Below are 113,617 nucleotides of genomic sequence, written 5' to 3'. Positions count from 1 at the left end.
CCTACGGGCAATGGATCTCGATCACCACACGGGAGCGCTTCGGCCTGATCGTCGGGCTCGGTGCCTCCGGCATCGGCTTCCTGATCGGCATGGCCAACGGCGGTCTCTTCGGAGGTCTCATCGGCGGCTGACACACCCCGCCGCCGGTCCACGACGGCGTCACGGACACCGACGAGCGTCCCGGCCCTCCAACGGGCCGGAACGCCGGTGCTGTACGCCCCATTCGGGGCGCTCGCAGGGCGCAGTAGGCTTCGGCGCGAGAGCCGGAGCCCCTGATCCCATGGGGACACACCAGCCCGAGGAGCGCCCCGACATGAGTCTGACCCTGAGGACCATCAGCCGCGAGCAGCATCTGGCATACATCCAGAGCCTGCCGTCGGCTAGCCACATGCAGGTCCCGGCATGGGCCGACGTGAAGGCGGAATGGCGTTCGGAGAGCCTCGGCTGGTTCGACGAGCGCACCGGTGACATGGTCGGCGCCGGCCTGGTCCTCTACCGCCAGTTGCCCAAGATCAAGCGCTACCTCGCCTACCTGCCCGAGGGTCCGGTCATCAACTGGTTCTCCCCGAACCTGGAGGACTGGCTCCAGCCGATGCTGGCCCACCTCAAGCAGCAGGGCGCCTTCTCGGTCAAGATGGGCCCGCCGGTGATCATCCGCCGCTGGAACGCGGAGACCATCAAGAAGGGCATCCAGAGCCCGGACGTGAAGCGCCTGCGCGACATGGAGGCCGACTTCATCGAGCCGCGCGCCTTCGAGGTGGCCGACAAGCTGCGCCGCATGGGCTGGCAGCAGGGCGAGGACGGCGGCGCCGGCTTCGGCGACGTGCAGCCGCGCTACATCTTCCAGGTGCCGCTGGCCAACCGCTCGCTGGAAGAGGTCCACAAGCAGTTCAACCAGTTGTGGCGCCGCAACATCAAGAAGGCCGAGAAGGCCGGCGTCGAGGTCGTCCAGGGCGGTTACCAGGACCTGGAGGAGTGGCAGCGGCTGTACGAGATCACCGCGGTGCGCGACCACTTCCGGCCGCGCCCCCTGTCGTACTTCCAGCGCATGTGGACGGCCCTCAACACCGAGGACCCCAACCGGATGCGGCTGTACTTCGCCCGCCACAACGGCGTGAACCTTTCCGCGGCCACCATGCTGATCGTCGGCGGCCACGTCTGGTACTCCTACGGCGCCTCCGACAACATCGGCCGTGAGGTCCGGCCCTCCAACGCCATGCAGTGGCGGATGCTGCGCGACGCCTACGCGCTCGGCGCCACCGTCTACGACCTGCGCGGCATCTCCGACTCGCTGGACGAGACGGACCACCTGTTCGGCCTCATCCAGTTCAAGGTCGGTACCGGTGGCCAGGCGGCCGAATACCTCGGCGAATGGGACTTCCCGCTCAACAAGCTGCTCCACAAGGCGCTCGACATCTACATGTCGCGGCGCTGAGCGGCGGTCACCCGCTTCCGCCGCCTTCTGGTTCCATAGCCCTCACAAGGGTTCACTGTCTCCCGTCCCCCGAGTCCCGCTGATCCCAGCGGCGACCACCGCAGCCACGAGAAAGGTTCCGGGTCCGGCCATGGCGCTCACGCTCTACGTCGACACCGCGCGCTGGCGTGCGCACCACAAGCACGTGCAGGAGCAGTTTCCGGGGCTCGTCCCGGTCTGCAAGGGCAACGGCTACGGCTTCGGTCACGAACGGCTCGCGGAGGAGGCCACCCGGCTGGGCTCCGACATGCTCGCCGTCGGCACCACGTACGAGGCCGCGCGCATCAAGGACTGGTTCAGCGGCGACCTGCTCGTGCTGACGCCGTACCGGCGCGGCGAGGAGCCGGTGCCGCTGCCGGACCGGGTGGTCCGCTCGGTGTCGTCGGTCGACGGCGTGTACGGCCTGGTGGGTGCCCGTGTCGTCATCGAGGTAATGTCCTCGATGAAGCGGCACGGCATCAGCGAGCAGGATCTGCCGCAGCTTCACCAGGCCATCGAGAACGTCCGCCTGGAGGGCTTCGCCATCCACCTGCCGCTGGACCGCACCGACGGCTCGGACGCCGTCGAGGAGGTCATCGGGTGGATGGACCGGCTGCGCGCGGCCCGGCTGCCGTTGCACACGATGTTCGTCAGCCACCTCAAGGCCGATGAACTCATCCGGCTCCAGCAGCAGTTCCCGCAGACCCGCTTCCGCGCCCGGATCGGCACGCGGCTGTGGCTGGGCGACCACGACGCCACCGAGTACCGGGGAGCCGTCCTGGACGTCACGAAGGTGACCAAGGGCGACCGCTTCGGCTACCGGCAGCAGAAGGCGGCCTCGGACGGCTTTCTGGTGGTCGTGGCGGGCGGTACGTCGCACGGGGTGGGCCTGGAGGCCCCGAAGGCCCTGCACGGCGTCATGCCGCGCGCCAAGGGCGTGGCGCGGGCCGGCCTCGCCACGGTGAACCGGAACCTCGCGCCGTTCGTCTGGAGCGGCAAGCAGCGCTGGTTCGCGGAGCCGCCGCACATGCAGGTGTCGATCCTGTTCGTCCCCTCCGACGCTGCCGAGCCGAAGGTCGGGGACGAGCTGGTGGCCCATCTGCGGCACACCACCACGACGTTCGACCGGATCGTGGACCGCTAGGACCACTGGAGCGGGCTGAAGCGAACGGAAAGGCCGTGCACGAGATTCCGTGCACGGCCTTTCTCATGTCCGCGTCTTCATGCCCGCCGAGCCTGTTCGCTCAGAGCGAACGACCCTCGTGGGGCAGCGGTTCCGGGCCGCCCCAGTCCGTCCGGGACTTCTCCTCGGGCGACTCGTGCTCCGGATGCCTCAGCCCGCGCAGGACGAAGCGGTCGGCCGCGCCGTCGAGCACGCCGCCTGAGGGGTCGTCGTCCCCGGACCGGCGCACCACGTCGCGCTCCGGCCGGAGGATGTCGCGCACGATGACGGCGCACAGGTACAGGGTGCCCAGCAGGTGCAGGGCGATCGCCCAGTGGTAGCCCTCGGTGGGCAGGCCCTTGTGGGCGTCTCCGCTGGTCGTGTACGCGAGGTACAGCCAGATACCGAGGAAGTACGCCACCTCGCACGCCTGCCAGACAAGGAAGTCCCGCCACTTGGGCCGGGCCAGCACCGCCAGGGCCACCAGCCACAGCACGTACTGGGGGGAGTAGACCTTGTTGGTGAGGATGAAGGCCGCCACCATCAGGAAGGCCAACTGGGCGAAGCGGGGCCGGCGCGGTGCGGTGAACGTCAGCGCCGCGATACCGAGGAAGGACAGCACCACCAGAGCGCTGGCGGTGGTGTTCACGAAGTCGATGCTCGGCGGGTTGCTGGAGTTCTGCGACCAGATCAACCAGAACGAGCCGAAGTCGACGCCCCGGTCATGGCTGAACGTGTAGAACTTCGACCAGCCCTGGAAGGCGAACAGCATCACCGGCACGTTCACCACGAGCCACGCGCCCGCAGCGCCCCCGACCGCCAGGAAGAACTCCCGCCACTTGCCGGCCCGCCAGCACAGCACCAGCAGGGGGCCCAGCAGGACGAGGGGATAGAGCTTGGCGGCCGTGGCCAGGCCCAGGAGCACACCGAAGGCGACGGCCCGGCCGCGCGACCACATCAGCATCGCGGCGGCCGTAAGGGCCACCGCCAGAAGGTCCCAGTTGATGGTGGCGGTCAGCGCGAAGGCAGGCGCCAGAGCGAGCAGCAGACCGTCCCAGGGGCGGCGGCGGTGGGTCCGGCTGACGCAGACGGCGATGACGGCCGCGCAGACCATCAGCATCCCGGCGTTGACGAACCAGTACCACTGCTCCTGCCGCTGGATGCTGCCGCTGCCCGGCGTGAGCCAGGAGGCCACCTCCATGAACACTCCGGTCAGCACCGGGTACTCGAGGTAGTCCATGTCGCCGGGCAGCTTGTCGAAGTACGGCACGAGCCCGTCGGCGAAGCCACGCCCCTGGTAGAGGTGCGGGATGTCCGAGTAGCAGGCGTGCGTGTACTGCGAGCTGGCCCCGAAGAACCAGGCGCCGTCGTAGCAGGGTGCCTTCTGGACGAGTCCGAGGGCGAACATGCCGATCGCCACGAGCGCGACGACCCGGACGGGCGTCCACCAGGACGTCCCGGTCAGGGCGCGTCGCCCTAGGGGGCCGCCGATCAGCTCGCTGCCGGCCGCGGCGATCTCGTCCTCCCGCGTCGGTCGTACCGTCTCCGGTTCACGCACGCGCGCGGGCGTCGTCTCTGCACTGGGCATGGGGCACATCCTGCCGTACTCGCTAGGGAATACGCCGAGGGCCGCCGCACCTGGTCGGTGCGACGGCCCTCGTTTCACGTGAAACACCCGTGCCGGTTCAAATGACCGCCAATCGGGCGGGTGGCCCTATTGGCCGGCCTGGCCTCCGAAGAAGCCTCCGCCATCGTTCCCATTGGCTCCGGCGTTGCCGTTGCCCCTGACACCACCGGTTCCGGGTGACGTCGAGTCGGTCGGCGAGGAGCTGACTCCGCCGTCCGCGCCACCGGGGCCGGTGCCGCCGTTGTCGCCGCAGAAGAACCGGCACGTCTCGCTCTCGGACGGCGACGGCGGCGGCGTGCTCTGGCTCGGCGACGAGCTGGGCGACGAGGTCGGCGTCGGGCTCGGCGTGATGCTCGGCTTCGGGGTCGGCGTGGGAGCACCGACCTCGTTCTGGATCTTGGGGATCTTCACGGCGTCCGGGAAGCCGGGGTCGTTCTTCCCCTTCAGCGCGTCCAGCATGTACTCGGTCCAGACCGAGGTCGGGATGTCACCACCGTGGATGGAGTCCTTGCCGGCCGTGCCGTTCATGGACAGCAGCCTGTGGTCCGCGGGGTTCTCGCGGAACATCGCCACCGAGGTGGCGAGCTGCTGGGTGTAACCGACGAACCAGGCCGACTTGTTCTCGTCGGTGGTACCGGTCTTGCCCGCGGCCGTGCGGCCCAGAGCCTTGGCGTTCTGACCCGTACCGTTCTGGATCACGTTCTCCAGGACGTCGGTGACGTTGTGGGCGATGTTCGCGTCCATCGCCTGCTTGGACTCCGGCTTGGTGAAGCCCGGCACGTCCGCACCGTCGACCTTGACCGAGGTGACCGAGTAGGGATCCGTCTGCTTACCGGACGCGGCGAACGTCGCGTAGGCGTCCGCCATGCGGATCGCGCTGGGGGTGGAGGTACCGATGGCGAAGGACGGGTTCAGGTCCTTGGCCATGCTGCCCTCCAGCACACCGGCCGAACGGGCCATGTCCCGGACCTTCGACATGCCGACGTCGACACCGAGCTGCACGAACGGGGTGTTGACCGACTGCTCCATCGCCTTGCGCAGGCTGATGTAGCCCCAAGGGTGGTCGCTCTCGTTCGCCTGGAAGAAGAACGAGTTGTCCCTGTTGAGGTAGAACGACCCGTCCGGCCGGCGGACCTTGAGATGGTCGTTGCCGTTGTACTTGCTCAGCGGGGAGATGCCCTCACCGTCCGAGTTGTACGTGCCGTCCTGCATCGCCGCGGCCAGCACGAACGGCTTCCAGGTCGAACCGACCGGGACGCCGGAGGTGTCGGCGTTGTTGGTGAAGTGACCGTTCTCGTACCCGTCGCCGCCGTAGAGGGCGACGATGGCGCCGTCGTTGGGCACCACCGAGGCCGCGCCGAACTGGACGTACTTGTCCTTCTCGACGGTCTCGGGCTTCAGGCGCGACTTCTGGATCTTCTTCACGGCCGCGGTCAGGGCATTGACCTTGTCCTTCTGGAAGGTCGTCCTGATCTGGTAGCCGCCCTTGTCGAACTTCGCCTCCGTGATGCTGGAGTGGTTCAGGACGTACTTCTTCGCCGTGTCGACCATGTAGCTGATCTGGCCGGTCATGCCCTTGGTCGCCTTGCGGCCCTGCGGCTCGGGGTAGTGGCTGATCGCCTTCTGGTAGTCGGCGTCGCTGAGGTGCTTGTCCTTGTGCATCTCGCCGAGGATCCAGCGCCAACGACCTTGGGAACGAGCCAGGTTGGCCGTCCGCGTCGCACTCTTGTCGAGATCCTCGTTGCCTGCCGGGTCGTAGTACGTGGCGCCCTTCAACAGGGCCGCGAGAACCGCGCATTCGCTGGGGGTCAGCTTCTCGGCGTTCTTGCCGTAGTACGTCTGCGCCGCCGCCTGGATGCCGTAAGCGCCACGACCGTAGTACGAGGTGTTCAGATAACCGCGCATGATGTCGTTCTTGCTGAGCTTCGTGCCCACCTTCAGGGAGATGAACATCTCCGTGAACTTGCGGGTGAGCGTCTGGTCCTGGCTCAGGTACGTGTTCTTGACGAACTGCTGGGTGATCGTGGAACCACCCTGGGTCTGTCCGCCACGGGCCATGTTGGCGAAGGCCCGCGCGATACCCATGGGGTCGACGCCGGAGTCCTCGTAGAAGCTCTTGTTCTCCGCAGAGATCACGGCGTACTGCATGGCCTTGGGGATGGCCTCGATCTTGAGGTTCTGCCGGTTCACACCGGTACCCGTGGCCACCATCTGGGTTCCGTCGGCCCAGTAGTAGACGTTGTTCTGCGACTCGGCGGCGTCGTTCTCGTCCGGGATGCCGACGAGCGCGTACCCCACGCCGGCCATGACGACCACGCTGCCCGCGAAGCCGATACCCAGACCCGTGACCAGTCGCCAGGACGGCACCCAGCGGCGCCAGCCGTACTTGCCCACGCGGGGATAGTCGATGATCCTGGGCTTGCCGGGTGGCCCCTCGTCATGGCCCCGGCCACGGCCCGCAGCCGCGTTGTCGGCACCCCGGCGGCGGCCGCCGCCTCTCTGGGCGGCCCGACGTGCCTCGGCACGACTGCCGTACTCACGCTCATCACCCCCAGAGTCGTGAGAGTCCGGTCCCTGGGATCGAGACCCATAGGAGTGGTCAGAGGCCCCGTTGGCGCCTCGCGGAGCGCCGGAACGGCCGGAGGACGGGCCGGGCTGGCCGCGTCGGGCCGCGGCACGTCCGCCTCCCTGCGGCTGCGGCGGTTTGCGACGGTGCTCGCTCATCGAACGATTACTCCTCGGGCAGGCGCATCCGTGCGCGCCTGGAAACAGCGGCTGGTTTCCGGTCCCCCCGAAGTACGGATGTGGTCGTTGCTGCATTCACCCGTACTGCACCGAGGATCACGACGCTCCCCAAGCGCCCCTTGGTTCCCGGTGTTGTGCATGCCGCACAGACTACGCACCGCCAAAACCCTCCGAGCCCCGAAGTTCACCCCAAAACAGGCAACTTGCCTCGTACGAATCGGTGATGTGATCCCGTTCACCGTTTCCCCTCTTGTCGCACACCGAAGGCCGTTCTATCGTCGTGATGTATCGAGTCGATACATCGGAGCGAGATAAACGCGTCGCGTACCGAGAGGAGGCGATCATGAGCCGACGTGCCGGCATCCTTGAGTTCGCCGTGCTCGGGCTGCTGCGCGAGTCGCCGATGCACGGCTATGAGCTGCGCAAACGACTCAACACGTCCCTGGGTGTGTTCCGGGCGTTCAGCTACGGGACGCTCTACCCCTGCCTCAAGACGCTGGTCGCCAACGGCTGGTTGATCGAGGAACCGGGCAACACCCATGAAGACGCTCTGGCCGCCCCTCTCACCGGGCGCCGCGCGAAGATCGTCTACCGGTTGACGGCCGAAGGTAAGGAGCACTTCGAGGAACTCCTGTCGCAGACCGGCCCCGACGCATACGAGGACGAGCACTTCGCCGCCCGGTTCGCCTTCTTCGGGCAGACCTCGCGCGATGTGCGCATGCGTGTGCTGGAGGGACGGCGCAGCCGACTGGAGGAGCGCCTGGAGAAGATGCGCGCCTCCCTGGCACGCACGCGGGAGCGCCTCGACGACTACACGCTCGAACTCCAGCGCCACGGAATGGAGTCCGTGGAGCGCGAAGTGCGCTGGCTGAACGAGCTGATCGAGAGCGAGCGGGCCGGGCGGGACCGTAAGGGTCCCGCGTCCGCCGAGTCCGCTCAGCAGGACACCACATCTGGATCGACGGGCGGCCTGCCCCGTCCCAGGGATCTTCCGGGGACGGATACGCCCGACGACACCGCCACGTGACGGCCCGACAGGGCCTCACTCGTACACACAGGGAGCAACCGGAATGGGTTCGGTTCGCGTAGCCATCGTCGGTGTCGGCAACTGCGCCGCGTCGCTGGTGCAGGGAGTCGAGTACTACAAGGACGCCGACCCGGCGGCCAAGGTCCCCGGCCTGATGCACGTACAGTTCGGCGACTACCACGTGCGGGACATCGAGTTCGTCGCCGCCTTCGACGTGGACGCCAAGAAGGTCGGCCTCGACCTCGCGGACGCCATCGGCGCCTCCGAGAACAACACCATCAAGATCTGCGACGTGCCCTCCACCGGTGTCACCGTCCAGCGCGGTCACACCCTCGACGGCCTCGGCAAGTACTACCGCGAGACCATCGAGGAGTCGGACGCCGAGCCGGTCGACATCGTCCAGACCCTGAAGGACAAGCAGGTCGACGTCCTGGTCTGCTACCTGCCCGTGGGCTCCGAGGCCGCGGCGAAGTACTACGCCCAGTGCGCCATCGACGCCAAGGTCGGCTTCGTCAACGCCCTTCCGGTCTTCATCGCCGGCACCAAGGAGTGGGCGGACAAGTTCACCGAGGCCGGCGTGCCGATCGTCGGTGACGACATCAAGTCCCAGGTGGGCGCCACCATCACGCACCGCGTCATGGCGAAGCTGTTCGAGGACCGCGGTGTGATCCTGGACCGCACGATGCAGCTCAACGTCGGCGGCAACATGGACTTCAAGAACATGCTCGAGCGCGAGCGCCTCGAGTCCAAGAAGATCTCCAAGACCCAGGCCGTCACCTCCCAGATCCCCGACCGGGACCTCGGCGAGAAGAACGTGCACATCGGCCCGTCCGACTACGTGGCCTGGCTGGACGACCGCAAGTGGGCCTACGTCCGCCTCGAAGGCCGTGCGTTCGGCGACGTCCCGCTGAACCTCGAGTACAAGCTGGAGGTCTGGGACTCCCCGAACTCCGCCGGTGTCATCATCGACGCCCTGCGTGCCGCGAAGATCGCCAAGGACCGGGGCATCGGTGGCCCGATCCTGTCGGCGTCGTCGTACTTCATGAAGTCCCCGCCGGTCCAGTACTTCGACGACGAGGCCCGCGAGAACGTCGAGAAGTTCATCCGCGGCGACGTCGAGCGCTAGCCGCGGCTCGCACGAGAACGCTCCTGCCAGGGCTGTGAAGGTCCCCGGGGTCTGCCGACCCCGGGGACCTTCCGCATGTGTGAGGCTGTGCCCATGCCCGTAGTCCGTGATCTGCGCCTGCTGCTGCGCGTACGGGACTTCCGGCGCCTGCTGTACGTCCGTCTGCTCTCGCAGGGCTCGGACGGCGTCTATCAGATCGCGCTCGCCTCGTACGTCGTCTTCTCCCCCGAGAAGCAGACCTCGGCACCGGCGATCGCCTCCGCGATGGCGGTCCTGCTGCTGCCGTATTCGCTGGTCGGTCCGTTCGCGGGTGTCCTGCTGGACCGCTGGCGCCGGCGTCAGGTCTTCGTCCACGGCAATGTGCTGCGCGCCGTGCTCGCGGCCGCCACCGCCGTGCTGATGGCCGTCCACGCGCCCGACTGGCTGTTCTACGCCTCTGCGCTGTGCGTCACGGCCGTCAACCGGTTCGTGCTCGCGGGCCTCTCGGCGGCGCTGCCGCGAGTGGTGGACGCCGATCGCCTGGTGCTGGCCAACTCCCTGTGCCCGACCGCTGGAACGCTGGCCGCGACGGCGGGTGCCGCCCTTGCCTTCGGCGTCCGGTTCATCGCGTCGGATTCGGACGCGGCGGTGGTCCTGCTCGGGGCCCTGCTGTATCTGTGCGCGGGCCTGACCGCCTTGACCATGGCCCCCTCCTTGCTCGGCCCCGACCGGCCACCGGTGCTGCCGCATCTGCGCACCGTCCTCGCCGACACGGCGCACGGTCTCCTCGCGGCCGTGCGGTACCTGGCCGAGCCCCGACGCCGGGAAGCCGTCTGGGCGCTCACGGCGATGACCTGCATGCGCTTCTGCTACGGAGCACTGCTGGTCCTCCTGCTCATGCTGTGCCGGTACGGCCTCTCCAGCACTCCGCAGGACGGTCTCCGTCTGCTGGGTCTCGCTCTGGCAGTATCCGGCGCGGGGTTCTTCGCAGCCGCCGTGGTGACGCCCTGGAGCGCGGGCCGGCTCGGTGCCGGACGGTGGATCGCGGTCTGCGCGGGCGCCGCCACCGTCCTGGTGCCGGCACTGGGCCTTACGTTCGCCACGGTTCCGTTGCTGATCGCGGCCTTCTCGCTGGGGCTGGTCACCCAGGGCGCCAAGATCGCCACGGACACGATCGTCCAGGCATCGGTCGAGGACGGTTTCCGGGGCCGGGTCTTCTCCGTCTACGACGTCCTCTTCAACGTCGCCTTCGTCGGCGCCGCCGGGGTGGCGGCCCTGATGCTTCCGCCGGACGGCCGATCGGCGTTGCTGGTGATCCTCGTGGCTCTGCTCTACGGCGCTGCCACCGTGGCCATGGCTCGCTTCGAGGGACGCCGGAAAAGCGAGAGGGGCGGTGTTTCACGTGAAACACCGCCCCTCCGCTGAGTCGTGTTTCACGTGAAACACGATCCCGGCAGCGCACTCAGTCCTGCTGCGCCCACCACTCCTTGAGAGCCGCCACGGCGGTGTCCCGGTCCATGGGGCCGTTCTCCAAGCGCAGCTCCAGCATGTGCTTGTACGCCTTGCCGATGACGGGGCCGGGGCCGACGCCGAGGATCGTCATGATGTCGTTGCCGTCGAGGTCGGGGCGGATGGAGTCCAGCTCCTCCTGCTCCTGGAGCTCGGCGATGCGCGCCTCCAGCCCGTCATAGGCGCGGGACAGCGTGGTCGCCTTGCGCTTGTTCCGGGTGGTGCAGTCGGAGCGGGTCAGCTTGTGCAGGCGCTCCAGCAGCGGGCCGGCGTCGCGGACGTAGCGCCGGACGGCGGAGTCGGTCCACTCGCCGGTGCCGTAGCCGTGGAAACGCAGGTGCAGCTCGACCAGGCGCGAGACGTCCTTGACCAGCTCGTTGGAGTACTTGAGGGCCGTCATGCGCTTCTTGGTCATCTTGGCGCCGACCACCTCGTGGTGGTGGAACGAGACCCGGCCGTCCTGCTCGAAGCGTCGCGTCCGGGGCTTGCCGATGTCGTGCAGCAGCGCGGCCAGCCGGAGCGTGAGGTCCGGGCCGTTCTCCTCCAGGTCGATCGCCTGCTCCAGCACGATGAGCGAGTGGTCGTAGACGTCCTTGTGGCGGTGGTGCTCGTCACGCTCCAGCCGGAGCGCCGGAAGCTCGGGCAGGACGTGCGCGGCGAGCCCGGTGTCGACCAGCAGGGTGAGGCCCTTGCGGGGGTGGGTGGAGAGCAGCAACTTGTTCAGCTCGTCCCGGACCCGCTCGGCCGACACGATCTCGATCCGCGCGGACATCTCGGTCATCGCCGTGACGACCGCCGGGTCCACCTCGAAGTCGAGCTGGGCGGCGAACCGGGCGGCCCGCATCATCCGCAGCGGATCGTCGGAGAACGACGCCTCCGGTGTCCCGGGGGTACGCAGCACCCGCGCCGCGAGATCCTCCAGACCTCCGTGCGGGTCGATGAACTCCTTCTCCGGCAGGGCCACGGCCATCGCGTTGACCGTGAAGTCCCGCCGGACCAGGTCCTCCTCGATGGAGTCGCCGTACGACACCTCGGGCTTGCGGGAGGTGCGGTCGTACGCCTCCGACCGGTAGGTGGTGACCTCGATCTGGTAGCCGTCCTTCTGGGCGCCCACCGTGCCGAAAGCGATCCCGACCTCCCAGACGGCGTCCGCCCATGGCCGGACGATCCGCAGCACGTCCTCGGGGCGCGCATCGGTCGTGAAGTCCAGGTCGTTCCCGAGCCGGCCGAGCAGCGCGTCCCGGACCGAGCCGCCGACCAGGGCGAGCGAGAACCCGGCCTCCTGGAAACGGCGGGCGAGATCGTCGGCGACGGGAGCCACCCGCAGCAGCTCGCTCACCGCGCGCTGCTGCACCTGGCTGAGGGCAGCGGGATTGTCATCGTTGGGGTTCGGCACAACAGAAGAGGGTACGTGGCCGGGCCGACCAGGGGCGCACCCATTTGACCGGGGCGGAGGCGTCCTGTCATACCCCCACAAGGGCTGCCCTTGCGGCGGACACCGGCTCTCCGCTCGTTAGCGGATATAGAGGACAGGCGGACCCTCCGGGGTGATCTTGCGCGATGGTCCGTGGCACTTCACCTCTGCCGTCATCGTTACCATGCGGGGACGCACATTCCGACGACCACTGATGACGACGACGAGGGACGGGCTAGCGCGTGGCCGACGCGGCTGAATTCCAGGGGCCAAGTGCCTCTCCTGCCCGCCGCCGACTGCGGCGGGCCGGAGCGCTGCTGGCGGGCGCACCGCTGCTGGCCGGGCTGCTCCAGTGGACCGCTGCCGAGCCCGCGCAGGCGGCTCCGGCGGACTCGGTGTCCGTGGCGTTGGACTCACTGACGCCCAGCGTGCCCACCGAGGACGACACGCTGACCGTGTCCGGCACGGTGATCAACAACGGCAGGCAGACCGTGACCGGCGCCCACGTGGGGCTGCGGGTGGGGCCCCTGCTGAACACCCGCTCGGCCGTCGACGCCATCGCCCAGCATCCGAACGATCTTCGCGGCGGTGCCGGCGAGGAGCTCGGCGGGAAGTACACGGAGAAGTTCGCCAAGCTGGTCCCGGGCGTCGCCGAGCACTTCAGCATCTCCGTCCCGGTGGACGAGCTCGACCTCAGCAAGGACGGCGTCTACTCGTTCGGCGCATCCGTGTCCGGCAGGACCTCGGCGCAGCCCTGGGACCAGATGCTGGGCATCGAGCGGACCTTCCTGCCCTGGCAGCCGTCCGAGGCCGGCAGCACGAGCAGGACGACGTTCCTGTGGCCGCTGCTCTCCTCCGTCCACATGACGGCCCGGACGGGCGCCGGAGAGCGGCAGACGCCCGTCTTCCAGGACGACGAGCTGGCCAAGGAGATCGCCCCCGGCGGCCGCCTGGCGCAGATGATGGAGCTGGGCAGGGACCTCGACGTCACCTGGGTGATCGACCCGGACCTGCTGGCCGCGGTGGACGCGATGGCGAGCGGCTACCGGGTCCAGCAGCCCGACGGCACCACCAAGGCCGGCTCGCGCGAGAACCAGGCGGTCGCCAAGCAGTGGCTGGCCGGTCTGCAGAAGTCCGTGTCGGGCAAGGAGGTCGTCGCGCTGCCGTTCGCCGACCCGGACCTGGCCTCGCTCGCCCACACCGGCACCAGCGTCACCGGCTCGCTCAGCCATCTCAAGGACGCCACCGACGTCGCCGCCCTCACGGTGAAGACCGTGCTCCATGTCACGCCGAGCACCGACTTCGCGTGGCCCGTGGAGGGCGCGGTCGATCCCTCGATCATCAAGGTGGCCACCTCCGCCGGCGCCGACCGGGTGATCACCCGCAGCGACAGCCTCCGGGAGACCGCCGGGCTGTCCTACACGCCTTCCGCCGCCCGCCCCATCGGCGGCGGCACCACGGCGGTCGTCGCCGACGCGCGGATGTCCACGGCCTTCGAGGGCGACCTCACCAAGGCGGACACCTCCACGCTCGCGGTGCAGCAGTTCCTCGCACAGAGCCTCGAGGTCAATGTGCAGAAGGACGAGCAGCGCAGCGTCGTGGTCGCCCCGCAGCGCACGCCGACCGCCAGCCAGGCGCAGGCGATGGCCACGGCCGTGAAGGCGCTCCAGGGCGGCAACTGGTCGCAGCCCGAGAACCTCACCGACGCCGCCAAGGCCAAGCCCGACCCGGACGCCACCACGCGCATCCCCTCCACGTCGGCTTACCCCTCGTCGCTGCGCAAGCAGGAACTGCCGAGGAGCGCCTTCGAGCAGATCGCCGACACGCAGGACAAGCTCGACAACTTCCAGGTGATCCTCACCGACCAGTCCCGCGTGGTCACGCCGTTCGGCAGGGCCATAAACCGCGGGATGTCCACGTCGTGGCGGGGCCAGGCCACCAAGGCGGACGGCTTCCGCGCGGCCGTGGAGAGCTGGCTCGACGACCTCGGCGGGCAGGTCAAGCTGATCGACAAGTCGGAGACCAAGCTCTCCGGGCGCAGCGCGACCATCCCGGTGACCGTGCAGAACAACCTGGTCCAGCCCGTCGGCCACCTGTACCTGCGGCTCAGCTCGACCCAGCCGACCCGGCTGAAGATCGGCGGCAAGGCGTACTCCGAGCAGCAGGTCGAGGTCTCCGGCGGGCACAGCCAGTCGGTGAAGTTCACCACCTCGGCCAATGCCAACGGCCGGGCCACGGTCCTCGCCCAGCTCTACACCGAGGACGGCCAGGAGTACGGCGACCCGGTCACCTTCGACGTGAAGGTCACCGAGGTCACGCCCACGGTCATGCTGGTGATCGGCGGCGGGGTGCTGCTGCTGGTCCTCGCAGGCTTCCGGATGTACACCCAGCGCAAGCGCGCGGCCGCCCGCCAGGCCGAGGAGGCCGAGGAAGAGGGCCCGGACGAGGCGGAGGCGGATTCCGGCGACGGCTCGGGGAACCCCGACGGCTCCGGGGACCGTCTTCCCGAGGAGCCGGGTTCCCCCGCCGGGGCAGCGGAGCCGGACCAGCCGGGTGACCCTGCGCCGGACACCGCACCGGAAAGCGCCGACCCGTCCGGCACGGGTGAGAGAGTGGACCGTTGAGCGACGCCGCGGCCCGTGTGGCCAGGGACGATGAGGTGGGGTAACCATGAACGCGCCGTACGACGGTGACCGCGGCGGGGACGCCGCGGACTCGGGCCGGCCCGAGACCCCGCCCGAGCCGGGCCAGGAGCCGCCGCAGCCCGCGGCGGACATGTACCTCCAGGACGCCTACGACCAGGACCCCTACCGGGCGCGGGACCTCTCCGCCCAGGACCCGGTCGCCGAGGCGCTCTACGACCGCGCCGCGCACCCCCCGCCGCCCCCAGGCACCTACGAGCCGCGCCAGCCGCTCTACGCCCCGCCGTCGCAGTCGTCGTACTCCCCCGACCCGCGCGTCTGGGCCAAGACGCCGGCGCCGGAGCCTGAGGGCGACGCCACCCAGCACATGCCGTACGGCGACCACCCGCGCACGACCCAGTTCGTCGGCGTGGACGACCTCGTCTCGCACTCCGGCGAGGAGTACCACGAGCCGGACGCCTTCGCGCACCTCCTGCGGGACCAGCAGCACAGCGGCTCCGCCGCGTCGGCCCACGCGGGCCAGGGCGCCGGCGGCTCCTACCCGCCGCCTCACGCCCAGAGCCCCGCGCAGTACGGCGGCGGCGGAACCCCGTACCAGGCAGCCTCCGGGAACCCCATGCAGCCACCCGTACCCGCACCGGCCGGGCCCTCCGGCCCTGCGGAGACCTCCGCGCCACCGGCTCCGGCCCCGGCGAAGGGGCGCGCCTCCGGGCTGCTGAGCTCCAGCGCCGTGATGGCCGCGGGCACGATGGTGTCGCGGCTCACCGGGTTCGTCCGCTCCGCGATGATCGTCGCGGCGCTGGGCCTCGGTGTGCTCGGTGACTCCTTCCAGGTCGCCTACCAGTTGCCCACGATGATCTACATCCTGACCGTCGGCGGCGGTCTCAACTCGGTCTTCGTGCCGCAGCTCGTGCGGTCGATGAAGGAGGACGAGGACGGCGGCGAAGCCTTCGCCAACCGGCTGCTGACCCTCGTGATGGTCGCGCTCGCCGGGCTGACCGTGCTGACGATGCTCGGCGCTCCGTACCTGGTGCGCGTGCTGTCGGACCCGATCGCCTCCGACTCGGCGGCCAACGAGGTGGCGGTCACCTTCACCCGCTACTTCCTGCCCTCGATCTTCTTCATGGGCATCCACGTGGTGATGGGTCAGATCCTGAACGCGCGTGGCAAGTTCGGCGCGATGATGTGGACCCCGGTCCTGAACAACATCGTCATCATCGTGACGCTCGGCATGTTCCTGTGGGTCTACGGCTCCGCGGCCGACTCCCACATGACCGTCAACAACATCCCGCTGGAGGGCCAGCGCCTGCTGGGCATCGGCATCCTGCTCGGACTCGTCGTCCAGGCCCTGGCGATGATCCCGTACCTGCGCGAGACCGGCTTCCGCATCCGGCCCCGGTTCGACTGGAAGGGCCACGGCCTGGGCAAGGCCGCGATGCTCGCCAAGTGGACGGTGCTGTTCGTGCTCGCCAACCAGGCGGGCGCCATGGTCGTCACCCAGCTTTCCACCGCCGCCGGCAAGGACTCGGGCGTCAAGGGCACGGGCTTCTCCGCCTACGCCAACGCCCAGCTCATCTGGGGTCTGCCGCAGGCCATCATCACCGTGTCACTCATGGCCGCGCTGCTGCCGCGTCTTTCGCGCTCGGCCGCCGAGGGCGACGGCGGCGCCGTCCGTGACGACATCTCGCAGGGCCTGCGCACGACCGCGGTGGCCATCGTGCCCATCGCCTTCGGCTTCGTCTCGCTCGGCATCCCGATGTGCACGCTGATCTTCGGCTCCTCGGGCACCAGCTCGGCCACCAACATGGGCTTCATGCTGATGGCCTTCGGCCTGGGCCTGATCCCGTACTCGGTGCAGTACGTCGTCCTGCGCGCCTTCTACGCGTACGAAGACACCCGCACCCCCTTCTACAACACGGTCATCGTGGCGGCGGTCAACGCGGGCGCATCCGCGCTCTGCTACTTCCTGCTCCCGTCCCGCTGGGCGGTGGCGGGCATGGCGGCCGTGTACGGCCTCTCCTACGCCATCGGCGTCGGTGTCGCCTGGCGGCGGCTGCGCAAGCGGCTGGGCGGCGACCTCGACGGCTCCCGCGTGCTGCGGACGTACGCGCGCCTGGGGATCGCCTCGGTCCCTGCGGCGCTGCTCAGCGGCGCGGCCTGCTACGGCATCGGGCACTCCCTCGGACAGGGCGTTTTCGGTTCGCTCGTTGCGCTCGTGGCGGGCGGTGCGGTATTGCTGGGCGTCTTCTTCGTAGCCGCGCGCCGCATGCGGATCGACGAGCTCAATTCGCTCGTCGGCATGGTGCGCGGGCGTCTGGGGCGCTGAGGCCGGGGTAGTCGCACAACCATCGTCCCCCTCTGCGTGTCGTGCATAGCGGGGGACTGTGGGCACAATTGGTTTCGGCGTCGGACAGCGTGCAACGGATGGGGAGGCAGGGACGACGGTGGCGGAACGTAGCACGGCTGCCGTCGACGTGGCAGACAACAGCGGCGACGAGCCGCTGACCGCCAAGGCGGATCAGGCCACGGCCGACGGGGTGGCCAAGAACCCGGAGCGGGACACGGACATCGACCAGGTGCAGGGGAGCGGCGGGGTGGAAGACCTCGGAACGTCTTCGCCCCCTGAACTGCACAGCGGTCACAAACTCGCCAGGCGCTACCGCCTCGAGGAGTGCGTCACCCGTCTGGACGGATTCAGCAGCTGGCGTGCGGTCGACGAGAAACTACGGCGAGCCGTCGGTGTGCACATCCTGCCCGCCGACCACGTGCGCGCCCGCGCCGTGCTGGCCGCCGCCCGTTCGGCGGCGCTGCTCGGTGACCCTCGTTTCGTGCAGGTCCTCGACGCGGTCGAGGAGAACGACCTCGTCTACGTGGTGCACGAGTGGCTGCCCGACGCCACCGAACTGACCGCCCTCCTCGCGTCCGGCCCGCTGGAGCCGCACGACGCCTACCAGATGGTCAGTCAGGTCGCGGGAGCCATGGCCGCCGCCCACCGCGAGGGCCTCGCCCATCTGCGGCTGAACCCGAACGCGGTCCTGCGCACCTCCTCCGGGCAGTGGCGCATCCGCGGTCTCGCCGTGAACGCCGCCCTGCGCGGCGTGGGCTCCGACACCCCGCAGCGCACGGACACCGAGGCCATCGGCGCCCTGTTGTACGCGGCGCTGACGCAGCGCTGGCCCTACGAGAGCGATGCGTACGGCCTGGCCGGCCTCCCCAAGGACATCGGGCTCATCGCGCCGGACCAGGTGCGCGCCGGAATCCACCGTGGGCTGTCCGAGCTGGCGATGCGCGCGCTCGTCAACGACGGCGCCACCGCCTCCCGGCACGAGGCCGCGTGCACCACGCCGGAGGAGCTGGTCAAGGCGATCGGCGAGATGCCGCGCGTCCGGCCGCCGGAGCCCGCGTTCACCCGTCCGCCGGAGTACCAGCGCACGACCTACCAGCAGGGCACCTACGGCCGTCCCTCGGCCCATCCCGGCGCCACGCAGCCCGTCCAGCCTCCGCCCGCCCCGCTCCAGAGCCGTACGGGCAAGGCGCTGAAGTGGACGGTCTCCGCACTGCTCATCGCGGCGCTCGGCCTCGGCAGTTGGCAGCTCGCCGACGCCCTGATGACCCGCGGCGACAACTCCAACGACACGAACACCACGCAGACGCAGGACGAGGGCGACAAGGGCCCTGTCAAGGCGGCGCCGCAGCCGGTGAAGATCCAGGGGGCCCAGGAGTTCGTCGCCAAGGGTGACGCCCAGCACCCGGGCGATGTCGCCAAGACCTACGACGGTGACACGTCGACGGCCTGGCGGACCAAGACCTTCAACGAGGGCCCTCTGATCGCCCCCTTCAAGCCGGGCGTGGGCATCGTCTACGACCTAGGCTCGGCGACGGACCTCGACGCTGCCACGATCGGACTGCGTTACGCCGGGGACCACACGACGGTCGACCTCTACACGTCCGACTCAGCGCCCGTGTCTCTGGACTCGATGCGTAAGGTCGGCAGCAGCACCACCGCGGGTTCCACCGCCACGGTGAAGCCCAGCAAGCCGGTGAAGGGGCGTTACGTCCTGGTCTGGCTGACGGCCGTTCCGATGTCCGGTTATGACGCGGCCACCTACTCAGGCGCGGGCTACAAGCAGGCCATCACCGAAGTGCACTTCACAGGCTGACGTCTCATCCGAGTCGGAGGGGGACGATGGCAGGCAGTAGTCGGTACGGCGAGGTGCGGGACGAGGAGTTGCTCGCCCGTCATGTGCAGGGTGATCCCGATGCCTTCGGCGAGATCGTGCGAAGGCATCGGGACCGGCTGTGGGCGGTCGCGCTGCGGACGCTGAAGGACCGCGAGGAAGCCGCGGACGCGGTGCAGGACGCGCTGGTGTCGGCCTACCGGGCCGCGCACACCTTCCGGGGGCAGTCGGCCGTCACGACCTGGCTGCACCGGATCACCGTGAACGCCTGCCTGGACCGCATCCGCAAGGCGGCCTCGCGGAAGACCTCGCCCGTCGACGACACCGAGCGTCTGGACCAGTTGCTGGAGCCGCACGAGTCGGCCTCCGCTCCCGCCGAGCGCAACGACCTGCACCGCCAGCTTCTCGAAGCCCTGGGCACCCTTCCCGCGGAGCAGCGGGCCGCACTGGTCCTGGTGGACATGCAGGGCTACCCCGTCGCCGAGGCGGCCCAGATTCTGGACGTGCCCACCGGGACCGTGAAGAGCCGGTGCGCACGCGGCCGGGCCAGGCTCCTCCCCCTGCTCACCCACCTGAGGCCCGGCGCCCCCGGCAGGAGAAGCGACCCCGCTGCCCCTGGCGGTGGGAAAGAACCCGTGGCGGGACGGAACCGGGTGCACGGGGCATCCGTCCCACCGGCGACAGGATCTGCGGGCGAGGGAACCGAAGACTCCGGACCGAGTGGTTCAGCCGTCGTGAAGGGCGGAGGTGGGCGAGCATGACGTCCTCGACGGACACGACCGGGCACCCGGACGTCGCCGAGATCTCCGACCTGGCCGAAGGGCTTCTCCCGCCGTCCCGCAGCGCGGACCTGCTGCGCCACTTGGAGGGATGCGAGCCGTGCGCTGAGGTCCGTGCCGCGCTGACGGAGATCCAGGGGCTGCTGGGCACCGTGGCGGACGTGCCCCCGATGCCCACGGACATCGCCGACCGGATCGACGCCGCCCTCGCCGCCGAGGCAGCGGGCCGGACCGAAGCGGAGCCCCCCGCCCCCGGCCGTCATGTTTCACGTGAAACGCAGACCCCACCGGACCGCCCGGCCACGCGCTCCCGCACCACCACCGGGCCCGGCCGGAAAGAACGCGGCCGAAGCCGCCGCAGGACAGCCGCGCTGGGTGCCGTGCTCACCGCCGCCGTCCTCGGGGCCGGGTCCCTGCTCGTGCAGTCCCTCGGCAGTACGTCGTCCGACAAGGCGGCGCAGAGCGCGGCATCAGCCCCCGTCGGCGCCTTCTCCGGGGTCAGCGTGAAGGGTCAGGTCAAGGAGTTGCTCACCGCCCGGCAGGGGCTGCAGCGGGGCAGTCAGCGCCCGCAGCAGGACGCGGAGACGGACCTGGCCCCATCGGGACCTACGCAGAGCGCGAACACGCTGATCCAGACCGAGGTCCCGGTACCCGATTGCGTCCGGCGAGCGATCAACTCCGGTGACACGGTTCTCGGGGCGAAGAGCGGCACCTACGCCGACAAGAGCGCGTACCTGGTCGTGGTGCCCGACAAGGCTGACAGCAAGCGGGTCACGGCTTATGTGGTCGACGCCTCCTGCACGGTCCGGCGGCCCGCGGCCTCGGGCGATGTGCTGCTGAAGCAGTCTCTCGCCCATCCCTGAGACCGCGCGGGCGTCGTCTCAGGTCGCCTCTCCTCGTCCCGACGGTGTGAGCCGTCGCGTGGCCGGACATCAGGGGAATGCGTGCCCCTTAGGATCGGTTGGGTGGTGTGAGAGTCCCGGCAGGGGCTCCCACCGGTCGGCTGACACAGACCAGAGACGAGGAACCAAGCCGTGAGCGACGTCCGTAATGTGATCATCATCGGCTCCGGGCCCGCAGGCTACACGGCGGCGCTGTACACCGCGCGTGCGTCCCTGAAGCCCCTGGTGTTCGAGGGTGCCGTCACCGCCGGTGGCGCGCTGATGAACACCACCGAGGTGGAGAACTTTCCGGGCTTCCCCAACGGCATCATGGGTCCCGAGCTGATGGACAACATGCGGGCGCAGGCCGAGCGCTTCGGCGCCGAACTGCTCCCGGACGACATCGTCTCCGTCGACCTGACCGGCGACGTGAAGACCGTCACCGACACCGCGGGCACGGTCCACCGGGCCAAGGCCGTCATCGTGGCCACCGGCTCCCAGCACCGCAAGCTCGCGCTGCCCAACGAGGACGCGCTGTCCGGCCGTGGCGTCTCGTGGTGCGCCACCTGTGACGGCTTCTTCTTCCGGGACCAGGACATCGCCGTGATCGGCGGCGGCGACACCGCGATGGAGGAAGCGACCTTCCTCTCCCGGTTCGCCAAGTCCGTGACGATCGTCCACCGCCGGGACACCCTGCGCGCCTCCAAGGCGATGCAGGAGCGTGCCTACAACGACCCGAAGATCAAGTTCGCCTGGGACAGCGAGGTCGTCGAGATCCTGGGCGAGCAGAAGCTCACCGGGCTGAAGCTGCGCAACCTCAAGACCGGTGAGCTCTCCGACCTGCCCGTCACGGGTCTGTTCATCGCCATCGGCCACGACCCGCGCACCGAGCTCTTCAAGGGCCAGCTCGACCTGGACGCGGAGGGCTACCTGAAGGTGGACGCGCCCTCCACCCGGACCAACCAGCCCGGCGTCTTCGCCGCGGGTGACGTGGTCGACCACACCTACCGCCAGGCGATCACCGCCGCCGGCACCGGCTGTGCCTCGGCCCTGGACGCCGAGCGCTACCTCGCGTCCCTGCTGGACGAGGGCGGCCACGCCGAGCCCGAGAAGACCGCCGTCTGACTTACCCCCAACCCCCCCACCGAACATCAAGTGAGGAGCCCGCTGTGGCCGGCACCGTGAAGAAAGTGACTGACGACTCCTTCGACGAGGACGTCCTCAAGAGCGACAAGCCCGTCCTGGTGGACTTCTGGGCCGAGTGGTGCGGCCCGTGCCGCCAGATCGCTCCGTCCCTGGAGGCCATCGCCGCCGAGCACGGCGACAAGATCCAGATCGTCAAGCTGAACATCGACGAGAACCCGGCCACGGCCGCCAAGTACGGCGTCATGTCCATCCCGACGCTGAACGTCTACCAGGGCGGCGAGGTCGTGAAGACGATCGTCGGTGCCAAGCCGAAGGCGGCTCTCGTCCGCGACCTGGACGACTTCATCACCGGCTGACGTTTCACGTGAAACATGGCCCACGAAGGGGCCGGCCCACCAGGGTCGGCCCCTTCGTCGTGCTCGTGATGCGGAAGCCGCGAAGACCGGTCACAGCGGCCGCAGCGCCGGCTCCTTGTGTACCGCGCCCAGTAGCCGGTCAAGGGCCAGCTCGACGTCTTCCTTCCAGGACAGCGTGGAACGCAGCTCCAGACGCAGCCGGGGATGCCGGGTGTGCTGCCGCACCGTCTTGAAGCCGACAGCGAGGAGATGGTCGGCCGGCAGCAGGCAGGCAGGCTCTTTCCACCGGGTGTCCCCGAACGCCTCGATGGCCTTGAAGTTCCGCCGCAGCAGATCCTTGGCGACCGCCTGCACCAGCGTCCGGCCGAGCCCCTGTCCCTGATAGCCGGGCATGATGAACGACGTGATGAGCTGGACGGCATCCGGAGAGACCGGGCTCGTGGGGAAAGCCGTCGAGCGCGGCACGTAGGCCGGCGGGGCGTAGAGCACGAAGCCGACCGGTACGTCGTCCACATAGGCCACCCGGCCGCATGAGCCCCAGTCCAGCAGGACGGCGGAGATCCAGGACTCCTTCTCCATCACCGTGGTGCCCGCCCGCACGGCGGCATCGGCACTGACGGGGTCCAGCTCCCAGAAGACACACGAGCGGCACCGCTGGGGGAGGTCCTGAAGGTTGTCCAGCGTGAGCGGTACGAGCCGACGCCCCATGAAAGCCGTTCCTCGCTTCCTTCGCCGGGTCACATCCGCTCGCATCGTATCCACGATGTGATTCCCTCGATACCGGCGCAAAGCAAAGAGCGGACCGTGTTCCGGTACACACCGGACACGGCCCGCTCACGCTGCCCTGCGGAGAGGGCGGCTTCTTGGAGGGCTACTCCTCGGAGTCGTCCTCCTGGAGGCCCTTCGACAGGATCGGCCCCTCGCCCGGAGCCAGCGTGCCGAGGATGCGCTCCAGATCCTCCACCGAGGCGAACTCGACGGTGATCTTGCCCTTCTTCTGGCCGAGGTCGACCTTCACCCGGGTCTCGAACCGGTCGGAGAGCCGCGTCGCCAGACCGCTCAGCGCCGGGGAGACCAGCGCTCCGGCCCGCGGCCCCTTGGCACGCTGGGTCCGCTGCGGCCTCGACCCCATGAGGGTCACGATCTCCTCGACGGCCCGCACCGACAGCCCCTCGGCCACGATGCGGTGCGCCAGCCGGTCCTGCTCCTCGGAGTCCTCCACGGACAGCAGTGCCCGTGCGTGACCCGCCGAGAGCACGCCCGCGGCGACCCTCTTCTGTACGGTCGCCGAAAGCTTCAGCAGCCGCAGGGTGTTGGAGATCTGCGGTCGGGAGCGTCCGATCCGGTCGGCCAGCTGGTCGTGCGTGCAGTTGAAGTCCTTGAGCAACTGGTCGTAGGCGTGCGCCTCTTCCAGCGGGTTCAACTGCGCGCGGTGCAGGTTCTCCAGCAGGGCGTCCAGCAGCAGCTTCTCGTCGTCCGTCGCACGGACGATCGCCGGGATGGACTCGAGTTCCGCCTCACGGCTGGCGCGCAGCCGGCGCTCACCCATGATCAGCTCATAGCGGTCATCGCCCAGCTCCCGCACCACGACGGGCTGGAGCAGGCCGACCTCCTTGATGGAGATGACCAGTTCGTTCAGCGCGTCCTCGTCGAAGACCTCGCGTGGCTGGCGCGGGTTCGGCGTGATGGCGTCGATCGGCAGCTCGGCGAAGTAGGCGCCGGCGGGCGGCGAGGGCCGCTCGTCGACGAGACCTGCCGGGCTCTCCTCCGTCTCCTGGACCGCCGATGACAGGGCGCCGCCCCGGCCGATGCCGGTGGGCCTGCGCTCGGGCGACAGCGTCGGACCCGATGCCGAGGAGGCGGACGAACCGCCGCCCAGCACGGCCGAAGCCGGGATCTTCTCGGTCGGTGCTGCGGGGATCAGTGCGCCAAGTCCTCGGCCCAGCCCCCTTCGTCGTTCACTCACTGCATCCCCTCCACCATGTTCCGGTCGTTCTGGGTGCCGAGGTGGGCCTGGGCCGGGTCATAGCCGATCCCCACACCCCTCAGCGCGATCTCTCGGGCGGCCTCCAGATAGGAGAGCGCCCCGCTCGATCCTGGATCGTAGGTCAGGACCGTCTGGCCGTAGCTCGGCGCCTCGGAGATACGGACCGAGCGGGGAATGCTCGTCCGCAGCACCTCTTCACCGAAGTGGGTGCGCACCTCTTCCGCCACCTGGGAGGCGAGACGGGTCCGGCCGTCGTACATGGTGAGCAGGATCGTCGACACATGCAGGGACTGGTTGAGGTGACCCCGGACCAGGTCGACATTGCGCAGGAGCTGGCCCAGGCCCTCCAGCGCGTAGTACTCGCACTGGATGGGGATGAGGACTTCCTGGCCGGCGACGAGTGCGTTGACCGTCAACAGGCCCAGCGACGGCGGGCAGTCGATGAGGACGTAGTCCAACGGCTGCTCGTACGCCTGGATCGCGCGCTGCAACCGACTCTCGCGGGCCACCAGGGAGACCAGTTCGATCTCCGCGCCGGCGAGGTCGATCGTGGCGGGAGCGCAGAAGAGACCTTCGACATCGGGGACGGGCTGGACGACCTCGGCGAGTGGCCGACTGTCCACCAGGACGTCGTAGATGGAGGGAACTTCCGCGTGGTGGTCGATCCCCAGAGCTGTGGAGGCGTTGCCCTGCGGGTCGAGGTCGATCACCAGGACCCGGCCGCCGTGCAGCGCGAGAGAGGCGGCAAGGTTGACGGTCGTCGTCGTCTTGCCGACGCCGCCCTTCTGGTTGGCGACCACGATGACTCGGGTCTGCTCCGGCCTCGGCATGCCTTCCGCGGCACGGCCGAGGGCGTCGACCGCCACCTGGGCCGTACGACCGATGGGAGTGTCGTCCATCGGGGGCGGTGTTTCACGTGAAACATCCGTCCCCCTCGATTCGGTACGGGGACCGGGGACCGGATCGGTCATCGGTCCCGCGATGTTGGCGTCGGACCGCAAGGATTCACTCTCCTCGACTACAGGCTCGCAATGAACAGAGCCTCCCATGCCTTCGGGGGCGTGAACCAGTGAGCCCTGGCGTTCTGTGGAGAAGTCCACCTCTGTGGACAACTTCGGTACCCCTCCGAGTGAACCAAGAGGCCGCCGGTCGTGGGGTTCTGCCGCGGCGCGACCGCGGCTGATGATTCCGTGCAACAAGGAGCGACGTTTCACGTGAAACACGATGACAACAATCTGCCCCTTATGTGAACGACACTCCGCATAAGCTCCCACCACGCGCGCCATAAGACGCAAGATCGCACCCTGCTACAGTCAAAAGCGCGGGGGCGGGGGGAAGTTGCTACATAACGCGTGAACCCACCGCACTCCTTTCGCTGGCAGGCCGGACCTGACCCGTCCGGCCGACGAATCCACCCAACGTAGGAGCGCTTCAATGACTTCTAAGGCAATAGGCCGACTCGTGGCAGTCGCACTCGGCATCGGCGTCCTGGCCACGGCGACGCCCGCCTTTGCTGACCAGGACATCAAGGTGATTTGGGGTCACGGGTACCGAGTGAGCAGTGACCACGGCGTGGCTGCGGTCAAGGACCTCGCCGCCGATGACAACGAGGTGTACGTGCAGTACACCCGGTCGGGGAGCGGGGACAAGGTCTACACCCTGTGGAACAAGAACGGCAGCGGCACCACCACCTACAGCGGTCACGGTGGCACCGTGACGATCAAGAAGGTATGTCGTTCGATCTCTCTTCGTCCTGACGTCTGCTTCACCAAGTCCGCTTAAACGCAAGTCTGTCCCAACACAGAGGCGCTCTCCTCGGTAGGAGAGCGCCTCTGTGTGTGCTCAAGCCGATCAAGCGGCGCGACCGTATTGAACCGTCAGTCAGCGGCGGCGACGAGTCCGGCTCGTCCGGGCCGCCTTGGCCCGCTTGGCGGCGAACCGCACACCACCCGGGCTCTCACCGACCTCCACCCGGACCACCGTGGACAGCGGGTCCACCACGCCCTCGCCCACCTGGAGGACCGAGGTCGACACCGCACCGAGCTTGCTGAGTGCGGTGGACGCGGCCTTCAGCTCCTCCTCGGCAGTGTCACCCTTGAGCGCCAGCATCTCGCCGTAGGGCCGCAGCAGCGGGATGCCCCACGCGGCCAGCCGGTCCAGCGGGGCCACGGCGCGTGCCGTCACCACATGGACCGGAGGCACCTTGCCCAGCATCTCCTCCGCCCGGCCTCTGACCACGGTGACATGGTCCAGGCCCAGCAGCTCCACGACCTCGGTGAGGAACGTGGTGCGCCGCAGCAGGGGCTCCAGCAGGGTGATGTTCAGGTCCTCCCGCACCAGGGCCAGCGGAATACCCGGCAGTCCCGCACCCGAGCCGACATCGCACACCGTCACCCCCTCGGGGACGGCCTCGGAGAGCACCGCGCAGTTCAGCAGGTGCCGCTCCCACAGGCGGGGCACCTCCCGCGGGCCGATCAGACCACGCTGGACTCCTGCCTCGGCCAGCAACTCCGCATAGCGGACCGCATCCTCGAAGCGATCGCCAAACACTTCCCGCGCCTGTTCGGGCGCGGGGGGAAGCTCCGCTGCCTCCGTCACGGGGACCGTCCTTCCGTACCGCGCCGATGCTTCACGCACCGGCCCTCAGAACTACCAGGCTGACAAACTTCGGCCCCGTCTGTTGGTCAGACGGGGCCGATGGAACCATGGGGCCGATCAGGCGGGCAGCACGACGACGAACCGCTGCGGCTCCTCGCCCTCGGACTCGCTGCGCAGTCCCGCACCCTTGATCGCGTCGTGGACGACCTTGCGCTCGAACGGCGTCATCGGCTTGAGCTTCATGGGCTCGCCGCTGCTCTTGACCTCGGCGGCCGCCTCGGCACCCAGCTCGGCCAGCTCGGCGCGCTTCTGGGCCCGGTAGCCCGCGATGTCCAGCATCAGCCGGCTGCGGTCACCGGTCTCGCGGTGCACGGCCAGGCGCGTCAGCTCCTGAAGCGCCTCCAGCACCTCGCCGTCCCGGCCGACCAGCTTCTGCAGGTCGCGGCCGTGCGCGTCACTGATGATCGAGACAGAGGCGCGGTCGGCCTCCACGTCCATGTCGATGTCGCCGTCGAGATCGGCGATGTCCAGCAGACCCTCGAGGTAGTCCGCAGCGACCTCACCCTCCTGCTCCAGGCGGGTGAGGGTGTCTGCACCCTCGGCGGCGGCGGTGGTGGTGCCTTCCGTCACGGGATGGGCTCCTTCTTACTTCTTGGACGGGGACTTGGGCCGCTGGCCACCCTTGCGCTGCCCGGACTGGGCCTTGCTGCGGGTGCCGGAACCGGGCTTCGAAGTCTGCTTGGGGGCCTTGGGCGCGGCGTCCTGCGGCTCCTCGGACTTGGTCAGCGAGGGCGACGGGGACGAGGGCTCGTCGGCCGGCTCGTCCTCGTGCGGCTGCTTCTGCCCCGACTGGCGCTGGGACTTGCTCTGCCGCTTGGGCTGCTGCCGGCGCGCCGTGGCGGCCGCGGTGGGCGTGCCGTCCTCGGCCTGGGCGACGGCCTGGCTCTCGCTCTTGACCACGTTGCCGTCAGCCTGAGCCGTGAGACCGGCCTTGCTGAGGGCGTTGATGAACTTCCGCTCGGCCTCGTTGCGGTCGCGGCCCTTGGCGACGATCGCCTTGACGATCAGCCGGGCGCTGCGGCGGCGGACCTTGCCGTGGTGCGTGACGTGCTTGGTCAGCCGCTCCAGGTAGGCGGCCTGCGCCTTGGAGCCCGGAGTCGGGTTGTTGCGGATGACGTACATCTGCTGGCCCATGGTCCACACGTTGGTGGTCAGCCAGTAGACGAGGACACCGACCGGGAAGTTGATGCCGAAGACGGCGAACATGATCGGGAAGACGTACATCAGCATCTTCTGCTGCTGCATGAACGGGGTCTTCACCGAGGTGTCGACGTTCTTCGTCATGAGCTGGCGCTGCGTGTAGAACTGCGACGCCGACATCAGGATGATCATGATCGCGGTGACGACCCGCACATCGGTGACCGTGGCCTGCAGCGCATGCAGGGTGTCGGCGTTGTCCTTGAACTTCGCCGCGAGCGGGGCGCCGAAGATGTGGGCCTTACGGGCGCTCTCCAGCAGCGAGTCGTTGATGACGCCGATGGTCTTGCCCGAAGCGATGCCGTTGAGCACGTGGTAGAGGGCGAAGAAGAACGGCGACTGCGCCAGGATGGGAAGGCACGAGGAGAGCGGGTTGGTACCCGACTCCTTGTACAGCTTCATCATCTCTTCGGACTGGCGCTGCTTGTCGTTCTTGTAGCGCTCCTGGATCTTCTTCATCTCCGGCTGGAGCGTCTGCATCGCGCGCGTGGCCTTGATCTGCTTCACGAAGAGCGGGATCAGGCAGATGCGGATCAGGATCACCAGGGACACGATGGACAGGCCCCAGGCCCACCCCGTGTCGGGACCGAAGATCGACCCGTACACCGTGTGGAACTGGACGATGACCCAGGAGACGGGTGTCGTGATGAAGCTGAAGAAGCTGGCAATCGTGTCCACTAATCATGCTCCTTGGGCATGGGACGAGTTCTCTGCGGCCGGGCCCGAAGGTGGCTCGGAAGAAAGCTTCGCCTCGGTGGCCGGTTCGGCGGAGTTCCCGCCCTTGCGTGCGCCCCAGGCGTTGCGCAGCGTCTCGTGCCACCGCGGGCGCTTGCGCGGCGGGACATGGTCCACACCGCCCAGCGACCACGGATTGCAGCGGAGAATGCGCCAGGCCGTGAGAGCTGTTCCCTTGATGGCACCGTGCCGGTCGATGGCCGTGTAGCCGTAATGGGAGCACGACGGGTAGTACTTGCACACCGGCCCCAGCAGCGGACTGATCGTCCACTGGTACAACTTGATCAGAGCCAGTAGCGGGTACTTCATCGCGTGCCCCCTCCCAGTAGCCGCTGGAGAGCGGCGTCCAGGTCTTGGGCCAGCCGTGCGTGGTCCGCGTCGCCCGATCCGGGCAGCGCGCGTACGACTACCAGGCTACCGGGGGGAAAAAGGGCGACTCGGTCACGCATCAGGTGACGCAGTCTGCGCTTGACGGTGTTGCGGACGACCGCGTTGCCCACGGCCTTGCTCACGACGAAACCCGCACGCGTCGGGGGAGCGCTCTCCCCAGGCGCGTGCGGGTCCGTGGCACCGCTACGAAGGTGTACGACGAGAGTCGGACGACCGGCCCGGCGTCCTCGTCGTACCGCGGATGCGAAGTCCTCGCGCCGCCTCAGCCGGTTTTCGGGGGGCAGCACGATGTCATGACCTGATCGGGATCAGGCGGACAGGCGGGTGCGACCCTTGCTGCGGCGGGTCGCCAGGATGGCACGGCCGGCGCGGGTACGCATACGAAGCCGGAAGCCGTGGGTCTTCGCGCGACGACGGTTGTTCGGCTGGAAGGTGCGCTTGCTCACTCGGGGGCTCCAGAAGAAATCGGTGGTGGCGGGGTGCCGTCTTGGCTGTCACCGTGCGCCCACGAGTAGCTCGCGTCACGCCCGAGTGCACCGCTTCCCGATCACCTGAAGCGATCTGTGCCCATCGGAGGCAGGCGGCAGCAGCCATCGACAACTCGACCTGGTCACGGTACGCGCGGCTACGCCATCCGGTCAAACCGGCGCCCGTCGGGGGACACTGTCCACAGGCTGGGGACAACAACTTGAACCCTACCCGCCGCCCTGACTACCGTGGCTGGACTCCGATTCGTTCCCTTGTCCCAGCACGACCGGGATTGCCCGGCCCAGTCCGGCGTCCACCAGATTTTCATCCCGACCCATCCCACAACCACACGTTCGTGGGACCTGCGAGAGAGCGTGCCCTGTGGCTGACGTACCTGCCGATCTTGCCGCAGTGTGGCCACGCGTACTGGAGAAGCTCCTGGGCGAGGGCCGGGGCCAGGGCGTCGAGACCAAGGACGAGCACTGGATCCGGCGCTGCCAGCCGCTGGCCCTGGTCGCGGACACCGCACTGCTCGCCGTGCCGAACGAATTCGCCAAGGGCGTACTGGAGGGCCGCCTGGCCCCGGTCGTCAGCGAGACCCTGAGCCGCGAGTGCGGCCGCCCCATCCGGATCGCCATCACCGTGGACGACTCCGTCGGCGGCCCCCCGGCCCCGCAGCCGTCGTCCGGCCACGAGCAGCCGGACACCCGCGAACAGGGCGCCCCGCCGCGCTACGAGGAGCCGGAACTGCCCTCCGGCCCCTACGAGGGCTACGGCCGCCGCCGCACCGAGGACCAGCAGCTCCCGGGCGACGGTCCGGACAGTCGGGGCGAGCGGCAGCAGAGCGGGCGCGAGGAGCGGATGCCGACGGCCCGCCCCACCTACCCGGCCGAGTACCAGCGTCCCGAGCCGGGCGCCTGGCCGCGCTCGGGCCAGGACGACTACGGCTGGCAGCAGCCCCGTCTCGGCTACCCCGAGCGCGACCCCTACGCCTCTCCGTCCCAGGACTCCTACGGCGGGCCGGACTACCGCTCGCGCGGCCGCGAGCGCCAGGGATACGAGCAGCAGCGTCCCGGCTACGACGACGCACCGCGCCCGGAGTACGGCGCGCCCCGCGCCGAGTACGACCAGCGCGACCCGGTCCGCCGTGAGCGGCCCGAGCCGCCGTCGGACAGCGGTGGCGGGCGCCGAGGGGGCGGGACCGGGCGTCCCGAGCTGCCGTCCGCCGGCCGCGGTGGTTCCGGCTCCTCGTCCCCGAGCACCGGGGGTCCCGGCGAGCCGACCGCGCGGCTGAACCCGAAGTACCTCTTCGACACGTTCGTGATCGGCGCCTCCAACCGCTTCGCGCACGCGGCCGCGGTGGCCGTCGCCGAGGCGCCGGCGAAGGCGTACAACCCCCTCTTCATCTACGGGGAGTCGGGGCTCGGCAAGACGCACCTGCTGCACGCGATCGGGCACTACGCGCGGAGCCTCTACCCCGGCACGCGCGTGCGGTACGTGAGCTCGGAGGAGTTCACCAACGAGTTCATCAACTCCATCCGCGACGGCAAGGGCGACAGCTTCCGCAAGCGGTACCGGGAGATGGACATCCTGCTCGTCGACGACATCCAGTTCCTCGCGGACAAGGAGTCGACGCAGGAGGAGTTCTTCCACACCTTCAACACGCTGCACAACGCCAACAAGCAGATCGTGCTGTCCTCCGACCGGCCGCCCAAGCAACTGGTCACGCTGGAGGACCGGCTGCGCAACCGCTTCGAGTGGGGCCTGATCACCGACGTCCAGCCGCCCGAGCTGGAGACGCGGATCGCGATCCTGCGCAAGAAGGCGGTGCAGGAGCAGCTCAACGCCCCGCCGGAGGTGCTGGAGTTCATCGCCTCCCGGATCTCGCGGAACATCCGCGAGCTGGAGGGCGCGCTGATCCGGGTGACGGCGTTCGCGTCGCTCAACCGGCAGCCGGTGGACCTGGGGCTCACCGAGATCGTCCTCAAGGACCTGATCCCGGGCGGTGAGGACTCGGCCCCGGAGATCACGGCCACGGCCATCATGGCGGCCACCGCCGACTACTTCGGGCTCACGGTGGACGACCTGTGCGGCACCTCGCGCGGCCGCGCGCTGGTCACCGCCCGTCAGATCGCGATGTACCTGTGCCGCGAGCTGACGGACCTGTCGCTGCCGAAGATCGGCGCCCAGTTCGGCGGCCGGGACCACACCACCGTCATGCACGCGGACCGCAAGATCCGGGCGCTGATGGCCGAACGTCGCTCGATCTACAACCAGGTGACCGAGCTGACGAACCGCATCAAGAACGGCTGACAGCGGCCGCGTACGGGCTCTGAGGGCGCTCCGGGAGGTCTCCGGGGCGCCCTTCGCCGTACTCGGGGCGGAGCGTCTGCCACGGAGGCGGAGACGATCGCGCGACCGTCTGATGGCCGAGAGGACCGCCGTCGCGAGTGAGTCGCGAGTGATCTGTCGGCCGATGCCTGCCCGGCCCAGGGAAGAGGGCTGCCGTACGGCCGGCCGCGCACCGGGCAGCGCGAGCGCCCCGAAGCCTCGTCGGCCTCCTACTGCCACGCCTCAGCCCGCTGAGCCTCCGCCGCACCCCTTCACGGCTCCCGCCGCCCCGTCGAGCCATCTCGCAGCACCCGCCCGCCCCCGCAACCGACCCTCGAAGCCACCCGGAATCGCCGCCAACCCCCACCGCAACCCCGCCCGAACCCAGTCCGAACCCGGTCCGACCCCCGCCCCGACCCCGCCGCCCCGTGTCCCATCAGCAACCTTGTGTTCGATTCACCGTGGAGTTACGGCCTCCCTCCACAGATTTCCCGACTTTCTTCCGCCCACAGCCTGGGGACCGCGAAGTTGTCCCAAGCTGTGTCCACAGGGACCCTGAGGTCTGGGCATCCTCGCAGCTCAGAGGGCTGTGGATTCGTGGACGAACGATCTCCACAGGGTGTGGACAGACTCTCTGTCCACACCCTGTGCGTAACGTTGTCCACGGCTCGGCCCACAGGTTGGGGGCGGTTGTCCCCAGCGGGAGCCAGCTTCTCCACATCACTGTCCACTGTTCGGCAACTCCACGGGCCCGGTCACTGCGTCGAGTGAAAGCCGTCACACGAAACTGCCAACAGCCCCTGTGGGAAACGGCGCCAAACCTGGGGACGCATCTGGGGAGAACTCGCCCCGTCCTGTGGGCGGTGTGTGCAGAACTTTCTGTTCTCCACAGAGAGGGCGAGTTGTCCACCGGCTCCACCCACAGGGTCAGTGGATAAAATTTGGGGTCTGACCTGCGAAAACGAGGTTATCCACGGTATCCACAGGCCCTACTACTACTCCCGACTAGAGAGAGCTAGGAATCCGTTTCGAAGCGGGGCCTGTGCACAACTCGCTGTTTCGCGCTCAACTGCCGCTCGGCCCGACTTGACCCCGACCGGCACCCGCTGTCAGCGCAGTGCGTCAGACTGGTCACCGGTGTCCTTCCCCTGGCAACGGGCGGCGACACCGAGTCGGAGGACTCAGAAGGCAACAGCAGGAGGCGGCTTACGGTGAAGATCCGGGTGGAACGCGACGTACTCGCGGAGGCAGTGGCGTGGGCGGCACGCAGCCTCCCGGCCCGTCCGCCGGCGCCTGTCCTCGCCGGCCTGCTGCTGAAGGCCGAGGACGGCCAGCTCAGCCTGTCGGGCTTCGACTACGAGGTCTCCGCCCGGGTGGGCGTCGAGGCCGAGGTCGAGGAGGAGGGCACCGTCCTGGTCTCCGGCCGCCTGCTGGCCGACATCTGCCGCGCGCTGCCCAACCGCCCGGTGGAGATCTCCACCGACGGCGTGCGGGCGACCGTGGTCTGCGGCTCCTCGCGGTTCACCCTCCACACCCTGCCGGTGGAGGAGTACCCCGCGCTGCCGCAGATGCCGACCGCCACGGGCACCGTCCCCGGCGAGGTCTTCGCGGCCGCCGCGTCCCAGGTGGCCATCGCCGCCGGGCGTGACGACACGCTGCCGGTCCTCACCGGTGTGCGCATCGAGATCGAGGGCGACACCGTCACCCTGGCCTCCACCGACCGCTACCGCTTCGCGGTCCGCGAGTTCCTGTGGAAGCCGGAGAACCCGGACGCCTCCGCGGTCGCCCTGGTCCCGGCCAAGACACTGCTGGACACCGCCAAGTCGCTCGGCGCCGGTGACAGCGTCACCCTGGCGCTCTCCGGCTCCGGCTCGGGCGAGGGCCTGATCGGCTTCGAGGGCGCCGGCCGCCGCACCACCACGCGGCTGCTGGAGGGCGACCTCCCGAAGTACCGCACGCTGTTCCCGACGGAGTTCAACTCCGTCGCCGTGATCGAGACCGCCCCCTTCGTGGAGGCCGTCAAGCGTGTCGCCCTGGTCGCCGAGCGCAACACCCCGGTGCGGCTGAGCTTCGAGCAGGGCGTGCTGATCCTGGAGGCCGGTTCCAGCGACGACGCACAGGCTGTGGAAAGGGTCGACGCCCAGCTCGACGGCGACGACATCTCGATCGCCTTCAACCCGACCTTCCTGCTGGACGGTCTGAGCGCCATCGACTCCCCCGTGGCCCAGCTCTCGTTCACCACGTCCACCAAGCCGGCGCTGCTCAGCGGCAAGCCCGCGCTGGACGCGGAGGCGGACGACGCCTACAAGTACCTGATCATGCCGGTGCGGCTGAGCGGCTGAGCCTGGCTCCCGGACAAAAGCCCAGGTGGGGGCGTACGTATGAGCGCGTATGCCCACACCTGTGCATGACGGGTCGCGGTTAGGCTCGGTGCCGGGCACCCACGTGCCCGGCACGCCATTCAGCGACCTAAGGAACAACTGATGGAGCTCGGTCTCGTCGGCCTCGGCAAGATGGGCGGCAACATGCGCGAGCGCATCCGCCGCGCAGGCCACACCGTCATCGGATACGACCGCAACGCGGACCTCGCGGACGTCCACAGCCTCGAAGAGCTTGTGGGCAAGCTCAGCGCCCCGCGCGTGGTCTGGGTGATGGTCCCGGCGGGCGAGGCGACGCAGGGAGTCGTCGACCGGCTCGGCGAGCTGCTGGAGCCCGGCGACGTGGTCGTGGACGGCGGCAACTCCCGCTGGACGGACGACGAGAAGCACGCCGAGGAGCTGGCGGCCAAGGGCATAGGCTTCGTCGACTGCGGCGTCTCCGGCGGCGTCCACGGCCTGGCGAACGGCTACGCGCTGATGTACGGCGGTGACGAGGAGAACGTCGCCAAGGTGCGCCCCGTCTTCGACGCGCTCAAGCCCGAGGGCGACTTCGGCTCCGTGCACGCCGGCAAGGTCGGCGCGGGCCACTTCTCCAAGATGGTCCACAACGGCATCGAGTACGCCATGATGCAGGCGTACGCCGAGGGCTGGGAGCTGCTGGAGAAGGTCGACTCCGTGGAGAACGTCCGCGAGATCTTCCGCTCCTGGCAGGAGGGCACGGTCATCCGTTCCTGGCTGCTCGACCTCGCGGTCAACGCCCTGGACGACGACGAGCACCTGGACGGCCTGCGGGGCTACGCGCAGGACTCCGGTGAGGGACGCTGGACGGTGGAGGCCGCGATCGACAACGCGGTGCCGCTGCCCGCGATCACCGCGTCGCTGTTCGCGCGGTTCGCCTCGCGGCAGGACGACTCGCCGCAGATGAAGATGATCGCCGCGCTGCGCAACCAGTTCGGCGGCCACGCCGTCGAGAAGAAGCCGTAGCGGAGAAGTAGTCCACAGGGTCGCCCCGCGATCCACAGACCGTCGAGGGAGGTCGGCGAACGACCATGCACGTCACGCATCTTTCGCTGGCCGACTTCCGCTCGTACGCCCGGGCCGAGGTTCCGCTCGGCTCGGGCGTCACCGCCTTCGTCGGCCCCAACGGCCAGGGCAAGACCAATCTGGTCGAGGCCGTCGGCTATCTGGCCACCCTCGGCAGCCACCGGGTCTCCGCCGACGCCCCCCTCGTCCGCATGGGCGCCGAGCGCGCCGTCGTCCGGGCGCAGGTCCGCCAGGGCGAGCGGCAGCAGTTGGTCGAGCTGGAGCTGAACCCCGGCCGCGCCAACCGGGCCCGGATCAACCGGTCCTCGCAGGTCAGGCCGCGTGACGTCCTGGGCATCGTGCGGACCGTGCTGTTCGCGCCCGAGGACCTCGCACTGATCAAGGGCGACCCCGGTGAGCGCCGCCGTTTCCTGGACGAGCTGATCACCGCCCGCGCCCCGCGCATGGCGGGCGTCCGCTCCGACTACGAGCGGGTGCTCAAGCAGCGCAACACCCTGCTGAAGTCGGCCGCCCTCGCACGCCGCCACGGCGGCCGCTCCATGGACCTCTCCACGCTCGACGTGTGGGACCAGCACCTCGCCCACGCGGGCGCCGAGCTGCTCGCCCAGCGCCTGGACCTGATCGCGGTCCTCCAGCCGCTCGCCGACAAGGCGTACGAGCAGCTCGCCCCCGGCGGCGGCCCCGTCGCGCTGGACTACAAGTCCTCAGCCCCCGGCCCGGCCCACACCCGCGAGGAACTCGCCGGGCAGCTCCTGGCGGCGCTCGCCGAGGCGCGCAAGCAGGAGATCGAGCGGGGCGTGACCCTGGTCGGCCCGCACCGCGACGACCTGGTGCTCCGGCTCGGCCGTCTCCCCGCCAAGGGCTACGCCTCGCACGGCGAGTCCTGGTCCTACGCGCTCGCGCTGCGCCTGGCCTCCTACGACCTGCTGCGCGCCGAGGGCAACGAGCCGGTGCTGATCCTCGACGACGTCTTCGCCGAGCTGGACGCGCGCCGCCGTGAGCGGCTGGCCGAGCTGGTCGCGCCCGGCGAGCAGGTGCTGGTGACGGCCGCGGTGGACGACGACGTGCCGCACGTCCTGGCGGGCGCCCGGTACGCCGTCTCCGACGGCACCGTGGAGCCGGCGTGAGCGCCGAGGGCGAGGACCGCAAGGCGCCGGAGCCGTCCGGTGTCGACCTCGCGCGCGTGGCGCTGCGCGCGGCGAAGGAGCAGGCACGCGCGCGTGGGGACGCGGCGCGGCAGAAGAAGCAGGCGCGGCGCGGTGGCGGTCTGCGCTCGGGCGCGCGGGCGGACGGCCGCGACCCGATGGCGCTGGGCGCGGCGATCAACCGGCTGCTGAACGAGCGGGGCTGGGAGGCGCCGGCGGCGGTCGGCGGGGTGATGGGCCGCTGGCCGCAGATCGTCGGCGAGGACCTGGCCAAGCACTGCGTGCCGCAGCGGTACGACGAGGACGAGCGGGTGCTGTCGGTCTCCTGTGACTCGACCGCGTGGGCGACGCAGCTCCGGCTGCTGGCGCCGACCCTCGTGGCCCGGCTGAACGAGGACCTCGGGCACGGCACCGTCCGCATGATCAAGGTGAACGGTCCGGGTGCCCCGGTGCGCCGTTACGGGCCCCTCAGGGCGCCGGGAAGCGCTGGTCCGGGCGACACCTACGGGTGACGTACCTCACGTCTGACCTGTGAGGCGCAAGGGCACTCCACGGCCGTACAGGTGTACGGATCGCGGTCCGATCATGGGCCGACCCCCCGATGGACAAGGGCTGACGGCCCGAAGCCCTGAGCGCCGCTGTGAGCCCCTCGCAGCCCCCTTCCCCATATCGGGACCCGGTCGGGGCCGGTTCAGGGCGGCACATGCGGACTCAGGTGCCCGCAAGCCCCCATCATTGTCGGCGCTACCGGTAGACTGGAAGGCAATCCCGCCCCAATCGTGGGGACCGCTCGGGAAAAGCTGAGCAACGCTGATTCAGGGCTTACCAACGCAACATGCCGCAGCCGCTCCGGCAACCCTCCTCCCGGAGGGCGCGCACCCGCAAGGAGCGCTCGTGCTGTGCCAGAAAGGGCGCTTCGTGGCCGATTCCGGCAACCCCAACGAGAACATCCCTTCCACCGACGCCGGCGTCATCGGCGAGGCAGTCGTCGCCTCGTACGACGCCAGTGCCATCACCGTGCTCGAAGGGCTGGACGCGGTCCGCAAGCGCCCCGGCATGTACATCGGTTCCACCGGTGAGCGCGGTCTGCACCACCTTGTGTACGAGGTCGTCGACAACTCCGTCGACGAGGCGCTGGCCGGCCACGCGGACACCATCGACGTGACGATCCTGCCCGACGGCGGCGTCCGCGTGGTGGACAACGGCCGAGGCATCCCGGTGGGCATCGTGGCCTCCGAGGGCAAGCCGGCCCTCGAGGTCGTGCTGACCGTGCTGCACGCGGGCGGCAAGTTCGGCGGAGGCGGTTACGCCGTCTCCGGCGGTCTGCACGGTGTGGGCGTGTCCGTGGTGAACGCGCTGTCCATGAAGGTCGCCGTCGAGGTGAAGACGGACGGCTACCGCTGGACGCAGGACTACAAGATGGGCGTCCCCACGGCGCCGCTGGTGAAGAACGAGGCGACCGAGGAGACCGGCACGTCGGTCACCTTCTGGGCCGACCCGGAGATCTTCGAGACCACGGAGTACTCCTTCGAGACGCTGTCGCGGCGTTTCCAGGAGATGGCGTTCCTCAACAAGGGCCTGACGATCAGGCTCACCGACGAGCGCGAGTCGGCGAAGGCCACGAGCGGCGCGGACGAGGCGGGCGCGGACGAGAAGGCCGAGGTCAAGTCGGTCACGTACCGCTACGACGGCGGCATCGTCGACTTCGTGACGTACCTGAACTCCCGCAAGGGCGACGTCGTGCACCCGACCGTCGTCTCGCTGGAGGCCGAGGACAAGGACAAGAGCCTGTCCCTCGAGGTCGCCATGCAGTGGAACGGCGGATACAGCGAGGGTGTCTACTCCTTCGCCAACATCATCCACACGCACGAGGGCGGCACGCACGAAGAGGGCTTCCGGGCCGCGCTGACCTCCCTGATCAACAAGTACGCGCGCGACAAGAAGCTGCTGCGCGAGCGGGACGACAACCTCACCGGTGACGACATCCGCGAGGGTCTGACCGCGATCATCTCGGTCAAGCTGAGCGAGCCGCAGTTCGAGGGCCAGACCAAGACCAAGCTGGGCAACACCGAGGCCAAGACCTTCGTGCAGCGCGCGGTCTACGAGCACCTCAACGACTGGCTGGACCGCAACCCGGTCGAGGCGGCGGAGATCATCCGCAAGGGCATCCAGGCGGCCACCGCGCGTGTGGCGGCCCGCAAGGCCCGCGACCTCACCCGGCGCAAGGGTCTGCTGGAGTCCGGCGCGCTACCGGGCAAGCTGTCCGACTGCCAGTCGAACGACCCGTCCAAGTGCGAGATCTTCATCGTCGAGGGTGACTCCGCCGGCGGTTCGGCCAAGTCCGGCCGCAACCCGCAGTTCCAGGCGATCCTCCCGATCCGGGGCAAGATCCTCAACGTCGAGAAGGCGCGGATCGACAAGATCCTGCAGAACCAGGAGATCCAGGCGCTGATCTCCGCCTTCGGCACGGGCGTGCACGAGGACTTCGACATCACGAAGCTCCGCTATCACAAGATCATCCTGATGGCGGACGCCGACGTCGACGGCCAGCACATCAACACCCTGCTGCTGACCTTCCTGTTCCGCTTCATGCGGCCGCTGGTCGAGGCCGGGTACGTGTACCTGTCCCGCCCGCCGCTGTACAAGATCAAGTGGGGTCGGGACGACGTCGAGTACGCGTACTCCGACCGTGAGCGCGACGCGCTGCTGGAGATGGGCCGACAGCGCGGCAAGCGTGTCCGCGAGGACTCCATCCAGCGCTTCAAGGGTCTCGGCGAGATGAACGCCGAGGAGCTGCGCGTGACCACGATGGACCCGGAGCACCGCGTCCTCGGCCAGGTCACCCTCGACGACGCCGCCCAGGCCGACGACCTGTTCTCGGTGCTGATGGGCGAGGACGTCGAGGCCCGGCGTCTGTTCATCCAGCGCAATGCCAAGGACGTCCGCTTCCTCGACATCTGAGTCGGTCTCAGCTGACCGCATCAGGAAGGATCTTCACCAGCAATGACCGACGACACCTCGAACTTCATGCCTGAGCCAGTGACGCCGGAGGAAGAGACCGGCGAGATCGTCACCACGCGCATCGAGCCGGTCGGCCTCGACGCGGAGATGCAGCGTTCGTACCTGGACTACGCGATGTCCGTCATCGTGTCCCGTGCGCTGCCCGACGTCCGGGACGGCCTCAAGCCGGTCCACCGCCGTGTGCTGTACGCGATGTACGACGGCGGTTACCGCCCCGACCGCGGCTTCTACAAGTGCGCCCGCGTGGTCGGCGACGTCATGGGTAACTACCACCCCCACGGCGACAGCTCGATCTACGACGCCCTGGTCCGCCTCGCCCAGCCGTGGTCGATGCGCATGCCGCTCGTCGACTCCAACGGCAACTTCGGCTCCCCGGGCAACGACCCGGCGGCCGCCATGCGCTACACCGAGTGCAAGCTGGCGCCGCTGTCGATGGAGATGGTCCGCGACATCGACGAGGACACCGTCGATTTCAAGGACAACTACGACGGCCGCTCCCAGGAGCCGACCGTCCTGCCCGCCCGCTTCCCCAACCTGCTGATCAACGGCTCGGCCGGTATCGCGGTCGGCATGGCGACCAACATCCCGCCGCACAACCTCCGTGAGGTCGCGGCCGGCGCCCAGTGGCACCTGGAGCACCCGGAGGCGTCGCAGGAGGAGCTGCTGGACGCCCTCATCGAGCGCATCAAGGGCCCGGACTTCCCGACCGGCGCGCTGGTCGTGGGCCGCAAGGGCATCGAGGAGGCGTACCGCACCGGTCGCGGCTCCATCACGATGCGCGCGGTGGTCGAGGTCGAGGAGATCCAGAACCGCCAGTGCCTGGTGGTCACCGAGCTGCCGTACCAGGTGAACCCCGACAACCTGGCGCAGAAGATCGCCGACCTGGTGAAGGACAGCAAGATCGGCGGCATCGCCGACGTCCGTGACGAGACGTCCTCGCGCACCGGTCAGCGTCTGGTGATCGTCCTCAAGCGGGACGCGGTCGCCAAGGTCGTGCTGAACAACCTGTACAAGCACACCGAGCTGCAGACCAACTTCGGCGCCAACATGCTGGCGCTGGTCGACGGGGTGCCGCGCACGCTGTCGCTGGACGCGTTCATCCGGCACTGGGTGACGCACCAGATCGAGGTCATCGTCCGCCGGACCCGGTTCCGGCTGCGCAAGGCCGAGGAGCGCGCCCACATCCTGCGCGGTCTGCTGAAGGCCCTGGACGCCATCGACGAGGTCATCGCGCTGATCCGGCGCAGTGAGACCGTCGAGATCGCCCGCGGCGGCCTGATGGACCTCCTCACGATCGACGAGATCCAGGCCAACGCCATCCTCGAGATGCAGTTGCGCCGTCTGGCCGCCCTGGAGCGCCAGAAGATCGTCCAGGAGCACGACGAGCTCCAGGCGAAGATCAACGAGTACAACCGCATCCTCGCCTCCGAGGAGCTGCAGCGTCAGATCGTCCACGACGAGCTGGCCACGATCGTCGAGCGGTTCGGCGACGACCGGCGCAGCACGCTGGTGCCCTACGACGGTGACATGTCCATCGAGGACCTGATCGCCGAGGAGGACATCGTCGTCACCGTCACGCGCGGCGGCTACATCAAGCGCACGAAGACGGACGACTACCGGGCGCAGAAGCGCGGCGGGAAGGGGGTGCGGGGCGCGAAGCTGAAGGAGGACGACATCGTCGACCACTTCTTCGTCTCCACCACGCACCACTGGCTGCTGTTCTTCACCAACAAGGGCCGGGTCTACCGGGCGAAGGCGTACGAGCTGCCCGACGCCGGCCGGGACGCGCGCGGCCAGCACGTCGCCAACCTGCTGGCCTTCCAGCCGGACGAGGCGATCGCCGAGATCCTCGCGATCCGCGACTACGAGGCGGCGCCGTACCTGGTGCTGGCCACGAAGGCGGGCCTCGTGAAGAAGACCCCGCTGAAGGACTACGACTCGCCGCGTTCCGGTGGTGTCATCGCCATCAACCTGCGGGCGCGCGAGGACGGCACGGACGACGAGCTGATCGGCGCGGAGCTGGTCTCCGCGGACGACGACCTGCTGCTCGTCAGCCGGAAGGCGCAGTCGATCAGGTTCACCGCCTCGGACGACACGCTGCGTCCGATGGGCCGTGCCACCTCGGGTGTGAAGGGCATGAGCTTCCGCGAGGGCGACGAGCTGCTGTCGATGAACGTGGTGCGAACGGGTACGTTCGTCTTCACCGCGACGGACGGCGGCTACGCCAAGCGCACGGCCGTGGACGAGTACCGAGTCCAGGGGCGTGGCGGTCTGGGCATCAAGGCTGCCAAGATCGTGGAGGACCGTGGTTCGCTCGTGGGCGCGCTGATCGTCGAGGAGAGTGACGAGATCCTCGCGATCACCCTCTCCGGCGGTGTGATTCGCACGCGCGTCAGCGGGGTCAGGGAGACGGGCCGTGACACCATGGGCGTCCAACTGATCAACCTGGGCAAGCGCGATGCCGTGGTCGGTATCGCTCGCAACGCCGAAGCGGGCCGCGAGGCGGAGGAGGTCGACGGCGAGATCGTCGTCGACGAGACCGTCGAGGTCATCGAGATCGCCGGCACGGACGAGGGTGAGGCGCCCTCGGCCGAGTAGCACGAGGAGTGAATCACGTGAGCGGAGCCACGGGCGCCGGATCGGCCGGTACCTCCACGGGTACGGAGACGGACGGCGGCGGCCGTGGCTCCGCCGCGAAGGCGGGGAAGAAGCGGGGCGGCGCGGGGAGCGCCGGTCCCGCGACCGGCCCGCAGGCGGCCGGGCAGACTCCTTCCGCCGATTCTTCTGCTTCTTCCGATTCCCAGGGGGGAACCGTGACGGACACCCGTGGCGCCCAGGCCAAGGCCGGTGCGACCGAGGGCATGGCGGCCTCCCCGCTGCCCGGTGAGCGTGGACCCGAGCAGCCGGCCGGGCCGTACCACCCGCCGCAGGCGTACGCGGCGCAGCCTCCGGAGGGCGCGGTGCGCCGTCCGCGCACCGGGGTGGGCACGGCGCCCCGCACCCGCAAGGCGCGGCTGCGGGTGGCCAAGGCGGACCCGTGGTCGGTGATGAAGGTCAGCTTCCTGCTCTCCATCGCGCTCGGGATCTGCACGATCGTGGCGTCGGCGGTGCTGTGGATGGTGCTGGACGCGATGGGCGTGTTCTCCACCGTGGGCGGCACGATCTCGGAGGCGACCGGGGCCACCGAGGCGACCGGCTTCGACCTCCAGTCCTACCTCTCCCTGCCGCACGTCCTGATGTTCGCCACGATCATCGCGGTCATCGACGTCGTCCTGGCCACGGCCCTGGCGACCCTGGGCGCGTTCATCTACAACCTCTCCGCGGGCTTCGTGGGCGGCGTCGAACTGACGCTGGCGGAGGACGAGTGAGGGTGCCTCCTGGCCCCTTCGACGATCCCCCGACAACCGATTTTGGGACTGCCCCGGTCGTGCGCTAATCTTCAGGAGTCAGCGCGCGGGACACACCCCGCTAAGCGCGGGCGGGGCTATAGCTCAGTTGGTTAGAGCGCATCCCTGATAAGGATGAGGCCACAGGTTCAAATCCTGTTAGCCCCACATTCACGAAGACCCCCGGTCCACCTGGACCGGGGGTCTCCTGCTTTCCCCGAAAGGCGCGAGGCGGGGGCCTCGGCTGCGGGCGAGCCTTCAGAACGCGAAGACCCGATCGCTGGCGACGGGGGATGCACCAGCGATCGGGCTATGGCCAAGGGTAACAAGGTTGGGGGCGTTGCGGGGCCAACGGGGTTGATCGGTGGGGGAGTTGGCTGATCTTGGTGGGTCAGTGGGGGCACGGTGGGTCGTAGGAGAGGCGGGGGAGGTACTCGTGCCACTTCTGCGGGGTCAGGACGTCCCGGGTGACCGCGCAGATGTGGTGGACCGCCTCGTCCGCGTCCAGGCTCCACAGCCGTACCGTGTCCGCGCCGCTGGAGACGCCGAGGACGTGGCTGCGGGGGCTGAAGGCGAGGAAGTTGCCGGTCTTGGCGTACGGGCTCATCGACTGGCCGATCGGTGCCGCCGAGCCGGGGTCGGTGAGGTCCCAGAGCCGGACGGTGTTGTCGTTGCCGCCGCTGGCCAGGGTCTGGCCGTCCGCGTTGAAGGTCAGGGAGGTCACCGACTCCGTGTGCCCGGTCAGGGGCCGGCCGATGGGCGCCGCCGAGCCGGGGTCGGTGACGTCCCAGAGCCGGACCGTGTCGTCGTCGCCGCCGCTGACCAGGGTGTGCCCGTCCGGGCTGTACTCCAGCGCGTTGACCGGGCCGGAGTGGCCGGTGAGCGGGCGGCCGCGCGGCGCGGGCCTGGCCGGTTGGCGTACGTTCCACAGCCGGATCGTGCCGTCCGCGCTGCCACTGGCCAGGGTGCGCCCGTCCGGCGTGAACTCCAGCGCGTTGATGTAACCCCGGTGACCGGCCAGGGGCTCGCCGTAGGGGGCCGGGCGGGCGGGGTCCGTCACGTTCCACAGCCGCAGCCGGTGGTCGTCGTAGGCGGTGGCCAGGATGCGGCCGTCCGGGCTGAAGGCGAGCGCGTCGGAACCCATGAAACGGGTCATGAGCTTGAGCGGCGGCCCGGCGACCACCGGATGCGCGGGGTCGCGGACGTTCCAGAGGTAGACCGAGCGGTTCCCGGTCAGCACGGCCAGCGTGCGGCCGTCCGGGGCGAACATCAGCGTGCGCTGCCCGCCGTCCGCCGGCATGAACGGCGCGCCCAGCGCCACCGGCCGGCCCGGAGCGGTGACCCGCCACAGCCGGACCCGGCCGTCGCGCGCCGCCGTGGCCAGCACCTCGCCGTCCGGGCGGAACGCGGCGCTGCGCCCGGTCATGTCCGAGGTCGGCATCGCCCACAGCCGGGCCTTGCCGTCCCCGCTGCCGGTGGCGAGGGTACGGCCGTCCGGGCTGAACCCCAGCGCGTACATCTCACCGCTGCTCCCCGCGAGCGGCTCACCGACCTGGGACGGGGAGGCCGGGTCGGTGACGTTCCACAGGCTGGCCGTGCTGTCGGCGCTGGCCGCCGCGAGCCGGCCGCCGTCCGGGCTGAACGCCACCGACCACACGGGCCCGGTGTGCCCGGTCAGCGGGGAGCCGAGCGCGGCCGGACGGGCCGGGTCGGCCACGTTCCACAGCCGGATGGTGTCATCCGCGCTGCCGCTGGCCAGCACCTTGCCGTCGGGGCTGAACGCCACCGAATGCACCAGATCGGTGTGTCCCCGCAACACCTCGCGCCGTGCCTCGGGATGCCGGGGGTCGGCCACGTCCCACAGCCGCACGGTGTCGTCGTCGCCCGCCGAGGCGAGAGTCCGCCCGTCCGGGCTGAACGCCACCGAGCGCACCGGCGCGGTGTGCTCGCGCAGCGTCTTCAGGGGTCGCGCCCGGTGCGGGTCGGCCACGTTCCACAGCCGCACGGTGCGGTCCTCGCCCGCGCTGGCCAGGGTGCGGCCGTCCGGGCTGAACGCGACCAGGTAGATCGTGCCGTCGTGGCCCGTGAGGGGCTCCCCCAGGGATCTGGGGTGCGCGGGGTCGGTGACGTCCCACAGGTGGATCGTGCCGTCGTCGCCGGCGCCGGCCAGGGTGTGCCCGTCGGGGCTGAACACCGCGCTGCTCACCCAGCTCCGGTGGCCGCGCAGCGGGGCGCCCAGGGGCCTGGGGTGGCCGCGGTCGGAGACGTCCCACAAGCGGACGGTGCGGTCGTAGCTGGCGGTGGCGAGCAGTTTGCCGTCCGGGCTGAAGGAGGTGAGGTAGACGGCGCCGGTGTGGCCGGTCAGGGGGGTGGCGAGCGGGGCGTTCACGATGGAGATCAGCCTGCTGTAGGCGCCCTCGTCGTCCGGGCGCAGCCGGTGCGCCACCAGGTCGAGGCCCGCGGCGAGCGAGGGGTCGGTGTGCTGGACCCGGTCGGCCTCCGCGAGGACCTGCTCGAACACCGCGTCGTTGCGCTGCTGCCAGGCGACCACAGCGGTTCCCGCGGCGAGCACCGCCAGCACGGTCAGCGCCGCCACCGCGGCCCGGCTGACCAGCACCGTGCGCCTGCGCAGCCGTACCGAGGCGGCCAGGAAGTCCAGCGCGCCGCGCGTCAGATAGGTGTCCCCGGCCGACTCGGCCCAGCCGCGCGCCTGCTCGAGACGGGAGCCCCGGTACAGCAGGGAGCTGTCGCGCTCGGAGTCCTCCCAGGCCCGGCCGTCCTCCTCCAGCCGCTGGCGCAGCAGATGGTCGCCCCGGTTGTCGTCGATCCAGTGCCGCAGCCGGGGCCAGGCGTGCAGCAGCGCCTCGTGGGTGATCTCCACGGTCTCCGCGTCGAGGGTGACCAGCCGGGCGCGGACCAGTGCCTCCAGGGACTCCTCGGTCTTGTCCGGGTCGGTGGACTCGGCCGCCAACTGGCGCCGGGTGCCGCGCCTGCGGGTGGCCTGGGTGTCCTCGCCGAGCCGGACCAGGCGCAGCAGGAGCAGCCGGGCGGCGGTGCGGGCGGCCGGGTCGAGCCCGGACCAGGCGCGCTCGGCGGTGGCCGCGACCGCGCCCTGGATGCCGCCGGCCGCCCGGTATCCGGCCACCGTCAGCCGTCCGGCCTTGCGGCGCTGCCAGGTGGCGAGCAGGGCGTGGGAGAGCAGCGGGAGGACGCCCGCGTCATGGGCGCCGCGTGGTCCGTCCGCGCTCACCTCGCGGACGATCAGCTCGGTCAGCCCCGCCTCCAGCTCCAGGCCGACCGCCCTGGCCGGCGCGGTCACCGCCTCGCGCAGCTCGGCGGTGGTCAGCGGGCCGAGCACCATGTGCCGGTGCTGGAGGGCGTCGGCGAGTTCGGGGTAGCCGAGGCACTCCTCGTAGAAGTCGGCGCGGATGCCGAGGACGACCTGGACCGGGGCCGGGCCGGTGGGGCCGGGGGTGCAGGCGGCGTGCAGGAACTGGACGAAGGCGCGGCGGTCGGACTCGCTCGGGCAGAGCGTGAAGGTCTCCTCGAACTGGTCCACGATCAGCACCGGCCGGGCCGTCCTGCGGGTGCCGGGTGCCGGTGACTCCGGTGAGGAGCGCGGGCCGGGGATGGTCACGGCCGGTGTGCCGGGACTCCGGCCGAGCGCCCACGCGGCGACCGCCTCCCGTATCGCCCCGGCGGCCGGGGTGCGGGCCTCCTCCCCGGCGGCCCGCGCTTCGTCGGCGAGCGGGGCGAGGGCCGGGATGCGGCGGGTCAGCTCGCCCAGCGGGTCGGCGCCGGGCACCAGTTGGAGCACGGTACGGGCGCCGCCGTCGCCCCCTGCGGGCGAGCCCTCCTCCAGCGCGGGCACCAGGCCGGCGTTGAGCAGGGACGACTTCCCGGCGCCCGAGGCCCCGACCAGCATCACCAGCCCCCCACCGCTCTCGGCGGCGCGCAACTGGGCCACCAGTGCCTCCGTGCCGCGCTCCCGGCCGAAGAACCAGCGGGCGTCCTCCTGCCGGTAGGAGGCGAGTCCCCGGTACGGGCACACCCCGCCGGAGACGGGCGGTTCCTGCGCGGGGGGCGGTTCGGCGGGGCCGTCGGGGCGCTCGCCCACCGGGTCGGCCAGGGCGCGTTCCCACAGCCGCTGCCACTGGGCCAGGTCGTACAGGCCGCTGGAGACCGGGGCGGGGCTGGCGCGGCGGGCCTCGGGGATGAGGATCTGGAGGACCGCGGCGAGGGCGGCGAACTGGGCGGGCGCGTTCTTGGCCCGCCGCCAGTCGCTGATGCGCTGCGCGGAGACCCTCACCGGACGCCCGCGCTCGTCCACCCGCTGGAGCCGGACGACCGCCTCGGACACGCTCTTCAGAGGCGGGTTCCCGGCCTCCCTGTACAGCAGGGCGAGGCGTTCGGCGAAGGCTGTGCGTGCCCCTGAGTCGGAACCCAAGGTCCCACCCCTCACTTCCCCCGCATCTGATGTGTCCGGACCGGAAAACTCACCCTATAGGGCTGACCTGCGGGAAAGCCCGGGTCCGTCGGTCCGGATCTCCTCGTGGAGTGCCACAGATGGCAGGATCGCATCGCGGTAGCGGAGCTGTCACTCACCGTCCGGACCGGCCACCTGCCGAGTCCGTGAAGAGGCGCCGCCTGACGCCGAACGTTCTCGGTCAAAGTTCGCCAAGAGCGCTTCACGGCGTGGCGGGACGCCATGAGATCCGTCCGTGCTGTGCCGGGCACACCGGTACGTCGCGGGACGAAGACCCCCCGCTCCGTTCGGTACCGGTCCCCACGAGGGGAGGGACCGGTGCCGGACGGGCGGTGGCACGCCGCTGCCGCGCCGCCGGTTCGGGCGGGTGTGGCGGGGGCAGGGTCGTCGTAGACGCGGGCCGCTGGTGGCCCGCCGCGCCGGGGCTGCCCGTGCGAGCAGGGGAGGACGCATGAAGGTGTCCGTGGACCGGAACGCCTGTTACGGCTCGGCCGAGTGCGCGTACCGCGCTCCCGAGGTCTTCGACTTCGTCGAGGGGTACGGCGTGGTCAGGCCCGGCCGGGAGGATTCCGGCGACGATCCGCTGGTGCGCGAGATCGCGGAGAGGTGTCCTTCGCAGGCTGTGCTGCTGGGGGAATGAGGCGGACGTGGCGCGGGCCCCCGGGCCGGTGGGCCAGGGGGCGTTCCGTGTCGACGGTCGGGTACGCAAGTCGCCAGTGTGTCGAGACGTCCGCGGGGCTGGATGTCCGCCTGAGGGGCTCAGCAGTCGAGGTGGGACGCGTACTGCTCGGTGCTCTCCTGGCGGTGGGTGGTCTCGGTGCGGTCCGGGGCGGCGACGCGGTGCGGGGTACCGGTGCCCGTCTCCCGTCCGGTGAGGGCGCGGTGCCGGCAGTGGGGGGACTTCCCGTGGGCCTCGGCCCGGATGCGCTGCTTCATCGTGGGGGGCAGGGCTCTGGCTTGTGACCAGACCTGGTGGCTCGTGGCCGCCGGTGCCGTCGGGGCGGTGTGCTCCGTGCTGCCGTGACTCGGGCTCTCGGTGCGGGCCGAGGCGGCCGGGGCGGTCGCGGTGACGAGTCCGAGCGCCGTGCACAGCGCGAGGAAGGCGGTGACGATGGCGGTCCACAGCGTCATGACCTTGTTCCTGGCCATGGCCCCTCACTTTCAGGTTGGGCGATTTGCGTACTTTCCTCATGATGTGTATGCGGGCCGCGAAGTAGTGGACCGACGCCCGTGGCGCGTCGATGTTCAGATGAACACCACTCGGATGGGTGCAAGGAGGTGGAAAACCCCTGAAAGTGCCGTCAATCAGGAGGAAGGAAACCCTCTGTGCGGGTGTGATCACCCTCCGATCGCAACAGTGCCGGGCCGCCGCAACCCCTGACAGGGGGCGGGAGTTGGAGGCCGCCGCAGGTCACCGATCGGTCTCGGCCGGTGTGTATAGTCGGGCGCCAGAGGTCCCCTACGTCAACGAAAGACGAGGTCGCGCGGTGAAGAAGCTGCTCCTGGTCGCACTGGCCGCCATCGGCGGTCTCCTTGTGTACCGCCAGATCCAGGCGGATCGCGCCGAGCAGGACCTGTGGACGGAAGCCACCGACTCCGTGCCCACCGGTACCTGAAACCCCGGCACCACGATGTGAACGGACCCCGGTCGCTGAAGCGGCCGGGGTTCCGTGTTGCCGGGCCCCGGCAGGTGGTGTACGCCTCGTCCATGGGGCGCGGACGTTTCGGACGGCCGCGCGAAAACCCTGATGGCGCAAGCGGCACCGGGCAGGATGGGCCCCGGACGGTGCGGACGGTGGCCTAGGGGCAGGGGGCGGCGCATGCGGCGGGGGTTGCGGAACGCGGTGAGGGCCCTGTGCGCGGGGGCCGTGATGTGGACCGTCGCCTGGGTACCCGCCCCGGACGCCCTGGCCGTGCCGAGCGGGACCGGCTACGCCTTCGCGCCCGGTGCCCAAAGCCTCGCGGGCGCACCGGACACCGCCGGAGCGCGGACGCTCACCCCCGGCCGGACCTACCGCAGCTCCCTCCCGGCACACGGCAGGCTCTACTACCGCCTCACCCTGACGTCCAGAGACGATGTCTACGTCCCCGTCACCGCCGTACCTCCGCGCGGCACCGGCGTCGCCGCCACGGACGGCATCCGGGTCTCGCTCCAGGACGCCGACGGCAACCCCTGCTTCTACTCCTCGGCGTCCTTCGGCGCCGGACTGAGCCCCCGGCCCGTCACGGCCGTCGGCCAGCGGGACACCGGCAAGTCCCTGTGCCAGAGCGCCGCCGTGTACTACCTGCTCGTGGAACGCCTGGACGCAAAGAACTCCGACCCGGACCGCTGGGACCTGGAGCTCGCCCCCGCCACCGAACCCGGCCTCGCCGCCACCGGCGGCCCCACCACCCCGCCCCGCTCCTGGAACTCCGCCACCCCTCTCCCGCCCGACGACGCCCCGCGGGAGAGAAGGGGAGGCGACGGCTTCGACGCCGCCCGCCCCCTCGGCCAGGGCGTCTGGCGCACCCGTCTCGCGCCCGGCGACACCCTCTTCTACAAGGTCCCGGTCGACTGGGGCCGCCAGGTGCATGCCGGGGCCGAACTGGACGCCACCACCAGCGGCCACGGCTATGTCGGCGGCGCCCTCACCCTCTCGCTGCTGAACCCGGCGCGCGTCCCCGTCGACGACGTCGCCCTCGGCTACACCGGCACCCGCCGCGCCGCCGCCCTCGCCCCGCTGCCCCCGGTCGAGTACACCAACCGCTACGCCGTCCCGAGCGGCGAGAACGCGGTCCGCTTCGCCGGTGACTACTACCTGGTCGTCCACCTCGGCGAGCGCATGGCGGACTCCTTCGGCTCCGGCCCCTTCGGGGTGACGCTCCGGGTGCGGGTGGACGGAGACGCGCATGCCGGTCCGGAGTACCTGGGGCACTCCGAGCCGGACGACCTCTTCACCGTGACCGCGCAGGACCGTCGGGCCGCGGACACCGGGGACGCCTCGGGCGGCGATCCGGCGATGCGGGCGCTGGCCTACGGCGGGCTCGGCGCCGGTACCGCGCTCCTGCTGGCGCTGGGCGCCTGGACACTGCTGGCCCGGCGCGCTCAGGCGCGGGCCAGCGCCCAGAAACCTATGGCGTAACAGACCAGCGCCAGCAGCAGCACCGGGACCGCCACCCTGGCCGGGGGGCCGGGACGCGGGCGGTGTGGGGCGCGGTGGCCGACGGGAGGGGTGCGTGGCTCCCGGGCGGGCCGGCCGGGAGGAGGGGTGCGCGGGTCGCGGGCGGTGTACGCGGCGGTCTGCGGGTCGGCGGCGGGCCGGGCCGGCCGCGGCGGCGGGAGATGGAAGCTGCCGGTGTCGGACATGGGCAGGCCGACGGCGCCCGAGGACACGGGGGCGGGGACGTTCGGGATCGGTGCGTCGGTCGTGGTGCCGCTGGTGTCCGGTGCGCCGGGTGCCCGGCGTTCCCAGCGCACGTCCACCGCGGCCGCGGGCTTGTGCGGGCCTTCGGGGCCGAAGCCGGGGGGCAGGGGGCCGAGCTGGTCGAAGATCTCGATGGGTTCGTCGTCGGGACCGGGCTCCGGCAGGAGTTCCCTTGCGGCGGCGAGCGCCTTGCGCGCACCCGTGGCCGTGCGGAAGCGGGCGGCGGGGTCGGGCTGGAGCAGGGTGGCGATCACCTGCCACAGCGGCTCGGGCACCCGCGCGGGCGCGCCCGGCGTCCCGTGCTCCAGGAAGTACCGCACGATCTCCTTGCCGTCCGGTTTGGCCCCCTCCAGGAGGTACAGGGCGACCAGGCCCACGGCGAACAGGTCACCGGGGAAGTCGGGTTCGGCCCCCAGTAGTTGCTCGGGCGCCAGATACCCCGGCGTGCCCACCACGAGGTTGGTCTCGGTGAGCCGGGGCTCCCCGAACCGCATGGCGATGCCGAAGTCGGACAGCCTGAGCCTCGGCCGGCCGGTGCCCGTGGCCTCCAGCAGCACGTTGGCGGGCTTGATGTCCCGGTGCACGACCCCCTCGGCGTGCACGGCGCTCAGGCCGGACAGCAACTGGTCCAGCAGGGTGCAGACGAACACCGGCGGAAGGGGGCCGTAGTCGTTGATCAGATGGACCAGTGAGCCGCCGGACACCAGGTCCATGGTGAACATGACCTGGTCGTCGTCGGCCGCCCAGCTCGCCGGTGCCAGCACATGCGGATGATCGATGCGCAGCGCCTGCTCGCGCACGAAGCGCAGCAGGGTGTGGGCGTCGCGCTGCTGGAGCACCTTGGCGGCGACATAGCGCCGTCTGCGGTGGTCCCAGGCGCGCCATACCGCGCCCACACCGCCACGCCCGATCGGGTCGGCAAGCTCGTACCGCCCCGCGAAGACCTCACCCATGACCGTCGCAGCTCCTCCCCCTGGTGTGCTGCCCCGGCCGTACGACCGGGCCCGGTGCCGGACCCCCTCCGGACCGGGCCGGGGGTCAGCTCTGGTGGGACTGGTAGTGCGCGACCGCGTCGGCGGTGCGGCCCGCGCCGTAGACCCGGAGGAACTCTGCCAGTTCGGGGTGGGTCGGGGCGAGGGTGTCCGCGGCGTCGATGATGTCCCCGGCGGCGGCGACCGAGCGCAGCAGCGACTGGATCTCGCGCACCACCCGCTTGACCGTCGGCGCGCCCGAACTGCTCGTCGTCTGCGTGGTGTTGCTCAGCACGGAGCCTCCCTGGGACTTCTTGATCTCGTCCATGCGGTCGGTCGCCTCGGCCGCGCTCACGCTGCCGTCCGCGACCTGGGCGGCCAGCTCCTGCAGGAGCTGCACCCGCTGGACCACGGCCGGGTTGCCGATCTTGGCGCGCTGGCCGCTCATCAACTGCGACAGCATCGGAGCCGACAGCCCCAGAGCGGCGGCGAGCCGGGCCTGATTGAGCCCGAGATCGTCGATGAGCTTACGGAAGAGCGCCCCCAGCGGCTCCCCGTACCAGTTCCGCTGCAGCTCCCGCGCTCTCGCGGTGGCTTCCTGCTGTGCGGCGTCCATTGCGTCTCCCCATCGCTTCCCCAGAAACCGAGGTTCGCTGTAGCGAACCACGTCGAGCATCCTACGGAGCGTGGTCATTCGCGGGGACCCCCAATCTTTTTGCGGGATACGGGGGGTGAACCGGTACTCTGGTCTGCGACGCCCGCCGGGAGCAGGTTCTCCTGCCGGTCGTTCCCTTCCGGGGCCTTAGCTCAGTTGGTAGAGCGCTGTCTTTGCATGGCAGATGTCAGGGGTTCGACTCCCCTAGGCTCCACAGCGAAAGCCCCCTCCGACCTGCGGAAACGCAGATCGGAGGGGGCTTCTTCGTGCCACCGTGGGGACGGGGCTCAGGGTTTCGCGGGGTGCTGTTTCACGTGAAACAGCGGGTGGTGCCCGTGACTTGGGGGTCAGGTCACCTGTTCTCGTCGCCCTCGATGTCTTCGTCGATCTTCGCCTGGACCTCCGGGTCCAGCACGGAGGGGCCGGTGCCGTCGACCGAGTGCAGCCGGGCGGCGTCGGGCATCTCCGTGGCGGCCGGCGGCTCGACCAGCCAGTCCGGGTTGGCCTGGCGGTCCCACCACTGCCACACGGCGTAGGCGCCGCCCGCGAGCAGGCTCGCCAGTGCCACGTACTTCAGCGCCCGGCCCCTGCGGCCCCGGCGCTCGTTGCGGCGGGCCAGGTTCTCGATCTGCTTGGCCGAGACATTGCCCCGCAGCGCGACCAAGGCGGCGGCACTGCGTGCGGCGGCCTCGTCGTACACCGGGGTGGCGGCGGCCACGGCCTGCTCGATCACCGGACGGGACGCCTCGGCCGCCTGCTTGGCGGCCTTGCGGGTGAGCACGGCTGCCTCCTGCGCTGCCTGGTCGACCTTCGGCGGCACATGGGAGAGGGCTCGCTCCACCCGAGGGGCGAGCCGGGCGTCGTACTGAAGGCGTGCCTGGTCGGCCGCCTGGGCGACCACGGGCGCCAGCCGTACACGTGCCTCCTGCGTGTAATGAGCGGCACGCTCCTTGGCCGTGTCGGCATAAGGCGCCACCACGTCCGCTGCGTGCAGCACGCTGTCCTTGGCCGAACCGGTCGCGGCGCGCACGCTGTCGATGCGGGTCACGGGAACCTCCTCCTCGGTGGCGTACGGTATTTCGACTGTCCACCCTGTTACGGATCATGCCTGCCTCGGGCCCACGCAGCATGCGTGGACGGGCATACGGGTGCCGATCTCTGTCGAATTCGTGAAATTCCGGGCAGCCGGCCCCGCTGACGACCCTGCCACGATTCCCCGCCGAGCGCCGCCCGCGCGGGGCCGAACTCGCCGCCGCCCGCCCGGCTCCGGGCCGCCCCGGGCGTGCGAGGATCGGAGGCGAACGGAAAGACAACGGAAGGCAGATCGTGGCCGAGCAGCTTTACGCCACCCTGAAGACGAACCACGGCGACATCAAGATCCGGCTGTTCGCGAACCACACGCCGGCCACGGTGAGGAACTTCGTCGAGCTGGCCCAGGGCGAGCGCTCCTGGAAGCATCCGGGGACGGGCGTGGAGAGCACGGACCGGCTGTACGACGGCACCACCTTCCACCGGGTGATCAGCGGGTTCATGCTGCAGGGCGGCGACCCGCTCGGCACCGGCATCGGCGGCCCCGGCTACCAGTTCCCGGACGAGTTCCACCCCGATCTGTCCTTCAACAAGCCGTATCTGCTCGCCATGGCCAACGCCGGGCCGGGCACCAACGGCTCGCAGTTCTTCATCACGGTCTCGCCGACCACCTGGCTGAACCGCAAGCACACCATCTTCGGCGAGGTCGCCGACCAGGCGAGCCAGAAGGTGGTCGACGCCATCGCCGCCGTCCCCACCGGCCGCAACGACCGTCCGGTCGAGGACGTGGTGATCGAGTCCGTGGTCGTGGAGAAGACCGAGAGCTGACCCGGAAGCTGACCCGGAAGCGCACCCGGCGCCGGTAAATCCCGCATAGGGAACCAAACGCCCCGCTCGTCCGTAAGGATGAGCGGGGGCGGAGCCGCGCCCCCGGAGCTCCGGCGGACGACGCGAGGGACAAGGGGATCTCATGGACCAGGCCGCAGCCGGCGCCCAGGACGCCCGCAGCGTGCCCGGGTGCTACCGCCACCCGGACCGCGAGACCGGTGTGCGCTGCACCCGCTGCGACCGGCCGATCTGCCCCGAGTGCATGGTCGACGCATCCGTCGGCTTCCAGTGCCCCGACTGCGTGCGCGGCGGCACCCCCGGCCCGAGCGGCACCGGACCGGCCGCGGGTCACGTCCCGGCCGACAACCGGCCCCGCACCCTGGCGGGCGGCACCCTGACCAGCGATCCCAGGCTGGTCACCAAGATCCTCATCGGGCTGAACCTGGCTCTCTTCCTGGTGCAGATGTCCGCGGGCGATGTCTTCACCAACCGCCTGGACCTCATCGGCCAGGCTTACGCCGCCCACCTACCCGGCGTGCAGGGTGTCGCCGAGGGCCAGTACTACCGCCTGCTGACCTCGATGTTCCTGCACAGCGGGTACGTCCACATCCTGTTCAACATGCTCAGCCTGTGGTGGATCGGCGGCCCGCTGGAGGCCGCCCTCGGCCGCGCCCGCTACCTCGCGCTCTACCTGATCTCCGGTCTGGCGGGCAGCGCGCTCACCTATCTGCTGGCCGCCCCGAATCAGCCCTCCCTGGGCGCGTCCGGTGCGATCTTCGGCCTGTTCGGCGCCACCGCCGTGCTGCTCCGCCGCCTCCGGTACGACATGCGGCCGGTCATCGTGCTGCTGGTGGTCAACCTGATCATCACGTTCGGCTGGGCGAACATCGCCTGGCAGGCGCACATCGGCGGCCTGGTCGCCGGACTGATCACCGGCGCCGCGATGGTGTACGCCCCACGCGAGCGGCGGGCCCTGGTGCAGTACGGCGCCTGTGCGCTGGTGCTCGTCGTGGTGGCCGTGCTCACCCTGGTGAGAACCGTTCAGCTCACCTGAGACCGAACTTGTCCACAGTGTGTGTCCGATCTTGTGCACACTGTGCGGTAACGACTGTGCCCCCCGCCGCTCGGATGAGTATCCGCAGGTCAGGCAGGGGGCGCTGAGATGGTGAACAGTCGTGGGATGGTGTTTCCGGCGTCAACCGGGGATTAGTTATCCACAGATCGTATTCCTTTTCCCCAGGGGGATGTGGAAACTGCCTTGGCCTGTGGATAACTCAGCGGAGAGCCGTGGGTAGAGCTCGCCGGGACCGGGCCTGGAGCCCGGTCACTTCCACTGGGTGGAGACGCCGAAGCCCGCCGCGATGAAGCCGAAGCCGACGACGATGTTCCAGTTGTCCAGGCTGTCGATCGGCAGCGAGCCGTCGGTCACGTAGAACACCACGATCCACGCCAGGCCGATGAGGAACATGGTCAGCATGACGGGCGCGACCCAGGCGCTGTTGGTGAGCTTGATGGCCTGCGCCTGCTTGACGGGCGGCGGCGTGTAGTCGGCCTTCTTGCGGATACGTGACTTCGGCACGAAGGTCTCTCCCTGTCGATGCGCTGCGTGGCCGCGCAGGTGTCTGGGTCGGGCTCGGGGCAGCGTACGAGGGGACGGCAAGGGCACACTGAGCGCTCCCCCGGACGTCCGTTAGCGTAGTGCTTCCGCGGCGCCGAAGGAGATAAGGGTACGTTGAGCAATTCTGCCGACTCCCAGGGTACGGAATCAATGGGTTCCGCTCCGGCCCGTCGTCCGCGCTTCAGGCCGGTCCGGATTCTCACCGCCGGGGTCTTCGCTCTGGCCGGGCTCATCTTCGTGACCAGCTTCAACACCGCCAAGGGCACCGACCTGCGCACCGACACCTCGCTGCTGAAGCTGTCGGACCTGATCCAGGAGCGCAGCCGGAAGAACCAGGGCCTGGACGAGTCCAACGCCACACTGCGGCACAACGTCGAATCGCTGGCCGAGGGCGACGACGGCAGCAGCCGTGCCCAGGACGAGCGGCTGGGCGGTCTCGAGAAGAGCGCCGGCACCGAGCGGCTCACCGGCAAGGCGGTCACCGTCACCCTCAACGACGCCCCGCCGAACGCCACCGCCAAGCTCCCCGGCTATCCCCCGCCGCAGCCCGACTACCTCGTCATCCACCAGCAGGACCTCCAGGCGGTGGTCAACGCGCTGTGGCACGGCGGCGCCCAAGGCATCAAGGTCATGGACCAGCGGCTGATCTCCACCAGCGCGGTCCGCTGCGTCGGCAACACCCTGATCCTCCAGGGCCGGGTCTACTCGCCCCCGTACAAGATCACCGCTGTGGGTGACCCGGACCGGCTGAAGCAGGCGCTCGCCGCGAGCAAGGCGATCCAGAACTACATGGTGTACGTCAACGTCTACGGCCTCGGCTGGGACGTGGCCGACGAGGGCACCGTCACCCTGCCCGGCTACACCGGCACCGTCGACCTGCACTACGCGACCCCGGTGAAGTAGCCGCAGCTCACCCGGCGACCGCATGTTCGCCCGCCCCGGCGGGCCTGGAGCGGCGCGAAAACGGCACGCTCGTCGTTGAGGTGATCGGGGCCCGGACCCGTATGTCCAGGTGTGCTCCAGGCAGGCCGGTGACGGACCCGGCGCCGTTAGTCTGGTGCCGTACGGCGTGAGTCAGGAGCCGTGGAGGAACGGAAGGGACGGCATGTACGGCTGGATCTGGCGGCATCTGCCGGGCAACGCGTTGGTGAGGGCACTGATCTCGCTCGTGCTCGTCGTGGCCGCGGTCTACGTCCTGTTCCAGTACGTGTTCCCCTGGGCGGAACCGCTGCTGCCCTTCAACGATGTGACGGTGGACAACCAGTGAGCAGCGCGCGGATTCTCGTCGTCGACAACTACGACAGCTTCGTCTTCAACCTCGTCCAGTACCTGTACCAGCTCGGCGCCGAGTGCGAGGTGCTGCGCAACGACGAGGTGACCACGGCCCACGCCCAGGACGGTTTCGACGGCGTCCTCCTCTCGCCCGGACCGGGCACGCCCGAGGAGGCCGGGGTCTGCGTGGACATGGTCCGGCACTGCGCCGCGACCGGCGTCCCGGTCTTCGGGGTCTGCCTCGGCATGCAGTCGATGCAGGTCGCCTACGGCGGTGTGGTCGACCGGGCGCCGGAGCTGCTGCACGGCAAGACCTCGCCCGTGATCCACGAGGGCCGGGGTGTCTTCGCCGGCCTCCCGACGCCGTTCATCGCCACCCGGTACCACTCGCTGGCCGCCGAGCCGGCCACCGTGCCCGCCGAGCTCGAGGTCACCGCCCGCACCGAGGACGGGATCATCATGGGGCTGCGCCACCGTGAACTCCCGGTGGAGGGCGTGCAGTTCCATCCCGAGTCGGTGCTGACCGAGCACGGCCACCGGATGCTGGCCAACTGGCTGGCCGAGTGCGGCGACCGCGACGCGGTGGCGAGGTCGGCGGGGCTCGCCCCGGTGGTGGGCAGGGCCTCGGCGTGACCACGCCGCGCCCGGAGCGCGAGGACGGGTACGGCGGGGTGCCGTACGGGTCCTACGGTCCGGCGTTCATGGGCCCGGCCGATCCGGGAACGGCGCGGATGCCCGCCGTGGACGACTACGCGCCGATGCCCGAACTCCCGCTGGACGACCGGACGATGGCGCTGCGGATGCCCGGTGCGCCGGAGGGCGCGTACGGCTCGCTGAGCGCCTCCGCCGGAGCCTCGGGCGCCGGATCAGCCACCGGAGGCCGCGCGGCCCGCAGGAAGGCCGCCAAGCGTGGCGGCGGGCACGGTGGACGGCGTGGCGGTGGCCGGGACACGGGAGCGGCGGTACCGGCGGGGTCCGGGTCGGGCTCGGGGCGGCCGCTGTCGCGGATGGAGGCCCGGCAGCAGGCGCGGGCGCGCAAGCCGGGGGCGGCGGTCCTGGTGAGCCGGGCGGTCGGCGAAATCTTCATCACCACCGGCGTGGTCATGCTGCTGTTCGTCACCTACCAGCTCTGGTGGACGAACGTCCGGGCGCACGCGGAGGCGGGCAGCGAGACGAGCCAGCTCCAGGACGACTGGGCGAACGGCAAGCGGGCGCCGGGTGCGTTCGAGCCGGGGCAGGGGTTCGCCATCCTGCACATCCCCAAGCTGGACGTGGTCGCGCCGATCGCGGAGGGCGTCAGCAACAAGAACGTGCTCGACAAGGGCATGGTCGGCCACTACGGCGAGGCCCCGCTGAAGACGGCGATGCCGTACGACAAGACGGGCAACTTCGGGCTCGCCGCGCACCGCAACACCCATGGTGAGCCGTTCCGCTACGTCAACCGGCTGGTGGCGGGCGACGCGGTCGTGGTCGAGACGCAGGACGAGTACTTCGTGTACAAGGTGGCGTCGATGCTGCCGGTGACGCCGCCGTCCAACACCAGTGTGCTGAATCCGGTGCCCAAGGGGTCCGGGTTCACCCAGCAGGGGCGGTACATCACCCTGACCACCTGCACGCCCGAGTTCACCAGCAAGTACCGGCTGATCGTCTGGGGCAAGATGGTCGAGGAACGCCCGCGCAGCAAGGGCAAGCCGGACGCGCTCATCCAGTAGCGGCGGTCCGCCGATCAGCCGAAGAGCAGAACATGGGCAGGGGATCTGTGGCAGCGACCGCCGACGGCACCGAAGAGCACACGGCCGCGTCCGGTACGGGCGGGGGCCCGCCGCGGGGGCAGGGGCCGATCGCCCTCGCGGTCAGCTTCCTCGGGGAACTCCTCATCACGGCCGGGATCGTGCTCGGTCTCTTCGTCGTCTACTCGCTGTGGTGGACGAACGTCGTCGCCGACCGGCACGCCGACCGGCAGGCCGACAAGGTCCGCGACAACTGGGCGCACGCCAGCACCGGCCCCGGCGCGCTGGACACCAAGCAGGGCATCGGCTTCCTCCATGTCCCGGCCATGCGCAACGGCACCGTGCTGGTGGAGAAGGGCACCTCTCCGGACGTCCTCGACGAGGGTGTGGCCGGCTACTACACCGACCCGGCCAAGGCCACGCTCCCGATGACCGGCAAGAAGGGCAACTTCACCCTCGCCGCCCACCGCGACGGCCACGGCGCCAAGTTCCACAACATCGACAAGGTGCGGGAGGGCGACCCGGTCGTCTTCGAGACCAAGGACGAGTGGTACGTCTACAAGGTCTACTCGGTCCTCCCCGAGACCTCGAAGTACAACGTCGACGTCCTCGCCCAGGTCCCGAAGGAATCCGGCAAGGCCGAGCCGGGCCACTACATCACCCTGACGACCTGCACCCCGGTCTACACGAGCCGCTACCGCTACGTGGTCTGGGCGGAACTGGTCCGCACCGAGAAGGTGGACAGCGACCGGACGCCTCCGAAGGAACTGCGCTGACCGACGCCCTCCAGGGCACGAGCGGAGAACGACACAGTCCCCCGGCACCGAATGGGTGCCGGGGGACTGTGTCGTCGGTACGCGGGGCGGGTCAGCCGTTCTGGCCGCCGAAGATGCCGCCGCCGTTGTTGCCACCCTGGCTCACGACCCCGAGGGTCACGGTGTCGCCCTTGTTGACCGGGGTGCCGGGCTGGGGGTTCTGCTGGAAGACCAGGCCGTTCTCGTCTCCGGCGCCCGGCCCCTGGGCCTGGACCTGGAGGCCGAGGTCGGTGAGGGCCTTGCGGGCGTCCTTGAGGGCCTGGTTGCGGACCTCGGGCACCTGGACCTGCTGCGGGGTGTCGTTCTTGCCCACGCTGACGGACACCGGGGTGTTCTTCTTGACCTGCGTGCCGGCCGGCGGGTTGGTGCTCTGGACCTTGCCGTTCTGGGCCGGGTCGGCCACGGGCTGGTCGTTGCAGGTCGGGGCGAGGCCCGCCTGCTGGAGGGCGGCCTTGGCCTCGTCACAGGTCTTGCCGGTGACGTCCGGAACCGCGATCTTCTCCTCCGCCTTGGCGACGATCAGAGTGATCTTCGAGCCCTTCTGGACCTCGTTGCCGCCGACGGGGTTCTGGTCGAGAACGTTGCCGGGGGTGTCGCTGGAGACGCGGAGCTCCTTCTTCACCGTGAGCTGGTAGTCGTCGCCTTCCAGCTTGTCCCTGGCGTCGTCGAAGCTGAGCCCGATGACGCTCGGGACCGTCACCTTGGGCGCGCCCGTGGAGACGGACAGGTTGACGGTGTCGTCCTTCTTGACGTCCGAGCCGGCCGCCGGGTCCTGCGTACAGATCTTGTTCTTGGGCTGGTTGTCACACGGCTTGCGTGTGATGTCGCCCAGCTTCAGATCCGAGGCCTCCGCCATCTTCCGGGCGTCCTCGAGGGAGCTGCCCACGAAGTTCGGCGCCTGGAACGGTTTCTCGGGCTTGCCGGAGAAGATCCACATCCCGATCAGGACGGCGCCGACGAGCACCAGCACGCCCGCGACCGCGAGCAGGATCGTGGAGGTGTTGTTGCTCTTCTTCTGCTGGCGCCGCCGGTCGGGCCGGTCGTCGTAGCCGTAGCCGCCGTCGTCCGGGTTCATCGGCGGGAGCATCGTCGTCGCCCCGGCCGGCTCCTGCCGCATGGCGGTGGTGGCCTGGTCGTCGGCGTAGCCGTAGCCGACCGTGCTCATGGCCGCGGTCGCGGCGACGGGCTGGCCGTCGAGGCACGCCTCGATGTCGGCGCGCATCTCGTCGGCCGACTGGTAGCGGTAGTCCGGGTCCTTGGTCAGCGCCTTGAGGACGATCGCGTCCATCTCCGGCGTGATCTCGGGGTCGAACACGCTCGGCGGCTGCGGCTCCTCGCGGACGTGCTGGTAGGCCACGGCCACCGGGGAGTCGCCGACGAACGGCGGACGGACGGTCAGCAGCTCGTAGAGGAGGCAGCCCGTGGAGTACAGGTCGGAACGGGCGTCGACCTGCTCGCCCTTGGCCTGCTCCGGCGAGAGGTACTGGGCGGTGCCGATCACGGCCGCGGTCTGCGTCATCGTCATCCCGGAGTCGCCCATGGCGCGGGCGATGCCGAAGTCCATCACCTTGACCTGACCGTTGCGGGTCAGCATGACGTTCGCCGGCTTGATGTCCCGGTGGACGATGCCGCTGCGGTGGGCGTACTCCAGGCCCTGGAGGATGCCGATGGTCATCTCCATCGAGCGCTCGGGCAGCAGCTTGCGCCCGGAGTGCAGCAGCTCACGGAGCGTGGAGCCGTCGACGTACTCCATCACGATGTACGGGATCGAGACCCCGTCGATGTAGTCCTCGCCCGTGTCGTAGACCGCGACGATCGCGGGATGGTTGAGCGAGGCGGCAGACTGGGCCTCCCGGCGGAACCGGGCCTGGAAGGACGGATCACGCGCGAGGTCCGCGCGCAGCGTCTTCACCGCCACGGTGCGGCCGAGGCGGGTGTCATGCGCGAGGTAGACCTCGGCCATGCCACCACGGCCGAGCACGTGGCCCAGCTCGTACCGGCCGCCTAGGCGACGCGGCTCTTCCATAGCTACTTACCAGCCCTCTCCGTCGGTCCCGGCCGGCACGGGTGTGCGCGGCCGGAGCTGCCGTCCGGGCCTACCGTACCCGGCTCGCTCTGTGTGACCTGGCCAAGCCGGTAACCCGATACCGGACCGGTATCGCAACGTGCGCCGATGTGAAGGACACGTGAGCGGGGTCACTTCTTGGAGTTGATGACCGCCTCCATGACGTTCTTCGCGATCGGGGCGGCCAGGCCGCCGCCGGAGATGTCGTCGCGGACGGCGTTGTCGTCCTCGATGACCACGGCCACGGCCACCGGAGCGCTGTGGTCGGGCAGCTTGGCGTAGGAGATGAACCACGCGTAGGGGTTCTCGCTGTTCTCCACACCGTGCTGCGCGGTACCGGTCTTGCCGCCCACGGTCACGCCGTTGATCTGCGCGTTCTTACCGGTGCCGTCCTTGACGACGGTCTCCATCATCGACTGCAGGATCTGCGCGTTGCCCGGCGACAGCGGCTGGTTCAACTCCTGCGGCTCGGTCTTCTCGATCGGGTCGATGCCGGAGGACTGCAGCGAGTCCACCATGTACGGCTTCATCAGCTTGCCGTCGTTGGCGACCGCGGAGGCGACCATGGCCATCTGCAGCGGGGTCGCGGCGGTGTCGAACTGGCCGATGGAGGACAGCGCGGTCTGCGAGTCGTTCATGTCCTTGCCGAACACCGAGGCGTTGGCGCGGGTCGGCGTGAAGTGCTCCGAGGTGAAGCCGAACTTCTTCGCCTCTTCCAGCATCTTGTCGTTGCCGAGGTCGGCGCCGATCTTGCCGAAGACGGTGTTGCAGGAGAACTGGAGCGCGACGCGCATGGTCGCGTCCTTGCAGGGGATGTTGCCCTCGTTCTTCAGCTCGGTCTGCGTGCCGGGCATGACCCAGGGCAGCGGGCTGTCCGTCTTCTGGTCGGCCGAGGAGTACTTGCCGCTCTCCAGCGCCGCGGCGGCGGTGACCACCTTGAAGGTCGAGCCGGGCGGGTAGGTCTCGCGCAGCGCCCGGTTGAGCATCGGGTCGGCGGAGTCGCTCTTCTTCTGGAGCTTCCCCCAGGCCGCCGCGTCGCCGTCACGGGAACCCGCGAAGGACGACGGGTCGTACGAGGGGTACGAGGCCAGCGAGAGGATCTTGCCGGTGGAGGGCTCCAGCGCGACGACCGCGCCCTTGCCGCCCTGGTTCTTCAGCCCGGCGTACGCGGCCTTCTGGGCCGCGGCGTTGAGCGTGGTGACGACGTTGCCGCCCTGCTTGGGCTTGCCGGTCAGCATGTCCAGGGTGTTGCGGAAGAACAGCCGGTCGTCGTTGCCGGTCAGGATGCCGTCGTTGATCTTCTCGAGCTGGGTGCTGTCGAACGCCTGGGAGGAGTAGCCGGTGACCGGGGCCCACATGGGCCCGTTCTTGTACGTGCGCTTGTACTTGAAGTCGCCGGCCTTGGTCTCGACCGAACCCGTTATCGGCTCGCCGTCCACGATGATGTCGCCGCGCGGGGCGGCGTAGCGCTCGATGGCGACCCGGCGGTTGTCCCCGGCGGTGCGGAGCTCGTCGGCCTTCACGTACTGGAGCCAGTTGTCGCGGATCAGCAATGCCAGGACGAGCAGTCCGCAGAAGATTGCGATGCGGCGCAGGGGCTTGTTCACGTCCGGCCTTTCCACGAGCTGACAGGGGCGGCGCCTGTCGCTTCGGTCTCTCGGTGTCGCTGGTGCTGGCCCCCGTCCCTGGCCGCCCACAGTCTAGGGGCACCGTCTGTGGACGCGGACGCTCCGGCAGCCGGGCGACGGGACCCGCCCAGAGGTACGGTCCCGTCGCCCGCCGCGCTCACTGCGGGTCGGGCCCGGTGGCGCCGGGCCGCACGATCTGCGTCATCTCGGCGTCGGGGCTGGCGGCCGGGCTGGGCGCGGGGCGCCGTGCCGTGTCGCTGATGCGGATCAGGATGCCGATGAGCGCCCAGTTGGCGATGACGGACGAACCGCCGTACGCGAGGAAGGGCATCGTCATACCGGTCAGCGGGATGAGACCCATCACACCGCCGGCGACGACGAACACCTGGAGGGCGAAGGCGCCGGACAGGCCCACCGCGAGCATCTTGCCGAAGGGGTCGCGGGCGGCGAGGGCGGTGCGCACACCGCGCTCGACGATCAGGCCGTAGATCAGCAGGATCGCCATGAGGCCCGCCAGGCCCAGCTCCTCGCCGAAGGTGGCGAGGATGAAGTCGGAGTTGGCGGCGAAGCGGATCAGTTCGGAGTGGCCCTGGCCCCAGCCGGTGCCGAGGGTGCCGCCGGAGCCGAACGCCCACAGGGCCTGCTGGAGCTGGTCGGAGTGCACACCGGTGACGCCCGGCGTACGGCTCAGCTCGTACTCGTGGAACGGGTTGAGCCATGCCTGGACACGAACCTGGATGTGCGGCTCGAAGCTCGCCACGCCGACCGCGCCCGCCGCCGACATCAGCAGACCGAAGACGATCCAGCTCGTCCGCTCGGTGGCCACGTACAGCATGATCACGAACATGCCGAAGAACAGCAGCGAGGTGCCGAGGTCCGTCTCGAAGACCAGGATCAGGATCGAGATGAACCAGACGACCAGGATCGGGCCGAGGTCGCGGCCGCGCGGCAGGTAGAGGCCCATGAAGCGGCGGCTGGCCAGTGCGAGCGCGTCCCGCTTGACCATCAGATAGCCCGCGAAGAACACCGCCAGCACGATCTTGGCGAACTCGCCCGGCTGGATGGTGAAGCTGCCGATCTGGATCCAGATCTTGGCGCCGTAGACGTTGGCGCCGAGGCCGGGGACCAGCGGGAGCAGCAGCAGGAACAGCGCGACCACCATGGAGATGTAGGTGTAGCGCTGGAGCGTGCGGTGTTCCTTGAGGAAGATCAGCACGACCACGAACAGTGTGATGCCCATGGCGGTGTAGATCAGCTGGTTGGTCGCCTTGCCGCCCGCGACATGGATCGACTGCAGCAGCTTGGACTGGTCCAGCCGCCAGATGGCGACCAGGCCGAGCCCGTTGAGCAAGGTGGCCAGCGGCAGCAGCAGCGGGTCGGCGTACGGGGCGAACTTGCGCACCGCGAGGTGGGCGACGCCGGCCAGCAGACCGAGGCCGAAGCCGTAGCCGAGCAGGCCCGCGGGGACCTGGTCGTTGAGGGCCAGGCCCACGTTGGCGTAGGCGAACACCGGGATGACCACGGCGAAGATCAGCAGGGCCAGCTCGGTGTTGCGGCGGCTCGGCGCACCGATCGAGCCGATCGTGGACGTCTGGTGCGTCGGCGTGTTCGTAGTACTGCTCATCGTGTGACGGGGCCTCTCACGGCTTGCCTACTGCTTGCCGCACTGATCGGCGACCTTCTGCTCATCCTCGGAGAGGCTGGGGCCGGGCCGGGGAGTGGCGGTTGCGGTCGGGGACTTCGAGGGCGACGCCGGGGACTTCGACGAGGAGGCCGAGGGGTCCGGCGTGGGGCTGGCCTTGGTGAAGGCGGTCTTGGTGGCACCGGTGGCGCCGCCGGTCGCGCCCTGGCCCGTCTTGGAGCTCTGCTGCTCGCGCTCGGCGGCGGCGCGCTCGGACTCCTTGCGGCAGGCGGACGCCTGCGTGGAGAGCGCCTCCACCTTGGAGCGGGCCTGGGGCAGGCCGCCCGCCACCACGATCGTGTTCTTGACCTGCTTCTGCTGGTAGGGCGGCAGGTACTTGAGTTCGATCTCGGGGTGGTCCTGCTCGACCTTGGACAGCGAGACCCAGGCGAGGTCCTGGCTGATGCCCCGGTAGAGCGCGACGTGTTCGCCGTTGATACCGACGTAGTACTGGGTCTGGGTCCAGCGCCAGCCGCCGTAGACGGCGCCGCCGATCACCGCGAGGGCGACGGCGCTCCAGAGGGAACGCTTCAGCCAGCGGCGGCCCTTGCGGGGCTTGGTGAAGTCCTCGTCGGAGTAGTCGCCGAAGGAGCCCTCGGGGGCGTACTCGTCGGTGCCGCCGGGGGACTGGCCGTGCCTGCCGCCGCCACCCTGCCTGCGGCCCTGGCGGCCGAGGTTCGAGGCGCGGCCGGCCGGGGTCTGCATGATCCCGTTGTCGGGGTTCAGGTGGTGCTGGTTCTCGGCCACGGCGCCGACCACGACCGGGGTGTCGGAGAGCTGCCCGGCGAGGGTGTCACCGGTCTCCAGGTCGAGCACGTCGGCGACGATCACCGTGATGTTGTCGGGGCCGCCGCCGCGCAGCGCGAGCTGGATCAGCTCCTGCACGGTCTCCTGCGGGCCCTGGTAGCTGGCGAGCGCCTCCTCCATCGTCTGGTGGGAGACGACGCCGGAGAGCCCGTCGGAGCAGATCAGGTAGCGGTCGCCGGCGCGGACCTCGCGGATGGAGAGGTCGGGCTCGACGTGGTCGCCGCTGCCGAGGGCGCGCATCAGCAGCGCGCGCTGCGGGTGGGCGTCGGCCTCCTCCTCGGTGATCCGGCCCTCGTCGACCAGGCGCTGCACCCAGGTGTGGTCCTGGGTGATCTGGCTGAGCATGCCGTCGCGCAGCAGGTAGGCGCGTGAGTCGCCGACGTGCACGAGGCCGAGCCGCTGGCCGGTCCACAGCAGGGCGGTCAGGGTGGTGCCCATGCCCTCGAGCTGGGGGTCCTCCTCGACCATGGTGCGCAACTGTTCGTTGGCACGGCGCGCGGCGTTGCCGAGCGAGGTGAGGATGTCGGAGCCGGGCACGTCGTCGTCGAGCGTGACCAGGGTGGAGATGACCTCCGAGGAGGCGACCTCACCAGCGGCCTGGCCGCCCATGCCGTCGGCGATGGCGAGCAGGCGCGGACCGGCGTAACCGGAGTCCTCGTTGCCCTCCCGGATCATGCCCTTGTGCGATCCGGCGGCGAAGCGCAGTGACAGGCTCATGCGCACCTCGCCAGTCGGCTCCGGGTACAGCCGGTCGTGTCGAGCCACACTGCCCACCCTCCGGTCGGGAGCGCGGCGGGGACCGGATTGCGATCCGCCGCCGCGTGCTCGCTCCGCTCGCGCTCATTCATTGGTGTAGCACTACTTCCGCAGCTCGATGACGGTCTTGCCGATGCGGATCGCACCGCCCAGCGGGACCGGCGTCGGGGTCGTCAGCCGGGACCGGTCCAGGTACGTGCCGTTGGTGGAACCGAGGTCCTCCACGATCCACTGACCGTCACGGTCGGGGTAGATCCTGGCATGCCTGCTGGAGGCGTAGTCGTCGTCCAGCACGATCGTCGAGTCGTGCGCGCGGCCCATGGTGATGGTCTGGCCCTGGAGCGCGACGGTGGTCCCGGCGAGGGTGCCCTCGGTGACGACGAGCTTGCTGGGCGCGTTGCGCCGCTGGCGGCCACCGCTCTGCTGGGCCCGCTGTCCACGCTGGCCGCGCTGTTGCGGCGGCGCGGACTGCTGCCGGGCGGCGGTCTGCGGGCGCGTGGCTTCCCTGCGCGATCCCCGCTGTGTGACACGCGTACCGAACAGATCGCTGCGGATGACCTGCACGGCCACGATGACGAACAGCCACAGTACGGCCAGGAAACCCAGCCGCATGACCGTGAGGGTCAGCTCTGACATTGCCCCCGCTTCACCCTTCGGCTTGCCTATAGATAACGGTGGTGCTGCCCACGACGATCCGCGAGCCGTCGCGGAGCGTAGCGCGGGTGGTGTGCTGCCCGTCCACCACGATGCCGTTGGTGGAGCCGAGGTCCTGGACGGTCGAGGGCGTTCCGGTCCGGATCTCACAGTGCCGGCGGGAGACGCCGGGGTCGTCGATCCGTACATCTGCCTCGGTGCTGCGGCCCATCACCAGGGTCTGGCGGGAGATCTGGTGGCGGGTGCCGTTGACCTCGACCCAGTACCGGGTCGCGCCGCCGCCCATCGGGGCGGCCGAGGGCCGCTGGGTGGCGGGCTGGGGGTAGCCGTAGCCGCCGGGCCGGGCGCCGGGAGGCGGCGCGGACGGCATCGGGGGGGCTCCGGCGGGCGGGTAGCCGTACCCGCCCTGGGGGGCCTGGGGACCCGCGGGGCCCGGGCCGCCGGACTGGGGGGCCTGGGGCTCCTGGCTGCTGGAGGAGGCGAGGGTGCGGCTGCGCACCCGGTACAGACCGGTGTCCAGGTCGGGGGCCTTCTCCAGGGTGACCTTGATCGGCCCCATGAAGGTGTAGCGCTGCTGCTTGGCGTAGTCGCGGACCATTCCGGCCAGCTCGTCGCCGAGCTGTCCGGAGTAGGGGCTGAGCCGCTCGTGGTCGGGCGTGCTCAGTTCCACGATGAAGTCGTTGGGGACCACGGTCCGGTCGCGGTTCCAGATGGTCGCGTTGTTGTCGCACTCCCGCTGGAGCGCGCCGGCGATCTCCACCGGCTGGACCTCGGACTTGAACACCTTGGCGAAGGTGCCGTTGACCAGACCTTCGAGGCGCTGCTCGAATTTCTTCAGGACTCCCATGGGGCACCTCCTCCGTCGCTGCCGTTCTGCCGTGCCGTGCTCGGCGCGGCAGCCTCGCCGGTACTGCTCACTGATCGTATCTACGCGCCCGGCAATCAGCCGGTTCCCCCAGCGGCTCCCCTTCGAACTCCTTCGGAGGAGGATCGTAGAGGCGGCCTTGCTCCAGTGTCCCGCACCCGGCGGCCGGTCCGGTCCCCCTGTGGATGAGATGGCCGGGACCGGTACGAGGTTGATACCTGAACAGCTTTCTCCACAGGGGCGGGGCTCGCGGGGCGCCCGCCGGGGCCGGCGTGCGGTGCGGGTTCATGGGCGGGGCGGGACAGATGGCCAGGTGGGGGGCCTGCAGAAGGGATGTGATTCCACCCCGTGGGCCGTGCTAATGTTCTGCATGTCGGAAGGGGCCAGCCCGCAAGGGCCGAACCGGAAGACACACCCAATGCGCGGGTGGCGGAATAGGCAGACGCGCTGGATTCAGGTTCCAGTGCCCGAAAGGGCGTGGGGGTTCAACTCCCCCCTCGCGCACAACAGTCAAGTGGGCGGCATCGTGAAGATGCCGCCCACTTTGGCGTTTCCGACCAGAGGCTCCTCCGGCGACTGCTTGTGAGGAAGGTCTCAGGAGTCCGGAGCCGGACGGAAGTTGGCCGGAGCGCGGGCGCCGGGCTTCTCTCGGACCTCGCCGGGCTTCTCTCGGACCTCTCAACGTGGTCTTCGGCAGCCCTTGCTGGTGCGGAGAGGCCGGGGGATGTCCGCAACCGGCGAGTTGTCCACAGGGTCTGACGCGTTTCGGTCACCGCATGTACCTTCTGCACGAGTTGATGTTCGAGACGCTCGTGCGGGGCGTGGGCGGTCTGGGTGCGGGGGAGGCGGTCGTGGTGGCCGGAGCCGGAGTGGAGCTCGCCGACGCGGCGCTGGAGAGCCGGGTGCCACGGCTGCGCGGGTTCGCGCAGTGGCCGCCGGACGGCTCCGCCAAGCACCAGGGCAAGGCGCTGCGGGCCGACGTACCCCGCGCCTCCCACCGGGACCTCGTGCTGGACGGCGCCCGTCCGGACGCGGTCGCCGCGGTCGAGGAGTCCAACACCGGGCGCATCCCCGAGCTGACCCCGATCCGGGTGGGCCGTATGGCCGCGTCCCCCTTCGCCTTCCTGCGCGGCTCGGCCGGCCTCATGGCGTACGACCTGGCCCGCACCCCGGCGACCGGCATCGGTACCCAGCTCTGCGGCGACGCCCACGCGGCCAACTTCGGTCTGTACGGGGACGCGCGCGGTGGTCTGGTCATCGACCTCAACGACTTCGACGAGACCGTGCACGGCCCGTGGGAGTGGGACCTCAAGCGGCTCGCCGCTTCGCTGGTGCTCGCCGGGCGTGAGGCCGGGGCCGACGAGGACACCTGCCGTGCCGCCGCGCGGGACGCCGTGGGCGCGTACCGGCGCACGATGAGACTGCTCGCCAAGCTGCCCGCGCTCGACGCCTGGAACGCCATCGCGGACGAGGAGCTCGTCTCCCACACCGACGCCCATGATCTGCTCGGCACCCTGGAGCGGGTCGCCGCGAAGGCGCGGGCCAACACCAGCGGCCGCTTCGCCGCCAGGTCGACGGAGGAGACGGAGGACGGCGGCCGCCGCTTCGTCGACGCCCCGCCGGTGCTGCGCCGGGTCCCGGACCGAGAGGCCGCCGCCGTCGCCGCCTCGCTGGAGCCGTATCTGTCGACGCTGGGCGCGGACCGGCTGCCGCTGCTCGCCCGGTACGCGGTGCAGGACGTGGCCTTCCGCGTCGTCGGCACCGGCAGCGTCGGCACCCGTTCCTACGTCGTGCTGCTCCTCGACCATCGCGGCGAGCCGCTCGTCCTCCAGGTGAAGGAGGCCCGGCCCTCCGCGCTCGCCCCGCACCTGGCCACCGCGGGCTTCCCGGTTCCGCCCGCCGAGCACGAGGGGCGCCGCGTGGTCCTCGGGCAGAAGCGGATGCAGGTCGTCAGCGACATATTGCTCGGCTGGACCACCGTGGACCGACTTCCCTTCCAGGTGCGCCAGTTCCGCAACCGCAAGGGCAGCGTCGACCCCGCCGCCCTCGCCGCCGACCAGGTCGACGACTACGGCCGGATGACCGGCGCCCTGCTGGCCCGGGCCCACTCGCACAGCGCCGATCCCCGCCTCATCGCCGGCTACTGCGGCAAGAACGAGGAACTGGACGACGCCGTCGCCGACTTCGCCACCGCCTACGCCGACCGCACCGAGGCCGACCACGCCGAGTTGGCCGCGGCGGTGCGTTCCGGGCGGATCGCGGCCGAGACGGGAGTGTGACCGGCGATGCCGGAAAGACGCGGACCGGGGTGGTGAGATGAAGTACGTCGAGCTGCGCGGCGGCGGCAGCGAGGAGCCGGTGCTCGCCGACCCCCGCCCCTATCTCGCCCGGCTTCCCGGCATCGCGGCCGGACTCCCGCCCGGCGCCCGTGCCTTCGCCACCGACCCGGCGCACTACGACCCCGAGGCCAAGCGCTGCGTCCGCGACCTGCTGCCCACGCGGGTGAGCCGCACGGCGGAGGGCGATGTCGAGATCCGCTTCCGGCACAACTGCTTCCGCCATGAGGAGGACCTGCTCGTCCGCTACACCGGCGTCTCCCGCTTCCAGTCGGACGTGCTGGACGTGTGCGACCCGGCCTCGCTGGGCGATGTGATCCTCGACGAGATCCTGCCGCTGCCCGGCGGCTGCACCCACGAGGTGGCCTGTCGCCCCGGCCGGCTGGTGGTGGCCTGCCGGGACCTGGTGGCGGAGTGGGTACCGGCCGCCTGCCCGGACACGGGTTCCGACCTGGGAGCCGAGGAGGGGGCGTAGGCGGTGCGGGCGTGGTGGAGGGGAGTTGGGCCGGGCGGTCGTCCCGTTCGGCCGGGTTCGGCCCTTGTGGCCGTGGCCTAGGCTGGTCGGGTGACGACCCCGGAAGCTGAGCAGAGCGAGCAGTCCCAGGCACCGCGGCCCGAAGAACGGCTGGAAAAGGCCGTCCGCGCCGCCGAGCAGGCGCTGATCGACTTCGAGATCGCCGTGGAGACCTTCCGTGTCGAGGTCGAGAACTTCGCCCGGCTGCACGAACAGCGGCTCGGCCCCCTCTACGCCCGCATCGAGGAACTGGACGCCTCGATCGCCGAGGCGCGGGCCGCCCGCACCCAGGACCCCGAGGACATCCGCCGCGCCGCCGAGGCCCGCGCCAACCTCTCGCCGATCCCCGGCGTCGAGGAACTGCTGCACGGCTGGATGGACGGCCAGGGGCTGTTCCCGGAGGCCACCGCGATGCTCACCGACCAGCCGGTGCGGCCGCCGGAGCGCGTGCGTCCCAGCGAGGAGGCGCGCAAGCTCTACCGCGACCTCGCCCGCAAGGCCCACCCCGACCTCGCCCAGGAGAACGCCGAGCGCACCCGCCGCGAGGAGTTCATCACCCGCGTCAACGCCGCCTACGCCCGCGGCGACGAGACCCTGCTCAGGGAACTCGCCGCGGAGTGGGCCGCCGGTCCGGTGCCGCCCGAGCGGCAGCCCAGCCCCAGCGACGAGCTGTACGCCCGCCTGGAGTGGCTCGCCCAGCGCAAGGAACTGCTCACCCTGGTCGCCCGGGAACTGGAGAACGGTGCCATCGCCGGCATGCTCCGCCTCGCCCCGGACGACCCCGACAGCCTGCTCACGGAGATCGCCGAGCGGCTGCACGGCGACATCGCCCGCCGCGAGTCCGACCTCGCGGCGCTGCTGACGCAGGAGTGAGCCCCGGCGTCGGGTGAGGTGCTTCGGGTAGCGTCGGGGGCATGAGTTTCGGAGCTGGTGTGCCCACGATCGAGGTCACGGACCTCAAGGACGGCGATTTCCTGCTGGACGTCCGCGAGGACGACGAGTGGCAGGCCGGTCATGCCGAGGGAGCGCTGCACATCCCGATCAGCGAGTTCGTCGCCCGGTACGGCGAGCTGACCGAGGCCGCCCCGCAGGACGGCCGCGTCAACGTCATCTGCCGCTCCGGCGGCCGCTCTGCCCAGGTCACGATGTACCTCGTGCAGCAGGGCATCGACGCGGTGAACGTCGACGGCGGCATGAAGCACTGGGAGGCCGCGGGCCGTCCGGTGATCACGGACGCCGGCCAGGGTGGAGTCGTGATCTAGGCGGTTCTGTACGGAGCGGGGTGGGGACGGCCTGCGCCGGACGCCCACCCGCTTCCGCGGGCACCTCACCTACCGGTCGAAGTCCAGCTCCACCTTCTCCGTCAGAGGGTGGGACTGGCAGGCCAGGACGTAGCCCGCCTCTGTTTCCTCCGTTTCCAGGGCGAAGTTGCGGTCCATGCGGACCTCGCCGGAGACCAGGAAAGCACGGCAGGTGCCGCAGACGCCGCCCTTGCAGGCGTAGGGGGCGTCGGGGCGGTTGCGCAGGACCGTGTCCAGCAGGGATTCGCCCTCCTGCACCGGCCAACTGCCCCCGCGGCCGTCGAGGCGTGCGGTGACCGTGCTGTGCGCGGGCGCCGGTGTGGTGGTGGCCGGAGCGGTGCCACCGTCCACATGGAAGATCTCCTGGTGGATGCCGGACCGGTCCACGCCCAGGCCGCGCAGGGCCCGCTCGGCGTCCTCCACCAGACCGTACGGTCCGCACAGGAACCAGCCCCGCACCCGGTCCACCGGCAGCAGCGCGGGCAGCAGCCCCGTGAGCCGGTCCCGGTCGAGGCGCCCGGACGGCAGGCCCGCCTGCTGTTCCTCGCGGGAGAGCACGGTCACCAGTTGGAACCGCTGCGGGTAACGGTCCTTCAGGTCGGCGACTTCCTCCAGGAACATGGTGGAGGCGGCCGTGCGGTCGGCGCGGATCAGGCAGAAGCGGGCACCCGGCTCGCGGGCCAACAGCGTGGCCGCGATCGACAGCACCGGGGTGATGCCGCTGCCGCCCACCACGGCCGCGAAGAGGCCCGGCGCCGGGTCCAGGGTGAAGCGCCCGGCCGGGGTCATCACCTCGAGCTCGTCCCCTGTCGCCATCTCCTTGAACGCGTACGTCGAGAACGCGCCCCCGTCGACCAGTCGCACCCCCACCCGCAGCGTGCTCGGGCCGTCCCCGGCCGGGTCGGGGGCCGGGGAGCAGATCGAGTAGGTGCGGCGGATGTCCGTGCCGTCGGCGCGGCGGCGCAGGGTGAGGTGCTGGCCGGGCTTGTGCCGGTACTCCTCGCGCAGCTCGGGCGGCACGGTGAAGGTGACGGCGACCGAGTCGTCGGTGAGCCGGTCGATCCCGGCCACCCGGAGCCGGTGGAAGCGTGCCATCACAACTCCTTGAAGTGGTCGAAGGGTTCACGGCAGGACAGGCACCGGCGCAGCGCCTTGCAGGCGGTGGAGGAGAAGCGGCTCAGCAACTCGGTGTCGGCGGAGTCGCAGTGCGGGCAGCGGATGGCTTCGAGGGCCGGTCCGGTCGCCGTCGCCGCGTCGTGCCCGGTGCGGGTCGCGCCCAGGGTGAGGGGGACCGGGCCGCCGGGGTGCCGGGTGCGGGGCGGGGCTATGCCGGACCGCTGGAGCTTGCGGCGGCCCTCGGGGGTGATGTCGTCCGTGGACCAGGCGGGGGCGAGGACCGTGCGGACGGTGACCTCGTGCATGCCGTGGGCGCGCAGTATCCGCTCGATGTCCGCGCTCATCGTCTCGACAGCCGGGCAGCCGGTGTAGGTCGGGGTGAGGTCCACCTCGACCGAGTCGGGTCCGGTGAGGTGCACCGCACGCACCACGCCCAGCTCGTGCAGGGTGAGCACGGGGAGTTCGGGGTCAGGCACCGAGCCGGCCAGCTCCAGCAGTTCCGTCTCCAGTGCGGTGGCGGTCACCATGACGCCCCCGGGTGGCTGCGGTGCAGGTGCTGCATCTCGGCGATCATCCGCCCGAACGACTCGGTGTGCAGCCCCTGCCGGCCCGCGCCCGCCGCCCAGGCGCCCGTGCGGGGCCCCTCGGGCACGGTCAGGGTGGCACGGCCGAGCACCTCCGTCACGGACCGGAGCCAACTCGCCTCCAGGGCGGCCCAGTCGACGTCCAGACCGGGGACGGGCTGGAACATCTCGCCGGTGAAGCGCCACAGCGCGTCGCAGGCGCGGCTCATCCGGTCGTGGCTGAGGTCGGTGCCGTCGCCCAGGCGCACGGTCCACTGCTCGGCGTGGTCGCGGTGGTAGGCGACCTCCTTGACCGCCTTCGCGGCCAGCGGCTGGAACGGGCCTTCCCGTGAGGCGAGTTCGGAGTACAGGAGGTGCTGGTAGGTGGAGAAGTAGAGCTGCCGGGCGATGGTGTGGGCGAAATCGCCGTTCGGCTGCTCGGTCAACTGCAGGTTGCGGAAGGCGCGTTCCTCGCGGAGGTAGGCGAGTTCGTCCTCGTCTCCGGTCATGGACAGCAGGACGCGGGCCTGGCCGAGCAGGTCGAGCGCGATGTTGGCGAGGGCGACCTCCTCCTCCAGGACGGGGGCGTGCCCGGCCCACTCCCCGAGGCGGTGGGAGAGCACCAGGGCGTCGTCGCCGAGGGCGAGCGCGGCGGTGGTGGGGACGGTGGCGGTCACAGGTGCTTCACCCCTTCCGGGATCTCGTAGAAGGTCGGGTGCCGGTAGGGCTTGTCGGCGGCCGGCTCGAAGAACGGGTCCTTCTCGTCGGGCGAGGAGGCGGTGACGGCGGTGGCCGGGACGACCCAGATGGAGACGCCCTCGCCGCGCCGGGTGTAGAGGTCGCGGGCGTTGCGCAGGGCCATTTCCGCGTCGGGGGCGTGCAGGCTGCCGGCGTGGGTGTGGGAGAGGCCGCGGCGGGAGCGGACGAAGACCTCCCACAGGGGCCAGTCGGTGTCGGTCATGCGCGCGTCGCTCCTGTCCGGCCGGTGCTCCCGGCGTGCTTGGCCGCGTGGGCGGCGGCTGCTTCCCTGACCCAGGCGCCCTCGTCGTGTGCGCGGCGGCGCTGGGTGATGCGCTGTTCGTTGCAGGGGCCGTTGCCCTTGAGGACCTCGTAGAACTCGGTCCAGTCGATGGCGCCGAAGTCGTGGTGTCCGCGTTCCTCGTTCCACACGAGGTCGGGGTCGGGGAGGGTGAGGCCGAGGGACTCGGCCTGGGGGACGGCGATGTCGACGAAGCGCTGGCGCAGCTCGTCGTTGGAGTGGCGCTTGATCTTCCACTCCATGGACTGGGCCGAGTGCTGGGAGGAGTCGTCGGGCGGGCCGAACATCATCAGCGAGGGCCACCACCAGCGGTCGACCGCGTCCTGCGCCATGGCGTGCTGCTCGGGGGTGCCCTTGCTGAGGGCGAGGAGCAGCTCGTACCCCTGGCGCTGGTGGAAGGACTCCTCCTTGCAGATGCGGACCATCGCGCGGGCGTAGGGGCCGTAGGAGCAGCGGCACAGCGGGACCTGGTTGGTGATGGCGGCGCCGTCCACCAGCCAGCCGATGGCGCCCACGTCGGCCCAGGTCAGGGTCGGGTAGTTGAAGATCGAGGAGTACTTCTGGCGGCCGCTGTGCAGCTTGTCCAGCAGTTCCTCACGGCTGGTGCCGAGGGTTTCGGCGGCGCTGTAGAGGTAGAGGCCGTGGCCCGCCTCGTCCTGGACCTTGGCCATCAGGATGGCCTTGCGGCGCAGGCTGGGGGCGCGGGTGATCCAGTTCGCCTCCGGCTGCATGCCGATGATCTCGGAGTGGGCGTGCTGGGCGATCTGGCGGACGAGGGTGGCGCGGTAGGCGTCCGGCATCCAGTCGCGTGGCTCGATGCGCTCTTCGGCGGCCACGGCCGTGTCGAAGGCGTGCTGGTGCGCCGCCGTGTCCGTGGTGGCGCCGGGTGCGCCGCCCGCGGGTGTGCGGTCCGTGCGAGGCGCGGCTGCTGTGGCCATGCGGTCCCCCTGACCTAGGACTCTGCCGGAAACACGCCCCGACCGATCGTTCGGTTCGTGCGTGTCAATGGTGTGCCGGGGCGTCGTCGGGTGTCAACCGCTGTGGACGACGCCTCGGGGAGCCTGTGGACAACCTCCGGTGGCCTGGATGCGGTCCCTGCCGGTGCCGGGGCGCTGTGCGGCGGCCGGGGCCGGGCGGTGCGGGCCGGGCCCTGGGCTGTGCGGGGCGGGTGGGGCTGAGTACCGTTCCGTGCGGGTGCCAAGCGGAAGCAAAGGCGTCCGAGGACCAGGGGGCGCCCGCGAAGGGCGCGTCGACGGCGGAGCGGAAGCGGGGGACGGGGCGGGATGGACGCGTACGACGAGGACTCGAAGGCGCCGGAAGGGCCGGACGGGTCGGACGGGGCGCGTCGTGCGGGGGCCCTCGACGGCCCTGGCGCACCGCCGGGGGACAGAGGGGACGCCGCGGCCGGTGATCCCGCGGAACTTCCCGTACCGGAAGCGGCCCCGGCCGTCGGACTGGCCGCCCTGTCGCCCCGCTACCGGCTCGTGGCCGGGGGCGGGCTCGCGGTCGTGGCGGCCGTCGCCGCGGTGCACCTCGGCATGGTGTTCCTGAGCCTCGCTCCCGCGAACACCGTGACCAAGCGGCACGGCGAGGCGGTGCAGGCGTGGGTGTACCCGGAGTTCGAGCAGAACTGGAAGCTGTTCGCGCCGAACCCGTTGCAGCAGAACGTCGCCGTGCAGGTGCGTGCGCAGGTCCGCGCCGAGGACGGTGACCTGCGCACCACCGGCTGGACCGACCTGTCCGCGCAGGACGGTGCCGCCATCGACGGCAACCTGCTCCCCAGCCACACCCAGCAGAACGAACTGCGCCGCGCCTGGGACTTCCTCGGCACCACGCACGGCACGGACAACCGGCCCGTCGGTGTGCGCGGGGCGCTCTCCGAGCAGTACGTGCGCCGGATCGTGCTGCTGCGCCTGCGGCGGGACGAGGAGATCGGCCGCGCCGGGACCGTCGAGCGCGTGCAGGTGCGCTCCCGCACCGTCAATGTGCCGCCGCCCGAGTGGAGCCGGGAGAAGGTGTCCACCGACCCCGTCTTCCGTGTGCTGCCCTGGTGGACGGTGACCGGTGACGAGACCGAGGCGGGTGCCCGATGAACCGGCTCTCCCAGACCTTCGCGCGCGGCGTCGAGCGCGTCACCGGCTCGGCCCTGGGCCCGCACCAGAGCGCCGTGATCCGCATCGGGTTCGCCGGGACCTGGCTGCTGTTCCTGCTGCGGGAGTTCCCGCACCGCCAGGAGCTGTACGGGCCGGCCGGCCCCTGGAGCTGGAACCTGGCCCGCCAACTGATCGCCGACAACGACGCCTTCACCGTGCTGATGTGGTCCGACGGGCGGCTCTGGTTCGAGGTCTGCTACCTCCTGGCCGTACTGGCCAGTGCCGCGCTGCTGGTCGGCTGGCGCACCCGTACCGCGTCCGTGCTGTTCATGGTCGGGGTGCTGTCGCTGCAGAACCGCAGCGTGTTCATGGGGGACGGCGGCGACAACGTGCTGCATCTGATGTCCCTCTACCTGGTGTTCACCCGCTGCGGCCAGGTGTGGTCGCTGGACGCGCGGCGGGCCGGGCGCGTGGAGGCGGCACGCGCGCGTGGGGAACGTGTTCCCGCCGACCGGGTGGGTCCGGTGCTGTGGGCGGTGTCCGGCGCGGTGCTGGTCACGGCCGCGCTGAGCGGCCGCTTCACCGGCGGCTGGCTGGTGCCCGCGCTGCTGTGGACGGCCTGGGCCGGGCTCGGCCTGTGGTGGGCTGCGGGCCGCTGGGCGCGTTCGGCGCAGCCCCGGATGCTGCTCGACGTACTGGCGAACGTGGTGCACAACGCCGGCCTCGTCGTGATCATGGCGGAGGCGTGCCTGATCTACGCCACGGCCGGCTGGTACAAGATCCAGGGCTCGCGCTGGCAGGACGGCACCGCCGTCTACTACCCGCTCCACCTGGACTACTTCTCCCCCTGGCCCGCGCTCGCCGACCTGATGTCCGCCAGCGGCGTCCTCATGATGATCGTGACCTACGGGACGGTCATGGTGCAGGTCGCCTTCCCCTTCACCCTGTTCAACCGCCGGGTGAAGAACGTCCTGCTGGTGCTGATGATGACCGAGCACGCGGTGATCGCCGTCGTCCTCGGGCTGCCCTTCTTCTCCCTGGCGATGATCGCGGCGGACGCGGTCTTCCTGCCCACCGCCTTCCTGCTCCTGCTCGGCGGCTGGGCGGCACGCGCGCGTGGACGGCTGATACGCCGCGGTGGGGCGGGCCGGGTACCGCCGCCCCGCACCCCGGAGGAGTCCACCGCGGGCCACGTAGGGTTCACGGCATGACCGACCCCCTGAACCGCTGGCGCGAGCGCGCCGGGGACGCCGTGCTCCTGGACGGTTTCCACGCCCTCAAGCACGCGCTGCGTTTCGGGGCCGAGGTGCCCGTGGCGGTCACCACCGACCGGGAGGCCACCCTCGCCCTCGCCGGTGAACTCGCCGGCGACGTCAAGGACACCCTGGAAGCGCTGCTGACGGAGGTGCCCCAGGCGGTCTACGCCTCCCTCGTGCCCCGTCCGCACCCGACCGGCGTCGCCGCCCTGGCCGTACGGCCGTCGCGCGAGGCCAACCTGAAGGCGCTGGCCCGGATGCCCCGCACCGCGCCGGTGGTGGTGCTGGACGAGCCGCGCAACCTCGGCAACGCGGGCGCGGTGATCCGGCTGGCCGCCGGTTTCGGCGCGACCGGGGTAGTCACCACCGGCACCCTCGACCCCTGGCACCCCACCGTGGTGCGCGGCGGGGCGGGGCTGCACTTCGCCACCGCGGTGGAGCGGCTCGGGGTCGAGGAGCTGCCCGCCGGACCGCTGTTCGCCCTCGACCCCGAGGGCGAGGACATCCGGCGGACCGAGCTGCCCGACGACGCCGTGCTGGCGTTCGGCTCGGAGCGCAGCGGGCTCTCGGCCCCCGTGCGTGCCCGCGCCGACCGGCTGCTGGCACTGCCCATGCGGCCGCAGGTCTCCAGCTACAACCTGGCCACCAGCGTGGCCATGACGCTCTACCACTGGAGCCTGCGCGCCGCCTGAGTTACGGCCTCACGCCTCCCGGCGGACCTCCACCACGCGGAAGCGGTTGGACACGTACGCGCCGTCGGTGAGGGCCGCGTTCGCCGCGGGGTTGCCGCCGGAGCCGTGGAAGTCGGAGAAGGCGGCGGTCTGGTTGACGTACACCCCGCCGGTGAGGTTGAGGGAGAGCTGGGCGGGCTCCTCCAGGCAGACCTCCTCGACGGCCCGCGCGACCTCCGGGTCGCTGGTGTGGGCGCCGACCGTCATTGCGCCCTGCTCGCGGATCGTGCGGCGCAGCAGGTCCATCGCGTCGGCGACCGAGTCGACGGCCACGACGAAGGAGACCGGGCCGAAGCACTCGCCGAGGTAGGCGGCCTCGTCGTCCGGCTTGGTGGCGTCCAGCTTCACGATGACGGGGGTGCGCACGACCGCGTCCGGGAAGTCCGGGTTGGTGATCTCGCGGGAGGCCAGGGCGACTTCACCGAGGTCGGCGGCGGCCTCCAGCCGGGCCTTGACGTCCGGGTTGACGATGGCGCCCAGCAGGGCGTTCGCGCGGGCGTCGTCCCCGAGGAGGCCGTCGACGGCGCGGGCGAGGTCGGTGGCCACCTCGTCGAAGGTCTTGTGGCCCTCGTTCGTGCCGATGCCCTCGCGCGGGATCAGCAGGTTCTGCGGGGTGGTGCACATCTGGCCGCTGTACAGGGACAGCGAGAAGGCCAGGTTGGACAGCATGCCCTGGTAGTCGTCGGTGGACTCCACGATCACCGTGTTGACGCCGGCCTTCTCGGTGTAGACCTGCGCCTGGCGGGCGTTGGCCTCCAGCCAGTCGCCGAAGGCGGTGGAACCGGTGTAGTCGATGATCCGGATCTCGGGGCGGGTGGCGAGGGTCTTGGCGATGCCCTCTCCGGGACGCTCGGCGGCGAGCGCGACCAGGTCGGGGGCGAAGCCGGCCTCGGCCAGCACCTCGCGGGCCACCTGGACGGTGAGCGCCAGCGGCAGCACCGCGCGCGGGTGCGGCTTGACCAGGACCGCGTTGCCGGTCGCCAGGGAGGCGAACAGGCCCGGATAGCCGTTCCAGGTCGGGAAGGTGTTGCAGCCGATCATCAGGGCGATGCCGCGCGGGACCGGCGTGAAGTTCTTGGTCAGCGTCAGCGGGTCGCGCTTGCCCTGCGGCTTGCTCCACTCCGCCGTCTGCGGGGTGCGGGTCTGCTCCGCGTACGCGTACGCCACCGCCTCCAGGCCGCGGTCCTGGGCGTGCGGGCCGCCCGCCTGGAACGCCATCATGAACGCCTGGCCGCTGGTGTGCATGACCGCGTGCGCGAACTCGTGCGTCCGGTCGCTGATCCGCTTGAGGATCTCCAGACAGACCGCCGCGCGGGCCTCCGCGCCCGCGTCGCGCCAGGCGGCCTGCCCGGCGCGCATCGCGGGAAGCAGCACGTCGAGGTCCGCGTGCGGGTAGCTCACGTCCAGCTCGATGCCGTACGGCGAGACCTCGCCGCCCACCCAGTCGTCCGTGCCGGGCTGGTCCAGGTCGAGGCGGGTGCCGAGGAGGGCGTCGAAGGCGGCCTTGCCCGCGCCCGCGTCCAGGCTGCCGTGCTCGCCGTACGCCTTGGGGTGCTCGGGGTGCGGGGACCAGTACGCGCGGGTGCGGATCGCTTCCAGGGCCTGATCGAGCGTGGGCCGGTGCTTCGCGATCAGCTCGTGTGCGGTCGGTCGGGCGGTCATCCTGGACCAACTCCTCGTCTGCGTGAACTCGTCGTCGAGCTCGTGACCTGGGCGTAGGGAGAGACGGCAGGGTGGCGGCGGGCGCGATCTGCGGAGCCTTCCGCCGGACGGTGGTGGGCTGCGGGCGGTCGGAGCTAGAGTAACCGAACGATCGGTCGGGACAAGGGGGTCCGCCGCATCTGTGGACAACGTCGTGCGGGAGGATCGCGCACATGACAGCTATCGACCTCAGCAGCCCCGTGGCCGTGGTCGGCACCGGAACCATGGGCCAGGGCATCGCCCAGGTCGCGCTGGCAGCCGGCCACCCCGTGCGGCTCCATGACGCGGTGCCCGGACGGGCGCGGGAGGCCGCCGAGGCCATCGGTGCCCGCCTCGACCGGCTCGTGGCCAAGGGCCGGCTCGGCGCGGACGAACGCGACGCGGCGCGTGCCCGGCTCACGCCCGTCGAGCACCTCACCGGCCTGGCCGACTGCGCGCTGGTCGTGGAGGCCGTGCTGGAGCGGCTGGACGTCAAGCAGGAGCTGTTCCGCGAGCTGGAGGGCATCGTCTCCGCCGACTGCCTGCTCGCCACCAACACCTCCTCCCTGTCGGTGACGGCCATCGGCGGCGCGCTCGCCTCCCCCGGCCGCTTCCTGGGCCTGCACTTCTTCAACCCGGCCCCGCTGCTGCCCCTGGTGGAGGTCGTCTCCGGGTTCGCCACCGACGTCACGTCGGTCACGCGCGCGTACGAGACCGCCCGCGCCTGGGGGAAGACCCCGGTGGCCTGCGCGGACACCCCCGGCTTCATCGTCAACCGGATCGCCCGGCCCTTCTACGCCGAGGCGTTCGCCGTGCTGGAGGCCCAGGGCGCCGACCCGGCCACCATCGACGCGGTGCTGCGCGAGTGCGGCGGGTTCCGCATGGGCGCCTTCGAGCTGACCGACCTCATCGGGCAGGACGTCAACGAGTCCGTCACCCACTCGGTGTGGAACTCCTTCTTCCAGGACGTGCGCTTCACGCCCTCGCTCGCCCAGCGCCGCCTGGTGGAGTCCGGGCGGCTCGGCCGCAAGAGCGGACAGGGCTGGTTCGACCACACGGAGGGGGCCGAGCGCCCCGAGCCGCACACCGCCGAGAAGGAGAAGGCGCCCGCGCACGTCACCGTCGAGGGCGGCCTCGGCCCGGCCGCCGGACTGCTCCCGCTGATCCGCGAGGCGGGCATCACCGTCCACGAGGAGGAAGAGGACCAGGGCACCCGGCTGGTCCTGCCGAGCGGCGGGCAACTGGTCCTCGCCGACGGCCAGACCGCCGTGGAGTTCCGGGACGTCGTCTACTTCGACCTCGCCCTCGACTACCGCGCCGCCACCCGGATCGCGCTCTCGGCCTCCCAGGAGACCTCCTCGCGCACCCTCGCCGAGGCCATCGGCCTCTTCCAGGCGCTCGGCAAGGACGTCAGCGTCATCGGTGACGTGCCCGGCATGATCGTCGCCCGGACGGTGGCCCGGATCGTCGACCTCGCGCACGACGCCGTCGCCAAGGGCGTGGCCACCGAGGAGGACATCGACACCGCGATGCGCCTGGGCGTCAACTACCCCCTCGGGCCCTTCGAGTGGAGCCGCAGGCTCGGCCGGGGCTGGGCCTACGGAGTACTGGACGACCTGCACCTGCGCGACCCCTCCGGCCGGTACGCGCCGTCCCTCGCGCTCTACCGCCACGCGTACGCCACCGACAAGCGGGAGGGCACCTCATGACCACCGCCAAGCGCGACACGTACACCCCCGAGACCCTGCTCTCGGTCGCCGTGGGGGTGTTCAACGAGCGCGGCTACGACGGCACCTCCATGGAGCACCTCTCCAGAGCCGCGGGCATCTCCAAGTCCTCGATCTACCACCACGTCAGCGGCAAGGAGGAGCTGCTGCGCCGGGCCGTCAGCCGGGCGCTGGACGGGCTGTTCGCCATCCTCGACGAGGAGCACGCGCGCGTGGGCCGGCCGGTGGACCGGCTGGAGCACGTCGTACGGCGCATGGTCGAGGTGCTCATATCCGAGCTGCCCTATGTGACGCTGCTGCTGCGCGTCCGGGGCAACACCGAGGCGGAGCGGTGGGCGCTCGAGCGGCGCCGGGACTTCGACCACCGGGTGGCCGAGCTGCTGCGGGCGGCCGCCGAGGACGGGGACGTGCGCGGGGACGTGGAGGTCCGGCTGGCGACCCGGCTGGTCTTCGGGATGATCAACTCCATCGTGGAGTGGTACCGGCCCGAGACGCGCGGTGCCAGCGGCCGCGAGGTGGCCGACGCGGTGGTGCGGCTGGTCTTCGCGGGACTGCGCGAGGAGTAGGCGCCTCGCACGGGGTTCACGCGTCCGGCTCCAGGTCCTCCTCCTCGAACACCAGCAGCGTGCGGGTGCCGAGCACCTCGGGGATCGACTGGAGCCGGGTGAGCACCAGCTCGCGCAGCGCCCGGTTGTCCGGTGTGTGCACCAGCAGGAGTACGTCGAAGTCGCCGCCGACCAGTGCCATGTGCGAGGCGCCGGGCAGGCGGCGCAGGTGTTCGCGGACCGTGCGCCAGGTGTTCTGGACGATGTTCAGCGTGATGTACGCCGAGGTGCCGTGTCCGGCCCGTTCGTGGTCGACGCGGGCGCCGAAGCCCCGGATCACCCCGTCCTCGACCAGCCGGTTGATCCGCGCGTAGGCGTTGGCGCGGGAGACGTGCACGCGCTCGGCTACCGAGCGTATGGAGGCGCGGCCGTCCGCCTGGAGGATTTTCAGGATGTCCTGATCTATGGCGTCCAGCGGGCGGGGCGGGGGCAGTGCGCCACCCGGCTCCGGTGCCTGGGCCATTTGTTCAGGTGTCATGTCCCCCCGCTTCATCGCCGTGGACGTCCTGCACTCATTCCAGGCTGTGCAAAACCGTTTGTCCACAGCCTGAGGGGGCCAGTAGCCAAAATGCGCCGACGACCGAACAATCGGTAGGTGAGACGGGTCACAGCCGACCCGCCTCTCGTAGCCGCTCCCACGAGGAGGTGCCGTCATGACGGTCATGGAGCAGCGGGGCGCGTATCGGCCATCGCCGCCGCCCGCCTGGCAGCCCCGCATGGACCCCGCGCCGCTGCTGCCCGACGCCGAGCCCTATCGCGTCCTCGGCACCGACACGGCCGCCAAGGCCGACCCGGACCTGCTGCGCAGGCTCTACGCGCAGCTCGTCCGCGGCCGCCGCTACAACACGCAGGCCACCGCGCTCACCAAGCAGGGCCGGCTTGCCGTGTACCCCTCCAGCACCGGCCAGGAGGCGTGCGAGGTCGCCGCCGCCCTGGCCCTGGAGGAGCGCGACTGGCTGTTCCCCAGCTACCGCGACACCCTCGCCGTCGTCGCCCGCGGCGTCGACCCGGTCGAGACGCTCACCCTGCTGCGCGGCGACTGGCACAACGGCTACGACCCGCACACCCACCGCGTGGCCCCGCTCAGCACCCCGCTGGCCACCCAGTTGCCGCATGCCGTGGGTCTCGCCCACGCCGCCCGTCTCAAGGGTGACGACGTGGTCGCGCTGGCCATGGTCGGCGACGGCGGCACCAGCGAGGGCGACTTCCACGAGGCGCTGAACTTCGCCGCCGTCTGGCAGGCCCCGGTCGTCTTCCTCGTGCAGAACAACGGCTTCGCCATCTCCGTCCCGCTCGCCAAGCAGACCGCCGCGCCCTCCCTCGCCCACAAGGCGGTCGGGTACGGCATGCCGGGCCGCCTGGTCGACGGCAACGACGCGGCAGCCGTGCACGAGGTCCTCAGCGACGCGGTACGGCACGCCCGCGCCGGCGGCGGTCCGACCCTGGTCGAGGCGGTGACCTACCGAGTCGAGGCCCACACCAACGCCGACGACGCCACCCGCTACCGCGAGGACGACGAGGTCGAGACCTGGCGGCGGCACGACCCCGTCCAGCTCCTGGAGCGCGAGCTGACCGCGCGCGGGCTGCTCGACGAGGCCGCCATCGACGCCGTCCGCCAGGACGCCGAGGCGATGGCCGCCGACCTGCGCGAACGCATGAACCAGGACCCCCGGCTCGACCCCATGGACCTCTTCGACCACGTGTACGCCGAGCCCACCTCGCAGTTGCGCGAACAGCGCGCGCTGCTCCGTACCGAGCTGGCCGCCGAGCAGGACGAGCAGGAAGGCGACCCGCGATGACCACCGTCGCCGTCAAGCCCGCCACCATGGCGCAGGCCCTCACCCGCGCCATGCGCGACGCGATGGCCGCCGACCCCGCCGTCCATGTCATGGGCGAGGATGTCGGCACCCTCGGCGGTGTCTTCCGTGTCACCGACGGGCTCGCCGCCGAGTTCGGCGAGGACCGCTGCACGGACACCCCGCTGGCCGAGGCGGGCATCCTCGGCGCCGCAGTCGGCATGGCCATGTACGGCCTGCGGCCCGTGGTGGAGATGCAGTTCGACGCCTTCGCCTACCCGGCGTTCGAGCAGCTCGTCAGCCATGTCTCCCGGATGCGCAACCGCACCCGGGGCCGGATGCCCCTGCCGATCACCGTGCGCGTCCCCTACGGCGGCGGCATCGGCGGCGTCGAGCACCACAGCGACTCCTCCGAGGCGTACTACATGGCCACCCCCGGCCTGCACGTCGTCACCCCGGCCACCGTCGCCGACGCCTACGGGCTGCTGCGGCAGGCCATCGCCTCGGACGACCCCGTGGTCTTCCTGGAGCCCAAGCGGCTCTACTGGTCCAAGGACGCCTGGAACGCCGACCACCCCACCGACGTGGAGCCCATCGGGCGCGCGGTGGTCCGGCGCCCCGGCAGCAGCGCCACCCTCATCACCTACGGGCCGTCCCTGCCGGTGTGCATGGAGGCGGCCGAGGCGGCCCGCGCGGAGGGCTGGGACCTGGAGGTCGTCGACCTGCGCTCGCTGGTGCCCTTCGACGACGAGACGGTCTGCGCCTCGGTACGGCGCACCGGACGCGCGGTCGTCGTGCACGAGTCCACCGGCTTCGGCGGGCCGGGCGGCGAGATCGCGGCCCGCATCACCGAGCGCTGCTTCCACCACCTGGAGGCGCCCGTGCTGCGCGTGGCCGGGTTCGACCTGCCCTACCCGCCGCCGATGCTGGAGCGGCACCACCTGCCCGGTGTCGACCGGGTGCTGGACGCGGTGGCCCGTCTGCAGTGGGAGGCGGAGAACTGATGGCGCAGGTACTCGAGTTCAAGCTGCCCGACCTCGGCGAGGGGCTCACCGAGGCGGAGATCGTGCGCTGGCTGGTGGTCGTGGGTGACGTGGTCGCCGTCGACCAGCCGGTGGTCGAGGTCGAGACGGCCAAGGCGATGGTGGAGGTCCCCTGCCCCTACGGCGGCGTGGTCACCGCCCGTTTCGGCGAGGAGGGGACCGAACTGCCCGTCGGGGCACCGCTGATCACCGTCGCGGTCGGCTCCCAGGACCCCGTCGGCCCGGCCGGCGACTCCGACCGGGCCGCCCGCACCGACCGCACCGACCACACCGAGGGTTCCGGGAACGTCCTGGTCGGATACGGCACCCAGGCGCCCGCGCGGCGCCGTCGCCGGGTGCGTGCGCAGATCACCGTGGCCAACGGCGCCGCACCGGCCGCACCCGCACCCGCACCCGCACCGAACGCACCCGCACCGCAGACCCCCGCCCCGCAGGGCCCGGTGCCCGTCATCTCGCCCCTGGTCCGCAAGCTCGCCCGGGACAACGGCGTGGACCTGCACGCCCTGCGCGGCTCCGGCCCGGACGGCCTGATCCTGCGCGCGGACGTGGAAGCGGCCCTGCGCGTCGAGGTACCGGCGACCGTGGAAGCCCTCACCCCGGCCGCGCCGTCCGAAGGCACCCGCATCCCCCTCAAGGGCGTGCGCGGGGCCGTCGCCGAGAAGCTGAGCCGCAGCCGCCGGGAGATCCCGGACGCGACCTGCTGGGTGGATGCCGACGCGACCGAACTCCTGCGCGCGCGCACCGCGATGAACGCCACCGGCGCCCCGAAGATCTCCCTGGTCGCGCTGCTCGCCCGCATCTGCGCCGCCGCCCTCGCCCGGTTCCCCGAGCTGAACTCCTACGTCGACACCGAAGCCCGCGAGGTCGTGCGACTGCCCGGTGTGCACCTGGGGTTCGCCGCGCAGACCGAACGCGGACTGGTCGTGCCGGTAGTCCGGGACGCCCACACGCGGGACGCCGAGTCGCTGACCGCCGAGTTCGCCCGGCTCACCGAGGCCGCCCGCGCCGGACGGCTGACGCCGGGTGAACTCACCGGCGGCACCTTCACGCTGAACAACTACGGCGTCTTCGGCGTCGACGGCTCCACCCCCATCATCAACCACCCCGAGGCGGCCATGCTCGGCGTCGGCCGCATAGTCCCCAAGCCCTGGGTGCACGAGGGCGAGCTGGCGGTGCGCCAGGTCGTGCAGCTCTCGCTCACCTTCGACCACCGGGTCTGCGACGGCGCCACGGCGGGCGGCTTCCTCCGGTACGTGGCGGACTGCGTGGAACAGCCGGCCGTACTGCTGCGCACGGTGTGAGCCGTCGTCCGGGCCGCTCCCGCTTCCCGCGCGGCGGTCCGGGAGACGGGTGGCGTGCGCCCCCGAAGCGCCCACCAGCCATACTCGAAGGGTGACCGACAACGCCCCGGCCGGCCCTCCTCCGGCCGCATCCCCCGAGTCCAGCGGGCCCGCGCCGGTGGCCGGCGCACCGTACGACGCCGTCGTGCTGGCCGGGGGCGGTGCGCGCAGGCTCGGCGGGGCCGACAAGCCCGGTGTCCAGGTCGGCGGCCGGGCGCTGCTCGACCGGGTGCTGGACGCCTGCGCCGACGCCGCCACGACCGTCGTCGTGGCCGATCCCCGCTCCACCACCAGGCCGGTGCGCTGGGCGCGGGAGGAGCCGCCCGGCGCGGGACCCGTCGCCGCGCTCGACGCGGGGCTGAGGCTCACCACCGCCGAGCACGCGGTGGTCCTCTCCGCCGATCTTCCCTTCCTCGGCGCCGACACCCTGCACCGGCTGCTGGCCGCGCTGCGGGACACCGGCGCCGACGGAGCGATGCTCACCGACGACGACGGCCGCGACCAGCCGCTCGTGGCCGCCTACCGCACGGCGGCCCTGCGCGGAGCCCTCGCGGACCTCGCCGCCGAGCACGACGGGCTGACCGGGCTGCCGCTGCGCCGTCTGACCGGCGCCCTGCGCCTGACCCGGCTCACCGACCCGCTCGCCTCCTTCGACTGCGACACCTGGGACGACATCGCCCACGCCAGGGCACGGATCAGGGAGCATGGGCACGTGCTGAACGAATGGATCACCGCAGTCAAGAACGAGCTGGGCATCGACCTCGAGGTCGACACCCGCGTCCTCCTCGACGTCGCACGCGACGTCGCCCACGGCGTGGCCCGCCCCGCCGCACCGCTCACCACCTTCCTCGTCGGCTACGCCGCCGCGCAGGGCAAGGGCGACGCCGAGTCCATCGCCGAGGCGGCGGGCAAGGTCGCCGCCCTGGCCATCCGCTGGGAGGCCGAGCACAGCGGAGGCGGGTCCGCCCCGGACGCCGGATGACCGCCTCCGGAACCCACGCCGGACCGCACGCGGGCAACGGCGACGACCTCGACGTCGAAGAAGCCCTGGCGCTCGTCCGTGAGCCCAGGGCCGACCGGACCGAGCGGGCGGGCCACGCGGCCGCCCGCCCGGCCGGGCACCCCGAACACCCGCGCGCGCACGGCCACGAGGGCGCCACCCCCTGGCCCCGGGCCCGCGAGATCGCCGCCCGGGCCGCCCTTACGGCCAAGCGGCGCCCCGATGTCACCGTCGCCCTCGGCGACGCCCTCGGACTGGTCCTCGCCGCACCCCTGGACGCGCTCAGCGACCTGCCCTCCTTCGACACCTCCGCGATGGACGGCTGGGCCGTCGCCGGACCCGGCCCCTGGCGGATCCGGGACGGCGGGGTGCTCGCCGGGCACGCGCCGCCCGAGCCGCTCACGGACGGCGAGGCGGTCCGTATCGCCACCGGCGCCCGTGTGCCCACCGGGGTCACCGCCGTCCTGCGCAGCGAGCACGGCCGCACCGGCCCTCAGGACCGGCTGCATCCCACCGGCGAGATGAGTCACGGTCAGGACATCCGGCCGCGCGGTCAGGAATGCCGTCGCGGCGACCGGTTGCTGCCCGCCGGCACTCTGATCACCCCGGCCGTGCTGGGCCTCGCCGCCGCGGCCGGGTACGACACCGTCACCGCCGTCCCGCGCCCGCGCGCCGAGGTCCTCGTCCTCGGCGACGAGCTGCTCACCGAGGGGCTGCCGCACGACGGGCTGATCCGGGACGCGCTCGGCCCCATGCTGGCGCCGTGGCTGCGCGCGCTGGGCGCCGAGGTCATCGCCGTCCGCCGGCTCGGCGACGACGCCAAGGCCCTGCGCAGGGCGATCACCACCTCCCGCGCCGACCTGATCGTCACCACCGGGGGCACCGCCGCCGGACCCGTCGACCATGTCCACCCCACCCTGGACCGCATCGGCGCCGAACTCCTCGTCGACGGCGTCGCGGTGCGCCCCGGCCACCCCATGCTGCTGGCCCGCACCAAGGCGGAACAGCACCTCGTCGGGCTGCCCGGCAACCCGCTGGCGGCCGTCTCCGGACTGATGACGCTCGCCGAGCCGCTGCTGCGGGCGCTGGCCGCCCACCCGGCGCCCGAGCCGTACCGCACGCCGCTCAGGGAAGGGGTGCAGGGGCATCCGCACGACACCCGGCTCGTGCCGGTCGTGCTGCGCGGCGAGCGCGCCGTACCGCTGCACTACAGCGGCCCCGCCATGCTGCGCGGGATCGCCGCCGCCGACGCGCTGGCCGTCGTCCCGCCGGGCGGGGCGCCGCAGGGCGCCGGAATGGAACTGCTGGACCTGCCGTGGGCCACGGCCGGAATCGGGGTGTGTTTCACGTGAAACTTCCGGGCCATGACGCCATAGCCCGCCAGGCCGACGAACACCTGGTGCCCTCGCGGGTGAAGCTGCCGAGGAAGGCGGTGGAACGCCCCATACGCCAGGTCGCCAGACGCCTGGTCATGGCGCTCCTGGTGCTGGTCGCCACGGCGTTCGTCGTCTACGCCGACCGCGACGGCTACCGCGACAACTCCGACGGCCCCGTCGATCTGCTCGACGCGTTCTACTACGCGACGGTCACCCTCTCCACCACCGGATACGGCGACATCACCCCGGTCAGCGACGGTGCCCGGCTCATCAACATCCTCGTCATCACCCCGCTGCGCGTGCTCTTCCTGATCATCCTGGTCGGCACCACGCTGGAGGTGCTCACCGAACGCACCCGTGAGGAATGGCGTCTCAACCGCTGGAGGTCCACCTTGCGCGACCACACCGTGGTCATCGGCTTCGGCACGAAGGGGCGGTCGGCGATCCAGACCGTCTGCGCGACCGGGCTGAAGAAGGAACAGGTCGTCGTGGTCGACCCCAGTTCCAAGGCGATCGAGGCGGCCACCGCCGAGGGCTACGCGGGCGTCACCGGCGACGCCACCCGCAGCGACGTGCTCCGGCGCGCCGAGGTGCACAAGGCGCGGCAGATCATCATCGCCCCGCAGCGCGACGACACCTCCGTGCTGGTCACCCTGACGGCCCGGCAGCTCAACCGGGGCGCGAAGATCGTGGCCGCCGTCCGCGAGGAGGAGAACGCCCCGCTGCTCAAGCAGTCCGGCGCCGACGCGGTCATCACCAGCTCCGGAGCGGCGGGCCGGCTGCTCGGCCTGTCCGTGCTCAGCCCCGCGGCCGGCATGGTGATGGAGGACCTGATCCAGCAGGGCAGCGGTCTGGACATCGTGGACCGCCCGGTGGTCCGCGCCGAGGTGGGCCGCAGCCCGCGTGACGCGAAGGACCTCGTGGTCAGCGTCGTACGCGGCCACCGCGTCCTCGGGTACGACGATCCGGCCGTCGGGGAGTTGCAGCTCACCGACCGGCTGATCACCATCGTCCGGGCCTCGCCCACGGCGCATGTGACGCCGCACGCGCGTCCATTGCCGGGCGACTGAGCGAGGCCACCGGGCCCGCGGGCCGGCCGGGGAGTAGCGTCGCGGGCATGCATGCGATCACGATTCCCGAACCCGGTGGCCCCGAGACGCTGACCTGGACCGAGGTGCCCGATCCGGTGCCCGGCGAGGGCGAGGTGCTGGTCGAGGTGGTGGCCACCGCCGTCAACCGCGCCGACATCATGCAGCGCCAGGGCTTCTACGACCCGCCGCCCGGCGCCTCCGCGTACCCCGGTCTGGAGTGCTCCGGCCGGATCACCGAGCTGGGCCCCGGTGTCTCCGGCTGGTCCGTCGGGGACGAGGTGTGCGCGCTGCTCTCGGGCGGCGGCTACGCGCAGAAGGTCGTCGTCCCGGCCGGGCAGTTGCTGCCGGTGCCCGAGGGCGTCGACCTGAAGCAGGCGGCCGCGCTGCCCGAGGTGGCCTGCACGTTCTGGTCCAACGTCTTCATGCTGGCCCACCTCAGGCCCGGCGAGACGCTGCTCGTGCACGGCGGTTCCAGCGGCATCGGCACCATGGCGATCCAGTTGGGCAAGGCCGTCGGGGCGCGGGTCGCGGTGACCGCCGGGAGCAAGGAGAAGCTGGACTTCTGCGCCGAGCTGGGCGCGGACATCCTGATCAACTACCGCGACCAGGACTTCGTCACCGAGATCGAGCGGGCCACGGACGGCGCGGGCGCCGACGTCATCCTCGACAACATGGGCGCCAAGTACCTGGACCGGAACGTGGAGGCGCTGGCCGTCAACGGCCGCCTGATGATCATCGGGATGCAGGGCGGCACCAAGGGCGAGCTGAACATCGGGATGCTGCTGGGCAAGCGCGGCGCGGTCAGCGCGACCTCGCTGCGGGCCCGCCCGCTGAGCGAGAAGGCGACGATCGTGGCGGCCGTGCGCGAGCACGTGTGGCCGCTGATCGCGTCGGGCGTCGTACGTCCCGTGGTCGACCGTGAGCTGCCGATGACGGACGCGGCCGAGGCGCACCGGGTGCTGGAGGGCAGCGGCCACATCGGCAAGGTCCTGCTGATCGCCCCGTAACCGGAGAGGTCAGGTGCGGCGCAGCCGCAGGCCGGCCAGGGCCATGGCGAGCCCCAGGCCGAGCAGGACCAGCCCGCTGCCCAGGGGGAGGAACCGCGGCGCGGGTGCGGCGGTGTCCTCCCCCTGCCGGACGGCGGCGGGCTGCGAGGCCGGGGCGGTGGCCGTGGCGGCGGTCGGCGTGGGCGCGGCGGGGCTGTCGGCGGTCTCCGGCTCCTCCGGGTAGGCGGCCGCAGGGGTGGCGGGCGTGCCGCTGCCCGCCGGGTCCTGGGCCTGGTCCTCCGGGTCGGGCCGCTCGGGGCGTCCCGGCCGCATCCGTCCCTCCCCGGCCCGGCTCCCGGCCCGCGCGGGCTTGGAGACGGTCGGCGACGGAGAAGAGGTCTCGGCGGCGTTCCGGGCGCGCACGGCGGGGGTGGAGGAGCGGCCCGAGGGCGTCGGCGAACCCGGCGGGGCGTTCTCCGCGCCGTACGCGGTGGCCGTGCCGCACACGGGTGCGGCCGTCGCCAGGACGAGCAGCACCCGCACCAGGCGGAGCGTGAGTCGCAGCCATGGAGTCACGTCGGTGACCTCCGGAGGAATACCGAGGGAAAGACGGAATCCAGCCTCACATTTCATGGCGGGACGGGCATTTCCGGTTGGGCCGTCGGGGTCGGATGAGCGGATCACCGGCGGGCGGGGGTGTGTCGGTGATGGGGTGGAGGGGTGCGAGAGAATGACGGCATGGAGATGCCGAGGAACGAACGGTCGCCCGAGAACCCCCAGATCCTCGTCGTGGGACAGGACGGGATGGCGCTCGGTGGCGGCACGGACGAGGGCTCCCGCGAGACTCCGGTGACGGAGCAGGTCGAGCAGCCGGCGAAGGTCATGCGGATCGGCAGCATGATCAAGCAGTTGCTGGAGGAGGTGCGCGCCGCTCCTCTGGACGAGGCCAGCCGGGTGCGGCTGAAGGAGATCCACGCCAGCTCGGTCAAGGAGCTGGAGGACGGCCTGGCGCCGGAGCTGGTGGAGGAGCTGGAGCGGCTGTCGCTGCCCTTCACGGACGAGGTGACGCCCAGCGACGCGGAGCTGCGGATCGCGCAGGCCCAGTTGGTCGGCTGGCTGGAGGGTCTGTTCCACGGCATCCAGACCACGCTGTTCGCCCAGCAGATGGCCGCGCGGGCCCAGTTGGAGCAGATGCGCCGCGCGCTGCCGCCCGGGATGGTCCCCGAGGACGGCGAGGAGCAGCAGGCCGCCGGCCGCTCGGGCGGCCCGTACCTGTAGCCCTCACGGGCGCGGCCCAGGTCAGGGAGAGAGCGGGGCCCGGCGGACGACCGCCGGGCCCTTACGCATGCCCGGTGATCCGCGTCACAACACGAACGCCGACGGTTGGTCAAAAACGGTGATCTGTCTAGCCTTTGGGCTTTCCGGCTCCAGGAAAGGACTCCCTGTGCAGATGCGACGTTCCGCGCTCGTCGTCGCCGGCGCTCTGGCCTGTCTGGCCGTCCCGGCGATGGCCACCCCGGCGGCCGCCGACTCGATGGTCACCGGCAACTGCGGTGTCACCGGTGCCTACGGCGCCTACACCGGCTTCTTCACCAGCAAGACCCGCGTCGACCCGCTGCGCCTGCGCGCGCTCGACAACGCGGCCGACGGCCACCACGCGGCCGTCCGCCTGTCCACCATCCGCAACAACGGCGACTTCCAGGCGTGGCCCTGGCACCACAACTACGGCGGGAACGGTGCCGACCAGGTCTGGGACACCAGCGCGTCCGACACCAACGGCATCGCGGCGGTCCGTATCGACGTCGGCCTCTTCGAGGGCAACGACCTGCTGAAGATCTGCACCTCCAGCATCAAGACCAACCCCTACACCTGAGGGCGGCCGGGTTCCCGGCCTCCGGTCACTGCGGCGGCTCGCCCGTGGAGACGCTGAGCGAGACCTCGCCCATGCTCTTGGGGTCGACGTCGGTGCCGGGGGCGGGGAACTGGTCGAGGACCGTGCCGTCGCCCCAGGTGTTGTTGTCTTCCTTCTTCACCGTGTACCGCCAGCTCGCGGCCTGGAAGCACGCCTTCACCGAGTCGATGTTCTTGTACCGGAAGTCGGGCAGCCGGACCTTGTCCTCGTCGTCGTAGGACTCCTGCGGCTCGGTGCACTCGGTCTCCTCGATCGTGCGCGAGGTGTCCGGACCCCGGTAGCCGGAGGCGTGCGAGGACGTGGAGGCGCTGGGGGTGGAACCACCCGTGGTGGGGTCGTCCTTCTTGTTCATGTTCAGCGCGATCAGCAGGCCCGCGATCAGCACGGCGGCCACCGCGACCGACCCGATCAGGACGGGCTTGCCGTTCCGCCCGCCGCCGGAGGAGGGCACCGCCGTCGACGGCTGGGCGCCGTACACGGGCGCCGTCGGCTGCCCGTACGCCGGCGGCGTCGGGTAGCCGCCCTGCTGCGGGTAGCCGTACGACGGGGGCGGGGTGCCGTAGGGGTTCGGCGTCGGCTGGTACGGCTGCTGCACCGGGCCGGGGTGCTGCGGGGCCGTCCGGTCCACCGGCGGGAACACCGCCGAGCCCACGCCCGCGCCGCTCTGCGCCGGACCCGCTCCCGGCACGATGCTCGGCGCGGCCTGCTGGAGGGAGGCGGCCACCCGCAGGCACTCCTCGCGCATGGCCTCGGCGGTGGGGAAGCGTTCGTTCGGGTTCTTCTTCAGCGCGCGGGCCACCAGGGCGTCCACCGCCGGGGGCAGCGCGCGGTTGATGGAGGAGGGAGCGACCGGCTCCTCCTGCACATGCGCGTAGGCGATGGCCAGCGGCGAGTCCGCGTCGAAGGGCAGGCGGCCGGTGACGAGCTGGAACAGCATGATGCCGACCGAGTACAGGTCGGAGCGGGCGTCCACACCGCGGCCGAGGGCCTGTTCGGGGGAGAGGTACTGCGGGGTTCCGACGACCATGCCGGTCTGCGTCATCGAGGTGACGCCGGACTGCATGGCCCGCGCGATGCCGAAGTCCATCACCTTGACCACGCCGCGCTTGGTGGTCATCACGTTGCCCGGCTTGATGTCCCGGTGGACCAGCCCCTTCTCGTGGCTGATCTCCAGCGCGGCCAGCACATCGGCGGTGATCTTCAGGGCCTTGTCGGCGGGCATCGCGCCGAACTGCCGTATGTCGTCGGCGAGCACGGAGCCTAGCGGGCGGCCCTCCACGTACTCCATGACGATGTAGGGCATGCCGTCCGCTTCGTCCTCGCCGGTGTCGAAGACGGAGACGATGTTGGTGTGCGTGAGCTTGGCCACGGCCTGGGCCTCGCGGCGGAACCGCTCGCGGAACGCCTGCTCCCGGCCGAGGTCGGTGTGCAGCGTCTTGACGGCCACCTGACGGTCCAGCACCGAGTCGTAGGCCAGGTGCACGGAGGCCATGCCGCCCTCGCCGAGCAGGTCGTGCAGTTGGTAGCGGCCTCCGGCCAGTGCACGTCCCGGGTAGCGGCCGCCCTGTGCGCCGTCCTGGCTCATCGTTCCGTGTCCCCCACTGGCCCGTCGGAGCCGTCATCGACCGGACATGTGCCGCAGCGCACACGCCTTGATCGAATGTGTCATTCCCGGCCAAGTCTGCCCGAGGGCACGGACACGTCAAGCCCGGTGCCCGTTCCGTGACCGTACGCGAAAGAAGCGTCGCGGAAGCGTTACAGCAGGCGTACGAGCAGTGCACGGAATTTGCACGGGGGGCTGTGCTGCGGGTTTCATGGCCGGTCCGTGCTGGGCTCATCCCGGTGCCGGATCGGGACCGGCGGCCACCGGCGAGGCTGTAGCGTGGCCGACGGAGACCGTAAGACACCGCGCATCGCGGGCAGAAACGACGGCGAGGACCGATGGCACAGACGCACGGCGGCCAGGGCCCGTCCGACCCCGAGGTGGCCGGTGGTGGCATGGCGGAGTCGCCGGAGAACTGGGGCAACGGCGGGCTCGTCGGCGACGGCCGCTACCGGCTGACGCACCGGCTCGGCCGGGGCGGCATGGCCGAGGTGTTCGCGGCCGAGGACGTCCGTCTGGGCCGTACGGTCGCGGTCAAGCTGCTCCGCGCCGACCTCGCCGAGGACCCCACCTCCAAGGCCCGCTTCACGCGCGAGGCCCAGTCGGTGGCCGGACTCAACCACCACTCGATCGTCGCCGTGTACGACTCCGGCGAGGACCAGGCGAACGGCCAGGCCGTCCCGTACATCGTGATGGAGCTGGTCGAGGGCCGCACCATCCGCGAGCTGCTGGTCGACGCGGACGCGCCGGGCCCCGAGCAGGCCCTGCTCATCGTCTCCGGGGTGCTGGACGCGCTCGCCTACTCGCACCAGCACGGCATCGTGCACCGCGACATCAAGCCCGCCAACGTCATCATCACCGACAACGGCGCGGTGAAGGTGATGGACTTCGGCATCGCCCGCGCCCTGCACGGCGCCTCCACGACGATGACGCAGACCGGCATGGTCATGGGCACCCCGCAGTACCTCTCCCCGGAGCAGGCGCTCGGCAAGGCCGTCGACCACCGCTCCGACCTGTACGCGACCGGCTGCCTGCTCTACGAACTCCTCGCCCTGCGGCCCCCGTTCACCGGTGAGACCCCGCTGTCGGTGGTCTACCAGCACGTCCAGGACATGCCCGTCCCGCCCTCGCAGGTCACCGGCGGCTGCCCGCCCGAGCTGGACGGCCTGGTCATGCGCTCGCTGGCCAAGGAGCCGGACGACCGCTTCCAGACGGCCGAGGAGATGCGCGGCCTGATCCAGTACGGCCTGCAGATGCTGTACGACCAGGGCGCCCACTCCGGCACCTGGAACACCGGCCCGGTGGACGCCTCCGCGGGCTCGCCGACGCCGCCCGGCGGCTTCGCGGGCACCACCGTGATGCCGCAGTCCGGCGGGTACAACGGCGGTACCACGCAGATCCCGCAGCCGATCCTGCCCGGCGGGTACGGCGGCGGCGACAACGGCGGCTTCGAGGGCCACGGCAACCAGGGCAGCGGCAGAGGCAAGCTGTGGGTGCTGGCCGCGCTCGCGGTGGTGGCGGTCGTCGCCGGTGTCGCGCTCGCGCTCAACAACACGGGCGGCGGTGACGACCCGAGCACCAAGCCCTCGCCGAGCCACTCCCAGCCGGCCAAGGACGACAAGGCGTCCGAGACGCCGTCCGACGACACCACGGACGAGCCCACGGACAACCCGGCCACCCAGGGCGGCTCGGGCTGGAGCAACGGTTCGAGCTGGACCCCGTCGTACACCCCGTCCGACCCGGGTACGGCCGAGCCGACGGACGAGCCGACCGACCAGCAGACCACCCCGCAGCAGCCGAGCAAGCCGCAGAGCTCGCCGCCCGCGACGGGCAACGCCGCAGGCGGCGGCGGTACGGATGCGGGCACCACGGCCGGCACGGGCAACGCGGGCGGCACCGACCAGGGCACCACGGCCGGTGCAGGCGGCGCGGACGCCGGTGCGGCGGCCGGCGCGGACGCGGGCGGCGCGAACGGCACTTGAAGGCCGACGCCGCCGCCCTCCGCCCCCGGCCCGGACGGGCCGGCCGGTGAATGACCGCGCCCGGGTCCTCCTGTGAGGGGACCCGGGCGTCTCAGCTCGTGAAGGCGTCGCACACCGCGTCGTACTCCCTTGTCCACCACACCGCGAGCGCGGAGGCGGCCGGGAACTGGCAGTCGGCGCGGGTGTCCCCGCGCTCGTAGTGCCAGCGCAGCATCCAGAAGTCGTTCAGGCGCTCCCACCACACCCGGTGCACGGCCGCCGCCAGCTCCGAGGGGCCGGCGCGGGCCGCGCGCCGGTACGCGCGCGCGTACGCCCGCGCCTTGGGCAGGTCCAGCATGCCCGCGGGCCGCACGAAGAAGATCGCGGCGGCGCGTACGGCCTCCTCGGCGCGGGGCTGCACCCCGAGGCGGTCCCAGTCGACGATGGCGGCCGGGGTGCCCCCCTTGTAGAGCAGGTTGAACGGGTGGAAGTCGCCGTGCACCCAGCCGACCGGGCCGCCGCGCGGCGGGCGGCGGTGGGTGTGCTGCTCCAGGAGCGCGCGGCGCTCCAGCAGACGGTGGCGGGCCAGGTCGTCGAAGGCGTCGGCCGGCTTGTGGCGGCGGACGTGGCCCAGCAGGTCCTCGATGAGGTCGAAGGTGTCGGCCGGGTCGGCGCTCTCCACCGGGTGGGGGCTCGTGGCCGGGCGGGTGCGTCCCTTGGGCGGCATCACGCGCTCCAGGCAGGCGTGCACGGCGCCCAGCAGCGCCCCCAGGCGCGCGCTCTCCGAGCGGGTGAGCTGGCCGCCGTGCAGATGCCCTCCGTCGACCCAGGGGTGCAGGGCGTAGGCGTGCCCGCCGACGACGGCGACCGTACGGCCCTCGCGGTGGGTGAGCGGCGGGGCGACCGGGACCCCGACCTCGGCCAGGCGCCGGGTGGCGAGATGGCGGCGCTCGATGGCGTCGGGGTCGGCGGTGTCGGGGTCGAAGTGGTGCTTCAGGAAGTAGCGGCCCCGCGTGGTGCGCACCCGGTAGCCCCGGTTGAGCAGCCCCTGGTCCACCGGTTCGCAGGCGAGGGCCGTACCGGCTCCGTAGAGGGGTAACAAGGTGCCGAGCGGGGGCGCGTGGGGCACGACGGGTGGTACACGAAGGCGCTGCACGCGGCCGATGCTAGGGCACGAAAAGACCCCGTGAGCTGGGGCTTATCACAGGCAGTCGTCGGCGGTCGCATTCGGTCACTCGGGGTGTCCCGGTGAACTTCGAAGCGCAATTCGCGAGACGCACGAAAGAAATCCACGACAGGTCCCGGAGACGCGCCGGGACTCTTCCTTTGAGCTGGGTGCGCGGGATAACGTGCCGTTGCTCCGGCCTCCTGCAAGGCTGTGACCAGCAAACTTCCGGGCTTTGCCGATTTACTTGGAAATCCAAGCAAAATCGCAGGTCAGGTGGGGTTTCACAGAAATGTGGAGCACTGGGTAACGTTAAAAGCCGCAGGCGCTCGCCGGGGCACCTGTCACGCCTGTTCCCGGCCGAGCGGCACCCACCCCGTGCCCGGTGGTCGAGAAGAGGTGGCCGCTCCCCCCGGCTCCGACCGAGCAAGGGGGACCCCAGGCTCACCGGCAACCCCGTGGGCCGGAACGACGGAGGAGCACACGTGACCGTGGAGAGCAGTGCCGCGCGCAAGCCGCGACGCAGCGCCGCAGGCAAGGCCGGTACCGCCGGCACCAGGCGCAGCACCCGCAGCACCGCGAAGCAGGGCACCGAGCCGGAGCTGGTGCAGCTCCTGACGCCCGAGGGCAAGCGGGTCAAGAACGCCGAGTTCGACGGTTACGTCGCCGGCATCACCCCCGATGAGCTGCGCGGCCTGTACCGCGACATGGTGCTCACCCGCCGCTTCGACGCCGAGGCCACCGCCCTGCAGCGCCAGGGCGAGCTGGGCCTGTGGGCGTCGCTGCTCGGCCAGGAGGCCGCCCAGATCGGCTCCGGCCGCGCCACCCGCGAGGACGACTACGTCTTCCCGACCTACCGCGAGCACGGCGTCGCCTGGTGCCGCGGGGTCGACCCGACCAACCTGCTGGGCATGTTCCGGGGTGTGAACAACGGCGGCTGGGACCCGAACGGCAACAACTTCCACCTGTACACGATCGTCATCGGCTCGCAGACGCTGCACGCCACCGGCTACGCGATGGGCATCGCCAAGGACGGCGCGGACTCGGCCGTGATCGCGTACTTCGGCGACGGCGCGTCCAGCCAGGGCGACGTGGCGGAGTCCTTCACCTTCTCCGCGGTCTACAACGCCCCGGTCGTGTTCTTCTGCCAGAACAACCAGTGGGCGATCTCCGAGCCCACCGAGAAGCAGACCCGCGTGCCGCTCTACCAGCGCGCCCAGGGCTATGGCTTCCCCGGTGTCCGCGTGGACGGCAACGACGTCCTGGCCTGCCTCGCCGTGACCCGCTGGGCGCTGGAGCGCGCCCGCAACGGCGAGGGCCCGACGCTGGTCGAGGCGTTCACCTACCGGATGGGCGCCCACACCACCTCCGACGACCCCACCCGCTACCGGCACGACGACGAGCGCGTCGCCTGGGAGGCGAAGGACCCGATCCTGCGCCTGCGCGCCTACCTGGAGGCGTCGGACCTCGCGGACGAGGGATTCTTCGCGGAACTGGAAGCCGAGTCCGAGACGTTGGGCAGGCGGGTACGCGAAGCGGTCCGCGCCATGCCGGACCCGGACCGGTTCGCCATCTTCGAGAACGTGTACGCGGACGGGCACGCGCTCGTCGACGAGGAGCGCGCCCAGTTCGCCGCCTACCAGGCGTCGTTCGCGGACGCGGAAGGGGGCAACTGACATGGCCGAGAAGATGGCTCTGGCCAAGGCGATCAACGAGTCGCTGCGGCGCGCCCTGGAGACGGACCCCAAGGTCCTGGTGATGGGTGAGGACGTCGGCAAGCTCGGCGGTGTCTTCCGGGTGACCGACGGTCTGCAGAAGGACTTCGGCGAGGAGCGGGTCATCGACACCCCGCTCGCCGAGTCCGGCATCGTCGGCACCGCGATCGGCCTGGCCCTGCGCGGCTACCGCCCGGTGGTGGAGATCCAGTTCGACGGCTTCGTCTTCCCGGCCTACGACCAGATCGTCACCCAGCTCGCGAAGATGCACGCCCGCTCGCTGGGCAAGGTCAAGATGCCCGTCGTCATCCGTATCCCGTACGGCGGCGGCATCGGCGCGGTGGAGCACCACTCCGAGTCCCCCGAGGCGCTGTTCGCGCACGTGGCCGGCCTGAAGGTGGTCAGCCCGTCGAACTCCTCGGACGCCTACTGGATGATGCAGCAGGCCATCCAGAGCGACGACCCGGTGATCTACTTCGAGCCCAAGCGCCGCTACTGGGACAAGGGCGAGGTCGACCCCGAGCTGATCCCCGGCCCGCTGCACAAGGCGCAGGTGGTCCGCGAGGGCACCGACCTGACGCTGGCCGCGTACGGCCCGATGGTGAAGCTCTGCCGGCAGGTGGCCGACGCCGCCGCCGAGGAGGGCAGGTCGCTGGAGGTGCTGGACCTGCGCTCGGTGTCCCCGCTGGACTTCGACACCATCCAGACCTCGGTCGAGAAGACCCGCCGTCTGGTGGTCGTCCACGAGGCGCCGGTGTTCTTCGGCTCCGGCGCGGAGATCGCCGCGCGGATCACCGAGCGGTGCTTCTACCACCTGGAGGCCCCGGTGCTCCGGGTCGGCGGCTATCACGCCCCGTACCCGCCGGCGCGCCTGGAGGACGAGTATCTGCCGGGCCTTGACCGGGTGCTCGACGCCGTCGACCGCGCCCTTGCGTACTGAGGAAGGTTTCGTGACGACGATGACGGAAGCTTCCGTGCGCGAGTTCAAGATGCCGGACGTGGGCGAGGGGCTCACCGAGGCCGAGATCCTCAAGTGGTACGTGCAGGTCGGGGACACGGTCACCGACGGCCAGGTGGTGTGCGAGGTCGAGACCGCCAAGGCGGCCGTCGAACTCCCCATCCCCTACGACGGCGTGGTGCGCGAGCTGCGCTTCGCCGAGGGCACGACGGTCGACGTGGGTACGTCGATCATCGCGGTGGACGTGTCGGGCGGTGCGGCTCCCGAGCCCGCCCCGGCGGCCGCCCCCGCCGAGCCCGCCCCCGCCGAGCCCGCCCTCGCCGAGCCCGCTCCGGCCGAGCCGGAGGAGGCCGAGCCGCAGGGCCGTACGCCGGTGCTGGTGGGGTACGGCGTGGCCGCCTCCTCCACCAAGCGGCGCCCCCGCAAGGGGCCCGAGGTGCCCGTGGCCGCCGCGCAGGCGGTGCAGGCCGAGCTGAACGGCCACGGGACCGCCGCCGTGAAGGAGCGCCCGCTGGCCAAGCCGCCGGTGCGCAAGCTGGCCAAGGACCTCGGGGTCGACCTGACCCTGGTCACGCCGTCCGGCCCGGACGGCATCATCACCCGCGAGGACGTGCACGCGGCGGTGGCCGTCCCGGAGCCCGTGACCGAGACCCCGGCGCCCGCTGCCGCTCCCGCTCCCGCTCTCGCGCCCGCCGTGGCGGTGTACGACTCCGCCCGTGAGACCCGTGTCCCGGTCAAGGGTGTCCGCAAGGCGACCGCGCAGGCGATGATCGGCTCGGCGTTCACGGCGCCGCACGTCACGGAGTTCGTGACGGTGGACGTGACGCGGACGATGAAGCTGGTCGAGGAGCTGAAGCAGGACAAGGAGTTCCAGGGGCTGCGGGTGAACCCGCTGCTGCTGATCGCCAAGGCCCTGCTGGTCGCGATCAAGCGCAACCCCGAGGTCAACGCGTCCTGGGACGAGGCCGCCCAGGAGATCGTGCTCAAGCACTACGTCAACCTGGGCATCGCGGCCGCGACCCCGCGCGGTCTGATCGTGCCGAACATCAAGGACGCGCAGGACAAGACGCTCCCGCAGTTGTCCGCGGCGCTGGGCGAGCTGGTGACCACGGCCCGCGAGGGCAAGACGTCCCCGGCGGCGATGCAGAGCGGCACGGTGACCATCACCAACGTCGGCGTCTTCGGCGTCGACACCGGCACCCCGATCCTCAACCCCGGCGAGTCCGCGATCCTCGCCGTCGGCGCGATCAAGCTCCAGCCGTGGGTCCACAAGGGCAAGGTCAAGCCCCGTCAGGTGACCACCCTGGCGCTCAGCTTCGACCACCGCCTGGTCGACGGTGAACTGGGCTCCAAGGTCCTGGCCGACGTGGCCGCGATCCTGGAACAGCCGAAGCGTCTGATCACCTGGGCGTAGCCGGCTCCCGGTTTGCGAAAGGGCCCGCCTCACGGATCACTCCGTGGAGGCGGGCCCTTTCGCGACGGGGGCCTACTTGGTGAAGCCGTAGTTCAGGATCTTCGTCGCGTCCGTGCCGCGCTGGGGGACGGAGGACGACGCGAGGACCGTGCCGATGACCGTCTTGCCGTTGCGGGTGGCGGCGAAGACGAGGCAGTACTTGGCCTCGGGGCCGGAGCCGGTCTTCACGCCGATGGTGCCGCTGTAGCTGCTCAGCAGCGTGTTGGTGTTGGTCCACGCCTTCATCGTGCGCGTGCTGCCGGTCTTGGTGACCGTCTTCGCCGTGTACGACTTGGTCTTGACGATCGCGCGGAAGTTGGCGCTCTTCATCGCGCTGCTGGCGATCTTCGTCAGATCGCGCGGGGTCGAGTAGTTCGAGCCCTTGCCGATGCCGTCGAAGGAGTCGAAGTGCGTGTTCTTCAGGCCGAGGCTCTTCGCGGCGGAGTTCATCTTGCCGAGGAAGGAGTTCACGCGCGCGGTGTGGCTGCTGCCCGAGCCGTACTTGTCCGCGAGGACGTACGCGGCGTCGCAGCCGGACGGCAGCATCAGCCCGTACAGGAGCTGGCGGACGGTGACCTTGTCGCCGACGATCAGACCGGCCGAGGACGCGTTGTTGGCGACGATGTAGTCGCTGGCGCCCTTGGGGATCGTGACCTTGGCGTCCAGGTTCAGGTTCGGCTGCGCCAGCACGACCTTCGCGGTCATGATCTTGGTGGTGGAACCCGTGGAGCGCCGGGTGTCCGCGGCCTTGGAGAACAGCGACGCACCGGTGGAGTTGTTCATCGCGTAGCCGCCCGCGGCCACGATCGACGGCGCGGAGGCGGCCTGCGCGGGCGCCGCGGTGAGGGCACTGGTGGTGAGCAGCGCGCCGGACGCGACGGCGACGGCGGCGGCCCTGCGGAGGGACGAGCCCTTGATGCCGGTAATCAAAGTGGAATACCTCGATTGTCTGAAATGCCCGTGGGTACGGCCTAGTTGAGGTGCCCTGAAAGGAGGGCCGCACGTATGTGACAGGTGAACGGCCCCAATGGTTGCACCCCGCCGGGAAAAAATTTCCGGCACTCTGCGGGCGCCCCCTCGCCGCCGGTCCGCATCCTGGACCGCGCCGCCCCCTGCACGCATGTTGTATCTATCCTGTGGGCATGCAAACCGCCACCAGGCAGCCACCCGCCGCCGACCGCGTCTACACCCACGTCAAGCAGGGCGTCCTCGACCGCCGGTACGAGGGCGGCACCCTGCTCACCGAGGGCGAGCTGGCGGAGGCGGTGGGCGTGTCCCGCACCCCCGTCCGCGAGGCGCTGCTGCGGCTGGAGGCCGAGGGGCTGATCCGGCTGTACCCGAAGAAGGGCGCCCTGGTGCTGCCCGTGTCCGCGCAGGAGATCGCCGACGTGGTGGAGACCAGGCTGCTGGTCGAGGAGCACGCCGCCCGCAAGGCCGTACCCGCGCCGCCCGCGCTGCTGGACCGGCTCGCCGAACTGCTGGACCGGCAGCGGGAGCAGGCCGCGGCGGGCGACTTCGCCGCCGCCGCCGTCACCGACCGCCGCTTCCACGCCGAGATCGTGCGCAGCGGCGGCAACGAGATCCTGTCCCGGCTCTACGACCAGTTGCGCGACCGCCAGCTCCGGATGGGCGTCGCCGTCATGCACTCGCACCCCGACCGGATCGCCAAGACCCTCGCCGAGCACGCCGAGATCCTGCACGCGCTGCGCGCCGGGGACGCGGAGGCGGCGGTCGGGATCGTGCACCGGCACGTCGGCTGGTTCTCCGAGCTGGCGCGCGGGGAGGTCCGATGAACCGGGACACCACCCTGCCGGGTGACCCCCCGGGCGGCCGCCGGGCCGTCGCCGTGTGGTCCATAGGTGTGGCGGTCTACTTCGTCGCCGTCATCTTCCGCACCTCGCTCGGGGTGGCCGGCCTGGACGCGGCCGACCGCTTCCATGTGAACGCCTCCGCGCTGTCGACGTTCTCGATCCTCCAGCTCCTCGTGTACGCGGGCATGCAGATACCCGTCGGCCTGCTGGTCGACCGGCTCGGCACGAAGAAGGTGCTGTGCCTGGGCGCGGTGCTCTTCACCGCCGGGCAACTGGGCTTCGCCTTCTCCCCGTCGTATGGCACGGCCCTCGCCTCGCGCGCGCTGCTGGGCTGCGGTGACGCGATGACGTTCATCAGCGTGCTGCGGCTGGGCACCCGCTGGTTCCCGGCCCGGCGCGGGCCGTTCGTGGCCCAGCTCGCCGGTCTGGTCGGCATGGCGGGCAACCTCGTCTCCACCCTGGTGCTGGCCCGGCTGCTGCACGGGCTGGGCTGGACCCCGGCGTTCGCGGGCAGCGCGGTCGCGGGTGCGGTCGTGCTGGTGCTGACGCTGCTGTTCCTGAAGGACCACCCCGAGGGCCACGAGCCGGAGCCCTTCCCGCACCAGGGCGCCGCCTACGTGCGCCGTCAGATAGCGGAGGCCTGGCGGGAGCCCGGTACCCGGCTCGGCATGTGGGTGCACTTCACCACCCAGTTCCCGGCGATGGTCTTCCTGCTGCTGTGGGGGCTGCCGTTCCTGGTGCAGGCGCAGGGGCTCAGCCGGGCGACGGCCGGTGAGCTGCTCACCCTGGTCGTGCTGTCCAACATGGTGATCGGACTGGTCTACGGCCAGGTGGTCGCCCGGCACCACGCGGCCCGGCTCCCGCTGGCCCTCGGTACGGTCGCCGCGACCGCCCTCATGTGGGCGCTGACCCTCGCCTGGCCCGGTGAGCACGCGCCGATGGCGCTGCTGCTGGCGCTGTGCGTGGTCCTCGGCGCGTGCGGCCCGGCCTCGATGCTCGGCTTCGACTTCGCCCGCCCGGCCAACCCGCCCGAGCGTCAGGGCACCGCCTCCGGCATCACCAACATGGGTGGTTTCATCGCCTCCATGACCACGCTCTTCGCCGTCGGCGTGCTGCTGGACGCCACCGGCGACGACTACTCCGTGGCGTTCTGCGCGGTCTTCGTCCTCCAGGCGCTCGGCCTCACCCAGATCTTCCGTCTGCGTGGCCGGGCGGCCCGCCGCGAACGGGAACGCCTGGTGGCGAGCCGGGTGGAGACGGTGCACGTACCGGCCGTGTGAGGGGAGCCAGGGGGCGTCTCAGCGGGTGACGGGGACGAGGGTGAGGTAGGCCATCCCCAGCACGCCCCGGTAGCTCATCCACTGCCCCCGGTGCCGGTCCAGCCGTTCGCGGAGTTCGGCCGCCCGGGGGTGGTCCGGGTGTCCGGCGAGCCAGACCTCCTGGTCGGCCTGGTACGCGGACTCGAACTCCTCCCACTCGGCGAGGCTCGCCGTCTCCGTCCACTCGGGGCGGAAGCCCGCCGCGACGGTGAGGTCGAGCAGCTCGCCCAGGCCGACGTGGTCGTCGGGCCGGGCTCCCGGCCACATCCCGGCCAGCTCGGCCGCGGTGGGCGTCCGCTCCCAGAAGCCCTCGCCGAGCAGGACCCGGCCGCCGTCGGCCACCAGTCGCCGCAGCTCGCCCAGCGCCTCGGCGGTGGGCTGCTCGGCCGGGCTCAGCGCGTGGCTGGCGCCCAGGCACAGCACCAGGTCGGCCGGGCCATGCCCGGTGCCCGTCGCGGACTCCGCCACGAACTCCGCCCGACCGCCGAGCCCACGCGCCTTTGCGTCGCTCCGCCCGCGCGCGAGGTCCTCCTCGGCGACGTCGATGCCGGTGCCCCGCGCCTCCGGTACGGCGTCCAGCAGGCGCAGCAGCAACTCGCCCCAGCCGCAGCCGATGTCCAGCACGGTGCGCGGCCGAACCGCGGCGAGCCGGGCGACGATCGCGGCCGCGCGGGCCTCCGAGAGGGGGCCGTGGAAGGTGAGCCGGCTCAGCCGGGCGGGTTTCGCGTGCTCGGTGGTCATGCCGGGCACGCTAACGGCGCACCGGGGAACCGGCACCCGGTTAACGGGTCAGGGGGTGACGGCGAAGTTCCGCAGGATCGCCGCCGTCAGCTCCGGGTCACCCTCGGTCTTGATGCGGTCGCCCGCCGCCTCCGGGGTGATCCGGCCGCAGGCCAGCCGGAAGTACGTCTCCCAGTCGAGGGTGAAGGTCGCGGCGGGCCCGAGCGCGGGTGCCGTCTCCAGCGTGCCCCGGCCCTGGATGTCGACGCGGATCGTGCGCAGGAACTCCACCGGCCCGTGCACGTCGAAGACGATCGCCGAACTGCGAGGCGCCTCCGCCTTCTTGGCGACCACCTTGGGCAGCCCGGCCAGCAGCAGATCACGGGCGACGAGCGCGCCGGGCGAGTCGAGGTTGCCGGGGCGGCCGAGGGCGGTCCGCAGATCCTGCTCGTGCACCCACACGTCGAACGCCCGCATCCGCATGGCGAGTTCGAGGGTGATCTCCTTGCCCATCGGACCCCGCACCGTGGCGCCGGGCTCGCGGGACTCGTTGCGCAGTTGCCGGTTGCGCCGGATGACCGTGTACTCCAGTTCCGACGTCATCTCCGGCGCCGTGTGGTGGCGGCGCACGTCGACCTGCATCTCCATGTACCGCTGCGACTCGTTGGTGACGTGGAAGAGGTCGCGGGGCAGGGTGTGGATGGGCCGGGGGTCACCGAGCATCTCGCAGTCCAGGCCGATCACATGCGAGACCACGTCGCGCACCGACCAGCCGGGGCACGGCGTACGCCGGTTCCACTCACCCTCGACCAGCGGGTTCACCAGCTCGGATATCGCGTCGATCGAGTGGGTCCAGGCGTCGGCGTAGGGCTGGAGGGTGGGATGCAGACTCACGGAACAGGACCCCTCGGCGGTCGTTACACGGGCAGAATCGGCGGCTGCACTGGGCGGGCGTCTGGAGACTCCCCCGAGCTCTCGGCTACGCGCGAGCAGGGGGACCCCCAAGTTACGCTGCTCCGATACCCCCCGGCAGTGCTTTCGTGTGACGATCGTAGGCCCGTGGGAACGACTCGAATGCCAGGACGGTGGTAGTGTGCGCGCCTCGCTGATCCAGATCCGTGTGGACGAGGGCGAATCCGTGGCCGAGCGACGGCTGCGGGCGGCGGGGCTCGTCCGGGCCCAAGCGGGTGCCGACCTCGTGGTCCTGCCCGAGCTGTGGACCACCGGGGCCTTCGCCTACGACACGTTCGCCACCGAGGCCGAGCCGCTGGAGGGCCCCACCCACGAGGCGATGGCCGAGGCCGCGCGCGAGGCGGGCGTATGGCTGCACGCCGGGTCGATCCCGGAGCGGGACCCCGACGGCACCCTCTACAACACCGCTCTCGTCTTCTCCCCCTCCGGTGAACTCGCCGCGTCCTACCGCAAGATCCACCGCTTCGGCTTCGACCAGGGCGAGGCCGTGCTGATGGGCGCCGGACGCGAACCGGTGACCGTCCGCCTGCCAAAGACCACGGTCGGCCTCGCCACCTGCTACGACCTCCGCTTCCCCGAACTCTTCCGCACGCTCACCGACGCCGGCTCCGAGGCCCTCGTCGTCTCCGCGGGCTGGCCCGAGCGCCGCCGCGCCCACTGGACGCTGCTGGCCCGGGCACGGGCGGTCGAGAACCAGGCGTACGTGCTCGCCTGCGGAACGGCCGGTACGCACGCCGGAGTTCCGCAGGCGGGTCACTCGATCGTGGTGGACCCCTGGGGCGAGGTCCTGGCGGAGGCGGGCGCGGACGAGGAGGTGCTCACCGTCGAGTTCGACCCGGCGAAGGTCGCGGCGACCCGTGAGCAGTTCCCCGCGCTGAAGGACCGTGTCCTCGGCCTGGACCCGCCTCGCGCATAGCGCCTCAGTCCTCCTCCCGCTCCTTCTCCGCCAGGTGGATCACGCACACCGCCACCGCGATGAGCAGGGTCGGGTCCGCGTCCTCGCGTACGACGTCGACGCCGTAGGTGTCGCGGACGGTCAGCAGGCGGCGGGAGATCACCGCGAGGAGTTCGCCCTCGTACTCCACGGCGAACTCGCGGTCGAGGATCTTGCCGCCGACGTCGAGTTCGGTGCCGTCGACCAGGTGGACGCGGTAGTGGTTGCGCAGCAGGGAGAGGCGCTTGCGCCGGACGGTGGCGAGGTCCTCGCCGTCCCGCTGGATGGCCATGGTGTCGCGCAGGGCGAACATCTTCTTGTGGATGTCGATCAGGACGTTGCCGTCGGTGTCCTTCAGCTCGAAGGTGTCCCGCAGCCGCATCGCCTTGCCGTCGACGAGGAAGACCTTGCGGCCGCTCTCGTCCTCGATCCAGTAGTCGTCGCCGATGCCCAGCAGCCGGTCGCGCACGAGGAATCTCATGTCTGAAGCGCTTCCCCGGCGAAGGGCGTTCCTCACCGGGCGGCCGGGCCGAACCGCTTCCGGTAGTCGGAGGGGCTCAGTCCGGTCTCCCGGCGCAGCCGCGCCCGCAGGTTGGCCGCCGTGCCCAGTCCGCAGCGGGCCGCCACCACCTCCAGACCGGTCTCCCCACGCTCGATCAGCCGGCAGGCCAGCGCCACCCGTTCGCCGGTGAGCCACGCCAGCGGGGTGGTGCCGAGGCGTTCACGGAAGCGGCGGTGCAGGGTGGCGGGGGAGACGGCCGCGCGGGCGGCGAGGTCGGCCACGGTGAGCGGTTCGCCGAGCCGCTCCTGCGCCCAGGCGAGCAGCGGGCCGAGGGAGCCGTCGGGCACCTCCGGCAGCGGGCGTTCCACGAACTGCCGCTGTCCGCCGTCGCGGTGGGCGGCGAAGACCAGACGCCGGGAGACCGCGTTGGCGATCTCGGCGCCGTGGTCCCGGCGCCACAGGTACAGCCCGAGGTCGAGCGCGGCGGCGCTGCCCGAGGCGGACAGCACGTCCCCCTCGTCGACGAAGAGCACGTCCGGTTCCAGCAGGACGCGCGGGTGCAGCCGCCGGAAGGTGTCGGCCCACTTCCAGTGGGTGGCGGCCCGGCGCCCGTCGAGCAGCCCGGCCTCGGCGAGCGCGAAGGTGCCGGTGCAGAAGCTGACGACGCGGGCGCCCCGCGCGTGCGCGCGCCGGATCGCGTCCCGCACGGGGGCCTGGCGCGGGACCACGATGTCGGGGCGGCCGGGCACCACGAGGGTGTCCGCGCCGTCCACCGCGTCCAGCCCGGCCACGTCGGTCATCGTGAAGAAGCCGTGGTTCATCCGCACCTCGCGGGTGGGAGCGCACAGCGTGACCTCGTACAGCGGCCGGGGCAGGCCGAGTTCGGGGCGGGGCAGACCGAACAGCTCGGTGGCGACGCCGACCTCGAACGGGTTGGTCCCGGCGTCCACCAGTACGGCGACCCGGTGGGTGCGCGGTGCCTGCGAGGATTCTTGTGCCATGTGCGATTCCTAGCACTCGTGCGGCCCGCGCACACGGCCGACGATGAACGCATGGCAACCGAAGAACCCCGTTCCCTCCCTCAGGTCCTCGCCTCGTTCACCGACCTCTGGAGCCCCCGCATCGTCACGTCGGTCAACGACTACGACGTCCGTGTGGCCAAGGTCGAGGGCGAGCACCTCTGGCACGCGCACGACGACACCGACGAGTTCTTCCTCGTCCTCACCGGCGAACTCCACATCGCGCTGCGCGAGCCGGCGGGCGAGCGCACGGTGACCCTGGAGAAGGGATCCGTCTTCACCGTGCCGCGCGGCACCGAGCACAAGCCGTACGCCCCGGTCCCCACGGAGATCCTGGTCTTCGAACCCACCGGCACCCTGAGTGTGGGCGACCGCCACGACGAGGTCCCGGACCATGTGGACGCCACCACGGGGCACGCCCTGGACTGATCCCCCCCCGGCACGATCCCCGGCACCGGTCCGGCGGAGCCGGGTGGCACCCTTGAAGAATGAACGACTCCGCTTCTCGACGCGTCCGTGTCCGTGCTCCCGAGCTGGTCGGCAAGGGGGGCTGGCTGAACACCGGCGACCAGCAGTACACCCTGGCCGACCTGCGGGGACGCATCGTCATCCTCGACTTCTGGACCTTCTGCTGCATCAACTGCCTGCACGTCCTGGACGAGCTGCGCGAGCTGGAGGAGAAGCACCGGGACACGGTGGTCGTCATCGGGGTGCACTCCCCGAAGTTCGTGCACGAGGCGGAGCACCAGGCGGTCGTGGACGCCGTCGAGCGGTACGGCGTGGAGCACCCCGTGCTGGACGACCCGGAGCTGGCGACCTGGAAGCAGTACGCGGTGCGCGCCTGGCCGACGCTGGTGGTGATCGACCCCGAGGGGTACGTCGTCGCCCAGCACGCCGGTGAGGGCCATGTGCACGCCATCGAGCGGCTGGTGGCGGAGCTGGAGGCCGAGCACGAGGCCAAGGGCACCCTGCGCCGGGGCGACGGTCCCTACGTGGCACCGGAGCCGGAGCCGACCGTGCTGCGCTTCCCCGGCAAGGCGCTGCTGCTGCCCTCGGGGAACTTCCTGGTCAGCGACACCACCCGGCACCAGTTGGTGGAGCTCGCGCAGGACGGCGAGTCCGTCGTGCGCCGGATCGGCTCCGGTGGGCGCGGGTTCGCGGACGGCTCCGCCGAGGGGGCGTCCTTCAACGAGCCGCAGGGTCTGGCGCTGCTCGGTGACGGCTCCTTGGTCGTCGCCGACACCGTGAACCACGCCCTGCGCCGCCTCGACCTCGCCTCCGGCGCGGTCACCACCCTGGCCGGCACCGGGAAGCAGTGGATGCAGGGCGCGCCCACCTCGGGAGCGGCCCGCGAGGTCGAGCTGTCCTCACCGTGGGACGTGGCCGTCTTCGGCGGCAAGGTGTGGATCGCCATGGCGGGCGTGCACCAGCTCTGGACGTACGACCCGGAGGCGGACACCGTCCAGGTCGCGGCCGGTACGACCAACGAGGGTCTGGTGGACGGGCCCGGCGCCGAGGCGTGGTTCGCGCAGCCCTCCGGGCTCGCCGCGACGGAGGACCGGCTGTGGCTCGCGGACTCCGAGACCTCCGCGCTGCGCTGGGTGGACCTCGACGGCGCGGTCCACACCGCCGTCGGCACCGGCCTGTTCGACTTCGGCCACCGTGACGGGGACGCGGGCCAGGCACTGCTCCAGCACCCGCTGGGCGTCACCGCGCTGCCGGACGGCTCGGTCGCCGTGGCCGACACCTACAACCACGCCCTGCGCCGCTACGACCCCGCCACCGGCGAGGTCACCACCCTCGCCACCGACCTGCGCGAGCCCAGCGACGCGGTGCTCGTCGGTGACGACATCGTGGTGGTGGAGTCCGCCCGCCACCGGCTGACCCGGCTGCGGCTGCCCGAGGAGGCGGTACGCGTGGAGGCGGTCGCCCACCGCACGCGGCGCGCGGCCACCGAGGTGGCCCCCGGCCGGCTGCGGCTGGACGTGATCTTCCAGGCCCCGGCGGGCCAGAAGCTGGACACCCGCTACGGCCCCTCGACCCGGCTGCTGGTATCGGCGACCCCGCCCGAGCTGCTGCTGAAGGGTGAGGGCGCGCACAGCGACCTGAGCCGCGAACTGGAGCTGGACCCGGCCGTCACCGAGGGCGTCCTGCACGTCTCCGCGATGGCCGCCTCCTGCGACGACGACCCGGCCAACGAGTACCCGGCCTGCCACGTCCACCAGCAGGACTGGGGCGTCCCGGTGCGCCTCGTCGAGGGCGCGACGGACCGCCTGCCGCTGGTGCTGGCCGGCCTGGACGAAGGTGACGAGCGCTAGGTCAGGCGCCGTAGCCGTCGGTGTAGCCGTCCCGGTGGGCGTGGTGGTGGCGTTCCTCCTCGACCACCGGGGTGGGCGGCACCACCACGCGCCTGCGCCGGGCGATCCCGCTGAAGGTCACCAGACCGATGAGGCCGGTGGCCATGAAGATCACGCCGACCAGGTCGAGGTTGACGCCGCTCATGTGCCAGTCGGTGGCAAACGTGAGGATCGCTCCCACGGCTATGAGGATGATGCATCCGCCGAGGCCCATGAGATCTCGCCTCCCCTAGTAGGTTCCGGAATCTCCGGTCCCGTTCGGCGGATACCCCCCTTCCGGCCGACTAGCCTTCCAGGAAAGCCGTCAGGGCCTCGGCGAGGAGGAACGGGTCCTCGGCGCCGCAGAGTTCACGCGCGCTGTGCATGGAGAGGATCGCCACGCCGATGTCGACGGTGCTGATGCCGTGGCGGGCCGCGGTGATGGGACCGATGGTGGTGCCGCAGGGCATCGAGTTGTTCGAGACGAACGTCTGGAAGGGCACCCCGGCCCGCTCGCACGCGGCGGCGAACACCGCGCGGCCCGAACCGTCCGTGGCGTAGCGGTTGTTGACGTTCACCTTGAGGATCGGGCCGCCGTTGACGCGCGGGTGGTGCGTCGGGTCGTGCCGCTCCGCGTAGTTGGGGTGCACGGCGTGGCCGGTGTCGGAGGAGAGGCAGACGGTGCCGGCGAAGGCGCGGGCCCGGTCCTCGTAGGAGCCGCCCCGCGCGAACACCGAGCGCTCCAGGACGCTGCCGAGGAGCGGTCCGTCGGCCCCGGTGTCGGACTGGGAGCCGTTCTCCTCGTGGTCGAAGGCGGCCAGGACCGGGATGTGGGTGAGCGTCTCCCCCGAGGTGGCGGCGGCGATCAGGGCGGCCGTACCGGCGTGCACGGACAGCAGGTTGTCCATCCGGGGCCCGGCGACCAGCTCGCGGTCCCGGCCGAGGTAGGCGGGCGCCTCGACGGGGTACGTCATGAGGTCCCAGCCCGCCACCGAACCGGCGTCCAGTCCGGCCTCCTCCTCCAGGAAGGAGATCAGGTCGCCCTCGCGGACGTCACCGCCCAGGCCCCACACGGGCTGGAGGTGGCGCTGCTTGTCGAGCTTGAGGCCGTCCGCGGAGACCGAGCGGTCCAGGTGGATGGCGAGCTGCGGCACCCGCAGCAGCGGGCGGTCGATGTCGACCAGGACGGACCGGCCGTCGCGCAGGGTGAGACGCCCGGCGAGCCCGAGGTCGCGGTCGAGCCAGGAGTTCATCAGCGGCCCGCCGTAGATCTCCACCGCGACCTGGCGCCAGCCGTGCGCACCGCTGTCCGGCTCGGGCTTGACCCTGAGGTTCGGGGAGTCGGTGTGCGCGCCGACGATCCGGAACGGCGTGTGCGGTGCGGCGCCCTCGGGGACGTACCAGGCGATGACCGCGCCGCCGCGCAGCACGTACCGGCCGCCGCTGCCGGTGCCCGCGGGGGTGTCCCACGCCTCGGTCTCGGTGACCTGCCGGAAGCCCGCCTCGTCCAGCCGTGCGGCGACGTTCGCCACGGCGTGGTACGGCGTCGGGCTCGCCGCGAGGAAGGCCATCAGGTCGTCGGTGTGGCCGCGGTCGAAACGGGACGGTGCGCTCAT

Annotated in this window: 100 protein-coding genes and 3 tRNA genes (1 of these 103 cut by a window edge); 62 read left to right on the top strand and 41 right to left on the bottom strand. The window is 70.9% G+C overall.

The annotated features are described in order from the left end of the window. The 3 genes from HEK131_RS00515 to HEK131_RS00505 all read left to right on the top strand — a co-directional run. On the top strand, positions 1-131 hold the final stretch of the coding sequence (locus HEK131_RS00515) for a hypothetical protein (RefSeq protein WP_217463509.1). The gene continues 187 nt to the left of window position 1, outside the view; the window shows 131 of its 318 coding nt (coding positions 188-318); the start codon falls outside the window, past its left edge; the stop codon is at positions 129-131. Positions 132-313: 182 nt separating this feature from the next. After that, complete coding sequence (locus tag HEK131_RS00510; protein ID WP_217463510.1) at positions 314-1,435, top strand: lipid II:glycine glycyltransferase FemX; 1,122 nt, start codon at positions 314-316, stop codon at positions 1,433-1,435. Positions 1,436-1,565: 130 nt separating this feature from the next. Further along, positions 1,566-2,597: an alanine racemase gene (locus HEK131_RS00505; protein WP_161147305.1), complete on the top strand. Its 1,032-nt coding sequence runs from the start codon at positions 1,566-1,568 to the stop codon at positions 2,595-2,597. Positions 2,598-2,697: 100 nt separating this feature from the next. On the opposite strand, the gene HEK131_RS00500 is transcribed toward HEK131_RS00505, so the two are convergent. Together HEK131_RS00500 and HEK131_RS00495 are read right to left on the bottom strand one after the other, a co-directional pair. Continuing rightward, on the bottom strand, positions 2,698-4,203 hold the full coding sequence (locus tag HEK131_RS00500; protein WP_244333223.1) for a glycosyltransferase family 87 protein: 1,506 nt from the start codon (positions 4,201-4,203) through the stop codon (positions 2,698-2,700). Between the two features lie 126 nt (positions 4,204-4,329). After that, positions 4,330-6,966 carry a transglycosylase domain-containing protein gene (locus tag HEK131_RS00495; protein ID WP_432215604.1) on the bottom strand — a complete coding sequence of 879 codons (2,637 nt, stop codon included), beginning with the start codon at positions 6,964-6,966 and terminating at the stop codon, positions 4,330-4,332. Between the two features lie 364 nt (positions 6,967-7,330). Between HEK131_RS00495 and HEK131_RS00490 the strand changes: the two genes are divergently transcribed. From HEK131_RS00490 to HEK131_RS00480, 3 genes are all read left to right on the top strand, one after another. Beyond that, entirely contained in the window at positions 7,331-8,014 is a 684-nt protein-coding gene (locus tag HEK131_RS00490; protein WP_217463513.1) for a PadR family transcriptional regulator, read from the top strand. 43 nt (positions 8,015-8,057) lie between these two features. Further along, positions 8,058-9,140 (top strand): inositol-3-phosphate synthase, encoded by a 1,083-nt coding sequence (locus HEK131_RS00485; protein ID WP_217463514.1) that lies wholly within the window; start codon positions 8,058-8,060, stop codon positions 9,138-9,140. A 93-nt stretch (positions 9,141-9,233) separates the two neighbouring features. Continuing rightward, entirely contained in the window at positions 9,234-10,544 is a 1,311-nt protein-coding gene (locus tag HEK131_RS00480; protein ID WP_244333222.1) for an MFS transporter, read from the top strand. Positions 10,545-10,581: 37 nt separating this feature from the next. On the opposite strand, the gene HEK131_RS00475 is transcribed toward HEK131_RS00480, so the two are convergent. Beyond that, positions 10,582-12,024, bottom strand: coding sequence for a CCA tRNA nucleotidyltransferase (locus HEK131_RS00475; RefSeq protein ID WP_244333221.1), 1,443 nt, complete (start codon positions 12,022-12,024; stop codon positions 10,582-10,584). A 260-nt stretch (positions 12,025-12,284) separates the two neighbouring features. On the opposite strand from HEK131_RS00475, the gene HEK131_RS00470 reads away from it, so the two are divergent. The 7 genes from HEK131_RS00470 (at position 12,285) to trxA (ending at position 22,024) form a co-directional block, all read left to right on the top strand. Continuing rightward, on the top strand, positions 12,285-14,666 hold the full coding sequence (locus HEK131_RS00470) for a DUF6049 family protein (RefSeq protein WP_244333220.1): 2,382 nt from the start codon (positions 12,285-12,287) through the stop codon (positions 14,664-14,666). A 46-nt stretch (positions 14,667-14,712) separates the two neighbouring features. Continuing rightward, positions 14,713-17,010, top strand: coding sequence for a murein biosynthesis integral membrane protein MurJ (murJ, locus tag HEK131_RS00465; RefSeq protein WP_244333219.1), 2,298 nt, complete (start codon positions 14,713-14,715; stop codon positions 17,008-17,010). A gap of 118 nt (positions 17,011-17,128) precedes the next feature. Then, positions 17,129-18,844 carry a protein kinase family protein gene (locus HEK131_RS00460; RefSeq protein WP_244333218.1) on the top strand — a complete coding sequence of 572 codons (1,716 nt, stop codon included), beginning with the start codon at positions 17,129-17,131 and terminating at the stop codon, positions 18,842-18,844. A gap of 26 nt (positions 18,845-18,870) precedes the next feature. Further along, a complete protein-coding gene (gene sigM / locus HEK131_RS00455) occupies positions 18,871-19,623 on the top strand; it encodes an RNA polymerase sigma factor SigM (protein ID WP_244333217.1) in 753 nt (250 codons plus the stop codon). Then, positions 19,620-20,504 carry a zf-HC2 domain-containing protein gene (locus HEK131_RS00450; protein ID WP_244333216.1) on the top strand — a complete coding sequence of 295 codons (885 nt, stop codon included), beginning with the start codon at positions 19,620-19,622 and terminating at the stop codon, positions 20,502-20,504. Before sigM ends, HEK131_RS00450 begins: the two co-directional genes overlap by 4 nt. A 171-nt stretch (positions 20,505-20,675) precedes the next feature. After that, the gene (gene trxB, locus HEK131_RS00445; protein WP_217463521.1) at positions 20,676-21,647 is read left to right on the top strand and encodes a thioredoxin-disulfide reductase; all 972 of its coding nucleotides are present in this window, start codon (positions 20,676-20,678) and stop codon (positions 21,645-21,647) included. 44 nt (positions 21,648-21,691) lie between these two features. Further along, the gene (gene trxA, locus HEK131_RS00440; protein ID WP_161147293.1) at positions 21,692-22,024 is read left to right on the top strand and encodes a thioredoxin; all 333 of its coding nucleotides are present in this window, start codon (positions 21,692-21,694) and stop codon (positions 22,022-22,024) included. Between the two features lie 90 nt (positions 22,025-22,114). On the opposite strand, the gene HEK131_RS00435 is transcribed toward trxA, so the two are convergent. From HEK131_RS00435 to HEK131_RS00425, 3 genes are all read right to left on the bottom strand, one after another. Further along, entirely contained in the window at positions 22,115-22,732 is a 618-nt protein-coding gene (locus HEK131_RS00435) for a GNAT family N-acetyltransferase (RefSeq protein WP_161147292.1), read from the bottom strand. 163 nt (positions 22,733-22,895) lie between these two features. Continuing rightward, the gene (locus tag HEK131_RS00430; RefSeq protein WP_244333215.1) at positions 22,896-23,990 is read right to left on the bottom strand and encodes a ParB/RepB/Spo0J family partition protein; all 1,095 of its coding nucleotides are present in this window, start codon (positions 23,988-23,990) and stop codon (positions 22,896-22,898) included. Next, the gene (locus HEK131_RS00425) at positions 23,987-25,060 is read right to left on the bottom strand and encodes a ParA family protein (protein WP_217463524.1); all 1,074 of its coding nucleotides are present in this window, start codon (positions 25,058-25,060) and stop codon (positions 23,987-23,989) included. Before HEK131_RS00425 ends, HEK131_RS00430 begins: the two co-directional genes overlap by 4 nt. A 412-nt stretch (positions 25,061-25,472) precedes the next feature. On the opposite strand from HEK131_RS00425, the gene HEK131_RS00420 reads away from it, so the two are divergent. Beyond that, a complete protein-coding gene (locus HEK131_RS00420) occupies positions 25,473-25,793 on the top strand; it encodes a hypothetical protein (protein ID WP_244333214.1) in 321 nt (106 codons plus the stop codon). A 99-nt stretch (positions 25,794-25,892) separates the two neighbouring features. On the opposite strand, the gene rsmG is transcribed toward HEK131_RS00420, so the two are convergent. From rsmG to rpmH, 6 genes are all read right to left on the bottom strand, one after another. After that, on the bottom strand, positions 25,893-26,609 hold the full coding sequence (gene rsmG, locus HEK131_RS00415) for a 16S rRNA (guanine(527)-N(7))-methyltransferase RsmG (protein ID WP_161147289.1): 717 nt from the start codon (positions 26,607-26,609) through the stop codon (positions 25,893-25,895). Between the two features lie 117 nt (positions 26,610-26,726). Beyond that, the gene (locus HEK131_RS00410; protein ID WP_217463525.1) at positions 26,727-27,239 is read right to left on the bottom strand and encodes a protein jag; all 513 of its coding nucleotides are present in this window, start codon (positions 27,237-27,239) and stop codon (positions 26,727-26,729) included. Positions 27,240-27,254: 15 nt separating this feature from the next. Continuing rightward, positions 27,255-28,544 carry a membrane protein insertase YidC gene (yidC, locus tag HEK131_RS00405; protein WP_244333213.1) on the bottom strand — a complete coding sequence of 430 codons (1,290 nt, stop codon included), beginning with the start codon at positions 28,542-28,544 and terminating at the stop codon, positions 27,255-27,257. A gap of 3 nt (positions 28,545-28,547) precedes the next feature. Further along, positions 28,548-28,910 carry a membrane protein insertion efficiency factor YidD gene (yidD, locus tag HEK131_RS00400; RefSeq protein WP_217463527.1) on the bottom strand — a complete coding sequence of 121 codons (363 nt, stop codon included), beginning with the start codon at positions 28,908-28,910 and terminating at the stop codon, positions 28,548-28,550. After that, positions 28,907-29,278, bottom strand: coding sequence for a ribonuclease P protein component (gene rnpA / locus HEK131_RS00395; RefSeq protein ID WP_161147285.1), 372 nt, complete (start codon positions 29,276-29,278; stop codon positions 28,907-28,909). Before rnpA ends, yidD begins: the two co-directional genes overlap by 4 nt. Before the next feature lie 21 nt (positions 29,279-29,299). Next, the gene (rpmH, locus tag HEK131_RS00390; protein WP_064728817.1) at positions 29,300-29,437 is read right to left on the bottom strand and encodes a 50S ribosomal protein L34; all 138 of its coding nucleotides are present in this window, start codon (positions 29,435-29,437) and stop codon (positions 29,300-29,302) included. Positions 29,438-29,840: 403 nt separating this feature from the next. Here rpmH and dnaA point away from each other — a divergent pair, with 403 nt between their 5' ends. From dnaA to HEK131_RS00345, 9 genes are all read left to right on the top strand, one after another. Further along, complete coding sequence (gene dnaA, locus HEK131_RS00385) at positions 29,841-31,772, top strand: chromosomal replication initiator protein DnaA (RefSeq protein ID WP_279614236.1); 1,932 nt, start codon at positions 29,841-29,843, stop codon at positions 31,770-31,772. A gap of 1,229 nt (positions 31,773-33,001) precedes the next feature. Beyond that, a complete protein-coding gene (gene dnaN / locus HEK131_RS00380; RefSeq protein WP_161147283.1) occupies positions 33,002-34,132 on the top strand; it encodes a DNA polymerase III subunit beta in 1,131 nt (376 codons plus the stop codon). Between the two features lie 141 nt (positions 34,133-34,273). Then, positions 34,274-35,152: a phosphogluconate dehydrogenase (NAD(+)-dependent, decarboxylating) gene (gene gnd / locus HEK131_RS00375; RefSeq protein WP_217463530.1), complete on the top strand. Its 879-nt coding sequence runs from the start codon at positions 34,274-34,276 to the stop codon at positions 35,150-35,152. A gap of 65 nt (positions 35,153-35,217) precedes the next feature. Continuing rightward, positions 35,218-36,339, top strand: a complete 1,122-nt coding sequence (gene recF, locus HEK131_RS00370) for a DNA replication/repair protein RecF (RefSeq protein ID WP_244333212.1) — start codon at positions 35,218-35,220, stop codon at positions 36,337-36,339. After that, a complete protein-coding gene (locus HEK131_RS00365) occupies positions 36,336-36,869 on the top strand; it encodes a DUF721 domain-containing protein (protein ID WP_217463532.1) in 534 nt (177 codons plus the stop codon). Before recF ends, HEK131_RS00365 begins: the two co-directional genes overlap by 4 nt. 382 nt (positions 36,870-37,251) lie before the next feature. Further along, positions 37,252-39,318, top strand: coding sequence for a DNA topoisomerase (ATP-hydrolyzing) subunit B (gyrB, locus tag HEK131_RS00360; RefSeq protein WP_217463533.1), 2,067 nt, complete (start codon positions 37,252-37,254; stop codon positions 39,316-39,318). A gap of 42 nt (positions 39,319-39,360) precedes the next feature. Next, positions 39,361-41,976, top strand: coding sequence for a DNA gyrase subunit A (gene gyrA / locus HEK131_RS00355; protein WP_217463534.1), 2,616 nt, complete (start codon positions 39,361-39,363; stop codon positions 41,974-41,976). A 17-nt stretch (positions 41,977-41,993) separates the two neighbouring features. Then, the gene (locus HEK131_RS00350; protein ID WP_217463535.1) at positions 41,994-42,746 is read left to right on the top strand and encodes a DUF3566 domain-containing protein; all 753 of its coding nucleotides are present in this window, start codon (positions 41,994-41,996) and stop codon (positions 42,744-42,746) included. Between the two features lie 112 nt (positions 42,747-42,858). Beyond that, positions 42,859-42,932, top strand: a tRNA-Ile gene (locus HEK131_RS00345). A gap of 223 nt (positions 42,933-43,155) precedes the next feature. Here the strand turns inward: HEK131_RS00345 and HEK131_RS00340 are convergent. Continuing rightward, positions 43,156-47,211 carry a hypothetical protein gene (locus HEK131_RS00340; RefSeq protein ID WP_244333211.1) on the bottom strand — a complete coding sequence of 1,352 codons (4,056 nt, stop codon included), beginning with the start codon at positions 47,209-47,211 and terminating at the stop codon, positions 43,156-43,158. A 490-nt stretch (positions 47,212-47,701) separates the two neighbouring features. Between HEK131_RS00340 and HEK131_RS00335 the strand changes: the two genes are divergently transcribed. Continuing rightward, on the top strand, positions 47,702-47,890 hold the full coding sequence (locus HEK131_RS00335; protein WP_244333210.1) for a ferredoxin: 189 nt from the start codon (positions 47,702-47,704) through the stop codon (positions 47,888-47,890). 119 nt (positions 47,891-48,009) lie between these two features. Here the strand turns inward: HEK131_RS00335 and HEK131_RS00330 are convergent, their stop codons facing one another. Further along, positions 48,010-48,399: a DUF6344 domain-containing protein gene (locus tag HEK131_RS00330; protein WP_244333209.1), complete on the bottom strand. Its 390-nt coding sequence runs from the start codon at positions 48,397-48,399 to the stop codon at positions 48,010-48,012. Between the two features lie 338 nt (positions 48,400-48,737). Here HEK131_RS00330 and HEK131_RS00325 point away from each other — a divergent pair, with 338 nt between their 5' ends. After that, positions 48,738-48,866 carry a DLW-39 family protein gene (locus HEK131_RS00325; RefSeq protein WP_217463539.1) on the top strand — a complete coding sequence of 43 codons (129 nt, stop codon included), beginning with the start codon at positions 48,738-48,740 and terminating at the stop codon, positions 48,864-48,866. Between the two features lie 204 nt (positions 48,867-49,070). Then, the gene (locus HEK131_RS00320; protein ID WP_244333208.1) at positions 49,071-50,372 is read left to right on the top strand and encodes a hypothetical protein; all 1,302 of its coding nucleotides are present in this window, start codon (positions 49,071-49,073) and stop codon (positions 50,370-50,372) included. On the opposite strand, the gene HEK131_RS00315 is transcribed toward HEK131_RS00320, so the two are convergent. Together HEK131_RS00315 and HEK131_RS00310 are read right to left on the bottom strand one after the other, a co-directional pair. After that, positions 50,336-51,607, bottom strand: a complete 1,272-nt coding sequence (locus HEK131_RS00315) for a serine/threonine-protein kinase (protein WP_244333207.1) — start codon at positions 51,605-51,607, stop codon at positions 50,336-50,338. The two genes, HEK131_RS00320 and HEK131_RS00315, sit on opposite strands and share 37 nt — an antisense overlap. 85 nt (positions 51,608-51,692) lie before the next feature. Then, positions 51,693-52,241 carry a helix-turn-helix domain-containing protein gene (locus HEK131_RS00310; RefSeq protein WP_030805968.1) on the bottom strand — a complete coding sequence of 183 codons (549 nt, stop codon included), beginning with the start codon at positions 52,239-52,241 and terminating at the stop codon, positions 51,693-51,695. Positions 52,242-52,421: 180 nt separating this feature from the next. On the opposite strand from HEK131_RS00310, the gene HEK131_RS00305 reads away from it, so the two are divergent. Further along, a tRNA-Ala gene (locus HEK131_RS00305) sits at positions 52,422-52,494 on the top strand. 138 nt (positions 52,495-52,632) lie between these two features. Here the strand turns inward: HEK131_RS00305 and HEK131_RS00300 are convergent. Continuing rightward, positions 52,633-53,328, bottom strand: a complete 696-nt coding sequence (locus HEK131_RS00300; protein WP_244333206.1) for a DUF5324 family protein — start codon at positions 53,326-53,328, stop codon at positions 52,633-52,635. Between the two features lie 278 nt (positions 53,329-53,606). Between HEK131_RS00300 and HEK131_RS00295 the strand changes: the two genes are divergently transcribed. Then, on the top strand, positions 53,607-54,137 hold the full coding sequence (locus HEK131_RS00295) for a peptidylprolyl isomerase (RefSeq protein ID WP_217463542.1): 531 nt from the start codon (positions 53,607-53,609) through the stop codon (positions 54,135-54,137). A 142-nt stretch (positions 54,138-54,279) separates the two neighbouring features. Then, positions 54,280-55,191, top strand: a complete 912-nt coding sequence (locus HEK131_RS00290; protein ID WP_244333205.1) for a rhomboid family intramembrane serine protease — start codon at positions 54,280-54,282, stop codon at positions 55,189-55,191. Positions 55,192-55,461: 270 nt separating this feature from the next. Here the strand turns inward: HEK131_RS00290 and crgA are convergent, their stop codons facing one another. Then, positions 55,462-55,716 carry a cell division protein CrgA gene (crgA, locus tag HEK131_RS00285; protein ID WP_244333204.1) on the bottom strand — a complete coding sequence of 85 codons (255 nt, stop codon included), beginning with the start codon at positions 55,714-55,716 and terminating at the stop codon, positions 55,462-55,464. A 153-nt stretch (positions 55,717-55,869) separates the two neighbouring features. Between crgA and HEK131_RS00280 the strand changes: the two genes are divergently transcribed. The 5 genes from HEK131_RS00280 (at position 55,870) to HEK131_RS00260 (ending at position 59,533) form a co-directional block, all read left to right on the top strand. After that, a complete protein-coding gene (locus HEK131_RS00280; RefSeq protein WP_217463544.1) occupies positions 55,870-56,658 on the top strand; it encodes a DUF881 domain-containing protein in 789 nt (262 codons plus the stop codon). A gap of 202 nt (positions 56,659-56,860) precedes the next feature. Further along, positions 56,861-57,022 (top strand): hypothetical protein, encoded by a 162-nt coding sequence (locus HEK131_RS00275; protein WP_030805941.1) that lies wholly within the window; start codon positions 56,861-56,863, stop codon positions 57,020-57,022. After that, positions 57,019-57,660, top strand: a complete 642-nt coding sequence (locus HEK131_RS00270; protein WP_161147155.1) for an aminodeoxychorismate/anthranilate synthase component II — start codon at positions 57,019-57,021, stop codon at positions 57,658-57,660. The genes HEK131_RS00275 and HEK131_RS00270 overlap by 4 nt, the downstream gene beginning before the upstream one ends. Further along, positions 57,657-58,739: a class E sortase gene (locus HEK131_RS00265; protein WP_244333203.1), complete on the top strand. Its 1,083-nt coding sequence runs from the start codon at positions 57,657-57,659 to the stop codon at positions 58,737-58,739. The genes HEK131_RS00270 and HEK131_RS00265 overlap by 4 nt, the downstream gene beginning before the upstream one ends. A 32-nt stretch (positions 58,740-58,771) precedes the next feature. After that, positions 58,772-59,533, top strand: a complete 762-nt coding sequence (locus tag HEK131_RS00260; protein ID WP_432215603.1) for a class E sortase — start codon at positions 58,772-58,774, stop codon at positions 59,531-59,533. A 91-nt stretch (positions 59,534-59,624) separates the two neighbouring features. Here HEK131_RS00260 and pknB read toward each other — a convergent pair whose 3' ends face one another. The 6 genes from pknB to HEK131_RS00230 all read right to left on the bottom strand — a co-directional run bounded on the left by pknB (position 59,625) and on the right by HEK131_RS00230 (position 68,010). Continuing rightward, positions 59,625-61,598 (bottom strand): Stk1 family PASTA domain-containing Ser/Thr kinase, encoded by a 1,974-nt coding sequence (gene pknB / locus HEK131_RS00255; RefSeq protein ID WP_244333202.1) that lies wholly within the window; start codon positions 61,596-61,598, stop codon positions 59,625-59,627. A 170-nt stretch (positions 61,599-61,768) separates the two neighbouring features. After that, positions 61,769-63,244, bottom strand: coding sequence for a peptidoglycan D,D-transpeptidase FtsI family protein (locus HEK131_RS00250; RefSeq protein ID WP_217463546.1), 1,476 nt, complete (start codon positions 63,242-63,244; stop codon positions 61,769-61,771). A gap of 178 nt (positions 63,245-63,422) precedes the next feature. Continuing rightward, complete coding sequence (locus HEK131_RS00245) at positions 63,423-64,889, bottom strand: FtsW/RodA/SpoVE family cell cycle protein (RefSeq protein WP_217463547.1); 1,467 nt, start codon at positions 64,887-64,889, stop codon at positions 63,423-63,425. Positions 64,890-64,916: 27 nt separating this feature from the next. Continuing rightward, positions 64,917-66,470: a Stp1/IreP family PP2C-type Ser/Thr phosphatase gene (locus tag HEK131_RS00240; protein ID WP_244333201.1), complete on the bottom strand. Its 1,554-nt coding sequence runs from the start codon at positions 66,468-66,470 to the stop codon at positions 64,917-64,919. Positions 66,471-66,611: 141 nt separating this feature from the next. Next, positions 66,612-67,145, bottom strand: a complete 534-nt coding sequence (locus HEK131_RS00235) for an FHA domain-containing protein FhaB/FipA (protein ID WP_161149522.1) — start codon at positions 67,143-67,145, stop codon at positions 66,612-66,614. A 10-nt stretch (positions 67,146-67,155) separates the two neighbouring features. Beyond that, the gene (locus tag HEK131_RS00230; protein ID WP_244333200.1) at positions 67,156-68,010 is read right to left on the bottom strand and encodes an FhaA domain-containing protein; all 855 of its coding nucleotides are present in this window, start codon (positions 68,008-68,010) and stop codon (positions 67,156-67,158) included. A 438-nt stretch (positions 68,011-68,448) separates the two neighbouring features. Here HEK131_RS00230 and HEK131_RS00225 point away from each other — a divergent pair. The 5 genes from HEK131_RS00225 (at position 68,449) to HEK131_RS00205 (ending at position 72,140) form a co-directional block, all read left to right on the top strand. Continuing rightward, a tRNA-Leu gene (locus tag HEK131_RS00225) sits at positions 68,449-68,532 on the top strand. Positions 68,533-68,804: 272 nt separating this feature from the next. Next, positions 68,805-70,307 (top strand): DUF2252 domain-containing protein, encoded by a 1,503-nt coding sequence (locus HEK131_RS00220; protein ID WP_244333199.1) that lies wholly within the window; start codon positions 68,805-68,807, stop codon positions 70,305-70,307. A 37-nt stretch (positions 70,308-70,344) separates the two neighbouring features. After that, positions 70,345-70,839, top strand: coding sequence for a hypothetical protein (locus HEK131_RS00215; protein WP_244333198.1), 495 nt, complete (start codon positions 70,345-70,347; stop codon positions 70,837-70,839). Positions 70,840-70,929: 90 nt separating this feature from the next. Beyond that, positions 70,930-71,751 carry a J domain-containing protein gene (locus HEK131_RS00210; RefSeq protein WP_217463552.1) on the top strand — a complete coding sequence of 274 codons (822 nt, stop codon included), beginning with the start codon at positions 70,930-70,932 and terminating at the stop codon, positions 71,749-71,751. A 59-nt stretch (positions 71,752-71,810) separates the two neighbouring features. Further along, the gene (locus tag HEK131_RS00205; protein WP_217463617.1) at positions 71,811-72,140 is read left to right on the top strand and encodes a rhodanese-like domain-containing protein; all 330 of its coding nucleotides are present in this window, start codon (positions 71,811-71,813) and stop codon (positions 72,138-72,140) included. A gap of 69 nt (positions 72,141-72,209) precedes the next feature. Here the strand turns inward: HEK131_RS00205 and HEK131_RS00200 are convergent, their stop codons facing one another. From HEK131_RS00200 to paaA, 5 genes are read right to left on the bottom strand one after another with little or no spacing between them, the layout of a single operon-like run. Next, entirely contained in the window at positions 72,210-73,274 is a 1,065-nt protein-coding gene (locus HEK131_RS00200; protein WP_244333197.1) for a 2Fe-2S iron-sulfur cluster-binding protein, read from the bottom strand. After that, entirely contained in the window at positions 73,274-73,822 is a 549-nt protein-coding gene (gene paaD, locus HEK131_RS00195) for a 1,2-phenylacetyl-CoA epoxidase subunit PaaD (protein ID WP_244333196.1), read from the bottom strand. Before paaD ends, HEK131_RS00200 begins: the two co-directional genes overlap by 1 nt. After that, positions 73,816-74,535, bottom strand: coding sequence for a 1,2-phenylacetyl-CoA epoxidase subunit PaaC (paaC, locus tag HEK131_RS00190; protein WP_244333195.1), 720 nt, complete (start codon positions 74,533-74,535; stop codon positions 73,816-73,818). The genes paaD and paaC overlap by 7 nt, the downstream gene beginning before the upstream one ends. After that, positions 74,532-74,819 carry a 1,2-phenylacetyl-CoA epoxidase subunit PaaB gene (gene paaB / locus HEK131_RS00185; RefSeq protein ID WP_217463556.1) on the bottom strand — a complete coding sequence of 96 codons (288 nt, stop codon included), beginning with the start codon at positions 74,817-74,819 and terminating at the stop codon, positions 74,532-74,534. Before paaB ends, paaC begins: the two co-directional genes overlap by 4 nt. After that, positions 74,816-75,835 (bottom strand): 1,2-phenylacetyl-CoA epoxidase subunit PaaA, encoded by a 1,020-nt coding sequence (gene paaA, locus HEK131_RS00180; protein WP_217463557.1) that lies wholly within the window; start codon positions 75,833-75,835, stop codon positions 74,816-74,818. Before paaA ends, paaB begins: the two co-directional genes overlap by 4 nt. A 345-nt stretch (positions 75,836-76,180) precedes the next feature. Between paaA and HEK131_RS00175 the strand changes: the two genes are divergently transcribed. From HEK131_RS00175 to HEK131_RS00165, 3 genes are read left to right on the top strand one after another with little or no spacing between them, the layout of a single operon-like run. Next, positions 76,181-76,990 (top strand): DUF5819 family protein, encoded by an 810-nt coding sequence (locus tag HEK131_RS00175; RefSeq protein ID WP_244333194.1) that lies wholly within the window; start codon positions 76,181-76,183, stop codon positions 76,988-76,990. Then, positions 76,987-78,201, top strand: a complete 1,215-nt coding sequence (locus HEK131_RS00170; protein WP_244333193.1) for an HTTM domain-containing protein — start codon at positions 76,987-76,989, stop codon at positions 78,199-78,201. The genes HEK131_RS00175 and HEK131_RS00170 overlap by 4 nt, the downstream gene beginning before the upstream one ends. Beyond that, positions 78,198-78,938: a TrmH family RNA methyltransferase gene (locus tag HEK131_RS00165; protein ID WP_244333192.1), complete on the top strand. Its 741-nt coding sequence runs from the start codon at positions 78,198-78,200 to the stop codon at positions 78,936-78,938. Before HEK131_RS00170 ends, HEK131_RS00165 begins: the two co-directional genes overlap by 4 nt. Positions 78,939-78,947: 9 nt before the next feature. Here the strand turns inward: HEK131_RS00165 and paaN are convergent, their stop codons facing one another. Continuing rightward, positions 78,948-80,639 (bottom strand): phenylacetic acid degradation protein PaaN, encoded by a 1,692-nt coding sequence (gene paaN, locus HEK131_RS00160; protein ID WP_217463561.1) that lies wholly within the window; start codon positions 80,637-80,639, stop codon positions 78,948-78,950. Positions 80,640-80,851: 212 nt separating this feature from the next. Here paaN and HEK131_RS00155 point away from each other — a divergent pair, with 212 nt between their 5' ends. Continuing rightward, complete coding sequence (locus HEK131_RS00155) at positions 80,852-82,366, top strand: 3-hydroxyacyl-CoA dehydrogenase (protein WP_244333191.1); 1,515 nt, start codon at positions 80,852-80,854, stop codon at positions 82,364-82,366. Further along, on the top strand, positions 82,363-82,950 hold the full coding sequence (locus HEK131_RS00150) for a TetR/AcrR family transcriptional regulator (RefSeq protein WP_161149508.1): 588 nt from the start codon (positions 82,363-82,365) through the stop codon (positions 82,948-82,950). Before HEK131_RS00155 ends, HEK131_RS00150 begins: the two co-directional genes overlap by 4 nt. Positions 82,951-82,966: 16 nt before the next feature. Here HEK131_RS00150 and HEK131_RS00145 read toward each other — a convergent pair whose 3' ends face one another. Then, entirely contained in the window at positions 82,967-83,467 is a 501-nt protein-coding gene (locus tag HEK131_RS00145) for an Lrp/AsnC family transcriptional regulator (RefSeq protein WP_374201489.1), read from the bottom strand. Between the two features lie 175 nt (positions 83,468-83,642). Here HEK131_RS00145 and pdhA (HEK131_RS00140) point away from each other — a divergent pair, with 175 nt between their 5' ends. The 7 genes from pdhA (HEK131_RS00140) to HEK131_RS00110 all read left to right on the top strand — a co-directional run bounded on the left by pdhA (HEK131_RS00140) (position 83,643) and on the right by HEK131_RS00110 (position 91,642). Beyond that, positions 83,643-84,788, top strand: a complete 1,146-nt coding sequence (pdhA, locus tag HEK131_RS00140; RefSeq protein WP_217463563.1) for a pyruvate dehydrogenase (acetyl-transferring) E1 component subunit alpha — start codon at positions 83,643-83,645, stop codon at positions 84,786-84,788. Then, the gene (locus HEK131_RS00135; RefSeq protein ID WP_217463564.1) at positions 84,785-85,789 is read left to right on the top strand and encodes an alpha-ketoacid dehydrogenase subunit beta; all 1,005 of its coding nucleotides are present in this window, start codon (positions 84,785-84,787) and stop codon (positions 85,787-85,789) included. Before pdhA (HEK131_RS00140) ends, HEK131_RS00135 begins: the two co-directional genes overlap by 4 nt. Next, on the top strand, positions 85,789-87,129 hold the full coding sequence (locus HEK131_RS00130; protein WP_244333190.1) for a dihydrolipoamide acetyltransferase family protein: 1,341 nt from the start codon (positions 85,789-85,791) through the stop codon (positions 87,127-87,129). Before HEK131_RS00135 ends, HEK131_RS00130 begins: the two co-directional genes overlap by 1 nt. Before the next feature lie 91 nt (positions 87,130-87,220). Next, positions 87,221-88,150: an NTP transferase domain-containing protein gene (locus tag HEK131_RS00125; RefSeq protein WP_432215602.1), complete on the top strand. Its 930-nt coding sequence runs from the start codon at positions 87,221-87,223 to the stop codon at positions 88,148-88,150. Further along, the gene (locus HEK131_RS00120) at positions 88,147-89,520 is read left to right on the top strand and encodes a molybdopterin molybdotransferase MoeA (RefSeq protein ID WP_244333189.1); all 1,374 of its coding nucleotides are present in this window, start codon (positions 88,147-88,149) and stop codon (positions 89,518-89,520) included. The genes HEK131_RS00125 and HEK131_RS00120 overlap by 4 nt, the downstream gene beginning before the upstream one ends. Continuing rightward, positions 89,517-90,614, top strand: coding sequence for a potassium channel family protein (locus HEK131_RS00115; protein WP_217463568.1), 1,098 nt, complete (start codon positions 89,517-89,519; stop codon positions 90,612-90,614). The genes HEK131_RS00120 and HEK131_RS00115 overlap by 4 nt, the downstream gene beginning before the upstream one ends. 47 nt (positions 90,615-90,661) lie before the next feature. Beyond that, positions 90,662-91,642: an NAD(P)H-quinone oxidoreductase gene (locus HEK131_RS00110; protein ID WP_244333188.1), complete on the top strand. Its 981-nt coding sequence runs from the start codon at positions 90,662-90,664 to the stop codon at positions 91,640-91,642. 9 nt (positions 91,643-91,651) lie between these two features. Here the strand turns inward: HEK131_RS00110 and HEK131_RS00105 are convergent, their stop codons facing one another. Further along, positions 91,652-92,197 carry a hypothetical protein gene (locus HEK131_RS00105; RefSeq protein WP_244333187.1) on the bottom strand — a complete coding sequence of 182 codons (546 nt, stop codon included), beginning with the start codon at positions 92,195-92,197 and terminating at the stop codon, positions 91,652-91,654. A gap of 162 nt (positions 92,198-92,359) precedes the next feature. Here HEK131_RS00105 and HEK131_RS00100 point away from each other — a divergent pair, with 162 nt between their 5' ends. Together HEK131_RS00100 and HEK131_RS00095 are read left to right on the top strand one after the other, a co-directional pair. Continuing rightward, positions 92,360-92,899 (top strand): bacterial proteasome activator family protein, encoded by a 540-nt coding sequence (locus HEK131_RS00100; RefSeq protein WP_217463571.1) that lies wholly within the window; start codon positions 92,360-92,362, stop codon positions 92,897-92,899. A gap of 166 nt (positions 92,900-93,065) precedes the next feature. Beyond that, positions 93,066-93,494, top strand: coding sequence for a hypothetical protein (locus tag HEK131_RS00095; RefSeq protein WP_244333186.1), 429 nt, complete (start codon positions 93,066-93,068; stop codon positions 93,492-93,494). Positions 93,495-93,519: 25 nt separating this feature from the next. On the opposite strand, the gene HEK131_RS00090 is transcribed toward HEK131_RS00095, so the two are convergent. Beyond that, a complete protein-coding gene (locus tag HEK131_RS00090) occupies positions 93,520-95,118 on the bottom strand; it encodes a protein kinase domain-containing protein (RefSeq protein ID WP_244333185.1) in 1,599 nt (532 codons plus the stop codon). Positions 95,119-95,474: 356 nt separating this feature from the next. Here HEK131_RS00090 and HEK131_RS00085 point away from each other — a divergent pair, with 356 nt between their 5' ends. Continuing rightward, positions 95,475-97,118 carry a protein kinase domain-containing protein gene (locus HEK131_RS00085; RefSeq protein WP_217463573.1) on the top strand — a complete coding sequence of 548 codons (1,644 nt, stop codon included), beginning with the start codon at positions 95,475-95,477 and terminating at the stop codon, positions 97,116-97,118. Between the two features lie 91 nt (positions 97,119-97,209). On the opposite strand, the gene HEK131_RS00080 is transcribed toward HEK131_RS00085, so the two are convergent. Continuing rightward, positions 97,210-98,253: a phosphotransferase gene (locus tag HEK131_RS00080; RefSeq protein ID WP_244333184.1), complete on the bottom strand. Its 1,044-nt coding sequence runs from the start codon at positions 98,251-98,253 to the stop codon at positions 97,210-97,212. Between the two features lie 494 nt (positions 98,254-98,747). Between HEK131_RS00080 and pdhA (HEK131_RS00075) the strand changes: the two genes are divergently transcribed. The 3 genes from pdhA (HEK131_RS00075) to HEK131_RS00065 are packed head-to-tail and all read left to right on the top strand — an operon-like array spanning position 98,748 to position 102,349. Beyond that, positions 98,748-99,938 carry a pyruvate dehydrogenase (acetyl-transferring) E1 component subunit alpha gene (gene pdhA, locus HEK131_RS00075; RefSeq protein WP_217463574.1) on the top strand — a complete coding sequence of 397 codons (1,191 nt, stop codon included), beginning with the start codon at positions 98,748-98,750 and terminating at the stop codon, positions 99,936-99,938. A 1-nt stretch (position 99,939) separates the two neighbouring features. Then, a complete protein-coding gene (locus tag HEK131_RS00070) occupies positions 99,940-100,917 on the top strand; it encodes an alpha-ketoacid dehydrogenase subunit beta (RefSeq protein WP_161151089.1) in 978 nt (325 codons plus the stop codon). A 10-nt stretch (positions 100,918-100,927) separates the two neighbouring features. Beyond that, positions 100,928-102,349 (top strand): dihydrolipoamide acetyltransferase family protein, encoded by a 1,422-nt coding sequence (locus tag HEK131_RS00065; protein WP_244333183.1) that lies wholly within the window; start codon positions 100,928-100,930, stop codon positions 102,347-102,349. Between the two features lie 72 nt (positions 102,350-102,421). Here HEK131_RS00065 and HEK131_RS00060 read toward each other — a convergent pair whose 3' ends face one another. Then, positions 102,422-103,318, bottom strand: a complete 897-nt coding sequence (locus tag HEK131_RS00060) for a D-alanyl-D-alanine carboxypeptidase family protein (protein WP_217463577.1) — start codon at positions 103,316-103,318, stop codon at positions 102,422-102,424. Positions 103,319-103,530: 212 nt separating this feature from the next. Here HEK131_RS00060 and HEK131_RS00055 point away from each other — a divergent pair, with 212 nt between their 5' ends. Together HEK131_RS00055 and HEK131_RS00050 are read left to right on the top strand one after the other, a co-directional pair. Then, entirely contained in the window at positions 103,531-104,181 is a 651-nt protein-coding gene (locus HEK131_RS00055) for a GntR family transcriptional regulator (protein WP_217463578.1), read from the top strand. Next, positions 104,178-105,479 carry an MFS transporter gene (locus HEK131_RS00050; protein ID WP_217463579.1) on the top strand — a complete coding sequence of 434 codons (1,302 nt, stop codon included), beginning with the start codon at positions 104,178-104,180 and terminating at the stop codon, positions 105,477-105,479. Before HEK131_RS00055 ends, HEK131_RS00050 begins: the two co-directional genes overlap by 4 nt. Before the next feature lie 18 nt (positions 105,480-105,497). On the opposite strand, the gene HEK131_RS00045 is transcribed toward HEK131_RS00050, so the two are convergent. Then, the gene (locus HEK131_RS00045; RefSeq protein ID WP_244333182.1) at positions 105,498-106,259 is read right to left on the bottom strand and encodes an SAM-dependent methyltransferase; all 762 of its coding nucleotides are present in this window, start codon (positions 106,257-106,259) and stop codon (positions 105,498-105,500) included. Between the two features lie 48 nt (positions 106,260-106,307). Then, positions 106,308-107,132 (bottom strand): maleylpyruvate isomerase family mycothiol-dependent enzyme, encoded by an 825-nt coding sequence (locus tag HEK131_RS00040; RefSeq protein WP_217463581.1) that lies wholly within the window; start codon positions 107,130-107,132, stop codon positions 106,308-106,310. Positions 107,133-107,331: 199 nt separating this feature from the next. On the opposite strand from HEK131_RS00040, the gene HEK131_RS00035 reads away from it, so the two are divergent. Next, positions 107,332-108,126 (top strand): carbon-nitrogen family hydrolase, encoded by a 795-nt coding sequence (locus tag HEK131_RS00035; RefSeq protein ID WP_244333181.1) that lies wholly within the window; start codon positions 107,332-107,334, stop codon positions 108,124-108,126. A 4-nt stretch (positions 108,127-108,130) separates the two neighbouring features. Here the strand turns inward: HEK131_RS00035 and HEK131_RS00030 are convergent, their stop codons facing one another. Both HEK131_RS00030 and HEK131_RS00025 read right to left on the bottom strand, forming a co-directional pair. Next, on the bottom strand, positions 108,131-108,625 hold the full coding sequence (locus HEK131_RS00030; RefSeq protein ID WP_217463583.1) for an LURP-one-related/scramblase family protein: 495 nt from the start codon (positions 108,623-108,625) through the stop codon (positions 108,131-108,133). A gap of 32 nt (positions 108,626-108,657) precedes the next feature. Further along, the gene (locus HEK131_RS00025; RefSeq protein WP_244333180.1) at positions 108,658-109,647 is read right to left on the bottom strand and encodes a GlxA family transcriptional regulator; all 990 of its coding nucleotides are present in this window, start codon (positions 109,645-109,647) and stop codon (positions 108,658-108,660) included. Between the two features lie 51 nt (positions 109,648-109,698). On the opposite strand from HEK131_RS00025, the gene HEK131_RS00020 reads away from it, so the two are divergent. Together HEK131_RS00020 and HEK131_RS00015 are read left to right on the top strand one after the other, a co-directional pair. Continuing rightward, on the top strand, positions 109,699-110,094 hold the full coding sequence (locus HEK131_RS00020) for a cupin domain-containing protein (RefSeq protein WP_217463585.1): 396 nt from the start codon (positions 109,699-109,701) through the stop codon (positions 110,092-110,094). Between the two features lie 59 nt (positions 110,095-110,153). After that, positions 110,154-111,983 (top strand): thioredoxin-like domain-containing protein, encoded by a 1,830-nt coding sequence (locus HEK131_RS00015; protein ID WP_244333179.1) that lies wholly within the window; start codon positions 110,154-110,156, stop codon positions 111,981-111,983. Between the two features lies 1 nt (position 111,984). Here HEK131_RS00015 and HEK131_RS00010 read toward each other — a convergent pair whose 3' ends face one another. Both HEK131_RS00010 and HEK131_RS00005 read right to left on the bottom strand, forming a co-directional pair. Next, positions 111,985-112,236: a DUF6458 family protein gene (locus HEK131_RS00010; RefSeq protein WP_217463587.1), complete on the bottom strand. Its 252-nt coding sequence runs from the start codon at positions 112,234-112,236 to the stop codon at positions 111,985-111,987. Between the two features lie 70 nt (positions 112,237-112,306). Beyond that, a partial coding sequence (locus tag HEK131_RS00005) for a M18 family aminopeptidase (RefSeq protein ID WP_217463588.1) occupies positions 112,307-113,617 on the bottom strand: 1,311 nt, incomplete at its 5' end.

Origin of the sequence: Streptomyces seoulensis (assembly GCF_022846655.1) — a bacterium.
Classification (GTDB): domain Bacteria; phylum Actinomycetota; class Actinomycetes; order Streptomycetales; family Streptomycetaceae; genus Streptomyces.
Note: the sequence above shows the minus strand (reverse complement) of the source record. Positions and strands in the feature narration are given on the sequence as shown.

Bases quoted from the DNA above. Each gene is read 5' to 3' on its own strand.
- HEK131_RS00510 (WP_217463510.1), top strand. From the start codon at position 314: ATGAGTCTGACCCTGAGGACCATCAGCCGCGAGCAGCATCTGGCATAC.
- HEK131_RS00505 (WP_161147305.1), top strand. From the start codon at position 1,566: ATGGCGCTCACGCTCTACGTCGACACCGCGCGCTGGCGTGCGCACCAC.
- HEK131_RS00500 (WP_244333223.1), bottom strand. From the start codon at position 4,203: ATGCCCAGTGCAGAGACGACGCCCGCGCGCGTGCGTGAACCGGAGACG.
- HEK131_RS00495 (WP_432215604.1), bottom strand. From the start codon at position 6,966: ATGAGCGAGCACCGTCGCAAACCGCCGCAGCCGCAGGGAGGCGGACGT.
- HEK131_RS00490 (WP_217463513.1), top strand. From the start codon at position 7,331: ATGAGCCGACGTGCCGGCATCCTTGAGTTCGCCGTGCTCGGGCTGCTG.
- HEK131_RS00485 (WP_217463514.1), top strand. From the start codon at position 8,058: ATGGGTTCGGTTCGCGTAGCCATCGTCGGTGTCGGCAACTGCGCCGCG.
- HEK131_RS00480 (WP_244333222.1), top strand. From the start codon at position 9,234: ATGCCCGTAGTCCGTGATCTGCGCCTGCTGCTGCGCGTACGGGACTTC.
- murJ (WP_244333219.1), top strand. From the start codon at position 14,713: ATGAACGCGCCGTACGACGGTGACCGCGGCGGGGACGCCGCGGACTCG.
- sigM (WP_244333217.1), top strand. From the start codon at position 18,871: ATGGCAGGCAGTAGTCGGTACGGCGAGGTGCGGGACGAGGAGTTGCTC.
- HEK131_RS00450 (WP_244333216.1), top strand. From the start codon at position 19,620: ATGACGTCCTCGACGGACACGACCGGGCACCCGGACGTCGCCGAGATC.
- HEK131_RS00435 (WP_161147292.1), bottom strand. From the start codon at position 22,732: ATGGGGCGTCGGCTCGTACCGCTCACGCTGGACAACCTTCAGGACCTC.
- HEK131_RS00425 (WP_217463524.1), bottom strand. From the start codon at position 25,060: ATGGGAGGCTCTGTTCATTGCGAGCCTGTAGTCGAGGAGAGTGAATCC.
- yidD (WP_217463527.1), bottom strand. From the start codon at position 28,910: ATGAAGTACCCGCTACTGGCTCTGATCAAGTTGTACCAGTGGACGATC.
- gnd (WP_217463530.1), top strand. From the start codon at position 34,274: ATGGAGCTCGGTCTCGTCGGCCTCGGCAAGATGGGCGGCAACATGCGC.
- recF (WP_244333212.1), top strand. From the start codon at position 35,218: ATGCACGTCACGCATCTTTCGCTGGCCGACTTCCGCTCGTACGCCCGG.
- gyrA (WP_217463534.1), top strand. From the start codon at position 39,361: ATGACCGACGACACCTCGAACTTCATGCCTGAGCCAGTGACGCCGGAG.
- HEK131_RS00335 (WP_244333210.1), top strand. From the start codon at position 47,702: ATGAAGGTGTCCGTGGACCGGAACGCCTGTTACGGCTCGGCCGAGTGC.
- HEK131_RS00330 (WP_244333209.1), bottom strand. From the start codon at position 48,399: ATGGCCAGGAACAAGGTCATGACGCTGTGGACCGCCATCGTCACCGCC.
- HEK131_RS00320 (WP_244333208.1), top strand. From the start codon at position 49,071: ATGCGGCGGGGGTTGCGGAACGCGGTGAGGGCCCTGTGCGCGGGGGCC.
- HEK131_RS00315 (WP_244333207.1), bottom strand. From the start codon at position 51,607: ATGGGTGAGGTCTTCGCGGGGCGGTACGAGCTTGCCGACCCGATCGGG.
- HEK131_RS00310 (WP_030805968.1), bottom strand. From the start codon at position 52,241: ATGGACGCCGCACAGCAGGAAGCCACCGCGAGAGCGCGGGAGCTGCAG.
- HEK131_RS00290 (WP_244333205.1), top strand. From the start codon at position 54,280: ATGGACCAGGCCGCAGCCGGCGCCCAGGACGCCCGCAGCGTGCCCGGG.
- HEK131_RS00275 (WP_030805941.1), top strand. From the start codon at position 56,861: ATGTACGGCTGGATCTGGCGGCATCTGCCGGGCAACGCGTTGGTGAGG.
- HEK131_RS00260 (WP_432215603.1), top strand. From the start codon at position 58,772: ATGGGCAGGGGATCTGTGGCAGCGACCGCCGACGGCACCGAAGAGCAC.
- pknB (WP_244333202.1), bottom strand. From the start codon at position 61,598: ATGGAAGAGCCGCGTCGCCTAGGCGGCCGGTACGAGCTGGGCCACGTG.
- HEK131_RS00245 (WP_217463547.1), bottom strand. From the start codon at position 64,889: ATGAGCAGTACTACGAACACGCCGACGCACCAGACGTCCACGATCGGC.
- HEK131_RS00240 (WP_244333201.1), bottom strand. From the start codon at position 66,470: ATGAGCCTGTCACTGCGCTTCGCCGCCGGATCGCACAAGGGCATGATC.
- HEK131_RS00235 (WP_161149522.1), bottom strand. From the start codon at position 67,145: ATGTCAGAGCTGACCCTCACGGTCATGCGGCTGGGTTTCCTGGCCGTA.
- HEK131_RS00230 (WP_244333200.1), bottom strand. From the start codon at position 68,010: ATGGGAGTCCTGAAGAAATTCGAGCAGCGCCTCGAAGGTCTGGTCAAC.
- HEK131_RS00220 (WP_244333199.1), top strand. From the start codon at position 68,805: ATGTACCTTCTGCACGAGTTGATGTTCGAGACGCTCGTGCGGGGCGTG.
- HEK131_RS00215 (WP_244333198.1), top strand. From the start codon at position 70,345: ATGAAGTACGTCGAGCTGCGCGGCGGCGGCAGCGAGGAGCCGGTGCTC.
- HEK131_RS00200 (WP_244333197.1), bottom strand. From the start codon at position 73,274: ATGGCACGCTTCCACCGGCTCCGGGTGGCCGGGATCGACCGGCTCACC.
- paaD (WP_244333196.1), bottom strand. From the start codon at position 73,822: ATGGTGACCGCCACCGCACTGGAGACGGAACTGCTGGAGCTGGCCGGC.
- paaB (WP_217463556.1), bottom strand. From the start codon at position 74,819: ATGACCGACACCGACTGGCCCCTGTGGGAGGTCTTCGTCCGCTCCCGC.
- paaA (WP_217463557.1), bottom strand. From the start codon at position 75,835: ATGGCCACAGCAGCCGCGCCTCGCACGGACCGCACACCCGCGGGCGGC.
- HEK131_RS00175 (WP_244333194.1), top strand. From the start codon at position 76,181: ATGGACGCGTACGACGAGGACTCGAAGGCGCCGGAAGGGCCGGACGGG.
- HEK131_RS00170 (WP_244333193.1), top strand. From the start codon at position 76,987: ATGAACCGGCTCTCCCAGACCTTCGCGCGCGGCGTCGAGCGCGTCACC.
- HEK131_RS00165 (WP_244333192.1), top strand. From the start codon at position 78,198: ATGACCGACCCCCTGAACCGCTGGCGCGAGCGCGCCGGGGACGCCGTG.
- paaN (WP_217463561.1), bottom strand. From the start codon at position 80,639: ATGACCGCCCGACCGACCGCACACGAGCTGATCGCGAAGCACCGGCCC.
- HEK131_RS00155 (WP_244333191.1), top strand. From the start codon at position 80,852: ATGACAGCTATCGACCTCAGCAGCCCCGTGGCCGTGGTCGGCACCGGA.
- HEK131_RS00150 (WP_161149508.1), top strand. From the start codon at position 82,363: ATGACCACCGCCAAGCGCGACACGTACACCCCCGAGACCCTGCTCTCG.
- HEK131_RS00145 (WP_374201489.1), bottom strand. From the start codon at position 83,467: ATGACACCTGAACAAATGGCCCAGGCACCGGAGCCGGGTGGCGCACTG.
- pdhA (WP_217463563.1), top strand. From the start codon at position 83,643: ATGACGGTCATGGAGCAGCGGGGCGCGTATCGGCCATCGCCGCCGCCC.
- HEK131_RS00135 (WP_217463564.1), top strand. From the start codon at position 84,785: ATGACCACCGTCGCCGTCAAGCCCGCCACCATGGCGCAGGCCCTCACC.
- HEK131_RS00130 (WP_244333190.1), top strand. From the start codon at position 85,789: ATGGCGCAGGTACTCGAGTTCAAGCTGCCCGACCTCGGCGAGGGGCTC.
- HEK131_RS00120 (WP_244333189.1), top strand. From the start codon at position 88,147: ATGACCGCCTCCGGAACCCACGCCGGACCGCACGCGGGCAACGGCGAC.
- HEK131_RS00110 (WP_244333188.1), top strand. From the start codon at position 90,662: ATGCATGCGATCACGATTCCCGAACCCGGTGGCCCCGAGACGCTGACC.
- HEK131_RS00100 (WP_217463571.1), top strand. From the start codon at position 92,360: ATGGAGATGCCGAGGAACGAACGGTCGCCCGAGAACCCCCAGATCCTC.
- HEK131_RS00090 (WP_244333185.1), bottom strand. From the start codon at position 95,118: ATGAGCCAGGACGGCGCACAGGGCGGCCGCTACCCGGGACGTGCACTG.
- HEK131_RS00085 (WP_217463573.1), top strand. From the start codon at position 95,475: ATGGCACAGACGCACGGCGGCCAGGGCCCGTCCGACCCCGAGGTGGCC.
- HEK131_RS00070 (WP_161151089.1), top strand. From the start codon at position 99,940: ATGGCCGAGAAGATGGCTCTGGCCAAGGCGATCAACGAGTCGCTGCGG.
- HEK131_RS00055 (WP_217463578.1), top strand. From the start codon at position 103,531: ATGCAAACCGCCACCAGGCAGCCACCCGCCGCCGACCGCGTCTACACC.
- HEK131_RS00050 (WP_217463579.1), top strand. From the start codon at position 104,178: ATGAACCGGGACACCACCCTGCCGGGTGACCCCCCGGGCGGCCGCCGG.
- HEK131_RS00045 (WP_244333182.1), bottom strand. From the start codon at position 106,259: ATGACCACCGAGCACGCGAAACCCGCCCGGCTGAGCCGGCTCACCTTC.
- HEK131_RS00030 (WP_217463583.1), bottom strand. From the start codon at position 108,625: ATGAGATTCCTCGTGCGCGACCGGCTGCTGGGCATCGGCGACGACTAC.
- HEK131_RS00025 (WP_244333180.1), bottom strand. From the start codon at position 109,647: ATGGCACAAGAATCCTCGCAGGCACCGCGCACCCACCGGGTCGCCGTA.
- HEK131_RS00020 (WP_217463585.1), top strand. From the start codon at position 109,699: ATGGCAACCGAAGAACCCCGTTCCCTCCCTCAGGTCCTCGCCTCGTTC.
- HEK131_RS00015 (WP_244333179.1), top strand. From the start codon at position 110,154: ATGAACGACTCCGCTTCTCGACGCGTCCGTGTCCGTGCTCCCGAGCTG.
- HEK131_RS00010 (WP_217463587.1), bottom strand. From the start codon at position 112,236: ATGGGCCTCGGCGGATGCATCATCCTCATAGCCGTGGGAGCGATCCTC.